At 67.5% G+C, this 110,926-nt stretch carries 110 protein-coding genes and 2 pseudogenes (2 of these 112 cut by a window edge); 71 read left to right on the top strand and 41 right to left on the bottom strand.

Annotated elements, in window-relative coordinates; translation table 11 throughout:
- The 3 genes in view from AACL56_RS12000 to AACL56_RS11990 are tightly spaced (at most 41 nt apart) and all read right to left on the bottom strand, a layout consistent with a single transcriptional unit that may run on beyond the window.
- A protein-coding gene (locus tag AACL56_RS12000) for a tripartite tricarboxylate transporter substrate binding protein (protein WP_339090051.1) crosses the window boundary here: on the bottom strand, nt 1-628 show its 5' portion. Its footprint begins 368 nt before the window's first position; only the first 628 of its 996 coding nucleotides appear in the window; its start codon is at nt 626-628; its stop codon lies off the left edge, out of view.
- A gap of 41 nt (nt 629-669) precedes the next feature.
- Nucleotides 670-1,881, bottom strand: coding sequence for a CaiB/BaiF CoA-transferase family protein (locus tag AACL56_RS11995; protein WP_339092857.1), 1,212 nt, complete (start codon nt 1,879-1,881; stop codon nt 670-672).
- Nucleotides 1,882-1,886: 5 nt separating this feature from the next.
- On the bottom strand, nt 1,887-2,846 hold the full coding sequence (locus AACL56_RS11990; protein WP_339090050.1) for a hydroxymethylglutaryl-CoA lyase: 960 nt from the start codon (nt 2,844-2,846) through the stop codon (nt 1,887-1,889).
- Between the two features lie 110 nt (nt 2,847-2,956).
- Here AACL56_RS11990 and AACL56_RS11985 point away from each other — a divergent pair, with 110 nt between their 5' ends.
- The 3 genes and pseudogenes from AACL56_RS11985 (at nt 2,957) to AACL56_RS11975 (ending at nt 5,564) form a co-directional block, all read left to right on the top strand.
- Complete coding sequence (locus AACL56_RS11985) at nt 2,957-3,859, top strand: LysR family transcriptional regulator (protein ID WP_339090049.1); 903 nt, start codon at nt 2,957-2,959, stop codon at nt 3,857-3,859.
- A gap of 122 nt (nt 3,860-3,981) precedes the next feature.
- Nucleotides 3,982-4,884: pseudogene (locus AACL56_RS11980) on the top strand (MBL fold metallo-hydrolase); the annotation flags it as partial.
- The gene (locus AACL56_RS11975) at nt 4,878-5,564 is read left to right on the top strand and encodes a DsbA family protein (RefSeq protein WP_339090048.1); all 687 of its coding nucleotides are present in this window, start codon (nt 4,878-4,880) and stop codon (nt 5,562-5,564) included. The pseudogene AACL56_RS11980 and the gene AACL56_RS11975, both read left to right, overlap by 7 nt.
- Here AACL56_RS11975 and AACL56_RS11970 read toward each other — a convergent pair.
- The 8 genes from AACL56_RS11970 to AACL56_RS11935 form a co-directional block, all read right to left on the bottom strand.
- Nucleotides 5,561-6,265, bottom strand: a complete 705-nt coding sequence (locus tag AACL56_RS11970) for an ABC transporter ATP-binding protein (protein ID WP_339090047.1) — start codon at nt 6,263-6,265, stop codon at nt 5,561-5,563. The two genes, AACL56_RS11975 and AACL56_RS11970, sit on opposite strands and share 4 nt — an antisense overlap.
- Nucleotides 6,258-7,019 carry an ABC transporter ATP-binding protein gene (locus AACL56_RS11965; RefSeq protein WP_339090046.1) on the bottom strand — a complete coding sequence of 254 codons (762 nt, stop codon included), beginning with the start codon at nt 7,017-7,019 and terminating at the stop codon, nt 6,258-6,260. Before AACL56_RS11965 ends, AACL56_RS11970 begins: the two co-directional genes overlap by 8 nt.
- Nucleotides 7,016-8,023 carry a branched-chain amino acid ABC transporter permease gene (locus AACL56_RS11960; RefSeq protein ID WP_339090045.1) on the bottom strand — a complete coding sequence of 336 codons (1,008 nt, stop codon included), beginning with the start codon at nt 8,021-8,023 and terminating at the stop codon, nt 7,016-7,018. Before AACL56_RS11960 ends, AACL56_RS11965 begins: the two co-directional genes overlap by 4 nt.
- Nucleotides 8,024-8,896, bottom strand: a complete 873-nt coding sequence (locus AACL56_RS11955; protein WP_339090044.1) for a branched-chain amino acid ABC transporter permease — start codon at nt 8,894-8,896, stop codon at nt 8,024-8,026.
- A gap of 212 nt (nt 8,897-9,108) precedes the next feature.
- The gene (locus tag AACL56_RS11950; RefSeq protein ID WP_339090043.1) at nt 9,109-10,293 is read right to left on the bottom strand and encodes an ABC transporter substrate-binding protein; all 1,185 of its coding nucleotides are present in this window, start codon (nt 10,291-10,293) and stop codon (nt 9,109-9,111) included.
- 169 nt (nt 10,294-10,462) lie between these two features.
- The gene (locus tag AACL56_RS11945) at nt 10,463-11,449 is read right to left on the bottom strand and encodes a PDR/VanB family oxidoreductase (protein WP_339090042.1); all 987 of its coding nucleotides are present in this window, start codon (nt 11,447-11,449) and stop codon (nt 10,463-10,465) included.
- A 34-nt stretch (nt 11,450-11,483) separates the two neighbouring features.
- The gene (locus AACL56_RS11940) at nt 11,484-12,260 is read right to left on the bottom strand and encodes a GntR family transcriptional regulator (protein WP_339090041.1); all 777 of its coding nucleotides are present in this window, start codon (nt 12,258-12,260) and stop codon (nt 11,484-11,486) included.
- Nucleotides 12,257-13,372, bottom strand: a complete 1,116-nt coding sequence (locus AACL56_RS11935) for an aromatic ring-hydroxylating dioxygenase subunit alpha (RefSeq protein WP_339090040.1) — start codon at nt 13,370-13,372, stop codon at nt 12,257-12,259. The genes AACL56_RS11940 and AACL56_RS11935 overlap by 4 nt, the downstream gene beginning before the upstream one ends.
- Before the next feature lie 146 nt (nt 13,373-13,518).
- Between AACL56_RS11935 and AACL56_RS11930 the strand changes: the two genes are divergently transcribed.
- From AACL56_RS11930 to AACL56_RS11915, 4 genes are all read left to right on the top strand, one after another.
- A complete protein-coding gene (locus AACL56_RS11930) occupies nt 13,519-14,640 on the top strand; it encodes a 5-methyltetrahydropteroyltriglutamate--homocysteine S-methyltransferase (RefSeq protein WP_339090039.1) in 1,122 nt (373 codons plus the stop codon).
- 36 nt (nt 14,641-14,676) lie between these two features.
- Nucleotides 14,677-15,360 carry a glutathione S-transferase family protein gene (locus AACL56_RS11925; RefSeq protein ID WP_339090038.1) on the top strand — a complete coding sequence of 228 codons (684 nt, stop codon included), beginning with the start codon at nt 14,677-14,679 and terminating at the stop codon, nt 15,358-15,360.
- 52 nt (nt 15,361-15,412) lie between these two features.
- On the top strand, nt 15,413-16,795 hold the full coding sequence (locus AACL56_RS11920; protein WP_339090037.1) for a phospholipase D-like domain-containing protein: 1,383 nt from the start codon (nt 15,413-15,415) through the stop codon (nt 16,793-16,795).
- Nucleotides 16,796-16,892: 97 nt separating this feature from the next.
- Nucleotides 16,893-18,671, top strand: a complete 1,779-nt coding sequence (locus tag AACL56_RS11915) for an Ig-like domain-containing protein (protein WP_339090036.1) — start codon at nt 16,893-16,895, stop codon at nt 18,669-18,671.
- Here AACL56_RS11915 and AACL56_RS11910 read toward each other — a convergent pair.
- Entirely contained in the window at nt 18,598-19,773 is a 1,176-nt protein-coding gene (locus tag AACL56_RS11910; protein ID WP_339090035.1) for an ROK family protein, read from the bottom strand. The two genes, AACL56_RS11915 and AACL56_RS11910, sit on opposite strands and share 74 nt — an antisense overlap.
- Before the next feature lie 109 nt (nt 19,774-19,882).
- On the opposite strand from AACL56_RS11910, the gene AACL56_RS11905 reads away from it, so the two are divergent.
- Both AACL56_RS11905 and AACL56_RS11900 read left to right on the top strand, forming a co-directional pair.
- Nucleotides 19,883-21,424: a glycine betaine ABC transporter substrate-binding protein gene (locus AACL56_RS11905; RefSeq protein ID WP_339090034.1), complete on the top strand. Its 1,542-nt coding sequence runs from the start codon at nt 19,883-19,885 to the stop codon at nt 21,422-21,424.
- Nucleotides 21,425-21,589: 165 nt separating this feature from the next.
- A pseudogene (locus AACL56_RS11900) lies at nt 21,590-21,955 on the top strand (IS30 family transposase); the annotation flags it as partial.
- A 224-nt stretch (nt 21,956-22,179) separates the two neighbouring features.
- Here AACL56_RS11900 and arsH read toward each other — a convergent pair.
- The 4 genes from arsH to AACL56_RS11880 are packed head-to-tail and all read right to left on the bottom strand — an operon-like array spanning nt 22,180 to nt 25,013.
- Nucleotides 22,180-22,896, bottom strand: a complete 717-nt coding sequence (gene arsH, locus AACL56_RS11895; RefSeq protein ID WP_339090033.1) for an arsenical resistance protein ArsH — start codon at nt 22,894-22,896, stop codon at nt 22,180-22,182.
- A complete protein-coding gene (arsC, locus tag AACL56_RS11890; protein ID WP_339090032.1) occupies nt 22,883-23,314 on the bottom strand; it encodes an arsenate reductase (glutaredoxin) in 432 nt (143 codons plus the stop codon). The genes arsH and arsC overlap by 14 nt, the downstream gene beginning before the upstream one ends.
- A gap of 30 nt (nt 23,315-23,344) precedes the next feature.
- Nucleotides 23,345-24,631 (bottom strand): arsenic transporter, encoded by a 1,287-nt coding sequence (locus tag AACL56_RS11885; protein ID WP_339090031.1) that lies wholly within the window; start codon nt 24,629-24,631, stop codon nt 23,345-23,347.
- 55 nt (nt 24,632-24,686) lie between these two features.
- Nucleotides 24,687-25,013 (bottom strand): helix-turn-helix domain-containing protein, encoded by a 327-nt coding sequence (locus tag AACL56_RS11880; RefSeq protein WP_339090030.1) that lies wholly within the window; start codon nt 25,011-25,013, stop codon nt 24,687-24,689.
- Between the two features lie 290 nt (nt 25,014-25,303).
- Between AACL56_RS11880 and AACL56_RS11875 the strand changes: the two genes are divergently transcribed.
- Nucleotides 25,304-25,786, top strand: a complete 483-nt coding sequence (locus tag AACL56_RS11875) for a GreA/GreB family elongation factor (RefSeq protein WP_339092856.1) — start codon at nt 25,304-25,306, stop codon at nt 25,784-25,786.
- Between the two features lie 295 nt (nt 25,787-26,081).
- On the opposite strand, the gene AACL56_RS11870 is transcribed toward AACL56_RS11875, so the two are convergent.
- From AACL56_RS11870 to AACL56_RS11840, 7 genes are all read right to left on the bottom strand, one after another.
- Complete coding sequence (locus AACL56_RS11870; protein ID WP_339090029.1) at nt 26,082-27,518, bottom strand: aldehyde dehydrogenase family protein; 1,437 nt, start codon at nt 27,516-27,518, stop codon at nt 26,082-26,084.
- 88 nt (nt 27,519-27,606) lie between these two features.
- Entirely contained in the window at nt 27,607-28,962 is a 1,356-nt protein-coding gene (gene gudD / locus AACL56_RS11865; RefSeq protein WP_339090028.1) for a glucarate dehydratase, read from the bottom strand.
- A 144-nt stretch (nt 28,963-29,106) separates the two neighbouring features.
- Nucleotides 29,107-30,093 carry a Bug family tripartite tricarboxylate transporter substrate binding protein gene (locus AACL56_RS11860; protein WP_339090027.1) on the bottom strand — a complete coding sequence of 329 codons (987 nt, stop codon included), beginning with the start codon at nt 30,091-30,093 and terminating at the stop codon, nt 29,107-29,109.
- Nucleotides 30,094-30,238: 145 nt separating this feature from the next.
- Entirely contained in the window at nt 30,239-30,691 is a 453-nt protein-coding gene (locus AACL56_RS11855) for a nuclear transport factor 2 family protein (RefSeq protein ID WP_339090026.1), read from the bottom strand.
- 47 nt (nt 30,692-30,738) lie between these two features.
- On the bottom strand, nt 30,739-31,650 hold the full coding sequence (kdgD, locus tag AACL56_RS11850; protein ID WP_339090025.1) for a 5-dehydro-4-deoxyglucarate dehydratase: 912 nt from the start codon (nt 31,648-31,650) through the stop codon (nt 30,739-30,741).
- A gap of 56 nt (nt 31,651-31,706) precedes the next feature.
- Nucleotides 31,707-32,696, bottom strand: a complete 990-nt coding sequence (locus AACL56_RS11845) for a Bug family tripartite tricarboxylate transporter substrate binding protein (protein WP_339090024.1) — start codon at nt 32,694-32,696, stop codon at nt 31,707-31,709.
- A 124-nt stretch (nt 32,697-32,820) separates the two neighbouring features.
- The gene (locus AACL56_RS11840) at nt 32,821-33,693 is read right to left on the bottom strand and encodes a FadR/GntR family transcriptional regulator (protein WP_339090023.1); all 873 of its coding nucleotides are present in this window, start codon (nt 33,691-33,693) and stop codon (nt 32,821-32,823) included.
- Between the two features lie 127 nt (nt 33,694-33,820).
- Between AACL56_RS11840 and AACL56_RS11835 the strand changes: the two genes are divergently transcribed.
- The 23 genes from AACL56_RS11835 (at nt 33,821) to AACL56_RS11725 (ending at nt 59,203) form a co-directional block, all read left to right on the top strand.
- On the top strand, nt 33,821-34,582 hold the full coding sequence (locus AACL56_RS11835; protein WP_339090022.1) for an amino acid ABC transporter permease: 762 nt from the start codon (nt 33,821-33,823) through the stop codon (nt 34,580-34,582).
- Nucleotides 34,579-35,235: an amino acid ABC transporter permease gene (locus AACL56_RS11830; protein ID WP_339090021.1), complete on the top strand. Its 657-nt coding sequence runs from the start codon at nt 34,579-34,581 to the stop codon at nt 35,233-35,235. The genes AACL56_RS11835 and AACL56_RS11830 overlap by 4 nt, the downstream gene beginning before the upstream one ends.
- Nucleotides 35,219-35,947, top strand: a complete 729-nt coding sequence (locus AACL56_RS11825) for an amino acid ABC transporter ATP-binding protein (protein ID WP_339090020.1) — start codon at nt 35,219-35,221, stop codon at nt 35,945-35,947. The genes AACL56_RS11830 and AACL56_RS11825 overlap by 17 nt, the downstream gene beginning before the upstream one ends.
- 63 nt (nt 35,948-36,010) lie before the next feature.
- Nucleotides 36,011-36,805 carry a transporter substrate-binding domain-containing protein gene (locus tag AACL56_RS11820; RefSeq protein WP_339090019.1) on the top strand — a complete coding sequence of 265 codons (795 nt, stop codon included), beginning with the start codon at nt 36,011-36,013 and terminating at the stop codon, nt 36,803-36,805.
- 156 nt (nt 36,806-36,961) lie between these two features.
- Nucleotides 36,962-37,774: an NAD-dependent epimerase/dehydratase family protein gene (locus AACL56_RS11815; RefSeq protein WP_339090018.1), complete on the top strand. Its 813-nt coding sequence runs from the start codon at nt 36,962-36,964 to the stop codon at nt 37,772-37,774.
- A 14-nt stretch (nt 37,775-37,788) separates the two neighbouring features.
- Nucleotides 37,789-38,685, top strand: a complete 897-nt coding sequence (locus tag AACL56_RS11810) for an SMP-30/gluconolactonase/LRE family protein (protein WP_339090017.1) — start codon at nt 37,789-37,791, stop codon at nt 38,683-38,685.
- Between the two features lie 37 nt (nt 38,686-38,722).
- Nucleotides 38,723-39,700 (top strand): TRAP transporter substrate-binding protein, encoded by a 978-nt coding sequence (locus AACL56_RS11805; RefSeq protein WP_339090016.1) that lies wholly within the window; start codon nt 38,723-38,725, stop codon nt 39,698-39,700.
- A 142-nt stretch (nt 39,701-39,842) separates the two neighbouring features.
- Complete coding sequence (locus AACL56_RS11800) at nt 39,843-40,331, top strand: TRAP transporter small permease (protein WP_339090015.1); 489 nt, start codon at nt 39,843-39,845, stop codon at nt 40,329-40,331.
- A gap of 145 nt (nt 40,332-40,476) precedes the next feature.
- Nucleotides 40,477-41,772, top strand: a complete 1,296-nt coding sequence (locus AACL56_RS11795) for a TRAP transporter large permease (protein ID WP_339090014.1) — start codon at nt 40,477-40,479, stop codon at nt 41,770-41,772.
- Between the two features lie 139 nt (nt 41,773-41,911).
- A complete protein-coding gene (gene garD, locus AACL56_RS11790; protein ID WP_339090013.1) occupies nt 41,912-43,486 on the top strand; it encodes a galactarate dehydratase in 1,575 nt (524 codons plus the stop codon).
- A gap of 32 nt (nt 43,487-43,518) precedes the next feature.
- Nucleotides 43,519-44,280: an SDR family NAD(P)-dependent oxidoreductase gene (locus tag AACL56_RS11785; protein WP_339090012.1), complete on the top strand. Its 762-nt coding sequence runs from the start codon at nt 43,519-43,521 to the stop codon at nt 44,278-44,280.
- A gap of 76 nt (nt 44,281-44,356) precedes the next feature.
- Nucleotides 44,357-45,337 (top strand): tripartite tricarboxylate transporter substrate binding protein, encoded by a 981-nt coding sequence (locus tag AACL56_RS11780; RefSeq protein ID WP_339090011.1) that lies wholly within the window; start codon nt 44,357-44,359, stop codon nt 45,335-45,337.
- Nucleotides 45,338-45,475: 138 nt separating this feature from the next.
- Complete coding sequence (locus AACL56_RS11775; protein ID WP_339092855.1) at nt 45,476-46,507, top strand: lactonase family protein; 1,032 nt, start codon at nt 45,476-45,478, stop codon at nt 46,505-46,507.
- A 62-nt stretch (nt 46,508-46,569) separates the two neighbouring features.
- A complete protein-coding gene (locus tag AACL56_RS11770) occupies nt 46,570-47,565 on the top strand; it encodes a Bug family tripartite tricarboxylate transporter substrate binding protein (protein WP_339090010.1) in 996 nt (331 codons plus the stop codon).
- Nucleotides 47,566-47,677: 112 nt separating this feature from the next.
- A complete protein-coding gene (asd, locus tag AACL56_RS11765) occupies nt 47,678-48,529 on the top strand; it encodes an archaetidylserine decarboxylase (RefSeq protein WP_339090009.1) in 852 nt (283 codons plus the stop codon).
- Between the two features lie 189 nt (nt 48,530-48,718).
- The gene (locus tag AACL56_RS34325; protein ID WP_425337008.1) at nt 48,719-49,168 is read left to right on the top strand and encodes a winged helix-turn-helix transcriptional regulator; all 450 of its coding nucleotides are present in this window, start codon (nt 48,719-48,721) and stop codon (nt 49,166-49,168) included.
- 84 nt (nt 49,169-49,252) lie between these two features.
- Nucleotides 49,253-49,603: an FKBP-type peptidyl-prolyl cis-trans isomerase gene (locus AACL56_RS11755; RefSeq protein ID WP_013540334.1), complete on the top strand. Its 351-nt coding sequence runs from the start codon at nt 49,253-49,255 to the stop codon at nt 49,601-49,603.
- Between the two features lie 223 nt (nt 49,604-49,826).
- Nucleotides 49,827-50,399 (top strand): nucleotide exchange factor GrpE, encoded by a 573-nt coding sequence (gene grpE / locus AACL56_RS11750; RefSeq protein WP_339090008.1) that lies wholly within the window; start codon nt 49,827-49,829, stop codon nt 50,397-50,399.
- 125 nt (nt 50,400-50,524) lie between these two features.
- Nucleotides 50,525-52,462, top strand: a complete 1,938-nt coding sequence (gene dnaK / locus AACL56_RS11745; protein ID WP_339090007.1) for a molecular chaperone DnaK — start codon at nt 50,525-50,527, stop codon at nt 52,460-52,462.
- Between the two features lie 110 nt (nt 52,463-52,572).
- Nucleotides 52,573-53,709 carry a molecular chaperone DnaJ gene (gene dnaJ / locus AACL56_RS11740; protein WP_339090006.1) on the top strand — a complete coding sequence of 379 codons (1,137 nt, stop codon included), beginning with the start codon at nt 52,573-52,575 and terminating at the stop codon, nt 53,707-53,709.
- Between the two features lie 597 nt (nt 53,710-54,306).
- On the top strand, nt 54,307-56,229 hold the full coding sequence (locus AACL56_RS11735; protein ID WP_339090005.1) for a PrkA family serine protein kinase: 1,923 nt from the start codon (nt 54,307-54,309) through the stop codon (nt 56,227-56,229).
- 146 nt (nt 56,230-56,375) lie between these two features.
- Complete coding sequence (locus AACL56_RS11730) at nt 56,376-57,668, top strand: YeaH/YhbH family protein (RefSeq protein WP_339090004.1); 1,293 nt, start codon at nt 56,376-56,378, stop codon at nt 57,666-57,668.
- Nucleotides 57,665-59,203 (top strand): SpoVR family protein, encoded by a 1,539-nt coding sequence (locus AACL56_RS11725; protein ID WP_339090003.1) that lies wholly within the window; start codon nt 57,665-57,667, stop codon nt 59,201-59,203. The genes AACL56_RS11730 and AACL56_RS11725 overlap by 4 nt, the downstream gene beginning before the upstream one ends.
- A gap of 452 nt (nt 59,204-59,655) precedes the next feature.
- On the opposite strand, the gene aroQ is transcribed toward AACL56_RS11725, so the two are convergent.
- Nucleotides 59,656-60,096 carry a type II 3-dehydroquinate dehydratase gene (gene aroQ, locus AACL56_RS11720; protein WP_339090002.1) on the bottom strand — a complete coding sequence of 147 codons (441 nt, stop codon included), beginning with the start codon at nt 60,094-60,096 and terminating at the stop codon, nt 59,656-59,658.
- A 36-nt stretch (nt 60,097-60,132) separates the two neighbouring features.
- Nucleotides 60,133-61,104, bottom strand: coding sequence for a LysR family transcriptional regulator (locus tag AACL56_RS11715; RefSeq protein WP_339090001.1), 972 nt, complete (start codon nt 61,102-61,104; stop codon nt 60,133-60,135).
- A gap of 126 nt (nt 61,105-61,230) precedes the next feature.
- Between AACL56_RS11715 and AACL56_RS11710 the strand changes: the two genes are divergently transcribed.
- From AACL56_RS11710 to fghA, 6 genes are all read left to right on the top strand, one after another.
- On the top strand, nt 61,231-61,914 hold the full coding sequence (locus tag AACL56_RS11710; protein WP_339090000.1) for a Rieske (2Fe-2S) protein: 684 nt from the start codon (nt 61,231-61,233) through the stop codon (nt 61,912-61,914).
- A gap of 8 nt (nt 61,915-61,922) precedes the next feature.
- Nucleotides 61,923-62,765: an aromatic ring-hydroxylating dioxygenase subunit alpha gene (locus tag AACL56_RS11705; RefSeq protein WP_339089999.1), complete on the top strand. Its 843-nt coding sequence runs from the start codon at nt 61,923-61,925 to the stop codon at nt 62,763-62,765.
- A complete protein-coding gene (locus AACL56_RS11700) occupies nt 62,762-63,406 on the top strand; it encodes a glutathione S-transferase family protein (protein WP_339089998.1) in 645 nt (214 codons plus the stop codon). The genes AACL56_RS11705 and AACL56_RS11700 overlap by 4 nt, the downstream gene beginning before the upstream one ends.
- 39 nt (nt 63,407-63,445) lie before the next feature.
- Nucleotides 63,446-64,552, top strand: coding sequence for an S-(hydroxymethyl)glutathione dehydrogenase/class III alcohol dehydrogenase (locus tag AACL56_RS11695; RefSeq protein WP_339089997.1), 1,107 nt, complete (start codon nt 63,446-63,448; stop codon nt 64,550-64,552).
- A 130-nt stretch (nt 64,553-64,682) separates the two neighbouring features.
- Complete coding sequence (locus AACL56_RS11690; RefSeq protein WP_339092854.1) at nt 64,683-65,597, top strand: alpha/beta hydrolase; 915 nt, start codon at nt 64,683-64,685, stop codon at nt 65,595-65,597.
- 6 nt (nt 65,598-65,603) lie between these two features.
- Nucleotides 65,604-66,482 carry an S-formylglutathione hydrolase gene (gene fghA / locus AACL56_RS11685; protein ID WP_339089996.1) on the top strand — a complete coding sequence of 293 codons (879 nt, stop codon included), beginning with the start codon at nt 65,604-65,606 and terminating at the stop codon, nt 66,480-66,482.
- Nucleotides 66,483-66,491: 9 nt separating this feature from the next.
- Here fghA and AACL56_RS11680 read toward each other — a convergent pair whose 3' ends face one another.
- Nucleotides 66,492-67,436 (bottom strand): LysR family transcriptional regulator, encoded by a 945-nt coding sequence (locus AACL56_RS11680; protein ID WP_339089995.1) that lies wholly within the window; start codon nt 67,434-67,436, stop codon nt 66,492-66,494.
- A 94-nt stretch (nt 67,437-67,530) separates the two neighbouring features.
- Here AACL56_RS11680 and AACL56_RS11675 point away from each other — a divergent pair, with 94 nt between their 5' ends.
- From AACL56_RS11675 to AACL56_RS11655, 5 genes are all read left to right on the top strand, one after another.
- Nucleotides 67,531-68,373, top strand: a complete 843-nt coding sequence (locus AACL56_RS11675) for an NAD(P)-dependent oxidoreductase (protein WP_339089994.1) — start codon at nt 67,531-67,533, stop codon at nt 68,371-68,373.
- A 37-nt stretch (nt 68,374-68,410) separates the two neighbouring features.
- Entirely contained in the window at nt 68,411-68,905 is a 495-nt protein-coding gene (locus AACL56_RS11670) for a GNAT family N-acetyltransferase (RefSeq protein ID WP_339089993.1), read from the top strand.
- A 32-nt stretch (nt 68,906-68,937) separates the two neighbouring features.
- Nucleotides 68,938-69,327, top strand: coding sequence for a VOC family protein (locus AACL56_RS11665; RefSeq protein WP_339089992.1), 390 nt, complete (start codon nt 68,938-68,940; stop codon nt 69,325-69,327).
- A 61-nt stretch (nt 69,328-69,388) separates the two neighbouring features.
- On the top strand, nt 69,389-69,850 hold the full coding sequence (locus tag AACL56_RS11660) for a TfoX/Sxy family protein (protein WP_339089991.1): 462 nt from the start codon (nt 69,389-69,391) through the stop codon (nt 69,848-69,850).
- On the top strand, nt 69,847-70,458 hold the full coding sequence (locus tag AACL56_RS11655) for a 3'-5' exonuclease (protein WP_339089990.1): 612 nt from the start codon (nt 69,847-69,849) through the stop codon (nt 70,456-70,458). The genes AACL56_RS11660 and AACL56_RS11655 overlap by 4 nt, the downstream gene beginning before the upstream one ends.
- Before the next feature lie 9 nt (nt 70,459-70,467).
- On the opposite strand, the gene AACL56_RS11650 is transcribed toward AACL56_RS11655, so the two are convergent.
- Nucleotides 70,468-71,196, bottom strand: a complete 729-nt coding sequence (locus tag AACL56_RS11650; RefSeq protein WP_339089989.1) for an alpha/beta fold hydrolase — start codon at nt 71,194-71,196, stop codon at nt 70,468-70,470.
- A gap of 103 nt (nt 71,197-71,299) precedes the next feature.
- Nucleotides 71,300-72,259, bottom strand: coding sequence for a helix-turn-helix domain-containing protein (locus tag AACL56_RS11645; RefSeq protein ID WP_339089988.1), 960 nt, complete (start codon nt 72,257-72,259; stop codon nt 71,300-71,302).
- 153 nt (nt 72,260-72,412) lie between these two features.
- Here AACL56_RS11645 and gnd point away from each other — a divergent pair, with 153 nt between their 5' ends.
- Entirely contained in the window at nt 72,413-73,834 is a 1,422-nt protein-coding gene (gene gnd, locus AACL56_RS11640; RefSeq protein ID WP_339089987.1) for a decarboxylating NADP(+)-dependent phosphogluconate dehydrogenase, read from the top strand.
- Nucleotides 73,835-73,838: 4 nt separating this feature from the next.
- Nucleotides 73,839-74,393, top strand: coding sequence for a GNAT family N-acetyltransferase (locus AACL56_RS11635; RefSeq protein WP_339089986.1), 555 nt, complete (start codon nt 73,839-73,841; stop codon nt 74,391-74,393).
- 23 nt (nt 74,394-74,416) lie between these two features.
- Here the strand turns inward: AACL56_RS11635 and AACL56_RS11630 are convergent, their stop codons facing one another.
- The 3 genes from AACL56_RS11630 to AACL56_RS11620 form a co-directional block, all read right to left on the bottom strand.
- Complete coding sequence (locus AACL56_RS11630) at nt 74,417-74,878, bottom strand: DUF2000 domain-containing protein (RefSeq protein ID WP_339089985.1); 462 nt, start codon at nt 74,876-74,878, stop codon at nt 74,417-74,419.
- Nucleotides 74,875-75,609: a TetR/AcrR family transcriptional regulator gene (locus AACL56_RS11625; RefSeq protein ID WP_339089984.1), complete on the bottom strand. Its 735-nt coding sequence runs from the start codon at nt 75,607-75,609 to the stop codon at nt 74,875-74,877. Before AACL56_RS11625 ends, AACL56_RS11630 begins: the two co-directional genes overlap by 4 nt.
- A gap of 83 nt (nt 75,610-75,692) precedes the next feature.
- On the bottom strand, nt 75,693-76,205 hold the full coding sequence (locus tag AACL56_RS11620; protein ID WP_339089983.1) for a gluconokinase: 513 nt from the start codon (nt 76,203-76,205) through the stop codon (nt 75,693-75,695).
- 102 nt (nt 76,206-76,307) lie between these two features.
- On the opposite strand from AACL56_RS11620, the gene AACL56_RS11615 reads away from it, so the two are divergent.
- The 3 genes from AACL56_RS11615 to AACL56_RS11605 all read left to right on the top strand — a co-directional run bounded on the left by AACL56_RS11615 (nt 76,308) and on the right by AACL56_RS11605 (nt 82,399).
- The gene (locus AACL56_RS11615) at nt 76,308-79,538 is read left to right on the top strand and encodes an efflux RND transporter permease subunit (protein ID WP_339092853.1); all 3,231 of its coding nucleotides are present in this window, start codon (nt 76,308-76,310) and stop codon (nt 79,536-79,538) included.
- 93 nt (nt 79,539-79,631) lie between these two features.
- Nucleotides 79,632-80,912: an efflux RND transporter periplasmic adaptor subunit gene (locus AACL56_RS11610; protein WP_339089982.1), complete on the top strand. Its 1,281-nt coding sequence runs from the start codon at nt 79,632-79,634 to the stop codon at nt 80,910-80,912.
- Nucleotides 80,913-80,956: 44 nt separating this feature from the next.
- A complete protein-coding gene (locus AACL56_RS11605; RefSeq protein WP_339092852.1) occupies nt 80,957-82,399 on the top strand; it encodes an efflux transporter outer membrane subunit in 1,443 nt (480 codons plus the stop codon).
- Nucleotides 82,400-82,455: 56 nt separating this feature from the next.
- On the opposite strand, the gene AACL56_RS11600 is transcribed toward AACL56_RS11605, so the two are convergent.
- Nucleotides 82,456-83,550, bottom strand: coding sequence for a PA0069 family radical SAM protein (locus AACL56_RS11600; RefSeq protein ID WP_339089981.1), 1,095 nt, complete (start codon nt 83,548-83,550; stop codon nt 82,456-82,458).
- A 119-nt stretch (nt 83,551-83,669) separates the two neighbouring features.
- On the opposite strand from AACL56_RS11600, the gene AACL56_RS11595 reads away from it, so the two are divergent.
- The 6 genes from AACL56_RS11595 (at nt 83,670) to AACL56_RS11570 (ending at nt 87,800) form a co-directional block, all read left to right on the top strand.
- Nucleotides 83,670-84,254 carry a GbsR/MarR family transcriptional regulator gene (locus tag AACL56_RS11595; RefSeq protein ID WP_339089980.1) on the top strand — a complete coding sequence of 195 codons (585 nt, stop codon included), beginning with the start codon at nt 83,670-83,672 and terminating at the stop codon, nt 84,252-84,254.
- Between the two features lie 63 nt (nt 84,255-84,317).
- Entirely contained in the window at nt 84,318-84,740 is a 423-nt protein-coding gene (locus AACL56_RS11590) for a thiol-disulfide oxidoreductase DCC family protein (RefSeq protein WP_339089979.1), read from the top strand.
- A gap of 39 nt (nt 84,741-84,779) precedes the next feature.
- Complete coding sequence (locus AACL56_RS11585) at nt 84,780-85,736, top strand: SAM-dependent methyltransferase (protein WP_339089978.1); 957 nt, start codon at nt 84,780-84,782, stop codon at nt 85,734-85,736.
- Between the two features lie 48 nt (nt 85,737-85,784).
- Entirely contained in the window at nt 85,785-86,831 is a 1,047-nt protein-coding gene (locus AACL56_RS11580; RefSeq protein ID WP_339089977.1) for an SRPBCC domain-containing protein, read from the top strand.
- Nucleotides 86,828-87,445 carry a DUF4166 domain-containing protein gene (locus AACL56_RS11575; protein ID WP_339089976.1) on the top strand — a complete coding sequence of 206 codons (618 nt, stop codon included), beginning with the start codon at nt 86,828-86,830 and terminating at the stop codon, nt 87,443-87,445. The genes AACL56_RS11580 and AACL56_RS11575 overlap by 4 nt, the downstream gene beginning before the upstream one ends.
- A gap of 7 nt (nt 87,446-87,452) precedes the next feature.
- Entirely contained in the window at nt 87,453-87,800 is a 348-nt protein-coding gene (locus AACL56_RS11570; protein ID WP_339089975.1) for a DOPA 4,5-dioxygenase family protein, read from the top strand.
- On the opposite strand, the gene AACL56_RS11565 is transcribed toward AACL56_RS11570, so the two are convergent.
- Together AACL56_RS11565 and AACL56_RS11560 are read right to left on the bottom strand one after the other, a co-directional pair.
- Complete coding sequence (locus AACL56_RS11565) at nt 87,797-89,149, bottom strand: aromatic ring-hydroxylating dioxygenase subunit alpha (protein WP_339089974.1); 1,353 nt, start codon at nt 89,147-89,149, stop codon at nt 87,797-87,799. The genes AACL56_RS11570 and AACL56_RS11565 overlap by 4 nt on opposite strands.
- A 22-nt stretch (nt 89,150-89,171) precedes the next feature.
- Nucleotides 89,172-90,158, bottom strand: a complete 987-nt coding sequence (locus AACL56_RS11560; RefSeq protein ID WP_339089973.1) for a Bug family tripartite tricarboxylate transporter substrate binding protein — start codon at nt 90,156-90,158, stop codon at nt 89,172-89,174.
- A 109-nt stretch (nt 90,159-90,267) separates the two neighbouring features.
- Here AACL56_RS11560 and AACL56_RS11555 point away from each other — a divergent pair, with 109 nt between their 5' ends.
- The 3 genes from AACL56_RS11555 to AACL56_RS11545 all read left to right on the top strand — a co-directional run bounded on the left by AACL56_RS11555 (nt 90,268) and on the right by AACL56_RS11545 (nt 93,047).
- Nucleotides 90,268-91,095 carry a helix-turn-helix domain-containing protein gene (locus AACL56_RS11555; RefSeq protein ID WP_339089972.1) on the top strand — a complete coding sequence of 276 codons (828 nt, stop codon included), beginning with the start codon at nt 90,268-90,270 and terminating at the stop codon, nt 91,093-91,095.
- Between the two features lie 399 nt (nt 91,096-91,494).
- Complete coding sequence (locus AACL56_RS11550) at nt 91,495-92,376, top strand: universal stress protein (RefSeq protein ID WP_339089971.1); 882 nt, start codon at nt 91,495-91,497, stop codon at nt 92,374-92,376.
- On the top strand, nt 92,373-93,047 hold the full coding sequence (locus AACL56_RS11545) for an N-acetyltransferase (protein WP_339089970.1): 675 nt from the start codon (nt 92,373-92,375) through the stop codon (nt 93,045-93,047). Before AACL56_RS11550 ends, AACL56_RS11545 begins: the two co-directional genes overlap by 4 nt.
- Before the next feature lie 3 nt (nt 93,048-93,050).
- Here AACL56_RS11545 and AACL56_RS11540 read toward each other — a convergent pair whose 3' ends face one another.
- The gene (locus AACL56_RS11540; protein WP_339089969.1) at nt 93,051-94,001 is read right to left on the bottom strand and encodes a LysR family transcriptional regulator; all 951 of its coding nucleotides are present in this window, start codon (nt 93,999-94,001) and stop codon (nt 93,051-93,053) included.
- A gap of 94 nt (nt 94,002-94,095) precedes the next feature.
- On the opposite strand from AACL56_RS11540, the gene AACL56_RS11535 reads away from it, so the two are divergent.
- Both AACL56_RS11535 and AACL56_RS11530 read left to right on the top strand, forming a co-directional pair.
- Nucleotides 94,096-95,193: an adenosine deaminase family protein gene (locus tag AACL56_RS11535; RefSeq protein ID WP_339089968.1), complete on the top strand. Its 1,098-nt coding sequence runs from the start codon at nt 94,096-94,098 to the stop codon at nt 95,191-95,193.
- A gap of 8 nt (nt 95,194-95,201) precedes the next feature.
- On the top strand, nt 95,202-96,179 hold the full coding sequence (locus tag AACL56_RS11530) for a Bug family tripartite tricarboxylate transporter substrate binding protein (protein ID WP_339089967.1): 978 nt from the start codon (nt 95,202-95,204) through the stop codon (nt 96,177-96,179).
- 429 nt (nt 96,180-96,608) lie between these two features.
- On the opposite strand, the gene AACL56_RS11525 is transcribed toward AACL56_RS11530, so the two are convergent.
- Complete coding sequence (locus AACL56_RS11525; protein ID WP_339089966.1) at nt 96,609-97,064, bottom strand: CBS domain-containing protein; 456 nt, start codon at nt 97,062-97,064, stop codon at nt 96,609-96,611.
- A 207-nt stretch (nt 97,065-97,271) separates the two neighbouring features.
- Between AACL56_RS11525 and AACL56_RS11520 the strand changes: the two genes are divergently transcribed.
- Complete coding sequence (locus tag AACL56_RS11520; RefSeq protein ID WP_339089965.1) at nt 97,272-98,582, top strand: O-acetylhomoserine aminocarboxypropyltransferase; 1,311 nt, start codon at nt 97,272-97,274, stop codon at nt 98,580-98,582.
- Between the two features lies 1 nt (nt 98,583).
- A complete protein-coding gene (locus tag AACL56_RS11515; protein WP_339089964.1) occupies nt 98,584-99,387 on the top strand; it encodes an alpha/beta fold hydrolase in 804 nt (267 codons plus the stop codon).
- 28 nt (nt 99,388-99,415) lie between these two features.
- On the opposite strand, the gene AACL56_RS11510 is transcribed toward AACL56_RS11515, so the two are convergent.
- From AACL56_RS11510 to AACL56_RS11500, 3 genes are read right to left on the bottom strand one after another with little or no spacing between them, the layout of a single operon-like run.
- Nucleotides 99,416-100,420: a Bug family tripartite tricarboxylate transporter substrate binding protein gene (locus AACL56_RS11510; RefSeq protein ID WP_339089963.1), complete on the bottom strand. Its 1,005-nt coding sequence runs from the start codon at nt 100,418-100,420 to the stop codon at nt 99,416-99,418.
- Between the two features lies 1 nt (nt 100,421).
- On the bottom strand, nt 100,422-101,084 hold the full coding sequence (locus AACL56_RS11505) for an NmrA family NAD(P)-binding protein (protein WP_339089962.1): 663 nt from the start codon (nt 101,082-101,084) through the stop codon (nt 100,422-100,424).
- A 25-nt stretch (nt 101,085-101,109) separates the two neighbouring features.
- Nucleotides 101,110-101,502, bottom strand: coding sequence for a thioredoxin family protein (locus AACL56_RS11500; RefSeq protein WP_339089961.1), 393 nt, complete (start codon nt 101,500-101,502; stop codon nt 101,110-101,112).
- Nucleotides 101,503-101,608: 106 nt separating this feature from the next.
- Here AACL56_RS11500 and AACL56_RS11495 point away from each other — a divergent pair, with 106 nt between their 5' ends.
- Nucleotides 101,609-101,947, top strand: coding sequence for an Mpo1-like protein (locus AACL56_RS11495; RefSeq protein WP_339089960.1), 339 nt, complete (start codon nt 101,609-101,611; stop codon nt 101,945-101,947).
- Between the two features lie 229 nt (nt 101,948-102,176).
- Here the strand turns inward: AACL56_RS11495 and AACL56_RS11490 are convergent, their stop codons facing one another.
- Nucleotides 102,177-103,388, bottom strand: coding sequence for a YihY family inner membrane protein (locus tag AACL56_RS11490; RefSeq protein ID WP_339089959.1), 1,212 nt, complete (start codon nt 103,386-103,388; stop codon nt 102,177-102,179).
- A gap of 110 nt (nt 103,389-103,498) precedes the next feature.
- Here AACL56_RS11490 and AACL56_RS11485 point away from each other — a divergent pair, with 110 nt between their 5' ends.
- The 6 genes from AACL56_RS11485 to AACL56_RS11460 all read left to right on the top strand — a co-directional run bounded on the left by AACL56_RS11485 (nt 103,499) and on the right by AACL56_RS11460 (nt 108,311).
- Nucleotides 103,499-103,918, top strand: coding sequence for a DUF2069 domain-containing protein (locus AACL56_RS11485; RefSeq protein WP_339089958.1), 420 nt, complete (start codon nt 103,499-103,501; stop codon nt 103,916-103,918).
- Nucleotides 103,915-105,342 carry an FAD-binding oxidoreductase gene (locus AACL56_RS11480; RefSeq protein ID WP_339089957.1) on the top strand — a complete coding sequence of 476 codons (1,428 nt, stop codon included), beginning with the start codon at nt 103,915-103,917 and terminating at the stop codon, nt 105,340-105,342. Before AACL56_RS11485 ends, AACL56_RS11480 begins: the two co-directional genes overlap by 4 nt.
- Before the next feature lie 48 nt (nt 105,343-105,390).
- On the top strand, nt 105,391-106,233 hold the full coding sequence (locus tag AACL56_RS11475) for a thymidylate synthase (RefSeq protein ID WP_339089956.1): 843 nt from the start codon (nt 105,391-105,393) through the stop codon (nt 106,231-106,233).
- A gap of 7 nt (nt 106,234-106,240) precedes the next feature.
- Entirely contained in the window at nt 106,241-106,774 is a 534-nt protein-coding gene (locus tag AACL56_RS11470) for a dihydrofolate reductase (protein WP_339089955.1), read from the top strand.
- Entirely contained in the window at nt 106,771-107,919 is a 1,149-nt protein-coding gene (locus AACL56_RS11465; RefSeq protein WP_339089954.1) for a phosphatidate phosphatase App1 family protein, read from the top strand. Before AACL56_RS11470 ends, AACL56_RS11465 begins: the two co-directional genes overlap by 4 nt.
- 152 nt (nt 107,920-108,071) lie before the next feature.
- The gene (locus AACL56_RS11460; RefSeq protein WP_339089953.1) at nt 108,072-108,311 is read left to right on the top strand and encodes a hypothetical protein; all 240 of its coding nucleotides are present in this window, start codon (nt 108,072-108,074) and stop codon (nt 108,309-108,311) included.
- Between the two features lie 22 nt (nt 108,312-108,333).
- Here AACL56_RS11460 and gdhA read toward each other — a convergent pair whose 3' ends face one another.
- Complete coding sequence (gdhA, locus tag AACL56_RS11455; protein ID WP_339089952.1) at nt 108,334-109,677, bottom strand: NADP-specific glutamate dehydrogenase; 1,344 nt, start codon at nt 109,675-109,677, stop codon at nt 108,334-108,336.
- A 518-nt stretch (nt 109,678-110,195) separates the two neighbouring features.
- Here gdhA and tssB point away from each other — a divergent pair.
- Nucleotides 110,196-110,786, top strand: a complete 591-nt coding sequence (gene tssB / locus AACL56_RS11450; RefSeq protein WP_339089951.1) for a type VI secretion system contractile sheath small subunit — start codon at nt 110,196-110,198, stop codon at nt 110,784-110,786.
- 61 nt (nt 110,787-110,847) lie between these two features.
- On the top strand, nt 110,848-110,926 hold the beginning of the coding sequence (gene tssC, locus AACL56_RS11445) for a type VI secretion system contractile sheath large subunit (protein WP_339089950.1). The gene runs 1,418 nt beyond the window's last position; only the first 79 of its 1,497 coding nucleotides appear in the window; its start codon is at nt 110,848-110,850; the stop codon falls past the right edge of the window.

The raw sequence follows: 110,926 nt of genomic DNA, 5'->3' as shown, positions 1-110,926 counted from the left end.
CCATCTCGACCTGCCCCGCGATCATGTCAGTGACCATCGGGCCGGTGCCCTTGTAGGGAATGTGCCGCGCCTTCACGCCGGCCTCGTCCATGAACATCTCGCCCGCCAGGTGGATGATGGTGCCGTTGCCCGACGACGCGTAGTTGTAGCCCTCCGGCCTGGCGCGCAGCAGCGCCACCAGTTCCTTCACGTTCTTCGCGGGCACCTTCGGGTTCACCAGCAGCACGAGCGGCGTCGCGCCCACCACGCTGATGGGCGTGACGTCGTTGATCGCATCGAACGGCATCTTCTTGAACACGGCCGGATTGATGACGTGGTTGTTCGACACCATGCCCAGCGTGAGCCCGTCGGGCGCGGCCTTGACCACGGCCGCGGTGCCGGTGATGCCGCCGGCGCCCGGCAGGTTCTCGATGACCACCGGCTGCCCGAAGGCCTTGCCGAGCGCCACCGAGGCAGCGCGCACGATGGTGTCGACGCCCGAGCCCGCACTGATCGGCAGGATGAAGCGAATCGGCTTGTCCGAGCCCTGCGCGATCGCGGGAAACGCCGCCACCGCCGCGGCGCACGCGCCGAGGCCGAGCACCGCGCGGCGATTCAGCCGGCCCATCGATGGAAATGTCTTCGTCATGGTCTTGTCTCTCTTTGTTTTGAAAAATTCCGGAGCGCCGTTCAGGCCACCGCGGCATCCGCGTGCAGCGCATCGACCTGCGCGCGCCCGTAGCCCAGTTCGGCCAGCAGTTCGCGCGTGTGTTCGCCGAGGGTCGGCGGATCCAGGCGCACGCCGAGGCGGTCGCCGCCCAGCGTGATCGGGAACAGCGTGGTCTGCGCGGTTTCGCCGGCACGCTCGCCGTCGGGCAGGCGGATGTCCGCGAGACCGCCGGTGGCCTTCAGGTGCGGATCGGCGTAGAGGTCTTCAGGTCGCGTGATCGGCGCGAACGGCAGGCCTCTGGCCTCGAAGATCGCCGACAGCTCCGCCGCCGACCGGTCCGCCAGCCGCTGCCGCAGCCCGGCCAGCAGCGTGGGCCGCAGCCGCACGCGGTCGTTGTTGGTGCGCAGCGCGGGGTCGGCCTTCAGGTCGTCGAAGCCCAGCGCGTCGCAGAACGTGTTCCACTGCGCGTCGCTCACCGCGGCCAGGAAGATCTGCTCCCCGTCCTTCACCGTGAACACGTCGTACAGCGCCCAGGCCGAGATGCGCTCGGGCATCGGCGCCGCCGCCTGCCCGGTGATGGCGTACTGCAGCATGTGCTGGCCGACCAGGAACACGTTGTTCTCGAACAGCGCCGACTGCACCTCCTGCCCCTTGCCGGTTTCGCCGCGCTGCATCAGCGCGGCGATGGCGCCGATGGCACCGAACATGCCGCCCATGATGTCGTTCACGCTGGTGCCCGCACGCAGCGGGTCGCCGGGGCGCCCGGTCATGTAGGCCAGCCCGCCCATCATCTGCACCACCTCGTCGAGCGCGGTGCGGTGCTCGTAGGGGCCGGGCAGGAAGCCCGTGTGGTTCACGTACACCAGGCGCGGATTGAGCTTTCCGAGCGCCGCGTACCCCAGGCCGTACTTGTCCATGGTGCCGGGCTTGAAGTTCTGCGCCACCACGTCGGCCGTGGCGCACAGGCGCAGCGCGGCCTCCAGGCCCTCGGGCTTCTTCAGGTCGAGCGCGATGCTCTTCTTGTTGCGGTTGAACATGGGGAAGAAACCCGCGCCCGCGCCCAGCAGGTGCCGCGTGCGGTCGCCGTCGATGGGCTCGACCTTGATGACCTCGGCGCCCAGGTCGGCCAGCACCATGCCGCAGGTCGGACCCATGACCATGTGCGTGAACTCGACCACGCGGATGCCGGCCAGCGGCAGGCGCTTCGTCTGGCTGTTCGTTTCGCTGTTCATCGCGCTCATGCCGCCACCCCTTGCATTGCCTCTTGCGAAGCGGCAAAGGTCTTCGGAAAGCCCGCGCGCCACACCGTGCCCTGCAGCGTCTCGCCGTCGAGCCAGTCCGCCACGCGCCGGCGCAGGGCCAGCAGCTTCGGCAGGTCGACGCCAGTGGCCACGCCCATGCTCTCGAGCATGAAGACCAGGTCTTCGGTGTCGACGTTGCCGCTGGCGCCCGGCGCATGCGGGCAGCCGCCGATGCCGGCCAGGCAGGCGTCGAAGCGGGTGATGCCCACTTCGAGCGCCGCATAGGCATTGGCCAGCCCCATGCCGCGCGTGTCGTGGAAGTGCCCGCACCACAGGCGGTCGCCCGCGATGCGCAGCGCGCGCTCGAACAGGCTGCGCACCATCGCCGGGTCGGCATAGCCCACGGTGTCGGCCAGGCTCACCCGGTCGGCACCGGCGTCGAGCAGCGCCTGCATCAGCCGCAGCACCTCGTCGGGATCGACATGGCCCTGCAGCGTGCAACCGAAGGCCGTGCCCACGCCACCGTCGATGAGCGTCTTCGAGCCCGCTGCGTCGCGCGCCGCGCGGATGCGGCCGACCTCGGCCACCACCTCGTCGGGGGTCTTGCGCAGGTTGGCCAGGCTGTGGGCGTGGCTGGCCGACAGCGGCACGACCATCAGGTCCGCCTCGCCTGCGATGGCACGCTCCGCGCCCTTCAGGTTCGGCACCAGCACCGAGGCGAAGAGCCCCGGCAGCGTCTTCGCGAAGGCGAGCAGCTCGGCCGTGTCGGCCAGTTGCGGCAGAAGGTGCGCAGGCACGAAGGAGCCCACTTCGATCTCGCGCTGGCCGGCCGCATGCGCATCGCGGATCCATTCGAGCTTGCGGGCGGTGGGCAGCACGCGGGCGATGCTCTGCAGGCCGTCGCGCAGGCCCACTTCTCGGACGACCGCACGTGGCGGCAGGAAGGCGTGAATCAAGACTTTGTCTCCGTCGAGGGGGTACGGCGGAATCTTAGAAGTTCCGAATTGATCCAGAAGGTATATTTTGGAAGCCATTCGATTCCAAAGCGGAACATCAAAAACACACCATGCGCGACCTCGACCTGACCACCCTGCGCCTTTTCGTCTCCGTCTGCGAAACCCGCAGCATCGCGCGCGCCGGCGAGCAGGCCAGCCTCGTCGGCTCGGCCATCAGCAAGCGGCTGGCGCAGCTCGAAGACACGGTCGGCACGCCGCTTCTGCTGCGCAAGCGCCGCGGCGTGGTGCCGACGCCCGCCGGCGAAACCCTGCTCGAACACGCCCGCGCCATGCTGGGCAGCGCGCACCGCATCGAGCGCGACATGGCGGCCTACGCAGGCGGCGCGCGCGGGCACGTGCGCATCCTGGCCTCGGCGTCCGTCATGGCCGAATCGCTGGCGGAGGACGTGGCCGGCTTCCTGCAGGACCCGGCCCACCGCAACATCCGCGTCGACATGGAAGAGCGCGTGAGCCCCGAGATCGTGCGCGGCATCCGCGAAGGCGTGGCGTCCATCGGCCTGTGCTGGGACGCCGCCGAGCTCGATGGCCTGGAGCGCCGCAGCTACCGCTCGGACCACCTCGCCATCGTCGCGCACCCTTCGCACCCGGTGGCGCAGCACGATAGCGTGCGCTTCGAGCAGGCGCTCGACCACGAGTTCGTCGGCATGCCGGCGCTCAGTGCGGTGCAGCTCATGCTTGCGCGCGAGGCCGTCGTGGCGGGCAAGCCGCTGGTGCACCGCGTGCTGGTGTCCAACTTCGACGCCGCGCTGCGCGTGGTGCGGGCGGGGCTGGCCATCAGCGTGGTGCCGGCCGAAGTGGCACGGCCTTTCACCGATGCGTACGGATTGCGGCTCATGCCGCTGACCGATGCATGGGCACGGCGCCGCTTTGCGATCTGCTTTCGCGGCGGCGCGTCGCTCTCGCCATCGGCGCAGCTGCTGGTGGCGCACCTCGAGCGGTGCGCCACCGACTGAGAAAGACACCCGCCGCATTCGAACGGAATGCGCAACTGTTCATTGCGAAGGATCGGGTTTCTGCTTCGATTTGCACAACCTACAGTCGACCGGATCGTGCTGTCACCCCCGAAGGAATCGACTTGTTCCGAAGAGCCCTCCTCTGCGCTTGCGCCCTCGCTCCCGCGCTCGCCCTCGCCCCTTTCGCCGCGCTGGCCTCGCAACCCGAACCGCCGCTCAGGCTCGAGGTGTACAACCCGGGCGCGAAGTCGATGTTCCCGGTTTCCTCCGAAATCGTCATCGGACGGGCCGAGGCGGTGCTGATCGACGCGCAGTTCCAGCGCAACGATGCCGAGGCGCTGGTGCAGAAGATCAAGGCCACGGGCCGGAAGCTCACCACGGTCTACATCAGCCACAGCGACCCCGACTACTACTTCGGCCTCGACGTGATCCAGGCCGCCTTTCCCGACGCGAAGATCGTCGCCACGCCGCAGACCGTGGCCGCCATCCGGGCCTCGAAGGACGGCAAGCTCGCGCACTGGGGCCCGGTCCTGAAGGACAAGGCACCCAGGGAGCTGGTCGTGCCGCAGCCGCTGGCCGGCGACAGCATCGAGCTCGAAGGCCGCAAGATCCAGATCGTGGGCCTCGACGGCCCCACGCCCGAGCGCAGCTTCGCGTGGATTTCCTCGCTGAAGGCCGTGGTCGGCGGCATTCCGGTGTCCGCCAACATCCATGTGTGGGTGGCCGATACCCAAACCCCGCAGTCGCGCCGCGACTGGATCAAGGCGCTGGACAGCATTGCCGCGCTGCATCCGAAGACCGTGGTGCCCGGCCATTACCTGCCGAACGCCAACGGCGCTTCACCGTACACGCTGGCGTCGGTGAAGTTCACGCGCGGCTACCTGCAGGCCTTCGAAATCGAGGCGGCGAAGACCAGGGACTCGGGCGAACTCATCGCCGCGATGAAGAGGCGCTATCCGAAACTGGAGGACGTCTCGTCGCTGGAACTCGGCGCGAAGGTCGTCAAGGGAGAAATGAAATGGCCGCAATGAACGAGACCGAGGCGCAGGGCCAGGGCGAAAGCCGTGGCGCCACGCTGCACTACATCTTCGACCCGCTGTGCGGCTGGTGCTACGCCGCCGCGCCGCTGGTGGACGCGGCGCGCAACGTGCCCGGCCTGCGCGTGGCCTTTCATGGCGGCGGGATGATGACCGGCGCCAACCGCCGTCCGATCACGCCGCAGTGGCGCGAGTACGTGCTGCCGCACGATCGCCGCATCGCCGAGATGACCGGCCAGCCTTTCGGCGAAGGCTACTTCGAGGGATTGCTGCGCGACACCGGCGCGGTGATGGATTCCGAGCCGCCGATCACCGCCATCCTCGCGGCGGAAGCGCTGCGCGCGGGCGGCGGACTGGACATGATCCACCGGCTGCAGCGCGCGCACTATGTCGAAGGCCGGCGGATCGCCGACGCACAAGTGCTGACGGCGCTGGCCGCCGAACTCGGCTTCGACGCAGGCGCCTTCGGCACCGCCTATGCGAGCCTCGGCGGTGCGGCGACGGCGCAGCACATCGCCGCGAGCCGCCAGTTCCTGCAACGCGCAGGCGGCCAGGGCTTCCCGACCTTCGTGCTGGCGCAGTCCGACGGCCGCGCCAGCCGCCTCGATGCCGGCCCGTGGCTGGGCCGCGCCGACGACTGGAAGGCGCGCCTGGCCGAACTGATCTAGCGCGCGACGCCCAGCAGCCGGTCGAGCACCTCCGGCTGCGTGCGCAGGGTCGCGGCCTTGGCGGTGTGCACGATGGTGCCGTGGTCGAGCACCACGGCTTCGTCGGAAATCGCGAGGATCGCCTGCGGATGCTGCTCCACGATGATCGCGGCCAGGCCCTCGTCCTGCGTGATGCGGCGGATGGCGCGCAGCAGCTCTTCCACGATGATGGGTGCGAGCCCCTCGAGCGGCTCGTCGAGCAACAGCAGCCTGGGGTTGAGCACCAGCGCGCGGCCCACGGCCAGCATCTGCTGCTCACCACCCGAGAGCTGCGTGCCGAGGTTGGTCTTGCGCTCGGCCAGGCGCGGGAACATCTCGTAGACGCGCTGCGCGTTCCACTTTCCTGCGCGCTCCACGGCCGTCAGGTTCTCGTGCACGGTGAGCGACTTGAAGATGTTGCGCTCCTGCGGCACCCAGCCGATGCCGGCCGCCGCGCGCTGGTGCGGCGCCAGCTTGTGCAGCGCCTGCCCACCGAGCGCGATGCTGCCGCCGTGCTGGCGCGTCGCGCCCGCCAGCGTGTTGATCAGCGTGGTCTTGCCGGTGCCGTTGCGGCCCAGCAGCGCCAGCGTCTGTCCTTCGCCAAGCGCGAAAGCCACGTCGTGCAGTACCACGGCCTCGCCGTAGCCGGCACTCAGGTTCTCTATGCGCAGCAGCTCAGACATGGGCAGCTTCTCCATGGCCCAGATAGACCTCTTTCACTTTCGGATCGTTGGCGATGGTTTCGGGGTCGCCCTCGGTCAGCAGCGTGCCGTTGACCAGCACCGTCATGCGGTCGGCAAAGCTGAACACCAGGTCCATGTCGTGCTCGATGAGCAGCACCGACACATCGGCCGGCAGCGCGGCCACGGTCTGCAGCAGCTCCTCGCGCTCGCCGGCGGGCACGCCCGCCACCGGCTCGTCGAGCAGCAGCACGCGCGGCTCGCAGGCCAGCGCGATCGCGATCTCCAGCAGCCGGCGCTTGCCGTAGGCCAGGTGCTTCACCTGCTGTTGCGCCACGTCGCCCAGGTGGAACTGCTCCAGCAGCTGCGCCGAGCGCTCGGCAATCGCCTTGCTCGAACCGAGCGGCCTCCACCACTGCGCGCCGATGCCCTGGTGCTGCGAGACGACGAGCGCCAGCGTTTCCAGTGGCGTCATCGAATCGAACAGCTGGTTGATCTGGAAGGTGCGCACCAGCCCGCGCGCCACGCGCTTGTGCGGCGCCAGCGTGGTGATGTCCTCGCCCAGCAGCGTGATGCGGCCTTCGGTGGGCGTGAGCACGCCCGTGAGCTGGTTGATGAGCGTGGTCTTGCCCGCGCCGTTGGGGCCGATCAGTGCATGGCGTGCGCCGCGCTTGAGCTCCATCGTCACGTTGTTGGTGGCGGTGATGCCGCCGAAGCGCATCACGAGGCCGTGGGTCGACAGCACGGTGTCGGTCATGCCGCACCCCCTTTCTGGCCCTTGTTCTTCGCAGCGCCGAACCAGGTCCACGGTTTCAGCAGCCGGTCGCGTCCCACCAGCACCAGCAGCACCAGGATCAGGCCGATCCAGAACATCCAGTACTGCGGCGTCACGGCCGACAGCCAGGTCTGCAGCAGCTTGAACACGATCGCGCCCGCCACCCCGCCATAGAGCCAGCCCACGCCGCCGATGACCAGCATCAGCAGCACGTCGGCCGAACGGTCGAAGGCCAGCACGTCGAGCGAGGCGAAGCCGGTGGTCTGCGCCAGCAGCGCGCCCGCGGCACCGGCCACGCCGGCCGCGATGGTGTAGACCGTGGCAAGGCGCCCCACCACCGGAATGCCGATGGCCATGGCGCGCAGCCGGTTGTCGCGGATGGCCTTCAGCGTGGCGCCGAACGGCGAATGCACCAGCCGGCGCATCAGCAGGAACAGCACCAGCATGACGGCCAGCGAATACCAGGCCGCGGTGCGGCCGTACAGGTCGAATTCGAACAGGCCGAGCACCGGCCCCATCACCACGCCCTGCAGGCCATCGGCGCCGCCGGTCAGCCAGTCGAGCTTGTTCGCCAGTTCGAGCAGCAGCAGCGCCGTGCCCAGCGTGACCATCAGCCGCGTGAGGTCGCTGCCGCGCAGGATGGTCACGCTCGCCACCAGCCCCAACACGGCCGACAGCACCGTCGCGAACACCAGCCCCACGGTCGGGTCGGGCATGACCAGCTTGGCGAACAGCGCCGCGGCGTAGGCACCGAAGCCGAAGAAGGCCGCATGGCCCAGCGACACGATGCCGGTGTAGCCCAGGATCAGGTCGAGCGACATCGCGAACAGCGCGACGATCGCGATCTCGTTGACCAACAGCGAGTGCGAGGGCATGGCCAGCGGCAGCGCGAAGGCCACCGCCCAGACCACGAACTCCAGCGGCCGCCAGCGGGCCTTGCGCAGCAGGGCCGACTGGAAATCGACCGAAGAAGAAGGCGCGCTCATTCAACGGCCCCCTTTGCGCGTGAACAGGCCCTGGGGCCGCCACATCAGGATCAGGATCATCAGCAGGTAGACGGTGAATGCACCCATCTTCGGAATGAAGTACTTGCCCGCCACGTCGGCGATGCCCAGCAGCAGCGCCGCCGCGAGCGGCCCGGTGATCGACGAGGTGCCGCCGACGGAGACCACGATCAGGAAATAGATCATGTACTTGAGCGGAAAGGTCGGGTCGAGCCCGAGGATCTCCGCGCCCAGCGCGCCGCCCAGCCCCGCAAGGCCGGAGCCCACCGCGAAGGTCAGCAGGAACACCACGTTCACGTTGATGCCCAGGCCCGCGGCCACGCGCGGGTCGTCGACCGCTGCGCGCAGGCGGCTGCCGAAGCGGGTCTTCGACAGGATCAGCTGCAGCACCACGGTGAGCACCGCGCACACGCCGATGATGAACAGGCGGTAGTGCCCCATGCCCAGCAGCAGCGCGCCGTCGCCGATCTCGGTGCGTCCGCGCAGCCACTCGGGCAGTTGCACGTTCTGCTGCGAGGAGCCCACGAAATAGTCGATGGCGGCCACGGCCATGAAGGCCAGGCCGATGGAAAAGAGCACCTGGTCGAGGTGCGGCTTGCCGTACATCGGCCGGTAGAGCGTGCGCTCCAGCAGCGCGCCGGCGAGCGCGACGACGATGAACGCCAGCGGCAGGCAGGCCAGGAAAGGCAGGCCGAGCTTCTGCATCGCGAACACCGTGAGGTATCCGCCGGCCATGGCGAAGGCGCCGTGCGCGAGGTTGATGAAGTTCATCAGCCCCAGCGTCACGGCCAGGCCCACCGCCAGCACGAAGAGCAGCATGCCGTAGGCGATGCCGTCGAAAAGAATGGTCAACATGTCAGCTACTCAACACTTGCCGCGCATCGCGGTCTCTTCGGTAAGCACCGGGGATCGGCCTCGCCGAACCTCCGTGTCTCCCCCGTAAGGGGAAGGGGTGAGCCAGGAACACCGAGGAACCGGCTTTGCCGGGCCTCAGGTGTTGCCCCCGGTAGGGGGTAGGCGAAGCGACACGAAGTGCGCGCAGCCTGGGGGCGAGCCTTACTCGAGCCTTACTTTGTCTTGCCCGGGTCCTTCACGCTCTTGATCACGTCGAACTCGACGTTGTAGAGCTGGCCGTCCTTCTTCTCGACCTTGCGCAGGTACACGTCCTGCACCACGTCGCGCGTCTGCGCGTCGATCATCATCTGGCCGCGCGGGCTCTCGAAGACCTGGCCCTTCATGGCGGCCAGCAGCGCCTCGCCGCCGCCCGCGCCCTTGGTGGTCTTGAGCGCTTCATAGATCACGCGCATGCCGTCATAGCCGCCCACGGCCATGAAGTTGGGGCGCAGCTTGGGGTTGGCCTTCTCGAAGGCTTCCACGAACTTCTTGTTCATGGCCGAGGGATGCGCCGCCGAGTAGTGGTGCGAGGTGACCACGCCCAGCGCGCCGTCGCCCATGTCGTTGAGCTGGTCGTCGTCGGTCACGTCGCCGGTGGCGATCAGCTTGATGCCGGCCTTGTCCATGCCGCGCTCGAGGAACTGCTTCATCACCGCCGCGCCTGCGCCCGAGGGCACGAAGACAAACAGCGCGTCGGGCTTGGCGTCGCGCACCTTCTGCAGGAACGGCGCGAAGTCGGGGTTGCGCAGCGGCACGCGCAGCTTGTCGATGACCTTGCCGCCGTTGAGCTGGAAGCGCTCGCTGAAGAACTTCTCGGCGTCGTTGCCCGGGCCGTAGTCGGCCACCAGCGTCACCACCGTCTTGATGCCGTTCTTGGGCGCCCAGTCGCCCATGGGCACCGACACCTGCGGCAGCGTGAAGCCCGAGCGGATGATGTACGGCGAAGCCTCGGTGATGCTCGAGGTGGCCGCGGCCATCACGAGCTGGGGCGTCTTCGACTGCGTGGCGATGGGCGCCACGGCCAGCGCCAGCGGCGTGAGGCCGAAGCCGGCCAGCACGTTGACCTTGTCGTTCACCACCAGTTCCTGCGCGAGGCGCTTGGTCACGTCGGGCAGGCCGGTGTCGTCCTTCACGATCAGCTCGACCTTCTTGCCGGCCACGGTGTCGCCGTTCTGGGCCATGTACAGGCGCGCGGCGGCTTCGATCTGGCGGCCGGTGGAAGCCGACTGGCCCGTCATCGGCAGGATGAGGCCGATCTTGAACTTGTTGTCCTGGGCGCTGGCGAGCGGAACCGAAAGAACCGTGGAAACCGCAAGCGCCGACAGGGCTGCGGTCTGGATGAGATGGCGTCTTTGCATGATTTTTCCTTCAGGGACGGAACTCGAAACCGGGGCTATTTTCAACACTTTGCAACATTCGGCGGAGCAGGCAATCACCTACCCCGGGCCCCTCCCGGGCCATTGTTGCGCGATCAACAAATGAACTGCGCGATGATCGCGCAAGGTGGGCTGCGCCCGCGTTGCGGCTTCAGCTGTCGGCGCGGTACGCGGAGTCGAGCGTGAGCGTACCCACCGCGCGTGACACGCACGCGCAGATGCGCGTGGTGGCCTGCTTTTCGTGCTCACTGAGGAACACGTCGCGGTGGTCGACCTCGCCGTCCACGGCCAGCACGTCCATGGCGCACAGGCCGCACTCGCCGCGCTTGCAGTCCCACAGGGTCTGCACGCCGGCGGCCTCGAGCGCGTCGAGCAGCGTGCAGTCGGCCGGCACGGTGATGGCCAGGTCGTGCCGCGGTATGCGCACCGTGAACGGCTGCGTGGCCAGGCGCCCGCTGCTGCCGAAGGTCTCGAAGCGCAGGTCCGCAAGCGGGCGGCCGGCCGCATGCCAGGCGCGCTTGACGGCCTCGAGCATCGGCACCGGGCCGCAGGTGTAGAGCTGGCCGCCCGCCGGCAGCTCGGCAATGGCGGCTTCGAAGTCGATGGGCGCCGAGCCTTCATGCGCAACGACCCTGTCGCCCAGGGCTTCCCGGAGGTGTGGCAGGTAGCCGAATTCCTCTGCATTGCGCGCGCCGTAGAGCATCTTCACCGGCACGCCGGTGCGCTTCGCGTGGGCTGCCAGCCGCTGCGCCATCAGCACCAGCGGCGTGATGCCGATGCCGCCCGCCACCAGCAGGTAGCCGGGCGCGGACAGGTCGAGCGCGAAGTGGTTCTGCGGCGCGCTCACCTGGAGCCGATCGCCCTCGGCCAGCCGCCACATGGCGAGCGAGCCTCCGCGGCCGTCGTCGAGCCGCTTGACGGCAATGCGCCAACAGCTGCCGTCGCCCTCGCCCACCAGCGAGTACGAGCGGGTCTGCACCCTGCCCTGCGCTGTCATCACCTGCACCTGCAGGTGGGCGCCGGCGTCATAGCCCGAGGCAAAGCCTCCGTCGGGGCACAGTTCGAATTCGCGCACGGTCGGCGTCACGTCGCGCAGCGCAACGACCTGCGCCTGCATCCATTGGAGATCGCTTTTCATCGGGAGGACATCAGGGACGGAAAAGGAAAACGGCTCAGCCGCGGCGGCGGATCAGCTGCACGCCCGGCAGTGGACGCTGCTCGGCGGTGGGCGTGCCATGCAGTGCCTCGCGCAGGTTGCGGCGCGCGATGCGGCTGTGCTCGCGCATCAGCGCCTCGGCGCGCGAGCCTTCTCCGGACTCGATCGCGTCGAGCACCTGCAGGTGCTGGTCTTGCGCGATGACGAGCATGTCGCGCGCGGCGGGCGAGTTGGCCTGCACGATGACGAAGCCCGAGGGCGAGGCGAACGGCAGGTTGACCACGCGCTCCAGTTGCTGCGCGATGACGGGGCTGGCCGCCATCTCGCACAGCAGCGAGTGGAAGCGCTCGTTGTGCGTCACGTAGCGCGAGAAGGCCGCGTCGTCGAGCGCGGGTTCGCGCAGCAGCTCGTCGATGCGCTGCAGGCAGGCGCGCGCCTCGCGCAGCACCACCGGCGCCGCGCCGCGTTCGGCCGCCAGGCGTGCGACCAGGCCTTCGAGCGTGCCACGCAGCTCGATGGCATCGGCCACGTCGCGCTCGGAGAACGTGCGCACCGCGTAACCGCCGTTGGGCAGCGCTTCGAGCAGGCCTTCCTGCTCCAGCCGCATGAGGGCGGTGCGCACCGGCGTGCGCGACACGCCGAGCTGCTCGGAGACGGCCACCTCGGCAATGCGTGCGCCACCGGGCAGTTCGCCCGCCAGGATCATCTCGCGCAGCCGAAGCTGGGCCTTGACGGCCTGCGAGCTGCCGCTGTCGCCGGACTCGCCCGCGCTGGAAACGGCAGCGACCTTCATGCGGCCTGCTTCCGGACGGTGTCCAGCGGCCGGATCGGGATCGGCGCGCGCGCGGGCTTTTCCTTCTCGACCATGCGGTCGATCAGCCGCCGCGCCCACATCGAGCCGGCGTCGATGTTGAGGTTGTAGAACTGGTGGTCGGGATGGTCGTCCATGGCCTTCTGCTGCGCCTCGAGCACCAGCTCGTCCTCGCGGAAGATGCCCGAGACGCCCTCGCGCAGCTCGTGCGTGAGGCGCTGCTCGCCCAGGCAGTAGTTGCGCGCGAACGCCCAGAAATACAGGCAGGTCTTGTCGGTCTCGGGCGTGATGGTGTTGAGCACGTAGCCGTTGACGCCCTTGCTGCGGTCGCCGGCGTTGCCGCTCGTGGGCACGGCACCGCTTCCGGCCTCGGCCACGCCGACGTCGATGTTGACGGTGCACGGGCCTTCGAAACGGATGATCTGCCAGCGGTCGACCTTGCCCGTGTAGCCGCGCGCATGGCGGATCTGGTTGCCCCAGAACGGCGGCGGATCGATGTTCTCCATCCACCGCGTGACGGTGGCCGAGCGGTCGCCGTGCGTGGCCACGAAGGGCGCCTCCGCCACTTCGCGGTTGCCGATGGACGAACCGTGCACGAAGGTCTCGTGCGTGAGGTCCATCAGGTTGTCGACCACCAGGCGGTAGTCGCAGTTGACGCGAATCATCTTGCCGTCGCCGGCCCAGGCCGGGTCGTCGTTCCAGTGCATGTCGGGAATGAGCGCCGGGTCGGCCTTGGCCGGGTCGCCGGGCCAGATCCACACGAAGCGATGCCTCTCCACCGCCGGAAAGCTGCGCACGCAGGCCGAGGGGTTCAGCGTTTCCTGGCTCGGCATGTGGGTGCAGCGGCCCTGGCTGTTGTAGACCAGCCCGTGGTAGCCGCAGACCAGCTCGTCGCCCTCGAGACGGCCGAGCGACAGCGGCATCAGCCGGTGCCAGCAGGCGTCTTCAAGCACGGCCACCTGGCCGTCGGTGCGGCGGAACAGCACCACTTTCTGGTTGCAGATGGTGCGCGGCAGCAGCGCGTGGCGCACTTCGACGTCGTAGGCGGCGGCGTACCAGGCGTTCAATGGAAAGGCGGTCGTGGGCGTCTTCATGAATACTCAATGTATACATAAATGCCGAAATTTCCAGCGCATAGGCGTCATTCAAGGGTAAACACCGACATTTCTGTATACATCTACCGACGATGCGATGGCGATACGATGCCCGATCGTTCACCCCAATACCGACGGAGTCATCCATGTCACAGCACGCCGCATTGCCCGCCCGCTACGACCACGTGGGCAGTTTCCTGCGCCCGAAGTACCTGCTCGAGGCGCGCGAGCAGAAGGCCAAGGGCGAGATCACGCCCGAGCAGCTTCGCCTCGTCGAAGACAAGGCCATCACCGAGATCGTGAAGTTCCAGGAAGACATCGGCCTGAAGAGCATCACCGACGGCGAGTTCCGCCGCACCTATTTCCACATCGACTTTCTCGACCAGCTCGGTGGCGTGAAGACCGACATTCCGGTCACCATCCGCAAGCCCGACGGCACCGAGGAACTGGCGCCGCCCGCGATGCGTGTGATCGACAAGGTCCGACACGTGAAGGACATCCAGCTCGCCGACTTCCAGTACCTCAAGAGCCAGGTCTCCGCCGGCAACACGCCGAAGGTGACCATTCCTTCGCCGACCATGCTGCACTTCCGCGGCGGCCGCGCCGGCATCAGCAAGGACGCCTACCCCGAACTCGACCCGGCCTTCTACGACGACGTGGCCAAGGCCTATGGCGACGAACTGCGCTCGCTCGCCGCGGCCGGCTGCACCTACGTGCAGATGGACGACACCAACCTGGCCTACCTGTGCGACGAGCACATGCGCGAGGCCGCCCGCAAGCGAGGCGACGACCCGAACGAGCTGCCGCACCGCTACGCCGCGTTCATCAACAAGGTGGTCGCGCAGAAGCCGCCGGGCATGCTGCTGGCCATGCACCTGTGCCGCGGCAACTTCAAGAGCACGCACGCCGCGGCCGGCAACTACGAGCCGGTGGCCGAGGCGCTGCTCAAGGAAATGGACCTCGACGCCTACTTCATGGAGTACGACGACGCACGCTCTGGCGACTTCAAGCCGCTGCGCTACCTGCCCAAGGGCAAAACCGTGGTGCTGGGCCTCGTGACCACCAAATTCGGCGAGATGGAAGACAAGGACGAACTCAAGCGCCGCATCGAGGATGCCGCCAAGTACGCCTCTCTCGACCAGCTCGCGCTGTCGCCGCAGTGCGGCTTCTCGAGCACCGTGCACGGCAACAACATCGCGGTGGAAGCACAGCGCGCCAAGCTGCGCCTCGTGGTCGAGACCGCACAGGAAGTCTGGGGCTCCACCTGATGCAGTGAGGGGCGGATTCTGGTGAAGTCGGACCCCATGACGACTCACATCTATTCCGGCCCCCTCAGCATGTTCGGCGCCAAGGTCGAGATCGCGGCACGCGAGAAAGGCGTGCCCTTCGAGCTGACCATGGTGCCCTTCACCACCGACGACGCCTACGAGCCCAAGCACCCCGAGGTGCTGCGGGTGAACCCGGTCAAGCAACAGGTGCCCGTGCTGACCGACGACATCGACGGCGGCGTCGCGCTGTTCGACTCGACGCAGATCCTCGAGTACTTCGAAGACCGCTACCCCGCGCCCGCGCACCTCGCGCTGTGGCCGGCGGGCATTGCCGAGCGGGCCCGCGCGCGGCAGCTCGAACAGAAGTCCGACGAGGTCTTCTTTCCCCACGTCATCAAGCTCTTCGGCCTGCAGCACGCGATGCATAGTGCACCGGCCGTCGCGGCCTGCGCCGGCTGCGCGCGCTTCTACGAGGAGATGGAAGGCCTGCTCGAAACGAGCGAATACCTCGCGGGCCCCTATTCCTTCGCCGACATCGCCTTCTACATGGCCTGCGTGTTCGCCGACCGCAAGGGCGCCGGCATGACCGAGGCCACGCCGCGCCTGCTGGCCTGGCGCACGCGCGTGGGCGATCGGCCTGCGGTGCGCGCGGTGGTCGACCCGATGATGCGGTTCCTGGCTTCGCACGGGCGCGGCGTGCCGGCCTTCCTTCGGCGGTGAAGGGGTTCGGCGGCGCGGCCGCGCGACGCTGAGGCATCATCGACTCATGCCTATGACAGGGTTCTCACGCTTCGACTGGCTGCCGACTCCCTCGCAGCATTTCCTCGTCGTCACCTTCGCGCTGCTGGTCTACGTGCTGACCACGCGCGCGCGCCGCGAACAGCGCGCCCCCACCACCGCCATCGCCTGGGTGATGGGGCTGGTGCTCATGCCCTACTTCATCCTGCCGATGTACCTGTTGTTCGGGCAGCGCAAGCTGCGCCCGGCGGGCTCGCCGCGGCCGCCGCGCTCGGTGCCGCCGGGCCACTGGGCGGCCGACCTGATCGAGAGCTTCGGCCTCGCGCCGCCGGGGAGGTGCGCGATCCGCATGCATGCCGACGGCGCGGGCGCGCGCGAGGCGCTCTGGCAGGTGATCGACGGCGCGCGCGAGCGCATCGACGTGTGCACCTTCATCATCGGCAACGACGCACTCGGCCACGCGGTGCTCGAGCGCCTCGCCCAGCGCGCGCGCGAAGGCATCAAGGTGCGCGTGCTGCTCGACGGCTTCGGTGCGCTGTCGCTGCCGCGCCATCACTTCGACCGGCTGCGCGCGGCCGGCGGCGAGGTGGCGGTGTTCCGCCCCTTCTTCAGCCTGCGCCGCATCGGCCCGCGCAACCTGCGCAACCACCGCAAGTTCACCATCGCGGACGACAGCTGGCTGTGGTCGGGCGGACGCAACCTGGCGGGCGAGTACTTCACCGGCAACGAGAAACATCCCGAGGCCTGGCACGACCTGTCCTTCGACCTGCGCGGCAGCGTGGCCGCGGCGGCGGCGCGCCAGTTCGACCACGACTGGAGTTCCGTGCGCAGCCGCAAGGCGCGCGCCATCACCTGCGACGACGTGCCCGAAGGACAGGGCTCGGCCATGGCGCAGTTCCTGCCGAGCGGCCCCGACCAGACGGAAGACACGGCGCATGCGCTGCTCATCGACGCGTGCTTCCGTGCCGAGCACCGCATCCTGGCGATCACGCCCTACTTCGTGCCCGGCGACGGCCTGCGCGACGCGCTGCGGCTGGCGGCACGGCGCGGCGTGCAGGTGACCATCGCGATGCCGGCCGTGTCCAACCACCGGCTGGCCGACTTCGTGCGCGCACGCGCCATGCGCGACCTGGCGCGCGCGGGCGTGAGCTTTCGCATGCTGCCGTTCATGGCGCACGCCAAGGCGGTGGTGGTCGACGACGAACTGGCCATGTGCGGATCGATCAACCTCGATTTGCGCAGCCTGCTGCTGAACCACGAGGCAGCGGTGGTGTTCTACGGCGCAACGGAAATCGAATGGCTGGCCGAATGGATCGAGACCACCGCCTCGGCCGGCGAGCCCTATCGCGCGCGGCGCCCGGGGCTGATGCGCGACCTGGCCGAAGGGCTGCTGCTCACGGTAGCCTTCCAGCTGTAATCCTGGTGCACAAATGCAACGTTTGTGAAACAAACGGAACGCCGCCACTAGAATTCCACCGGTTCCGGTAGTTGACCCCGGCCCCGGGGTATGACCCATGAGAGCCCTGCTCTCGCTGCGTGCGCTGGCAAGCGCCGCGCTTCCAACATTGCTCGCGGTCTGTGGAATGACGGCCGCTCCCACGTTCGCGCACGCCGCCATGGACGACATCGGCCGTGCCGCGCCCAGCGTGCACCGCCTGAAGCTCATCGTCGACCCCGCGCTGGCCGCCGACATCGGCGCAGCGGAAACAGGCCGCCGCCTCGCGCAATACGTGGCCGACGTCAACACGGTGTTCACGCGCGAGACGGTGCGCAGCTTCGTCTTCGATCCCGCCACCGACCTGCAACTGGTGCCGCCCGCGGCAGCGCCGCAGTGCGTCCACAACGGCCTGGTCAACGGCGAAGTGGTCGTGTGCATCGACAAGTCCACGCGCGGCTACAGCCACAGCGGCCTCTCGACCAGCTGGACCTTTCCGCAGAAGGGCGTGGCCTGGAACCTGAACTGGGTGGCCATCCACGACCCGCTGCGCCTCTCGCGCGCGCCCAGCCCCGGCGTGCCCGAATCGACCGAGAAGGACTACCTGGGCCGCCAGCTGAAGACGCTGCTGCACGAACTCGAGCATGTGTTCGGCGCCGGCGCGGGCGAGTACTACAACGGGATCGCCGTGACCGACACCACCGGCGTCGCGCCCATCGTCGACCTGGCCCTGGCCAATGAAGGCGACCGCTACTGGTGGACGCGCCAGGACTGGCGCCTCGACCCGCTGCTCGGCACGGTGTTCGAGCCGCGGCGAGACCCGGCCGCCAACCGCATCGCGACGCTGGAGATGATCCGCTTCACGCCCGGCACCAAGGCCAACATCGACACCGACTGGACCGACTGGCCCAAGCTCGGCAGCTCGAAGTTCATGGCCGGCACCACGGCCACGCAGGTCCGCGTGACCGACCGGGACACCGGCGCCGCCCTGCCCGGCGCGCTGGTGTCGGTGTGGCGCAACCCGGGCGCCGGCAAGCCGCTGGTGATGCTGGTGACGGGCGCGGCCGACGCATCGGGCCGCTTCGTGTTCGACTGGGAATGCGGCTTCAGCTGCTTCGCCGTCGGCAAGACCACGCTGCTGGTGAAGGCGCACGCGGCCAACCGCGCACCGGGCGCGAGCTGGTTCACCATCTTCGATGCCTTCGAGCAGAAGGCGGTCCAGGGCCGCGCGATGTTCTCCATCGACCTGGCGCTCGGCGGCATCGACCTGACGCCGCCCACCGTGTCGCTCGCCGCGCCGGCCACCGCCACGGTCGGCCAGCCCACGGTGATCGCACCTGCGGTGGTGGACAACGTGGGCGTGTGGGGCGTCAAGGTGGTGGGCAGCGACAGCTTTCCGATCTGCACCTTCACCGCGCCGCCCTACACGTGCAGCTGGACGCCCACGAGCGCGGGCATGCAGACGATCCGCGTCATCGGCATGGATGCGGCGGGCAACACCGCGCAGGCATCAGCCAACGTGCTGGTGCAGCCGCCTTCGATCGCCACGCCGCCGGCCATCGCACTGACGGCTCCGCCTGCCGCCGCCGCGAAGGCGCCTGCGCAACTCGAGGCCAACGCCTCGGGCAGCGTGGCGCGCCTGAGCTTCATCGTCGACGGCAAGACCGTGTGCAGCCTGCAGGCAGCGCCCTACTCCTGCAGCTGGACGCCTGCGGCCGCGGGCTACGCGAACATCGAGGCGCGCGCCGTGGATGCGGCAGGCAACACCGCCAGCGTGTCCGCGCTCACCCGCGTGACGCCCCAGCTTTCGGTTTCTTCAGCTCCGCCGGCTTCTCCGTCTTCTTCTTCACCGCTTTGAGTTCCTGCGGCGTCGGCGTGTTCGTGAAGCTGACGTTGCCCAGCCCGGTGCCGATGGTGAGGACGCCCCAGTGCTTCACGTCACGCATGAAGGGCAGTTCGCTCAGGCCTTGGACCACCGCGTCGTTGTGCATCAGCACCAGCATCGGATCGGCGCCAAGCGTGAGCATGCGCCGCCACACGGCCGTCGGCAGGTGGAAGGCATGGCTCTCCCAGTCGCCCGGCAGGTTCTGCGCGCCGCGCGCGATGGACCCATCGGGACGGATCAGCCCCGGGCAGCCGATGCCGATGAAGGGCGCGAGCCGGATCTGCTTGCGCTCGCTGTAACGCACCATGTCCATCAGCATGTCGGCGATGTGCTCGACCATCAGGCTGCGGTTGGGGCCTTCGTCGGCGTGGCGCCATTTCTCGCGGCGCACCACCTCCGCGCGCGAGAAGTCGCTGGCCTTGCGGAAGCGCGTCTTCACGATGCCGCAGCGCACGTTGGTGCCGCCGATGTCGACCGCCAGGATGGCGTCGTACTTGCGCAGCAAGGCGGGCGGCGTGAGGTGCACCCAGCCGATCAGCCCACCGTCGTCCACGTTGTGCGAGAGCCGGCCCATTTGAACGTGCAGGCCCTGCTCTTCCAGAATCGCGGCCGTCTGCAGCACCGCGCGCTCGCCCACGTCGCTTTCCGGGAAACCTCCACCGATGACGATGCGTTCGACCTTGTTCCATGAAGGCTGGCGCAGGAAGCGCTGGATCACCGAGGCCAGTTCCTCGGTGAACTCCTCGATCACGCCGTGCATCACGTCGCCGGCCTCCGAGGCCTTCTTGGCGCCGAGCACGCGGTCGAGTTCCTTCTTGCTCAGGTCGCGCGAATGCAGGTCGCCCAGCGGGTCCTTGCCCTTCTTGCGGCGCCGCTTGCGCCAGCGCTCGAGCAGTTCCCTGAACGCTGTCTGGCTGGCCTGGTCGCCGACGAAGCCGTCCTTGTCGCGCAGCTGAAGGCTGTAGCCCTCGACGTGCACACCGGGAAGATCGCGCAATCCGTGCACGTCGGTGCTGGGCAGGGAATCGGGCTGGTCGGTGCCGGGCATCGAGGCCTTGGGGGGAGAAGACTTCATGGAGCGATAGTGCGCCCGGCAGGCGGCCCGGCGCATCGGTTGCGCGCACGACGGCGTGTAGGAGATTGGCGGGTACGCCGAATGCCGCGTTGTCTTTAAACTGCCCGCGATGCATCACCTGCCCCGTCGCCTGTGGCGAATTGCCCTGCTGCTCTGCGTCGCATGGTTCGGCATGGCCCCGGCCGCGCAGGCCGCGGACGAGACCTTGCGCGTGGGCTCCAAACGCTTCACCGAGTCGTACATCCTGGCCGAGCTGCTGGCGCAGACGGCCGCGCCGCACACTGCGTCGCCGCCGGTCGTGCGGCAGGGGCTGGGCAACACCGCCATCGTGTACGAGGCGCTGCGCTCGGGCGCCATCGACCTCTATGCCGAATACACCGGCACCATCGCCCTCGAGATTCTCAAGGGTACGCCGGCCGACACGCGCGAGGCCATGAACGCGGCGCTCGCGCACCTTGGCCTGGGCGTGGCGATCCCGCTGGGCTTCAACGACGGCTATGCGCTCGCGGTGCGCGCGGCCGACGCCGACCGGCTGGGCCTGCGCACGCTGAGCGACCTGGCGAAGCACCCCGAACTCAAGCTGGGCCTGTCGAACGAATTCATCGGCCGCGCCGACGGCTGGAAGGGCCTGGCCGGGCGCTACGGCTTCACGCAGGCGCCCACCGGGCTCGACCACGGGCTGGCCTACGACGCGGTGGCCGCGAAGCAGATCGACGTGATCGACATCTACACCACCGACGCCAAGATCGACCACCTCGGGCTGCGCGTGCTGGAAGACGACAGGAAGTACTTTCCGCGCTACGACGCCGTCGTGCTCTACAGGCTCGACCTGCCCACGCGCCTGCCAAAGGCCTGGACCGCGCTGAAGACGCTCGAAGGCCGCATCGACGAGCACGCCATGATCGCGATGAACGCGCGCGCCGAACTGCAGAGCGTGCCTTTCGACGCGATCGCGCGCGACTTTCTCGCGAGCACCGGCAAGGACGCGAAGGCGCAACCCGGCGAAGAGCGCCGCGGCTTCATGGCGAAGCTGTTCGGACCCGACCTGTGGAAGCTCGCGCGCCAGCACCTGCTGCTGGTGGCGCTGTCGGTGGGCATCGCCATCCTCATCGGCGTGCCGATCGCGATCCTGGTGTTTCCGCACGTGCGGCTGCGCGCTGTCGTGCTGGGCATCGCGAGCCTGATGCAGACTGTGCCGTCGCTGGCGTTGCTGGCGGTGCTGATCTCGATGCTCGGCGCCATCGGCGCCCTGCCCGCGTTGATCGCGCTCACGCTGTACTCGCTGCTGCCGATCATGCGCAACACGGTCACGGGGTTGGCCGAGGTGCCGGCCGGCCTGCGGTTGGCCGGCACGGCGCTGGGCATGACGCCACCGCAGAGCCTGCAGCTGGTGCTGTTGCCGCTCGCATTGCCGACCTTGCTGGCAGGCGTGCGAACGGCCACGGCGATTGCCATCGGCACCGCCACCATCGCGGCCTTCATCGGCGCGGGCGGCTTCGGTGAGCGCATCGTGACGGGGCTGGCATTGAACGACCGCGAGCTTTTGATGGCGGGGGCGCTCCCGGCTGCTGCGTTGGCGCTGATCAGCGAAGGTGTGTTCGAGCTGATCGAGCTCCTGATGCGGCGCAGTCGCCGGGCGCCTTCGGCTTAGGTATTGGTTGGTCTGCGGCGCCGCTGTTTGTGAAGTCCTCGATCCGGGGGCCGTGGGCGTGCGCGCGGTGTGGTAACCCGGAGGCGTCCTCCGGACTGCGCGGCGATCGCGTGTCCGGGCGTACGCCGTCCGCCCATCGCGCGAGCGCGATGCGGTATAGGAGGCATGCACCGCTCGCGTTACTACACGCAGAAGACCCCAGGTAATGGCCAGATTGTTGATGCGGTCTCCATCAGCGAGCGGCCGGCGTCTGTCGAAGATCGAGCAGTGCCTGGTCACTGGGAAGGCGACTTGGTCTTCGGTAGCGGCAACGGCCAGATCGCGGCTCTGGTCGAGCGAACGACGCACTACCTGATGTTGGCGAAGGTGGCTGGCAAGGACACCGAGACGGTCGTCGATGCACTGATCAAGAATGCGCGAAAGCTGCCTCAGGAACTCTACAAGTCATTGACCTGGGATCGAGGCAAGGAGATGGCCGCGCACAGGCGTTTCACGATCTTCATGGACATTCAGGTCTTCTTCTGCGATCCGTAAAGCCCCTGGCAACGCGGAAGCAAACAAGCGGTTTCCCGGCCTTAGATCGTGCGGCGATCGAGGCGGCAGGGTGCGAACGCTACAACCACGGAACCGTCCATGGCGCGCCAAGCGCGATGTGGACAGAATTTCCTGTCGAATTCGTCCTCCGAGACTGACCGGCCGGCATCGGCCATCAGCCGCCAGTCGCAAGCGGCCGCTTTTGAGTTCTGTCCCAGGCTTCAGATGCTGCGCAGGCTGACCCGCGTGGACAGCGCCTCGGCGCTTTCGCGCCGCTCGCTGTAGCGGTCTACCAGGTAGCCCGCGCAGTCACGCGTCAGCAGCGTGAACTTCACCAGTTCTTCCATCACGTCCACCACGCGCTCGTAGTAGGGCGAGGGCTTCATGCGGCCGTCTTCCTCGAACTCGGCGAAGGCCTTGGCCACCGACGACTGGTTAGGGATGGTCAGCATGCGCATCCAGCGGCCCAGCACGCGCAGTTGGTTCACCGCGTTGAAGGACTGCGAGCCGCCAGACACCTCCATGACGGCCAGCGTCTTGCCCTGCGTGGGCCGCACCGATCCGACCGACAGCGGTATCCAGTCGATCTGCGACTTCATGATGCCGGTCATGGCCCCGTGCCGCTCGGGCGAGCACCACACCATGCCCTCGGACCACTGCGCCAGGTCGCGCAGCTCCTGCACTTTGGGATGGTCTTCGGGCGCACCATCGGGTTGCGGCAGGCCGCGTGGATCGAAGATGCGCGGCTCGGCGCCCATGGCCTGCAGAAGCCGCGCCGCTTCCTCGGTCACGAGCCGGCTGTACGAGCGCTCACGCACGGACCCATAGAGCAGCAGGATGCGCGGCGGATGGGTTGCGCGCTCGGCCGGCAGCAGCCGCGCCAGGTCGGGCTGGCGGAAGTGGTCGACGTCGATGTTGGGCAGTTCAGGGCTTTGCAATGCGGCCCCCCTTGTCGTCGATGACGGCCTCGCCGTCTTCCTTGGTGAAGGCGCCTCGCTGCGGCTGCGGCAGCAGGTCCAGCACGGCTTCCGAAGGCCGGCACAGCCGCGTGCCCAGCGGCGTGATGACGATGGGTCGGTTGATGAGGATGGGTTCCTGCAGCATGAAGTCGATCAACTGCGCGTCGGTCCATGAGTCACTGTCCAGGCCGAGTGCTTCGTAGGGCGTGCCCTTCTTGCGCAGCAGCGCGCGCGGCGTGATGCCCATGGCGGCGATCAGCCCTTGCAGCGTGGCCCGGTCGGGCGGCGTCTTCAGGTACTCGATGACCTGGGGTTCCTCGCCGCTGTTGCGGATCATCGCCAGCGTGTTGCGCGACGTGCCGCAGGCGGGGTTGTGGTAAATCGTGATGTCGCTCATGGTCGGTTCCTAGTTGGACGGTGTGCACGCTCAGGCCAGGCTGAGCCGCAGGGCCAGGGCCGCCAGCGTCACCAGCAGCACGGGCAGCGTCAGCACGATGCCTGCGCGGAAGTAGTAGCCCCAGGCGATGGTGGTCCCCTTCTTCTGGAGCACGTGCAGCCACAGCAGCGTGGCCAGGCTGCCGATGGGCGTGATCTTTGGGCCGAGGTCGCAGCCGATCACGTTGGCGTAGACCATGGCCTCTTTGACCACGCCGCTGGCCTGCGATGCGTCGATGGACAGCGCGCCGATGAGCACCGTGGGCATGTTGTTCATGACCGAGGACAGCAAGGCCGTGAGGACGCCCGTGCCCAGCGTCGCACCCCAGATGCCGCCCTGCGCGAACAGATCCAGCAGCGCGGCGATGCGGTCGGTCAGGCCGGAATTGCGCAAGCCGTAGACCACCAGATACATGCCCAGCGAGAAGACCACGATCTGCCAGGGCGCGCCGTGCAGCACCTTGCGTGTGCTGATGACGTGTCCCCGGGCCGCGACGGCCAGCAGCACCGCGGCGGCCACGGCCGCGACTGCGCTGACTGGCACGCCCAGCGGCTCCAGTCCGAAGAAGCCGACCAACAGCAGAACCAGCACCACCCAGCCCGCGCGGAAGGTGGCTGGCTCGCGGATAGCCTGGGCCGGCGTCTTGAGTTGGGCCAGGTCGTAGCGCGCCGGTACGCCCCGGCCGAAGTACAGCAGCAGCACCAGCAGGCTGGCCAGCACGGCGGCGATGTTGACCGGCACCATCACGGCCGCGTACTGGTTGAAGCCGATGCCGAAGAAGTCGGCCGACACGATGTTGACCAGGTTGGACACGACCAGCGGCAGGCTGGCCGTGTCGGCGATGAAGCCGGCGGCCATCACGAAGGCCAGCGTAGCGGCCGGCGAAAAGCCTAGTGCGACCAGCATCGCCATCACGATTGGCGTGAGGATCAGCGCCGCGCCATCGTTGGCGAACAGGGCCGCCGCGGCCGCGCCCAGCAGCACGATGAAAGCGAACAGCCGGCGGCCGTTGCCGCCGCCCCAGCGAGCCACGTGCAGCGCGGCCCATTCGAAGAAGCCGGCTTCGTCCAGCAGCAGGCTGATGATGATGACGGCCACGAACGTGGCGGTCGCGTTCCAGACGATGCCCCAAACCACGGCGATGTCGGCCAGGTGCACAACGCCGAAGACCAGGGCCAGCACGGCGCCGAGCGAAGCGCTCCAGCCGATGCCGAGGCCACGAGGTTGCCAGATGACCAGCACAAGTGTGAACAGGAAGATCAGGATGGCCGCGAGCATGGCGTGGGCCTTCTATGGGAAGAGGAGAACACGGCCCAGGCGGGCCGCGTGAGGGTCAGCAGCGGCAGGACGCTGCCGCATCAGTGGCCGAGCACGCCGCGCCTTCGCAGCAGTTCTCGGTGAGGTAGCCCAGCAACTCGGTCATCGTGGTGAAGGAAGCGCGGTAGACCAGGTTGCGACCCTGCCGCTCCTGCGTGACCAGACCGGCATGCGTCAACTCCTTGAGGTGGAAAGACAATGTGTTGCCGGCCACTCCCAGGTATTCGGCAAGCGCGCCCGGGGTGTGGCCTTCGGGGCCGGCGACGACCAGTGCGCGGAACAAGCGCAGGCGCAACGCTTGTGCCAGGGCAGCAAGGGATCGGACGGCGTCGATTTCTTCCATCATTCGACTATACAACGATTATTGAACTAATGATGGCAGCCCTGCACTCTCAGGCACGAGCGACAGGTTTGCGGAAAGCTGTTCAGAAATGCGGACGACTGCAACGGCCCGAAGCAGCTGTACGTCGTGCTCTGATACGGACCTTCCGCGAGCGTCCGCTTTCGAAAACCGCATATGTCGGCCACGGGCGCATCGCTGAAGTCAACCTGCCGCCAACAGAAATGTCGAAGGTTCTGAAGCGCTTCGTGATCAAAATCTCCTCTCGCTTTTTTGAGACACCGACCTTCGCCATGGATAAATTCTTTCTGCAACAGCAGGTGCTGCAACGGCTCGCCGAAGACCTGTTGCAAGCCGAACAGGCAGCGCGGGAAGCGCATGAAACGGCGACGCACGAAGAGAACATCGCCGAAAACAAGTACGACACATTGGGACTCGAAGCCGCCTACCTGGCCACCGGCCAATCTCGGCGCGCCGAAGCCATACGCGAGGCGATGGCCGATTGGCGCCGATTCCGCCCGCGTCCCTACGATGCCGGCAAAGGCATAGAGCTCGGTTCGCTGGTCAGCCTGGTTGATTCCGACGACCAGCAGCAACAAATCTTTCTCGGTCCGGCTGGGGGCAGCATGAAATTGGTCAGCGGCGATCTGCTTGTTCAGGTCATCAGCAGCGAAGCCCCTTTGGGCAGGGCCATGCTGGGCAAATGCGAGGGTGATGAGGTGTCGATACAGGGCGCTCCCATCCGGCAGCAGTTCGAGGTGCTGCGGGTTCTTTGAGCCGCAAGCAGGTTCACGGCAAATTGGCGAAGGTCAGCAAACGTGCAGACGTCTCGAACGTACCGGCTGGGTCGCAAGGCCGGCAATTCGCCGCAGCGGTTGATCCCCCGAACGCTGCAACCGCACTCCCAGTGCGCAAGGCGTCGGGTGCTTCCCGCAGCGAAATCAAGGAGGAGGCCGCAGGCCGGGGGACATTCGCGGAGGGAGCAGGTATGCGGCGGCCTGTGCACTCGCCCAGAAGCGTCCACAAAAAAGCCCCCAACCGGGGGCTTGAGAAAACAGCAGACCGAACGAATCAGGCCAGCGTATAGGCAGTCTTCACGGTAGTGAAGAACTCCTGCGCGTACTTGCCCTGCTCGCGCGGACCGTAGCTCGAACCCTTGCGGCCGCCGAACGGCACGTGATAGTCCACACCCGCCGTCGGCAGGTTGACCATCACCATGCCGGCCTGGCTGTGGCGCTTGAAGTGAGTGGCGTACTTCAGCGACGTGGTGGCGATGCCCGCGGACAAACCGAAGTCGGTGTCGTTGGCGGTGGCCAATGCTTCCTCGTAATTCTTCACGCGGATCACGCTCGCTACCGGGCCGAAGATCTCTTCCTTGTTGATGCGCATCGCGGCGGCCGATTCGCTGAAGAGGGCCGGCGACATGTAGTAGCCATCGGTCTCCAGCTTCAGCAGCTCGCCGCCGGCCGCGAGCGTTGCGCCCTCGCCCTTGCCGATGGCGATGTATTCCATGTCCTGATCGAGCTGCGACTTCGACGACACCGGCCCCACGTCGGTGCCCTGCGCCAGCGCGTCGCCCACCTTGATCTTCGCCATGCGTTCCTTCATGGCGGCGATGAACTTCGGGTAGATGCCTTCGGTGACGATCAGGCGGCTCGACGCGGTGCAGCGCTGGCCGGTGGAATAGAACGCGCTCTGCACGCTGAGCTCGACGGCCTGCGCGAGGTCGGCGTCATCCAGGATGATCTGCGGGTTCTTGCCGCCCATCTCGAGCTGCACCTTCTTGTGATTGGTCACGCACTGGATCGCGATGTTGCGGCCCACGCCCACCGAGCCGGTGAAGCTGATCGCATGGATGCCGGGGTGCTTGACCAGCGCGTCGCCGATCACGCTGCCGCGGCCCATCACCAGGTTGAACACGCCGGCCGGAATTCCCGAGCGGCTGATGATCTCGCTCAGCGCCCAGGCGCTGCCCGGCACCAGGTCGGCGGGCTTGAGCACCACGCAGTTGCCGAAGGCCAGCGCGGGCGCGATCTTCCACGCGGGAATGGCGATCGGGAAGTTCCACGGCGTGATGAGGCCCACCACGCCGACCGGCTCGCGCGTGATCTCCACGCCGATGTTCGGCCGCACCGACGGCAGCACCTCGCCCGACAGGCGCAGGCATTCGCCCGCGAAGAACTTGAAGATCTGGCCCGCGCGCGTGGCCTCGCCGATGCCTTCGGCCTTGGTCTTGCCTTCTTCGCGCGCCAGCAGCGTGCCCAGCTCTTCCTTGCGCGCGAGGATCTCGTTGCCGATCTTGTCGAGCGCGTCGGAGCGCGCCTGGATGCTGCCGGTGGCCCATGCGGGGAAGGCCGCGGTGGCAGCGGCCACGGCGGCCTCCACGTGCGATGCGTCGCCCTGCGTGTATTGGCCGAGCACGTCGGACAGGTTGCTCGGGTTGACGTTGGCGCTGTAGCTGGCGCCGGCACGCCATTCGCCGGCGATCAGGTTGTCGAAGTTCTGCATGTTGTGTTCCTTGCTGCTCGATGGAAAGAAAGAAGCCGGAGCGTGAGGGCTCCGGCCGCGGAAAGGGAAAAAACGGGAGTCTGAACCTTCAGCGGACCATGCACGGCTTCTTGTTGTCGAAGGTCCAGTTCGGGATCAGGTATTGCATCGCCTGCGCATCGTTGCGCGCGCCCAGGCCGTGCTTCAGGTACAGCTGGTGCGCCTTCTCGACTTCGTCCATGTCGAGCTCGACGCCCAGGCCGCCGCGCGTGGGCACCTTCACGAAGCCGCCCTCGATCTGCAGCGGCGCCTTCGTCAGGCGCTGGCCGTCCTGCCAGATCCAGTGCGTGTCGATGGCCGTGACCTTGCCGGGCGCGGCGGCGGCCACGTGCGTGAACATGGCCAGCGACACGTCGAAGTGGTTGTTCGAATGCGAACCCCAGGTCAGCCCCCAGGCCTGGCACAGCTGCGCCACGCGCACCGAGCCCTGCATCGTCCAGAAGTGCGGGTCGGCCAGCGGGATGTCGACCGACTGCAGCGACAGGCTGTGCACCATCTCGCGCCAGTCGGTGGCGACCATGTTGGTGGCGGTGGGCAGGCCGGTGGCGCGGCGAAACTCGGCCATGACCTCGCGGCCCGAGAACACGCCTTCGGCGCCGCAGGGGTCTTCGGCATACGCCATCACACCGTGCAGGTCGCGGCACAGGCGGATCGCGTCGGCCAGCAGCCAGCCGCCGTTGGGATCGAGGGTGACGCGGGCCTGCGGAAAGCGCTCGTGCAGCGCGCGGATCGCCTCGACCTCTTCCTCGCCGCGCAGCACGCCGCCCTTGAGCTTGAAGTCGGTGAAGCCGTAGCGCGCATGCGTGGCCTCGGCCAGGCGCACGATGGCTTCGGGCGTCATGGCTTCTTCATGGCGAAGGCGGAACCAGTCGTTGCCGGCCTCCGGGTCGCTCTCGTACGGCAGGTCGGTCTTGTTGCGGTCGCCCACATAGAAGAGGTAGCCGAGCATCTGCACGGCGTCGCGCTGCTGGCCCTCGCCGAGCAGGGCCGCCACGGGCACTTCGAGGAACTGGCCCAGCAGGTCGAGCAGCGCAGCCTCGACGGCGGTGACTGCGTGGATGGTCACGCGCAGGTCGAAGGTCTGCAGGCCGCGCCCTCCGCTGTCGCGCCCGGCGAAGGCGTTGCGCATGCTGTTGAGGATCGCGTTGTGGCGGCCGATGGGCTGGCCGACGATGAGGTCGCGCGCGTCTTCCAGCGTCTGGCGGATCTTCTCGCCGCCGGGCACTTCGCCCACGCCGGTGCGGCCGGCGCTGTCGGTGAGGATCAGCAGGTTGCGCGTGAAGAACGGGCCGTGCGCGCCGCTCAGGTTCATCAGCATGCTGTCGTGGCCCGCGACCGGGACCACGCGCATGCCGGTGACCACCGGCGCGCCGGAGATGGGGGATGCAGCGTTTGAAGATGTCATTTCAATCAATCAGTCAATCAATCCAGAAACCGACCGGCCCCCTTCGGGAAACACCGTGGAACCGGCTTTGCCGGGCCACAGGTGTTGCCCCCGGCGAGGGGGAAGGAGAAGCGACACGAAGTGCGCGAAGCCTGGGGGAGTGCACTAATCCGCCGTGATGCGACGGGTTTCGATCAGCGTCTTCCATCGCGCCCATTCGCGCAACTGGAAGGCGGTGAATTCCTCGGGCGTGCTTGCAACGATCTCCAGGCCCTGGTCGAGCATGCGCTTCTTCGTCTCGGGGTCCTGCATCGCGGCCACGACCGCCTCGCCCAGCTTGCTCCGGACGGCGGGCGGCAAGCCCTTCGGCGCGGCCATGCCCTGCCACGAGTAGACCTCCGCGCCCCTCACGCCGGCTTCCGCCAGCGTGGGCACGTCGGGGAGCACCGGAGATCGCTTGTCGCCTGTGACGGCAATGGCGCGCAGCTTGCCCGCGCGGATGTGCGGCAGCACGGCATTCACGTTCTGGAACGAGAAGTCGACCTGGTTGCCCAGCAGGTCGTTGACGGCCGGCGCACCGCCCTTGAAGGGCACGTGCACGCCCTCGGTCTTCGTCTGCTGCCAGAACAGCTCGGCCGACAGGTGGTCGGACGAGCCGTTGCCGGAACTCGCGAACGACACCTTGCCCGGCGTCTTGCGCAGCAGCGCCAGCACGTCGGCCACCGTGCGCTCCGGACGCGCCACGTTGGCGACGAGCACGTTGGGAGCCTGCACCGGCACGCTGATGTAGTCGAAGTCCTTGGTCGCGTCGTACGGCACGCTCTTCTGCATGTGCGGCGTGACGACGAAGGCGCCGAGCGAAGACACGAGCAGCGTGTAGCCGTCGGGCGCCGCGCGCTTCACCTGGCCGGTGCCGATGGTGCCGGTGGCACCGGGCCTGTTGTCGACCACGAAGCTGCCGCCGAGCCTTGCCTGCAGCTGCAGTGCCAGGGCGCGCGCCACCATGTCGGTGGAGCCGCCGGCCGGGAACGGCACGATGATGGTCACCGGCTTCTGCTGCGGCCACGCATCGGCTTGCGCCGAGGCCTGAAGCGGCAGCATCGCGGTAGCGGCGAGCGCGAGGCTCGCCGCGAGAAGCACTCGTTTTTTCATACGCACATCCGATGTTCGGCCGGCCTCGCACGCCTGCGGTTTTCTTCGCGAAACACCGCGGAACCGGCTTTGCCGGGCCGCAGGCGTTGCACCCTGCGAGGGGGTTGGCGAAGCGACACGCAGTGCGTGAAGCCTGGGGGGAGTATCAGGACGTCCTTACCGCCTGGCGGGCCAGCAGCTTCCAGTTGCCGCCCTGCTTCTGCCAGACGCCGAGGATCTTCAGCGCGACCTTGCCGGGCTTGCCCGAGTCGTTGGTGTCGGCCGCCAGCGAGTGGCGCACGATGGCGGTGTTGGCGTCGACCACCTTGACGGTCTGGTCGGTGATGACGATGGTCACAAAGTCGGACTTGCCGTCCATGAGGTCGGCGATGAAGCTGGCCTTGGTGTCCACCTTGCCGCCCGAATGGCCGTAGCTCAGGTCGTCGGCCACCAGCGCGCCGAGCGAAGCGGCGGTGGGGTCGATCATGGCGATGCGCAGGCGCTCGGCCGCGGCGGCCACGTCGGCCTGTGCCGATGCGCCGCCGCCCGCGGGCACCATGGCGCAGCCGGTGAACATCGCGGCTGCGGCGGCCATGAGGAAGAACTTCTTGATGAGCATGTCGTCTTGTCTCCGTTGTGGTGTTGTCGTCTGGTGGCGCCGGCCGCTTACTGCGGGCCGAGCGCGTCGATCAGCGCCTTGAGCTGTTCCATCTCGGCGGGCTTCAGGTCGGTGAGCGGTGCGCGCACGGGGCCGGCGTCGTGGCCGACGATCCTGGCGCCGGCCTTGACGATGCTCACGGCGTAGCCCGGCACGCGGTTGCGCAGTTCGAGGTAGGGCATGAAGAAGTTCTTCAGCAGGTGGTGCTGCGTCTTCAGGTCGTCGGCGGCGACGGCCTTGTAGAAGTCCATCGCGGTCTTCGGGATGAAGTTGAAGACGGCGGACGAATACACCGGCGTGCCCATCGCCTTGTAGGCGGCGGCGTAGACCTCGGCCGTGGGCAGGCCGCCCAGGTAGGCGAAGCGGTCGCCCATGCGCTGGTAGATGGCGACCATGGCCTCGATGTCGCCGATGCCGTCCTTGAAGCCCACCAGGTTGGGGTTGCGTTCGGCCAGGCCGGCCAGGGTTTCGGGCTTGAGGCGGCTGGTTGCGCGGTTGTAGACGATCACGCCGAACTTCACGCTCTTGCACACGGCTTCCACGTGCGCGGCCAGGCCTTCCTGGCCGGCTTCGGTGAGGTAGTGCGGCAGCAGCAGGATGCCGTGCGCACCGGCCTTCTCGGCGGCTTGCGCGCACTGGATGGCGAAGCGCGTGGGACCGCCGGCGCCCGCGATGATCGGCACCACGCCACGGCAGGTATCGACCGCCGTCTTGATGATCTCCGGGTACTCCTCGCCGGTCAGCGAGAAGAACTCGCCGGTGCCGCCGGCGGCGAACAGCGCGCTCGCGCCGTAGGGTGCGAGCCACTCGAGGCGTTCGATGTAGCCCTTCTTGTTGAAATCGCCGTTGCTGTCGAAGTCGGTCAGCGGGAACGAGAGCAGGCCGGAGCCCATGATGGTCTTGAGTTCTTGCGGGTTCATGGGGATGAGTCCAGTGAAGATTTGAGAGAAAAGAAAAAGGGGTTCGGGACGGCGGCTCAGTCGAGCTTGACGTTGGATTCCTTGATGACCTGTGCCCAGCGCGCGCGCTCCTTGGCGAAGAACTGGTCCTGCTCGGCAGCGGTCATGGTCACGACCTCGGCGCCCTGGCCGGCGAGGCGGGCGCGGATGTCGGCGGTGCGGATGATGCGCACCAGCTCGCGGTTCACGCGGGCGATCACGGCGTCGGGCACGCCGCGCGCGGCGACCACGCCCTGCCACGTACCCGACTCGTAGCCGGGCGCGCCCTGCTCCGCGATGGTCGGCACGCTGCCGATGAGCGGCATGCGGGTTGCCTTGGACACGGCGATCAGCTTCAGCTTGCCGGCCTGCACCTGCGGATAGGTGGCGAGCATGCCGTTCATGAGCACCTGGGTCTGGCCTGCGACGGTATCGAGCACGGCCTGCACGCCGCCCTTGTAGGGCACGTATTCCCACTTGGCGCCGATCTTGCGCTGCAGCTCGATGCCGGCGAGGTGCGCGGTGCTGCCGCTGGCGGTCACCGCGAAATTGAGATCGCTCTTCTTCGACAGCTCGACCAGCTCCTTCAGCGTGTTGGCCTGCACCGAGGGATGCACCACCAGCAGGTGCGGCGAGTAGGCCAGCATCGCGACGCTGCGAAGGTCCTTCGACGGATCGAACGGCAGCTTGGGATAGAGCGAAGGGCTGATGGCCAGCGCGCCCAGGTCGCACAGCATGAAGGTGTAGCCGTCGGCCGGCGCCTTGGCCAGCAGATCGGCGCCGAGGTTGCCGTTGGCACCCGCGCGGTTGTCGATGATGACCGGTTGGCCCAGCGCTTCGGACAACGGCTGGCTGATGGCCCGCGCGATGATGTCCGACGAGCCGCCCGCGGGGTACGGAACGATGATCTTGATCGGCTTCGAGGGCCAGTTGCCGGCCGCGCCCTGCGCCAGCGCGCGCACCGGCAATGTTGCGGCCAGGGTCGTGGCCAGTGCGGCGCCGAGTGCGCCGCGTCGGTTGATGGTCATGCTGCCTCCAGTTGTTCGATGATCGTCATGCCCTCGCGACGGGACCACCGCACGAGTTATCAGTCATCGTACAACTCAAAAAACAACTTGTCCAGCCGGGGCGACCCGGATCACGCAAGAAAAGTCAGCGCTGGGGAGTGTTGTCGGGCGACGAGGCTGCAGGCGCGCCCTGCCCGCCGGCGGCAGCGTCGGCCTTCGCCTTCTGCTGTGCGGCTTCCTGCGCCATGCGAAGCCGCTCGCGGCTGTTGGTCAGGTGGATGCGCATGGCGGCCCGCGCCGACTCCGGGTCGCGACGCGCGATGGCTGCATAGATCTCTTCGTGCTCGCGGTTCACGCGGCTCAGGTACGGCGCCCCGCCGCCCTCATGGTTGCGGATGGCGCTGATGCGCGTGCGCGGGATGAGCGTGGTGCCCAGGTGCCGCATGATGTCCGCGAAATACGGGTTGCCGGTGGACTGCGCGATCTGCAGGTGGAACCGGAAATCAGGACCGACCGTATCGCCCGCAACAGTCACGTTCTTCTCGAAGTCGTCGAGCGCGTGGCGCATTGCAACCAGTTGCTCGTCGGTGCGGCGGCTCGCGGCCAGACCCGCGGATTCGGTCTCGAGGCTGATGCGCAGCTCGAGAACGGCCAGCACGTCGACGGACGCGGCGATCTCGCCCGGATCGAGTCGGAACACCCCGCTCGCGCGCGGCTGCAGCACGAAGGTGCCCACGCCGTGCAGCGTCTCGACCAGCCCGCCGGCCTGCAGCTTCGACAGCGCCTCGCGCACCACGGTGCGGCTCACGCCATAGGCCTGCATGATGGCCGACTCGGTCGGCAGCTTGTCGCCGGGCCGCAGCGACTGGTTGCGGATCTTCTCACCCAGGTCTTCCACCAGCCCGTGCGCCAGGCCGCGCGCTCGCTGGCGCGGGCGCCCCACGAAGGCACCGCCGCCCGCAGCAGCTTCTGCCGGGGCTTCTGATACCAAGGGATTACCCGCAATCGACTGAACCATGGTCACGATGATAATCCCCAAACTAGTTGTACGACAACAGATAACTTATCACTCAAAACCGCTGGAAGCCGCGCCACCAGGTGACTTTCGCCTCTGAAGAGGCACCGAGCTCCCGCACGGCACTCTCATGAAGTATTCCCTCGACTTCGCTCCGTTGGCATCGTACTGGCCCGTTTTCGTGAACGGTGCCTGGCTGACGCTCAAGATGACCGCGCTGGCCGTGCTGATCGGCGTGTGCGTCGGCACGCTGGTGGCCTTCGCCAAGCGCAGCAACATCCGGCCGCTCTCGCGCGCCTGCACCATCTACATCGAGATCGTGCGCAACACGCCGTTCCTGGTGCAGATCTTCCTGCTGTACTTCGGCCTCGCCAGCTTCGGCGTGCGCATGCCGACCTTCGCGGCCGCCGTGCTCGCGATGGTCATCAACATCGCGGCCTATGCCGCGGAAATCATCCGCGCCGGCCTCGAGTCGGTGCCGCGCGGGCAGATCGAGGCCGCCGAGTGCCTGGGCCTCTCGAAGTGGCGCATCGGGTGGCACGTGATGCTGCAGCCGTCCATCGAGAACGTGTACCCCGCCCTCACGAGCCAGTTCCTGCTGATGATGCAGGCCTCGGCCATGGCCTCGCAGATCTCCGCCGAGGAACTCACCGCCATCGCCAACACGGTGCAGTCGGACACCTTCCGCTCGCTCGAAACCTACATCGTGGTCGCGGCGCTGTACCTCGTGCTGTCGCTGTTCATCAAGCTGGTGACGTGGGCGCTGGGCGAGTACATGTTCCGCCGCCGCCGCGTCATCCGCCGCGCCGCCGCGGCGGCCGGCAAGGTGCAGCCGGGCACGGGTGCCGACGCCTCGGCCGCCACCGTTGCCGTTCACGGGAGCGCCGCATGAGCATCGGCCACTTCACATTCACGCACCTGATGTACCTGGTGCAGTCGATCGGCTGGACGCTGCTGCTCTCGGCCGTCGCCTTCGTGCTGGGTGCCATCGGCGGCTTCGGGCTGATGCTCGCGCGCATCTCGCCGCGGTCGTGGCTGCGCTGGTTCGCGGTGGTCTACATCGAGTGCATCCAGGGCATCCCGCTGCTGATCCTGCTGTTCATCGTGTACTTCGGCCTGTCGGTGTACGGCCTGTCGCTGCCCTCGCTGGTGGCGGCGGGCATCGCGATGATGATCTACGTCAGCGCCTACCTCGGCGACATCTGGCGCGGCTGCATCGAGGCCATGCCCAAGCCGCAATGGGAAGCCTCCGAGTGCCTGGCCTTCTCGCGCTGGCAGACGCTGCGGCTGGTGATCATCCCGCAGGCCGTGCGCCTGTCGCTGCCGCCCACGGTCGGCTTCCTGGTGCAGATCATCAAGATGACTTCGCTGGCTTCGGTGATCGGCTTCGTCGAGCTCACGCGAGCCGGCCAGATCATCAACAACACCATCTTCCAGCCCTTCCTGGTCTTCTTCCTGGTCGGTGCTTTCTATTTCGCCCTGTGCTATCCGCTGTCGCGTTGGAGCGAAGCGATGGAGAACAAACTCAATGTCGCCAATCGTTAAGCTGGACCACGTCTACAAGAGCTTCGGAGCCAACCAGGTCCTGAAGGGCGTTTCGTTCGAAGTCGCCAAGGGCGAGATGATCGCGATCATCGGCGCCAGCGGCTCGGGCAAGAGCACCGCGCTGCGCTGCATCGACCGGCTCGAGGTGATCGACAAGGGCACCATCGAGGTCTGCGGCATCCGCGTCGACAGCCCCCAGGTCGATCTGAAGCAGCTGCGGCTCGAAGTGGGCATCGTGTTCCAGAGCTACAACCTGTTCCCCCACCTCACGGTGCAGGAGAACATCATGCTGGCGCTGCGCCACGTGAAGAAGCAGTCGCGCGGCGAAGCGGCCGAAGTGGCCGTGCGCGTGCTCGACCAGGTCGGCCTGAAGGCCAAGGCCGACGCCTACCCCGAGCAGCTCTCGGGCGGCCAGCAGCAGCGCGTGGCCATTGCGCGATCGCTCGCGATGTCGCCCAAGGTCATGCTGTTCGACGAGGTCACCTCCGCGCTCGACCCCCAGCTCACCGGCGAAGTGCTGCGCGTGATGGAAGACCTGGCAGCCGGCGGCATGACCATGCTGCTGGTCACGCACGAGATGGCCTTCGCCAAGCGCGTGGCCGACCGGATCATCTACATGCACCAGGGCACCGTGTGGGAGACCGGCCCCGGCGAGATGCTCGACGCGCCCAAGACGCAGGAGCTGCGCACCTTCCTGAACAACGGGCTGTAGGCAGGCAGCCCGGGTCCCCTCACCTGCAATTCCTCCCATACCAACTTACACCAGGAGATATTCATGAAACTCGGCAACCTCTTCACCCGCACGTGCATCGCACTGGCCCTCGCAGGCGGCCTTGCACACGCCGCGCTGGCCGACCAGCTCGACGACATCAAGAAGGCCGGCAAGGTGCGCGTGGCCATCGCCATGGGCACGCCCCTGTTCTCGTTCGCCGACGCCAACCTGCAACCGACCGGCTCCGACGTGGACACCGCCACGCAGCTGGCCAAGGACCTGGGCGTGAAGCTGGAGATCGTGTCGATCACCAACGCCGCCCGCGTGCCCACGCTGCAGGCCCAGCGCGCCGACCTGGTCATTGCCGACCTCTCGATCACGCCCGAGCGCGAGAAGGTCGTCGACTTCTCCGTGCCCTACGCGGTCATCAGCATCATCGTGGGCGGCCCCAAGAGCATCAAGGTGGCCGACTACGCCGACCTGAACGGCAAGCGCATCGGCCTCACGCGCGCCACCGTGAACGACACGCTCACCACGCAGCAGGCCAAGGGCGCCGAGATCGTGCGCTACGAGGACGACGCCACGCTGATCACCTCGATGGTCACGGGCCAGATCGACCTGTTCTCCAGCACGCCGTCGAACCTCAGCGAAATGATCAAGCAGGCCCCGGCCAAGAACCTGGAACTCAAGTTCTCGCAGAAGGACTTCGACCTCGGCATCGCGCTGAACAAGGAGCAGCCCAAGCTCAAGGAATGGGTCAACAACTGGGTGGTCACGAACCAGAAGAACGGCAAGCTGAACGCCATCTACAAGAAGTACCACGGGCGCGACCTGCCCGAGCGCATCACGAAGCTTTGAACGCCCCCAGGCTTCGCGCACTGCGTGTCGCTTCTCCTTCCCCCGCCCGGGGGCAACACCTGCGGCCCGGCGAAGCCGGTTCCGCGGTGTTTCACGAACAGGCCGAGTGATATCGCGGGGCGCAACCCGAACTGACAACCGAACGGACACGCATAGATGCAAGACGACAAGAAACTCAACCGGCTTCTTCTGACAGGCGCGGCCGGCGGCCTCGGCAAGGTGCTTCGCGAAAGGCTCAAGCCGTACGCGAAGGTGCTGCGCCTCTCGGACATCGCTTCGCTGGCCCCGGCCGCCGACGCGAGCGAGGAAGTGGTGCCCTGCGACCTGTCGGACAAGGCAGCGGTGCATGCACTGCTGGAAGGCTGCGACGCCATCGTCCACCTGGGCGGCGTGTCGGTGGAGCGGCCTTTCGAGGAAATCCTCGAGGCCAACATCAAAGGCATCTTCAACGTCTACGAGGCCGCGCGCCGCCACGGCGTGAAGCGCGTGGTGTTCGCCAGCTCGAACCACGTGATCGGCTTCTACAAGCAGAGCGAGCACATCGACGCGCACGCCGCGCGCCGGCCCGACGGCTACTACGGCCTGTCGAAGTCCTTCGGCGAGGACATGGCGCAGTTCTACTTCGACCGCTGGGGCATCGAGACGGTGAGCATCCGCATCGGCTCGTCGTTCCCCGAGCCGGCCAACCGCCGGATGATGCACACCTGGCTCAGCTACCGCGACCTCACCACGCTGATCGAGAAGTCGCTGTTCACGCCCGACGTGAAGCACACGGTGGTCTACGGCATGTCCGACAACCGCGACGTGTGGTGGGACAACAGCGCCGCCGCCCACCTGGGCTTCGTGCCGCAGGACGGCTCGGAGGTGTTCCGCGACAAGGTCGAACAGCAGCCGCCGGTGGCACCGACCGATCCGAACGCCATCTACCAGGGCGGTGCCTTCACGGCCCAGGGCCCCTTCGGCGATTGAGCACGGCGCTCGCGATGCAAGCCGAACTCGTTCTCGACGCACGCAACGGCACCGGTGAAAGCCCGGTGTGGCATGCCGCCGAGCAGGCACTGTACTGGGTCGACATTCCGGCCCGCACGCTGAATCGCTGGCATGCGGGCGAAGGTCATGCGCAATGGACGGCGAACGAGATGATCGCCTGCATCGCACCGCGCGCCGACATGCCGGGCGAATGGATCGCCGGCATGGAAAGCGGCCTGTTCTCGCTGAAGCCGCAAGCCGACGGCACGCTCGCTGCCGCGTCGCTGGCGCCTGTTGAACACGCAGCCGCGGCCATGCGCTTCAACGACGGCCGGTGCGACCGGCAGGGCCGCTTCTGGGCCGGCACCATCCTGCTGGACATGGCGGCGGGCGCCCGCGTCGGTCGCCTCTACAGCTACGGCAGGGGCGACGCGGACGCGGCCCTGCGCATGGACGACTTCATCGTGCCCAACGGCCTGGCCTTCAGCCCCGATGGCCGCACGATGTACCTCTCGGATTCGCACCCCACGGTGCAGGCCGTGTGGGCCTTCGACTACGACACTGCCAGCGGCATTCCGGGCAACCGCCGCCTGTTCGTCGACATGAAACCCCTGCCCGGCCGCCCCGACGGCGCGGCCATGGACACCGACGGCTGCTACTGGATCTGCGGCAACGACGCGGGGCTGGTGCACCGCTTCACGCCCGATGGCCGCCTGGACCGCTCCCTCGAGGTGCCGGTGAAGAAACCCGCCATGTGCGCCTTCGGCGGCGCGGGACTCGACACCCTGTTCGTCACCTCGATCCGGCCCGGCGGCATCGACCTGTCGGACCAGCCGCTGGCCGGCGGCGTGTTCGCGCTGCGGCCCGGCAGCGGCATTGCGGGCGTGCCCGAAACCGCGTTCGGCACATGAAGACTTTCGACAACCACCAAAGCAGAGGATGAGACAAATGAAATTCACGAAGACACTGATCGCAATTTCGGCGTGCGCCGCAGCCGCGCTGACCACATTGGCTGCACACGCCACCGAGTTCCGTTCGGCCGACATCCACCCCGACGACTACCCCACCGTGACCGCGGTGAAGTTCATGAGCGAGCGCCTGAAGGCGCTGTCGGGCGGCAAGCACAGCATCAAGGTGTTCAACAACAGTTCGCTCGGCAGCGAGAAGGACACGATCGAGCAGACCAAGATCGGCGCGCTGCAGATGGTGCGCGTGAACATCGCGCCCATGAACAACATCTGTGCCGAGACGCAGGTGCCGACCATGCCCTTCCTGTTCCGCTCGGTGGACCATCTGCACAAGGTGCTGGACGGCCCGATCGGCGAAGAAATCCTGAAGTCGTGCGAGAAGCAGGGCTTCATCGGCCTGGCCTACTACGACAGCGGCGCGCGCTCGATGTTCACGGCCAAGAAGCCGGTGCGCACCTTCGCCGACATGAAGGGCCTGAAGGTCCGCGTGCAGCAGTCCGACCTGTGGGTGTCGATGCTCGAGGCCATGGGTGCCAACGCCACGCCGATGCCCATGGGCGAGGTCTACACCGGCCTGAAGACCGGCCTGATCGACGCCGCCGAAAACAACTACCCCACCTACGAAAGCGCGCGCGCCTTCGAAGTGGCCAAGTACTACAGCAAGACCGAGCACTCGATGGCCCCCGAGATGCTGCTGTTCTCCAAACGCGTGTGGGACAAGCTCTCTGCCGAGGAGCAGGGCTGGATCCGCCAGGCCGCCAAGGAGTCGGTGCCCTACATGCGCAAGCAGTGGGAAGAGCGCGAAGTGAAGTCGCTGGCCACGGTGAAGGCCGGCGGCGCCGAGATCATCGAAGTCGACAAGGCCCCGTTCCAGGCCGCGATGAAGCCGGTGTACGACAAGTTCATCACCGACGCGAAGCTGAAAGACCTCGTGAAGCGCGTGCAGGACACGAAGTAAGCGGATCGGCTCCTTCCCCCTTCTGGGGGAAGGCAGGGATGGGGGCAAGCGGCGCATCCACCGCCTGCGGGCGTTACACCGCCCGGTGCCCCCACCCCAACCCTCCCCCAGAGGGGAGGGAGTAAGACAGAGAAGAACCTTCATGTACACCAAACTTTGCCGCACGCTCGCCCGTGCCTGCATGTGGTTGGGCATCCTCGGCCTCGTCGCGGTGATCTGCGCCGTGAGTTGGCAGGTGTTCGGCCGCTATGTGCTCAACAACACGCCCACTTGGGCCGAAAGCCTGGCGTTGCTGCTGGTGCTCTACGTCACCATGCTCGGCGTGGCCGTGGGCGTGCGCGACGCGGGCCACATCGGCCTGGAGTCGTTCCTCGTTCTCGCGCCCGACTGGCTGCGCCTGAAGATGGAATACCTGATCCACGCGCTGATCCTGCTCTTCGGCCTGGCCATGGCCTGGAACTGCGCGGAGCTGGCCGATTCGGTCTGGGAATACCGGCTGCCGACACTGTGGATCTCCGAGGGCTGGAAGTACGTGCCGGCCGCCGTCTCGGGCGTGCTGATCGTGCTCTTCTCCATCGAACACATCATCGCGCTCGCACAGGGCCGCGAAGTCGAACCGGCCTGGGGTTGAACGTGCACACCCCCATGCTTCGTGCACTTCGTGCCGCCTCTCCATCCCTCTCGCAGGGGGCAATGCCTGCGGCCCGGCAAAGCCGGTTCCGCGGCATTCCCCGAACAGTCCATAGCGACCCCATTCAAGGCGAGGCGGCCAGATCATGACCATTCCCCTGTTGATTCTCTGCCTCTCGTTCACGCTCTTCCTTTTGCTGGGCGTGCCGGTGGCTTTTTCCATCGGCCTGTCGGCCCTGGCCACACTGCTCTATGAAGGCCTGCCGCTGGCGGTCGGCTTCCAGCAGATGACCTCGGGCATGGGCATCTTCTCGTTCCTGGCGATTCCGTTCTTCATCTTCGCGGGCGAGCTGATGCTCTACGGCGGCATCGCGGACCGCATCGTCAACCTGGCGCGCGACCTCGTGGGCCACGTGCGCGGCGGACTCGGCATGTCGAACGTGGTGGCGTGCACGCTGTTCGGCGGCGTCTCGGGCTCGCCCGTGGCGGACGTCTCGGCCATGGGCGCCGTGATGATCCCGATGATGAAGAAGGAGGGCTATCACGCCGACTACGCGGTCAACGTGACGACCCACGCGGCCCTGGTGGGCGCGCTGATGCCGACCAGCCACAACCTGATCATCTATTCGCTGGCTGCAGGCGGCAAGGTGTCGATCGCGGCGCTGATCCTGGCGGCGCTGCTGCCGGCGGCGGTGCTGACCATCAGCAACCTGGCGGCGGCCTACCTGGTGGCGGTGAAGCGCGGCTATCCCGCGGGCAGCTTCCCGGGCTGGTCCATCGTGGCGCGCTCCTTCGCAGCGGCGCTGCCGGGCCTGTTCATCGTGGTGCTCATCCTCGGCGGCATCCTGTCGGGCGTGTTCACCGCGACCGAATCGGCGGCGGTGGCGGTGCTGTATGCGCTGGCGCTCACGATCTTCGTGTACCGCACGCTGAAGTGGGAGCACTTCATCAAGGCGGCCTCGAAGGCGGTGCGCACGACCGGCGTGATCCTGCTGCTGATCGGCATCTCGAGCACCTTCGGCTATCTCATCAGCCTGTACGGCGTGGCCGAGCTCACCGGCCAGATGCTGTCGCAGGTGACGACCACGCCGTGGATGATCTTCCTGCTCATCAACATCATCCTGTTCGTGCTGGGCACGTTCCTGGACATGGCAGCCACCATCCTGCTGTGCACGCCGATCTTCCTGCCCATCGCGCAGCAGTACGGCATGACGTCGGTGCAGTTCGGCATCGTGATGCTGATCAATTGCGCGCTCGGCCTGAACACGCCGCCCGTGGGCACCACCCAGTTCGTCGGCTGCGCGATCGGCGGGGTGTCGGTGGGCACGGTGATGCGCACGATCTGGCCGTTCTACGGAGCCTTGATCTTTGCGCTGGGCGTGGTCACATTCGTTCCTGCCTTCTCCACTTGGCTGCCAAGCCTGTTCATGGTCGTGAAATGAAGCAAACCCCCAGGCTTCGCGCACTTCGTGTCGCTGCTCCTTCCCCCTTGCAGGGGGCAACACCTGCGGCCCGGCAAAGCCGGTTCCGCGGTGTTCCGCGAAGGGCCGTCGCTGTTGGGTCGCTCTGAAAGGGGCTGATATGTCCGAAGTTGCAAGACCTCCGCTCTACATCCGCATCCACGCCGCGGACAACGTGGCCATCGTCGCGAACGACGGCGGCCTGAAGGCCGGCGCGGAGTTCGCCGACGGCCTGAAGCTGGTGGACAACGTGCCGCAGGGCCACAAGGTCGCGCTGGTCGACCTGGCCGAGGGCGACGCGATCCGCCGCTACGACGTGGTCATCGGCTACGCGCTGAAGGCGCTGCCGCGCGGCAGCTGGGTGCACGAGCGCGTGATGCGCATGCCGACCGCGCCCGAGCTCGACGGCCTGCCCATCGCCACCGTCAGGCCCCCTGCCCTGCCGCCGCTGGAGGGCTACACCTTCGAGGGCTACCGCAACGCCGACGGCTCGGTGGGCACGCGCAACATCCTGGCGATCACGCAGACGGTCCAGTGCGTGGCCGGCGTGACCGACTTCGCGGTGCAGCGCATCAAGGCCGAGCTGCTGCCCAGGTATCCGAACGTCGACGACGTGGTGGCACTGGAGCACACCTACGGCTGCGGCGTGGCCATCGACGCGCCCGATGCCATCGTGCCGATCCGCACGCTGCGCAACATCAGCCTCAACCCGAACTTCGGCGGCGAGGTGATGGTGGTGAGCCTGGGCTGCGAGAAGCTGCAGCCGGAGCGGCTGCTGCCGCCGGGCAGCATCCCCATCGTCGACACGCGCGGCGACGCCGGCGGCGAGGCCGAACTCGACGTGGTCTGCCTGCAGGACGACGAGCACGTCGGTTTCATGTCGATGGTCGACTCGGTCATGCGCCAGGCCGACGAGCACCTCGCGCGCCTGAACCGGCGCCGGCGCGAAACCGTGCCCGCCAGCGAGTTGGTGGTGGGCGTGCAGTGCGGCGGCAGCGATGCCTTCTCGGGCGTCACCGCCAACCCCGCCGTGGGCTTCTGCACCGACCTGCTGGTGCGCGCGGGCGCCACGGTGATGTTCTCGGAAGTGACCGAGGTGCGCGACGGCATCGACCAGCTCACCTCGCGCGCGTCTTCGCCCGAAGTGGCCGAGGCCATGATCCGCGAGATGGCCTGGTACGACGCCTACCTGCAGAAGGGCCGCGTCGACCGCAGCGCCAACACCACGCCCGGCAACAAGAAGGGCGGCCTGTCGAACATCGTCGAGAAGGCGATGGGCTCGATCGTGAAGTCGGGCTCGGCGCCCATCACCGGCGTGCTCGCACCCGGCGAGAAGGCCACGCAGAAGGGCCTGATCTACGCCGCCACGCCGGCCAGCGACTTCATCTGCGGCACGCTTCAGCTGGCCGCGGGCATCAACCTGCATGTGTTCACCACCGGTCGCGGCACGCCCTACGGACTGGCCGAGGTGCCGGTGATCAAGGTGGCCACGCGCAGCGACCTCGCGCGCCGCTGGCACGACCTGATGGACGTGAACGCAGGCCGGATCGCCGACGGCGAGGCGAGCATCGAGGACATCGGCTGGGAGATGTTCCGCCTCATGCTCGACGTGGCCAGCGGCCGCAGGAAGACCTGGGCCGAGCACTGGAAGCTGCACAACGCGCTGGTGCTGTTCAACCCGGCACCCGTGACCTGAACCCTTCACACGAAGCAAGACGGAGCAAACACATGGAAGACCTCAAGGACAGGATCGCGCTCGTCACCGGAGCCAGCACCGGCATCGGCGCGGCGGTGGCCATCGCGTTCGCCGCGCGCGGCATGCGCGTGGCGGTGCACTACAACAGCTCGGCGGCTGCGGCCAACGAAGTGGTCGAGACCATCCGCGCGGCCGGCGGTGCGGCCATTGCCGTGAAGGCCGACGTGCGCGACACCGGCGCGATCCGCGACTGCGTGAAGCGCACTGTGGACGAGTTCGGCCGCATCGACGTGCTGGTGAACAACGCCGGCAGCCTCGTCAAGCGCGTGCCGATCGCCGAGTTCGACGACGCCCTCTTCGACGAGGTGCTGCACATCAATGCGCGTTCGGTGCTCGCCTACTGCCGCGAGGTCGTGCCACTGATGCGCGCGCAGGGCGGCGGCAACATCATCAACGTGACCTCGGTGGCGGCGCGCACCGGCGGCGGACCGGCCGCCTACCTCTACGCAGGCTCGAAGGGCTTCGTGAGCACGGCTACGCACGGGCTCGCCAAGGAGCTGGTGGGCGACCGCATCCGCGTGAACGCGGTGGCGCCGGGCGTCATCCAGACGCCGTTCCAGGACCGCTTCTCGACGCCCGCGATGCTGGAGAACTTCCGCGCCGGCATCCCCATGGGCCGCCTGGGCGAGCCCGAGGAATGCGTGGGCGCTTTCCTGTACCTGGCCTCGGACCAGCTCTCGGGCTATGTGACCGGGCAGGTGATCGAGGTGAACGGCGGCCAGTACATGCCCTGAGCAGGCCCTGGATACGCCCTGGACACGCCCTGGGCCCAAAAATTTTCAGAAACGAATCAACAACGGAGACAAGAAGATGACGACAAGATTCCTGCGCAAGTTCGCGACCCTCGCAGGCGCGGCCTGCATCGCCTTCGGCATCGCGGCACCCGCCGCGCAAGCTGCCGGCAACGACTACCCGAACCACACGGTCGAACTGATCGTGCCCTACCAGCCCGGCGGCGGCACCGACGCGCTGGCTCGCGCCTTCGCCGACGCGAGCCGCAAGCACATGTCCGAGAGCATCGTGATCGTGAACCGCCCCGGCGCGGGCGGCGCCATCGGCTGGAACGAAGTGATCCACTCGCGCCCCGACGGCTACAAGCTGGCGGTGCTCACGGTCGAGCTGCTGACGCTGCCGCACCTGGGCCTGGCCAAGTTCAACTACGACGACTTCCAGCCGATCGCGCAGCTCAACGCCGACCCCGCGGCCATCACGGTGAAGGCCGACTCGCCCTACAACACGATCGAGGAATTCCTGGCCGCGGCCAAGAAGAAGCCTGGCGAGATGGGCGTGGGCAACTCGGGCACCGGCTCGATCTGGCACCTGGCGGCCTCCGCGCTGGAGGACAAGACCGGCGCCAAGTTCAACCACATCCCGTTCCAGGGCGCGAACCCGGCCGTGCTGGCGCTGCTCGGCGGCCACGTCGACGCGGTGGCCGTGAGCCCGGCCGAGGTGTCGACCTATGTGCAGGCCGGCAAGCTCAAGATGCTGATGGTGATGGCCGACAAGCGCCTGGCCGCCTTCGACAAGGTGCCCACCGCCAAGGAACGCGGCATCGACATCTCGATCGGCACCTGGCGCGGCCTCGGCGCGCCGAAGAACACGCCGCCCGAAGTGATGGCCAAGCTGCGCGACATCGCCGCCAAGACGGCCAAGGAACCGCTGATGCGCGAAGTGATGGACAAGCAGAACCTCGGCTACGTCTACACCGACGGCGCCGCCTTCAAGGAGACGCTGGCCAAGGACAACGAGTACTTCAAGGCGCTGATCACCAAGCTCGGCATCAAGCCCTAACAGAGGCACTCCCCCATGCTCCGCGCACTTCGTGTCGCTACGCACACCCCCTCGCCGGGGGCAACACCTGCGGCCCGGCCAAGCCGGTTCTGCGGCGTTTTCCGAACAGTCCGCGTCGGTTTCTTGCTGCTGCTTTCCATGGCGGCGGCGCACGCATCGGCCGCAACCTGGGTCTACGTGTCGAATGCGGACAGCCAGGACATCTCGGTCCTGGAGCTCGACCGCGGCCAGGGCACGCTGAAGCCGGTGCAGACGCTGAACGTCGGCGGCACGGTGATGCCGATGGTAGTGAGCCGCGACAAGCGCGTGCTGTACGCCGCGCTGCGCTCGCAGCCGTTTCGCGTGACGGCGCTGTCCATCGACGGTGCCAGCGGAAAGCTGCAGAAGCTGGCCGAGGCGCCGCTGGCCGATAGCATGGCCAACATCGACCTGGACGTGAGCGGCAGGTGGCTGTTCGCGGCTTCGTATCAGGGCGGGAAGATCACGGTCAACGGCATCGGCAAGGACGGTGCCGTGGGGCCCATCCACCAGCTGATCCAGACCGAGCCCAATGCGCACGCCATCCATGCAGACGCAAGCAACCGCTTCGTGCTGGCCACCAGCCTGGGTGGCGACAACGTGTCCAGCTGGCGCTTCGACGCCGAGAAGGGTCTGCTGTCGCCCAACGATCCGCCGCTGACCGCCACCGCGGCCAAATCGGGACCGCGCCATTTCGTCTGGGACAAGGCCCAGCGCCACGTCTACCTGCTCGACGAACTCGACGCAGCGCTGCATGTGTTCGCGTGGGACGCCAGCCGCGGCACGCTGAAGCTCGCGCAGAGCACCACCGCGCTGCCCGCTGGCTTCACCGGCAAGCCGTGGGCCGCGGACCTTCACCTCACGCCCGACGGGCGCTACCTGTACGCGTCGGAGCGCACATCGAGCACGCTGTCGGCCTTCAAGGTCGATGCCGCTACCGGACAGCTGCAGCCGCTGGGCCAGACACCGACCGAGAAGGGCCCGCGCGGCTTCGCCATCGACTCGACCGGGCGCTACCTGATCGCCGCAGGCCAGGAATCGAACGGCATCTCGCTGTACGCCATCGACGGCGCGACCGGCGCGCTGGGCAAGCCCCAGCACCTGGACGTGGGCAAGAACCCGAACTGGATCGAGATCGTCGATCTGCCCTGACGCCGCAACGCAACGCAACGCAACGCACCACATCGCCATCGAACAGAACCAGGAGACATCACATGCAACGCCGCACACTCATCCGCACCGCCCTCGCCTCTTCGCTCGCCACCGGCCTGCCCGCCGCGTTCGCGCAGGGCGGCGGCAACTGGCCCACGGGCAATCCCATCACCTACCTCGTGCCCTTCCCCGCCGGCGGCACCACCGACGTGCTCGGCCGGCTGATCGCGCAGAAGCTCGGGCCGGTGCTGGGCACCAGCGTGATCATCGACAACAAGGGGGGCGCGGGCGGCAGCGTGGGCTCCGAAGTGGGCGCGCGTGCGGCGCCGGACGGCTTCACGCTGGTGGGCGGCACCATCAGCTCGCATGCGATCAACGTGAGCCTTTACCCGAAGATCGGCTACGACCCGATCAAGTCGTTCGCGCCAGTGACGCTCATCGGCACCAACCCGGTGGTGCTGGTGGTGAGCCAGTCGAGTCCGTACAAGACGCTGAAGGACGTGATCGCGGCGAGCAAGGCGAAGCCGGGCGGGCTTTCGTCGGCCTCCGCGGGCACGGGCACGTCGCAGCACCTGGCGCTGGAACTGCTGGCCTACAAGTCGGGCGTGAAATTCACGCACATCCCGTACAAGGGCAGCGGCCCGGCCATCCAGGACGCGATCGGCGGCCAGGTCGACATGATGTTCGACACCACCGTGGTGGCGGGCCCGCACATCCAGAGCGGCAAGCTGCGCGCGATCGCGGTCACGTCGTCGAAGCGGCTGGCCTCGATGCCCGACGTGCCGACGGTGGCCGAATCCGGCGTGCCGGGTCTGCAGGACTTCGAAGTGGTGTCGTGGCAGGCGATCTTCGTGCCCGCCGGCACGCCGGCCCCTGTGGTCGACAGGCTGCACACCGAGATCCGCAAGATCCTCGCCACGCCCGAGATGCAGGACAAGCTCAAGGGCTTCGGCATGGAGCCGACCGACCTGAGCACGACGCAGATCGCGGCCTTCCAGAAGGCCGAGGTGGAGAAGTGGGCGCAGGTGATCAAGGCGGCCGGCATCAAGGCGGAATAGTTCGGCGCAGGCGCGGGGCCGCGGCTGGAAAACCAAGGGAAGCTTCCTACGCGGGGCCGGAGGGGCGCTTTATAGAATGCCCCTCCGATCCAGAATTCCAGGCCCTTCCCACGTGTCCGACCGCTCCGCCGTACTGCCCCAATACCTGTTCCCGAAACAGGCTCTGACCAATTTCGCCGGCTGGGTCGCGGGCAAGGAACGGGGCGCCGTCACGACGTGGATCATCCGGCGCTTCGTGGCCAAGTACGACGTGAACATGGGCGAGGCGCTGGAGTCGGACATCGGCTACTACAAGAGCTTCAACCAGTTCTTCACGCGGGCGCTCAAGCCCGGCGCGCGGCCGCTGGCGCAGGCCGACCTCATCTGCCCCGTCGACGGCGCGATCAGCCAATTCGGCCCCATCGAGGGCGACCAGATCTTCCAGGCCAAGGGCCACAACTACACCACCACCGCGCTGGTCGGCGGCGACGCCGCGCTGGCCGCCAGGTTCGCGCACGGCAGCTTCGCCACGCTCTACCTGAGCCCGAAGGACTACCACCGCATCCACATGCCTTGCGACGGACGCCTGGTGCGCATGATCCATGTGCCCGGCGACCTGTTCTCGGTGAACCCCACCACCGCGCGCGGCGTGCCGGGGCTGTTCGCGCGCAACGAGCGAGTGGTGTGCGTCTTCGAGTCCGCGCGCGGGCCGTTCGTGCTGGTGCTGGTGGGCGCCACCATCGTCGGCAGCATGGCCACGGTGTGGCATGGCGTGGTCAATCCGCCGCGCGTGGGCGAACTGCGCGAATGGCACTACAACGACCAGCAGATCGACATCCGCAAGGGCGACGAGATGGGCCGGTTCCTGCTTGGCTCGACCGTCGTCATGCTGTTTCCCAAGCCGCCGTTGGCGTTCAATCCCGAATGGACGCCCGGTCGCGCGATCCGGCTGGGCGAAGCCATGGCCGATTACATCGGCGCCTGATTCGAATTTGTGAGGCTTTGTCTCACAACCCGCATGCAGCATACCTTGACAGCTATAAAACTAGTAGCATCCTCATCCTTTGCGCTATAGTCGCCGGCCAACGAACCGGTCCATGACCAACCACAGGAACGCGGGTGCACCGGCCGTCCCCAGGCCCAGCACCCGCCCAGCTTCGAGGAGATGATGTCGATGAGTACCAAGGAAAACGCAGCCATCGGCCAGTTGCTCGCCCTGCTCGAAGCCCGCTACGCACTGCGCGTGCTCTGGGCCCTGCGCGACGGCCATGCCCAGACCTTCCGCCTGCTGCAGGACAGCGTGGGCGGCATCACTCCCAACACGCTCAACACCCGGATCAAGGAGCTGCGCGAGGCCGGCCTGGTCGGCCATGGCAGCGACGGCTACAGCCTCACGCTGAGCGGGCAGGACCTGCTCAAGCGGCTGTCCGACCTGCAGGCCTTCGCCGGCAAGTGGCAGCTGGGGCAGCTCAAGAAGGCGGCGCCCCCGCGGTGCAGCCGGCTGCCCCCGGCAGAGGCACCCGCCGCCGCGCCCGTTCCGGCCCCGTCGCCGGCTCCGGTTGCCGCACCTGCTGCAACGCCCGTTCCGCCGGCCACGCCCCCGGACGACAGCAGCAACGCCTGAGCGACGACAGGCCGCCGGGTCCGGCCTCGGTAAACTCCGCGCCTTCGATTCCATTTCACTCATCGACGCAAGGAGCGTTTTCCCATGCCTACCACTCCCTCCGGCCTGCAATACGAAGACACCGAAGTCGGCACCGGCGCTGAAGCCAAGGCCGGCCAGCACGTGCACGTGCACTACACCGGCTGGCTCTACAACGACGGCGTGCAAGGCGCCAAGTTCGACTCCAGCCGCGACCGCAACGACCCCTTCGCCTTCTCGCTGGGCGCGGGCCAGGTCATCAAGGGTTGGGACGAAGGCGTGGCCGGCATGAAGATCGGCGGCAAGCGCACGCTGATCATCCCGGCATCGCTGGGCTACGGTGCCCGCGGCGCCGGCGGCGTGATCCCCCCGAACGCCACGCTGAAGTTCGACGTCGAACTGCTGGACGCCCACTGACAGAGGCCGCTCCCCGGGGCTTCGCGCACTTCGTGCCGCGCCGCCCCGGACCAGGCGACATGCGGTCCCCGGCAAGAGCCGGTTTCGTGTGTCCCCGGCTGGATCGCCCGAATCCAGTGCTCCTGCGGCCCTTTCGGCCGCATTTTTTCGCTTGAAATGCTTCAGGCCAGCCCCAAGTGGCTGGCTATCGTTTGTTTTCCGGCTTGCGCCGGTTCTTTGAAAAATGTCTGACCCGCAACAATCCGCACAGAATTCTCAAATGCTGCAAGGCGAGCCAAGCCCCGAAGAACTGGAGGCCGCGCAAGCAGCCAACGAAGCCGATGCGCTTGCCGCACTGGCAACTGCCCAAGGCGAACTCGCTGCGCTGCAGGCCAAGAACGCCGAACTGGCCGACCAGTACCTGCGTGCGCAGGCCGACGTGCAGAACGCCCGCCGCCGCGCCGACGAGGAAGTCAGCAAGGCCCGCAAGTTCGCCGTCGAGGCGTTTGCCGAAAGCCTGCTGCCGGTGACCGACAGCCTGGAAGCCGGCCTGGCCGTCAAGGACGCCACGCCCGAGCAGATCCGAGAAGGCGCCGAGGCCACGCTGCGTCAGCTCAAGAGCGCGCTCGAACGCCACAAGGTGATCGAGGTGGCACCGGCCGCCGGCACGAAGTTCGACCCGCACCAGCACCAGGCCATCTCGGTGGTGCCCGCCGACCAGGAGCCCAACACGGTCGTGACCGTGCTGCAGAAGGGCTACACCATCGCCGACCGCGTGCTGCGCCCCGCGCTGGTCACGGTGAGCGCACCGAAGTAAGCGGCCCGCGCCAACACTTCGGCACACAAGATTCGCACAGGAAATCCACGCGTCTTCCCTTGAATCGCGACGGGTTATCCACAAGTTCATAACAACATATTTTTCAGGCTTTCAGGAGTAAGAACATGGCAAAGATCATCGGCATCGACCTCGGCACCACCAACTCGTGCGTGTCGATCATGGAAGGCAACACCACGCGTGTGATCGAGAACTCGGAAGGTGCGCGCACCACGCCGTCGATCGTCGCGTACCAGGAAGACGGTGAAGTGCTGGTCGGTGCCTCGGCCAAGCGCCAGGCCGTCACCAACCCCAAGAACACGCTGTACGCGATCAAGCGCCTGATCGGCCGCAAGTTCGAGGAAAAGGAAGTCCAGAAGGACATCGACCTGATGCCCTACACCATCGCCAAGGCCGACAACGGCGACGCATGGGTGGAAGTGCGCGGCAAGAAGATCGCCCCGCAGCAGGTCAGCGCCGACATCCTGCGCAAGATGAAGAAAACCGCTGAAGACTATCTCGGCGAAACCGTGTCCGAAGCCGTGATCACGGTGCCGGCCTACTTCAACGACGCACAGCGCCAGGCCACCAAGGACGCCGGCCGCATCGCCGGCCTCGACGTGAAGCGCATCATCAACGAGCCCACCGCTGCTGCCCTGGCCTTCGGCCTCGACAAGCAGGACAAGGCCGACCGCAAGATCGCCGTGTATGACCTCGGCGGCGGTACCTTCGACGTGTCGATCATCGAGATCGCGGACGTCGACGGCGAGAAGCAGTTCGAAGTGCTGTCGACCAACGGCGACACCTTCCTGGGCGGCGAAGACTTCGACCAGCGCATCATCGACTACATCATTGCCGAGTTCAAGAAAGAGCAAGGCGTCGACCTGAGCAAGGACGTGCTGGCGCTGCAGCGCCTGAAGGAAGCCGCCGAGAAGGCCAAGATCGAGCTGTCGAACAGCGCGCAGACCGACATCAACCTGCCCTACATCACGGCCGATGCCACGGGTCCGAAGCACCTGAACATCAAGCTCACCCGCGCCAAGCTGGAAAGCCTGGTCGACGAGTTGGTCGAGCGCACGATCGCCCCCTGCCGCCTGGCCATCAAGGACGCCGGCATCAGCGTGAGCGACATCAACGACGTGATCCTGGTCGGCGGCATGACCCGCATGCCCAAGGTGCAGGAAAAGGTGAAGGCCTTCTTCGGCAAGGAACCGCGCAAGGACGTGAACCCCGACGAAGCCGTGGCTGTCGGCGCCGCCATCCAGGGCCAGGTGCTCTCGGGCGACCGCAAGGACGTGCTGCTGCTGGACGTTACCCCGCTGTCGCTCGGCATCGAGACGATGGGCGGCGTGATGACGAAGATGATCACGAAGAACACGACCATTCCGACGAAGTTCGCGCAGACCTTCTCGACGGCCGAAGACAACCAGCCTGCCGTGACCATCAAGGTGTTCCAGGGCGAGCGCGAGATCGCTTCGGGCAACAAGGCACTCGGCGAATTCAATCTCGAAGGCATTCCGCCGGCAGCCCGCGGCACGCCGCAGATCGAAGTGAGCTTCGACATCGACGCCAACGGCATCCTGCACGTCGGCGCGAAGGACAAGGGCACCGGCAAGGAAAACAAGATCACGATCAAGGCGAACTCGGGACTGAGCGAGGACGAGATCCAGAAGATGGTCAAGGACGCCGAGCTCAACGCCGAAGACGACAAGAAGAAGCTCGAGATCGTGCAGGCCCGCAACCAGGGCGAGGCCATGGTGCACAGCGTGAAGAAGTCGCTGGGCGAACATGGTGCGAGCCTGGAAGCTGGCGAGAAGGACGCGATCGAAGCCGCGATCAAGGACCTGGAAGAAGCCCTCAAGGGCGACAGCAAGGACGCGATCGAGGAAAAGACCAACACGCTGATGACGGCAAGCCAGAAGCTCGGCGAGAAGATGTATGCCGAATCGCAAGCCGCAGCGGGCGCCTCGGCAACCTCCGGCCCGGCTGGCGCGGAAGCTGCTGCAAGCGCACAGGCAGACGACAACGTGGTCGACGCCGAAGTGAAGGAAGTCAAGAAGGGCTGATCGCCGGCCCCTTGCACAAGGCTGGAACACCTGCAGAGGTGCTCCAGCCTTTCTCGCTTCCGAGTTACCCGAGTTCCCGCTGCCTCCCCTGATCCTCCGATCGACCTGTCATGGCCACCAAACGCGACTATTACGAAACCCTCGGCGTCCCCAAGAACGCCAGCGAGGATGAAATCAAGAAGGCTTATCGCAAGCTCGCGATGAAGCACCACCCCGACCGCAACCACGGCGACACCGCAAAGGATGCCGAGGCCAAGTTCAAGGAGGTGAAGGAAGCCTACGAAATGCTGTCCGACGGACAGAAGCGCGCGGCCTACGACCAGTATGGGCACGCCGGCGTCGACCCCAACATGCGCGGCGGTCCTGGGGCTGAAGGTTTCGGCGGGTTCGCGGAAGCCTTCGGCGACATCTTCGGCGACGTGTTCGGCGGCGGCCGCGGCCGCACCAGCAGCGGACGCCAGGTGTTCCGCGGCAGCGACCTGAGCTACGCGATGGAGATCACGCTCGAGGAAGCCGCGGAAGGCAAGACCACCGAGATCCGCATTCCCACGTGGGACGAATGCGAGACCTGCCACGGCTCGGGCGCCAAGCCCGGCACCAAGCCCATCACCTGCACGACCTGCCACGGTGCAGGCGCTGTTCAGATGCGCCAGGGCTTCTTCAGCGTCCAGCAGACCTGCCCGACCTGCCACGGCAGCGGCAAGATCATTCCCGAGCCCTGCACCGCGTGCCATGGCCAGGGCAAGATCAAGCGCAACAAGACGCTCGAAGTGAAGATCCGCGCCGGCATCGACGACGGCCAGCGCATGCGCGTCACGGGCAGTGGCGAGCCCGGCGTCAACGGCGGCCCGCCGGGCGACCTGTACATCGAGATCCGGCTGAAGAAGCACGACATCTTCGAGCGCGACGGCGACAACCTCCACTGCGTGGTGCCGGTCAGCATGACCACTGCGGCGCTGGGCGGAGAGATCAACGTGCCGACGCTCAAGGGTGCAGCCGCCATCGACATTCCCGAAGGCACGCAGAGCGGCAAGCAGTTCCGCCTGCGCGGCAAGGGCATCAAGGGCGTGAACTCGAGCTACCCGGGCGACCTGTACTGCCACGTGCGCGTCGAGACGCCGGTGAAGCTCACCGAGTTCCAGCGCAAGCTGCTGAAGGACCTGGACGACTCTCTCAAGAAGGGCGGCGAGAAGCACAGCCCGACCGACAAGGGCTGGTTCGACAAGGCGAAGGAATTCTTCAGCTGAGGCTGAAGCAGACCCCTCGACTTCCAGCAAGGGCCGCACACGCGGCCCTTTTTCATGCCCGCGGCATCAATGCGGTGCGCGCGCACCGTCTCGGACCACGCTGACCCGCATCCGGGCCGCTTCCCCACGCGTACAAGCGCAAGCCACCCATCTGGAAGTGGCGCGAGGATTGCTTTTTATTTTTTTGGATATGCAATAAACCAAACGAGCGCTGGCGCGTTATTGCACAAAGGTGGCCGATTTTTATTGAGCATGCATGCTCAATAGGTACCGCTTTTTTCGGCGAAACACTGAAATGGGGGATGGCCATTCGGCATAGCCATTTCACCCGGAGTTTATTAAGACAACGAGCTTTTGAATTTAGCCGAATTTGAAAAATTGTTCCGGATTTTTCGAGGAACTTTACTTGACAGCGTGGTCCCCAATTAAAAAGAGATTTGTCCGGTTCAGTCTTTGCTTTATGCTGATTGTTAGCAGAATGTTGTAAGGGGAGTTTTCCGCGGCATGCAGCCAAGGGCAGGCACACCTCGAAAGTTGAGCGTGCCGTTGCTGCAGGCAATCGGGCCAAAAGCCCACCGACTTGATGGAGGCGTGACCATGGATGTGATCAGCAACTTTGCCGCCCGCTACGAGCGCACCCGCGAGGAAGTCATCTCGCTGCAGGATTACCTGGATATCTGCAAGCGCGACCCCACGGCGTATGCCACGGCTTCCGAGCGCATGCTCAAGGCCATCGGCGAGCCGGAGCTGGTCGACACGCGCAACGACCCCCGCCTTTCTCGCATCTTCGCGAACAAGGTCATCAAGATCTATCCGGCGTTCAAGGAGTTCTATGGCATGGAAGACGCCATAGAACAGGTGGTGTCCTATTTCCGCCACGCCGCGCAGGGCCTGGAAGAAAAGAAGCAAATCCTTTACTTGCTGGGCCCGGTGGGCGGTGGCAAGAGCTCCATCGCCGAGCGGCTCAAGCAGCTCATGGAGCATGTGCCCTTCTACGCCATCCAGGGCTCGCCGGTGAACGAATCGCCGCTCGGCCTGTTCGACACGGTCGAGGACGGCGAGATCCTAGAAAAGGAATACGGCATTCCCCGCCGCTACCTGAACCGGATCCTCTCGCCCTGGGCCGTCAAACGGCTGGAGGAGTACGGCGGCGACATCCGCCAGTTCAAGGTCGTCAAGCGCTTCCCGTCGGTGTTGCGGCAGATCGCGGTGGCCAAGACCGAGCCCGGCGACGAGAACAACCAGGACATCTCTTCCCTGGTCGGCAAGGTCGACATCCGCAAGCTCGAGACCTATGCGCAGGACGACCCGGACGCCTACGCCTATTCCGGTGGCCTGTGCCTGGCCAACCAAGGCCTGCTGGAGTTCGTGGAAATGTTCAAGGCGCCCATCAAGGTGCTGCACCCGCTGCTCACGGCCACGCAGGAAGGCAACTTCAAGGGCACCGAAGGCTTCGGCGCCATCCCCTTCGACGGCATCGTGCTGGCGCACAGCAACGAGAGCGAGTGGAAGGCCTTCCGCAACAACAAGAACAACGAAGCATTCCTGGACCGCATCTACATCGTCAAGGTGCCCTACTGCCTGCGCGCCTCGGAAGAGATCAAGATCTACGAGAAGCTGGTGCGCAACTCGTCGCTGGCCCAGGCGCCGTGTGCTCCCGGAACGCTGCGCATGATGGCCCAGCTCTCGGTGCTCACGCGCCTGAAGGAGCCGGAGAACTCCAGCACCTTCAGCAAGATGCAGGTGTACGACGGCGAGAACCTGAAGGACACCGACCCCAAGGCCAAGTCGATCCAGGAGTACCGCGACTACGCGGGCGTCGACGAAGGCATGAGCGGCGTGTCCACCCGCTTCGCCTTCAAGATCATCTCGAAGGTCTTCAACTTCGACAGCTCCGAGGTGGCCGCCAACCCGGTGCACCTGATGTACGTGCTCGAGCAGCAGATCGAGCGCGAGCAGTTCGCGCCCGAGGTCGAGCAGAAGTACATCAGCTACATCAAGGAGCTGCTGGCGCCGCGCTATGCCGAGTTCATCGGCAAGGAGATCCAGACCGCCTACCTCGAGAGCTACAGCGAGTACGGCCAGAACATCTTCGACCGCTACGTGACCTACGCCGACTACTGGATCCAGGACCAGGAGTTCCGCGACGTCGACACGGGCGAAGTCTTCGACAGGGCCTCGCTGAACGCCGAGCTCGAGAAGATCGAACGGCCTGCCGGCATCGGCAATCCGAAGGACTTCCGCAACGAGATCGTCAACTTCGTGCTGCGCGCGCGGGCCGGCAACAACGGCCGCAACCCGGCATGGACCAGCTACGAGAAGCTGCGTTCGGTGATCGAGAAGAAGATGTTCTCCAACACCGAGGAGCTGCTCCCGGTGATCAGCTTCAACACCAAGAGCAGCGCCGACGAGCAGAAGAAGCACGAGGACTTCGTCACGCGCATGGTCGAGAAGGGCTACACCGCCAAGCAGGTTCGCCTGCTCTGCGAGTGGTACCTGCGGGTGCGCAAGAGTTCGTAGCTATGGCTCGCCCCCAGGCTACGCGCACTTCGTGTCGCTTCGCCAACCCCCTACCGGGGGCAACACCAGAGGCCCGGCAAAGCCGGTTCCTCGGTGTTCCACGAAGAAATGCGTCGTGACCCGTCTTTGAATGGAGGTTTGACACCGTGGCCATCCTGCAGCAGATCATCGACCGGCGGCTTTCGGGCAAGAACAAGTCCATTGGCAACCGCGAGCGCTTTTTGCGGCGCTACAAGGGGCAGATCCAGGAGGCGGTGCGGCGCGCGGTGAGCGGACGCAACATCCGCGAACTGGAGCAAGGCGAAGACGTGACCTTGCCGCGCCACGACGTGTCCGAGCCGGTCTTCGGCCACGCCCGCGGCGGCGATCGCGAGTACGTGCACCCCGGCAACCAGGAATACCTGAAGGGCGACCGCATCAAGCGCCCCGAAGGCGGGGGCGGCGGAGGTTCGGGCAGCGGCGAGGCCAGCGACAGCGGCGAAGGCGAGGACGACTTCGTCTTCCGCTTGACGCGCGAGGAGTTCATGCGCGTGTTCTTCGACGACCTCGCGCTGCCGCACCTCATCCGCACGCAGATCGCCGACGTGCCCGAGTGGAAGAGCCACCGGGCTGGCTTCACGAGCGACGGCTCGCCCAACAACCTGCACGTGGTGCGTTCGATGCGCGGTGCGCTGGCACGCCGCATCGCGCTGGGCGGCGATGCCCGCAAGGAACTCAAGCGCCTCGAGGCGCTGCTCGAGACGCTGAAGAAGCATCCGCAGGCCGACCAGCCGCTGGTGCGCAAGGAAATCGTCGAGACCGAGGAGCGCATCGCCGAGCTGCGCCGCACCATGCGGCACGTGCCCTACATCGACCCGATCGACCTGCGCTACCGCAACCGCGTGAAAACGCCGGTGCCCAGCGCCAAGGCCGTCATGTTCTGCCTCATGGACGTTTCGGGCTCGATGGACGAGGCGCGCAAGGACATGGCCAAGCGCTTCTTCATGCTGCTGTACATGTTCCTCACGCGGCACTACGAAACCATCGACCTGGTGTTCCTGCGCCACCACACGCAGGCGCAGGAAGTGAGCGAGGAAGAGTTCTTCCACGCCACCGAGACAGGCGGCACGGTGGTGTCGAGCGCCCTGGTGCTGATGGACGAGATCATCAAGGCGCGCTATCCCAGCGGCGAATGGAACGTGTACGGCGCGCAGGCCAGCGACGGCGACAACTGGCACCAGGACAGCGGCCGCTGCCGCGAGTTGCTGGTCAACGACATCCTGCCGGTGGTGCGCTACTACGCCTATGTGCAGGTCGCCGAGACCGAGCAGAACCTGTGGCAGGAGTACAAGCAGCTCGAAGGCGTGCAGCCCAACTTCGCGATGCGCAAGGTGTCCGACGCACAGGACATCTACCCTGTTTTCCGCGACCTGTTCAAGAAGGAAGGGGTCACGTCATGAGCACCATCCTCACCCCCGAGCGTCCCCGGCTCGAGCGCCTGCCCAGCCCCTCCGACTGGACCTTCGAACTCATCGAGACCTACCACACCGAGATCGAGCGCACCGCCAAGGGCTACGGGCTCGACACCTACCCTAACCAGCTCGAGGTGATCACGGCCGAGCAGATGATGGACGCCTACGCCAGCGTGGGCATGCCCATGATCTACAGGCACTGGTCGTACGGCAAGCAGTTCATCGCCACCGAGAAGAACTACAAGCGCGGCCACATGGGGCTGGCGTACGAGATCGTCATCAACTCCGATCCGTGCATCGCCTACCTGATGGAGGAGAACACCATGGCCATGCAGGCCCTGGTGATCGCGCATGCGGCCTACGGCCACAACAGCTTCTTCAAGGGCAACTACCTGTTCCGCATGTGGACCGATGCGTCGTCGATCATCGACTACCTGGTCTACGCGCGCCACTACATCGCAGAGTGCGAGGAACGCCATGGCCTCGACGCGGTCGAGCAGCTGCTCGATTCCTGCCATGCGCTGATGAACTACGGCGTCGACCGCTACCGCCGCCCGCAGAAGCGCTCGCTGGCGCAGGAGAGCGCGCAGCGCGCCGAGCGCGAGCGCCACATGCAGCAGCAGGTCAACGACCTGTGGCGCACGCTGCCGCGGCGCAGCGAGCAGGTGGCCGAGTCCGACTCGGCGCGCCGCTTCCCGTCGGAACCGCAGGAGAACCTGCTGTACTTCATCGAGAAGAACGCCGCGCTGCTGGAGCCCTGGCAGCGCGAGGTGGTGCGCATCGTGCGCAAGATCGCGCAGTATTTCTATCCGCAGCGCCAGACGCAGGTCATGAACGAAGGATGGGCGACGTTCTGGCACTACACGCTGCTCAACACCATGTACGACCGCGGCCAGCTGGCGGACGGCTTCATGATGGAGTGGCTCAGCTCGCACACCGGCGTGATCTTCCAGCCGCCGGTGGGCCATCGCGCCTACAGCGGCATCAACCCTTATGCGCTGGGCTTTGCGATGTACACCGAGCTGCGCCGCATCTGCGAGAAGCCCACCGCCGAGGACCGCCGCTGGTTCCCCGACTTCGCCGGCACCGACTGGCTCAAGACGCTCGACTACGCGATGCGCAACTTCAAGGACGAGAGCTTCATCGGCCAGTTCCTGAGCCCGAAGACGATGCGCGACTTCCGGCTCTTCGCCATCCGCGATTTCCAGAGCGAGTCGGAGCTCGAGGTGTCGGCGATCCACGACGACAGCGGTTATCACTCGCTGCGCGAGTCGCTGTCGCGCCAGTACGACATCAGCAGCCGCGAGCCCGACATCCAGGTGTGGAACGTGGCCACGCGCGGCGACCGTTCGCTGACGCTGCGCCACACGCAGCGCAACAACCTGCCGCTGCACGACGGCGCCGAGGAAGTGCTCAAGCACGTCGCCCGGCTCTGGGGCTTCGACGTGCACCTGGAAAGCATCGACAGCCAGGGCCGCGTGAGCCGCAGCTGGAAGGCGTCGGCACCGAAGCAGCAGTATTAGGCTCGCCCCCAGGATTCGCGCACTTCGTGTCGCTACTCCTACCCCCTACCGGGGGCAACACCTGCGGCCCGGCGAAGCCGGTTCCGCGGTGTTCCTGGGCTCGCCCCCAGGATGCGCGCACTTCGTGTCGCTTCTCCTTCCCCCTACCGGGGGCAACACCTGCGGCCAGGCGAAGCCGGTTCCGCGGTGTTTCTGGGCTCGCCCCCAGGATGCGCGCACTTCGTGTCGCTTCTCCTTCCCCCTACCGGGGGCAACACCAGAGGCCCGGCAAAGCCGGTTCCTCGGTGTTCCTGAGCTCGCCCCCAGGATGCGCGCACTTCGTGTCGCTACTCCTTCCCCCTACCGGGGGCAACACCTGCGGCCCGGCGAAGCCGGTTCCGCGGTGTTTCTGGCTTTGGCCCCGACACCCGCGGCCCCCTGGGCCGTCGCGTGGTGTTCGCGAAAAATCGCTCTCAGGGGACCAGGGCCGCGATGGCGAGGGTGTAGCCCTTCACGCCGAGCCCCACGATGATGCCCTTCGCCGCGGGCGAGATGTAGGAGTGGTGGCGGAACTCTTCGCGCGCATGCACGTTCGAGATGTGCAGTTCGATCAGCGGCACGCTCGCGCCCTTGATGGCGTCGTGCAGCGCGATGGAAGTGTGCGTGTAGGCGCCGGGGTTCATGACCACGCCGAGCAGGTTGCCCGCGGCCACTTCGCGGCCCGCTTCCTGGATCCAGTCGATCAGCACGCCCTCGTGGTTCGACTGGCGGCATTCGATGTCGACGCCGTGCTTCGCGCCGGTTTCCTTGCACAGGCGTTCGACGTCGGCCAGGGTGTCGCGCCCATACTGTTCGGGCTCGCGCGTGCCGAGCAGGTTGAGGTTGGGGCCGTTGAGGACGAGGATTTTCTTCATGATGGATGAGGGTCGGGTCTGTCTGCCGGACGACGATTATGGTCTTGCAGCCGCCTTGCGGCGCCGGCCGGCCGACGAACCCACGTAGTAGTTGTAAGAGTCGATGTCCACCACGCAGCGCGCCATCAGGTCGACGAAGGCGCGCAGCTTCTGGCCCATGTAGCGCTGGCGCTGGTAGGCGCAATAGATGCGGCGCGGCTCGGGCTGCCATGCGGGCAGCACCGGCACGAGCACGCCCTGCTCCGCTTCGGGGCGCACGAAGAAGGCCGGCAGCAGCGCGATGCCGAGGCCATCGATGCAGAAGGTCTTCATCACCCAGTGGTCGTTGGTCTCGAAGGCGGCCTCAGGCCGGAAGGCGAAGCTCGACGCGCCAGACACCAGCAACACCTGCGCGCGTTCCACGGATGGCTCCTTCATCACGATCGACTGGTGCCGCGCCAGGTCTTCCGGCGTCGACGGCACGCCGTGGCGCGACAGGTACTGCGGGCTCGCGTAGAGGCCGTAGTTCAGCCGCCCCAGCAGCTTGGCCACGAGGTTCGGTGCATCCGGCGGCTCGGAGCACACATAACAGTCGACGTCGCCCACGCGCGGCGCGTGGAAGCCGCTGGCCACGTCGAGCTGGCAGCGCACGTTCGGGTGCGATTCCAGGAAGAGCTTGACCACGTGGCAGACGAAGGAGGTGCTGAACTGCGTGTCCGAAAGCAAGGACAGGCCGCCCGAGACACCCGTCGTCAGCTCGTGGATCTCGGTGCTCGCCGCTTCGAGCCGGCCGGTCACTTCGTCGAGCAGGCCCTCCGCCCGCAGCAGAAAGGCGCGGCCCGCCTCGGTGGGCGTGATGCTTCGCGGGCTGCGCATCAGCAGCTGCGCGCCCAGCAGTTCCTCGAGCCGCGTGAGCTGCCGGCTCAGCGTGGCCTTGGAAGTTCCCGAGAGGCTTTCGGCCCGGGTGAGGCTGCCGCTCCTGGCCACCAGTGCGAACGCCTCGACCAGGGCGAGGTCGATGCGGCTCATGGCGCCCGGCGTTTCATGAATGAAAAGTTGCGTCTCTTCATGTGGCTTTCATCGGTGCGGTGGAAGCGGTACGGTATCACCGGCGCCAGCCCCGCATGGCGCACCCCACGGCCACTCCACGATCCAATGAACGACATACAAGACACTGCCCGATGGCATCCGGTTGCGCGCGCGGCCGACCTGCGCCCCGGCGCCAACATCGTCGCCGGCTTCGCCGAAGGCCAGGAACTCGCGCTCTGGCGCGCCGCCGACGGCACGCCCCAGGCCTGGGAGAACCGCTGCCCGCACCGCAGCGTGCGCTTCACCCTGGGCCAGGTCGTCGGTAACCGGCTGTCCTGCGCGTACCACGGCTGGCAATACGCTGCCGGCAGCGGCCAGTGCACGAGCATTCCGGCGCACCCGGCCATGCAGGCGCCGCGCAATGTCTGCGCGAAGACCTTCGCGGTGGCCGAAGCTGCGGGCATGCTGTGGGTCCATCTGTCGCCCGAGGCCCCGCCGGCGCCGTCCGCACTGGCCGATGCCATCCCCGCCGGATGGCACTTCTGCCGCACGCTGACGGCGCGCGCCTCCGCCGGCGCCGTGCGCGCCGCGATGCAGCGGCGCGGACTCTCCTTCGACGATGCCACCGGCGCCTGGACCGGCCGACTCGGCGGCACGCGGGCAGCCGCCCTCGTCCTCGACGCGCAACCCGCCCTCGCCTTCGTTCACCTGTGGAGCGACGCCGCCCCCGGTTCCGACGCCATGAAGAACCTGCACGCCGCCGCGCGCAGCCTGCGCGGCGACATCGAAGCCTTGCCGACACCGGAATGAAAGACACCATGCCCTTCGCCACCGACGATCCCAACATGCTCGACGACTGGCTCGTGGCCGGCTCTGCCACGCCCGAGCCACGCACCACCCGCCTGCTCGGCGAAACCGTGCGGCTCTGGAGCGACGCGGACGGCACGCCGCAATGCCGCCTGGGCGAGCGGCCCCTGGCCGTGCAATCGCGCTACGGTCATTTCTGGGTCTGCCCCAGCGGCCGTCCTGCGCGGCCGTTGTTCGACTTCCCCGAGTACGGCGAACCGGGCCGCCGCGCCATCGATTGCGGTGGCATCGGCGTCGCGGTGTCGGGCCTGCGCGTGATCGAGAACTTTCTGGACATGGCGCATTTCCCGTTCGTTCACGCCGACTACCTCGGCAAGGTGCCGCACACCGAAGTCGCGCAGTACCAGGTGAACATCGAGCCCGCCACCGGCGAGATCTGGGCCACCGACTGCCGCTTCTGGCAGCCGCGCGCGTCGGCCGCACACGATTCGGGCAGCGAGGTGTTCTACAAGTACCGCGTGATGCAGCCCTTCTCGGCCATGCTCTACAAGTCGAGCTCCCGCGCGGGCGAACTCGACGCGATAGGCATCTTCCTGCAGCCAGTCGACGAGGAACGCGTCATCGCCCACACGCTGCTGGCCTGCTACGACGACGTCTCGACCGACGCCGAACTCATCGCCTTCCAGCAAACCATCTTCGGGCAGGACAAGCCGATCCTCGAGAACCATGCCTTCAAGCGCATGCCGCTCGAGGGCCGCGCCGAGACGCCGACGCGCGGCGACACCTCGTCTGTCACCTACCGGCGCTGGCTGCGCGAACGCGGCATGCGCTTCGGCACGAGGGCCGCCGCATGACGATGAAGCTGTACGACTACCCGCTGTCTGGCAACTGCTTCAAGGTGCGCCAGATGCTGGCATGGCTCGGCGTGGCGTTCGAGACGGTGCCGGTCGATTTCCACCCGGGCCGCGAGCACAAGTCCGCGGCGTTCCTGGCCCACGTGAATCCGCTCGGCCAGTTGCCGGTGATCGACGACGACGGCTTCGTGCTGCGCGACGCGCAAGCCATCCTCGTGTACCTCGCCAGCCGCTACGACACGCAAGGCCGGTGGCATCCCGCCGACCCGAAGCTGCGCGGCCAGGTCGCGATGTGGCTGGCCACCGCCGACGAGATCACCCGCACCGCCTCGGCCGCGCGGCTGCACGACGCGCTGGGCTACGACCACCTCGACATCGAAGCCTGCCGCGCGGGCGCCCGCGCGGTATTCCGGGTGCTCGACGACCACCTCGCGGAACAGGCGGCCAACGGCCTGCGCTGGCTGGCCCCGGCGACCGGGCCGACGATTGCCGACCTCGCCTGCTTCCCCTATGTCGCGCTGGCCGGCGAAGGCGGCATCGCGCTCGACGAATTTCCCGCACTGCGCAACTGGGTCTGGGATTTCCGCCACCTGCACGGGTTCATCGGCATGTCGGGTATCTTCCCTGCTGGCCCTGCCTGAGTATCCTCATCCCTTCCGCTTTCTGAAGAACCCAACACCATGAAAACCAAAGCCGCCGTCGCGTGGAAATCCGGAGCCCCGCTCACCATCGAAACCGTGGACCTCGAAGGCCCGAAGTTCGGCGAAGTTCTGGTCGAGATCAAGGCCACGGGGATCTGCCACACCGACTACTACACGCTCTCGGGCGCCGACCCCGAAGGCATCTTCCCCGCCATCCTCGGCCACGAAGGCGCGGGCATCGTGGTCGATGTCGGCCCCGGCGTGACCACGCTCAAGAAGGGCGACCACGTCATTCCGCTGTACACGCCCGAATGCCGCCAGTGCAAGTTCTGCCTGAGCCGCAAGACCAACCTGTGCCAGCTGATCCGCGGCACGCAGGGCAAGGGCTTGATGCCGGACGCCACCTCGCGCTTCAGCCTCGACGGCAAGCCCATCTTCCACTACATGGGCACGAGCACGTTCAGCAACTACACGGTCGCACCCGAGATCTCGCTGGCCAAGATCCGCGAGGACGCTCCGTTCGACAAGGTCTGCTACATCGGCTGCGGCGTGACCACCGGCATCGGCGCGGTGATCTTCACGGCCAAGGTGGAAGCCGGCGCCAACGTGGTGGTGTTCGGCCTCGGCGGCATCGGCCTGAACGTGATCCAGGGCGCCAAGATGGTGGGCGCCGACAAGATCATCGGCATCGACCTGAACCCCGAGCGCGAAGCCATGGCCCGCAAGTTCGGCATGACTCACTTCATCAATCCCAAGGACACCGAGAACGTGGTCGACGCCATCGTGCAGCTGACCGACGGCGGTGCCGACTACAGCTTCGAGTGCATCGGCAACACGAAGGTGATGCGTCAGGCGCTCGAATGCACGCACAAGGGCTGGGGCCGCAGCATCATCATCGGCGTGGCCGAGGCCGGCGCGGAAATCAGCACGCGCCCGTTCCAGCTGGTCACGGGTCGCAAGTGGGAAGGCTCGGCCTTCGGCGGCGCACGCGGACGCACCGACGTGCCGAAGATCGTCGACTGGTACATGGAAAACAAGATCAACATCGACGACCTCATCACGCACACCATGCCGCTCGAGGACATCAACAAGGGCTTCGACCTCATGAAGCGCGGCGAGTCGATCCGCGGCGTCGTCATCTACTGACCCCCAGGCTTCGCGCACTTCGTGTCGCTTCTCCTTCCCCCTTTCAGGGGGCAACACCTGCGGCCCGGCGAAGCCGGTTCCGCGGTGTTCCTGGACCAATACCGGCTCTCTCCGTGGAGGTGATCTCGTGATCGAAAGAATGGAACCCTTGCGAAGCATCGAGGCCGGCGTGCTCGAGGTCGCCTACTTCGAAGCCGGCCCGGCGGACGGGCCGCCGGTGCTGCTGATGCACGGCTTCCCGTACGACATCCACACGTACGCCGAGGTCGCTCCCATGCTGGCCGACGCGGGCTGCCGCGTGATCGTGCCGTACATGCGCGGCTATGGCGGGACGCGCTTCCTGAGCGAGGCCACGCCGCGCTCGGGCGAACAGGCCGCCTTCGGCGCCGACCTGCTGGCGCTGCTCGACGCGCTGAAGATCGATCGCGCGGTGCTGGCCGGCTACGACTGGGGCGGCCGTGCCGCGTGCGTGGTCGCGGCGCTGTGGCCCGAACGCTGCGCGGGGCTGGTGTCCCTGAACAGCTACAACATCCAGAACATCGCGAAGTCGATGGAGCCGGACACGCCGGACAACGAGCACAGCCTCTGGTACCAGTACTACTTCCACAGCGAGCGCGGCCGCGCTGGTCTCCAGAAGGACCGCAAGGCGCTCACGAAGCTGCTGTGGAAGCTGTGGTCGCCGACCTGGAAATTCGACGATGCCACCTTCGAGCGCAGCGCCGCAGCGTTCGACCACCCCGACTTCGTGGACGTGGTGATCCATTCGTACCGGCACCGCTTCGGCCTCGTGCCGGGCGATCCGGCCTATGCCGACATCGAACGCCGCCTGGCGGCCCAGCCCGTCATCGGCGTGCCCGCCATCACCTTCGACGGCATCGACGACGGTGTTCGCCCGCCCGCCGAGGCGTCGGCCCACGCGCACCGCTTCGGCGGACCGCGCTCCCACCGTCTCGTGCCCGGCACCGGCCACAACATGCCCCAGGAGGCGCCGCGCATCTTTGCCGACGCGGTGCTCGAGCTGGTGCCCGCACTGCGCAAGAACTGACTCCCCATGACCGACAACAGCCCCAAGACCCTCTCCTCGCACCAGGCCTTCGGCGGCGTGCAGAGCTTTCACGAGCATGCGTCGCACGAGATCGGCCTGCCGATGCGTTTCTCGCTCTACCTGCCGCCGCAGGCCGCGCATGAGCGCGTGCCCGCCCTGCTCTACCTCGCAGGCCTGACCTGCAACGAGGAGACCTTCGCGGTGAAGGCCGGCGCACAGCGCATGGCGGCCAGCCTGGGCATCGCGCTGATCGCGCCCGACACCAGCCCGCGCGGCGCAGAGGTCGAAGCCATTCCCGGCGCCAAGGACCACTGGGACTTCGGCATCGGTGCCGGCTTCTACCTCGACGCGCTGGCCGAACCGTGGGCCGGGCGCTGGCGCATGGAGAGCTGGATCGTGCACGAGCTGCTGCCGCTGGTGGCGCAGCGCTTCGCCGTCGACGGCGAGCGCATCGGCATCTTCGGCCATTCGATGGGCGGCCACGGCGCGCTCACTCTCGCGCTGCGGCATCCGGGGCGTTTCAGGTCGCTCTCGGCCTTTGCACCGATCTGCGCACCCACGCAATGCCCGTGGGGCGAGAAGGCGTTCGGCGGCTACCTGGGAGAGCCCGGCGCCGACCGTGCGCAGTGGCTGGCACACGACGCCAGCGCGCTCATGAAGTCGCAGGTGAGCGCGCCCTACCCGCAGGGCATCCTCATCGACCAGGGGCTGGACGACAAATTCCTGGCCGAGCAGCTGCACCCCGAAGCGTTCGAGGCCGCATGCTTCGCGGCCGGCCAGCCGCTCACGCTGCGGCGCCACGCGGGCTACGACCACGGCTACTACTTCATCCAGAGCTTCATGGCCGACCACATCGCGCACCACGCGCAGACGCTGCGCGCCTGAGCGGCGAGCTCAGGGCCCGATGAGCCCGCGCTCGCCGACGGTGTCCGGCATCGCCTCGCGCACCATGTCCAGGAAGCGGCGCAACCGCACCGGATAGAAGCGCGCGGGCGGATAGACCAGGTACATCGGCAGCGGCGAGGCTTGCCAGGTCGGCAGCAGGTGCACGAGGTCGCCGCGTGCGATGTCCTCGCGCAGCACCCACGCCGAAGCCGCGCACACGCCGAGCCCCATCAGGGCAGCGTTGCGAAGCGCATAGAGGCTGTCGGTCGTCATCTGGGGGCGAATGGCGATGCGGCGCTGCTCACCGCTGTGAAGGCAGCGCAGCTCGATCTCCTCGCGGTAGTACATGCTGAGCGCCACCCACGGCAAAGCGCCCAGCGCCTCGACGCTCGCCGGCGGTTCGGCACCGCCGAACACCGACGGTGCCGCGGCCACGATGCGCGGAACGTCGGCCAGCTTGATCGCGATGACCGAAGGGTCGGTCACCTCGCCGACCTGGATCGCGCAGTCGATGTTCTCGGTGATGAAGTCGGGCGTGCCGTCGCGCAGCATCCATTCGACGCGCACGCGCGGATGGCGCCGCAGGAAGGCCGCGAGCGGGCCCAGCAGCTGGTGCTGGCCGAAGGCGTGCGGCGCCACCACGCGCAACGTGCCTTCGGGGTCGTCGTGCGAACCCCGCAGGTCGGACTGCAGGGCGTCCCAGTGGGTCACCATGTCCTTCGCCCGCTCGTAGCAGCGCTCGCCGTCCTCGGTGAGGTTCATCGCGTGGGTGGAACGCTGAAGCAGCTTCGCGCCGAGCGAGCGCTCGAGCGCCTGGAGCCGCCGGCTCACCGTGGGCTGCGTCGCGCCGATCTGCTGCGCCGCCGCCGACAGGCTGCCCGCCTCGACGATGCGAACGAAGGTCTGCAGCAGCTCGATGCGGTCTGCGGCTGCGGTGGCCGGGGTCTTTTGCATGCGGCGAGCGTATAGCGTTTTTGCATTCGCACGCACTACCCGCGCAGCGTGCGCGACGGCAGACTGCCCGGCTTTCATCTCGGAGATCGAATCAATGGACACAGCATTCATCGGCATCGGCAGCATGGGCGCGGCGATGGTGCCGAACCTCGTCGCGGCGGGCCACGACGTGGGGGTGTGGAACCGCAATCCTGAACCCGCCAGGGCGTTGCAGGGCGTCACGGTGCTCGGGTCGCCGGCCGAGGCCTTCCAGCGGGATGTCGTGCTCACCATGCTGGCCGACGACGCAGCGGTGCGCAGCGTGGTCGTCGACTCGGGCGCGCTGCGCTCGGCGAGGCCCGGCTGCGTGCACGTGATGATGGCAACGATCTCGCCCGCGCTGGCCGCGGAGCTGGTCGCGCTGCACGCCGAGGCGGGCGTGGCCTACGTCGCCGCACCGGTGTTCGGCATACCGGCTGTTGCCGCCGCGGCGAAGCTCAACATCGTCGCCGCCGGACCCGCGCAGGCCCTGGCCACCGTGCGCCCGCTGTTCGACGCCATGGGCCAGCGCGTCTGGCCGCTCGGCGACGATCCGCTGCGCGCCAACGTGGCCAAGATCGCGGGCAACATGATGATCTCGCTGGCCATCGAGGCCATGTCCGAGGCCGTGGCGCTGGGTGAGTCCTACGGGCTGGCGGGGGCCGACTTTCTCGACATCGTGACCACCACGCTGTTCGCGAGCCCGAGCTACCAGCGCTACGGCAAGCGCATCGCCACCGGCGCCTACGAGGCGGGCTTCAAGCTCACCCTGGGGCTCAAGGACGTGGACCTTGCGCTCGACGCGGCGGCGGCAAGGCAGGTCGCGCTACCCGCCGCGCGCATCGTGCAGCAGCGCATGCACGCCGCCATCGACCGCGGAATGGGCGGCAAGGACTGGTCGGCATTCGGGCAAGCCTGACCTGCACGGGGCCTTCGCGAGCCGTATCATGGTTCGCATGTCCGCCGCCCAGATTCCTGCCTTCCAGTTGCGGTCGCGCGATGGCTCCGCCGAGGAGAGCATGGTGCTGGCCGGCATCTGGCGCCGCGCCTGGATCTCGGCCAACCGCGGCGCCGCCTTCGTCGAGCCCGTGGACCACTGGCTGCATCGCGTGCACACCGAATTCGGCCCGCCTGCCGACGTGGTCCTGGCGGAGCGCGACGGTCAGGTGCTGGCCTTCATGGTGCTGCTGGCACGGCGCGAGTACGTGGCGCAGCTGTTCGTGGAACCGCACCTGCGCAACCAGGGACTGGGCAAGGCGCTGCTCGACGAGGCCTGCGTGCGCATGCCCTCCGGCTGGCGCCTGCACGTGGCCACCACCAACACGAGCGCGCAGCGCTTCTACGAACGCTATGGCCTCGAGCGCGGTTCGGTCGACCGGCATCCCACCAGCGGCCGCGAACGCATCGCCTACCATTGGTCGCCCTCGCGCCCGCCGTGGCGCCTGGGCTGAGCCGCTTCCTCGCGCACCCTTTCTCATCTGCCATGCGCATCGACCACATCGCACTCTGGACCACCGACCTCGAACGCTGCAAGCGCTTCTACGTCGACTACTTCGGCGCCACCGCAGGCGCGGGCTATGCCAACCCGGCCAAGGGGTTCGCCTCTTGCTTCCTGAGCCTGGGCGACGGCGCGCGCATCGAGGCCATGACCACGAGCACGCTGCAGCCCGTCACGGCGGAGGCCGGCGCGCAACGCATGGGCTGGACGCACCTCGCGATCAGCGTGGGCTCCGACGAAGCCGTGGACACCCTCACGCAGCGCCTGAAGGCCGACGGCTATCCCCTGCTCGACGGCCCGCGCCGCACAGGCGACGGCTACTACGAGAGCGTGGTGCTCGACCCGGACGGCAACCGCATCGAGATCACCGCATGAGCGCAGCGCAGGGCCGCCCCGAGCAAGCTCGCACCGCAGTGCGAAGCACGGAGGTTGTTGGATGAGCGCGTTCGTCGACAGCCTCCACGAGACCTTCGAGCGGCTGGGCCGCATCGAGGCCCGCCGCATGTTCGGCGGTTACGGCATCTATCACGAGGGCCGCATGTTCGCGCTGGTCACCGGCGACACGCTGTATCTGAAGTCCGACGCCGAAAGCGCGCCGCATTTCGACCGGCTGAACCTGCCGCCCTTCACGTACATGCGCCGCCAGGGCAAGTCGATGCCGATGTCGTACCGGCAGGCACCGGCCGACCTGTTCGAGGACCGCGAGGAAGCCGCGCGCTGGGGCCGGCTGGCCTACGAGTCGGCACTGCGCTCGGGCCAGCCGCCCAAACCCAGGAAACCGCCCGCTGCCAGGAAGGCGGCGGCCAAGAAGGCGCCCGCCAAAAAAGCGCCCCCAAAGAAAACCGCCGTGAAGAAAACCACAGTGAAGAAAAAGACGACGAAAGCAGCCTCCCGGTGAGCGAGCAAATCCGCGCGCTCCCGCCCTTGCCCGAGCGCGAGCAGATCGCGCTGCTCGAACCCTTCGAAGGCCTGGGCCTGAAGGACATCGTGGTCGTGGCCACATTGCAGGATGCCGAGCGCGCCGCCGCCACGCTGCTGGCGGCCGGCATCGCAGGCTTCGACACCGAGTCCAAGCCCACCTTCGCGAAGAACGAAGTCTCGGGCGGTCCGCACGTGGTTCAGTTCTCCACGCGAGATACGGCCTGGCTGTTCCAGCTTCACCGCACCGAATGCAACCCGGTGGTGGCGGCGCTGATCGCCTCCACCGAATTGCGCAAGGTCGGCTTCGGCCTGTCGGGCGACCTCACGCTGATCCGCAACCGCCTGAACATCGAGCCGGGCGCGGTGTTCGACATCGACAACGAATTCCGCCACCGCGGCTACCGCAAGTCGGTGGGCGTGAAGGCCGCGGTGGCGCTGGTGTTCAACCGCCGCTTCATCAAGTCGCGCAAGGCGACCACCTCGAACTGGGCCAACAGGCAACTTACCGAGGCGCAGGTCCGCTACGCAGCGAACGATGCCTACGCGTCGATCCGCGTGTACGACGCGCTCTTCGGCCGCAACTGAACGCGCCGCTCAGTCGCGCCCGGCCTCCACGATCGCCTGCGCCAGGCGCTGCGGGTTCGAGAAGAACATCTCGTGGCTGCCCGGGCACTCGACCAGCCGGAACAGCCCCAGCCGCTCCGACAGCCGCGGATGCCACGGCAGGCCGTGCGGCAACGCGGTGTCCTGCAGGCAGTTGACGTACGACTTGCCGAGCGCCAGCGCCGCGAGCGGCTGGCTCAGCCTGATCTTGTCGGTGAAGGTGCGGTACGGGTGCGGATTCAGCTTGTCGTAGGCCGCCTGCGCGGTCGCCAGGTCGGCGTCGTTGATGAAGGCCTCGCGCCAGATCTCGAAGGGCAGCGTCACCGCGTTGGCATTGGCCGCGGCCACGGCGTCGAACATCGTCACGTAATGCGGCGGCACCATGTCGTTGAGCGACTCGCCATCCAGCGGCACGAAGGCGTTGATGTACACCAGCCGCTTCAGCCGCTGCGCGATGCGGTCGGCCGCGCCCGAGATCACCATGCCGCCGTAGCTGTGGCCCACGAGGCGCACCTGCGTGAGGTTCCGGTCCTCGATGAAGCGTACGGCCGAAGCGATGGCATCTTCGAGCGTGGTGGTCGCGCGGTCGTCGGCGGGGTTGTTGCCCGCGAGCGTCGGGCAGTGCACGGTGTGGCCGGCCGCGCGCACGCCGTCGGCGACGGCTTCGATCTCGGCGCCGGTGTGCCAGGCGCCATGGACGATGACATAGGTGTCGGACATGGGAGTCTCCTAGGTTGTGACGGAGGAAGACTGTAGGAACGGCAGCGCGCCGCAAATGGCCGAAGCGCGCCAGCCCGATGGCCGGTTCGCGCCAGGCCGGGGCTCAGCGCCCGGCCCGCAGCGCGCCCGGTGTCGCTCCCAGGTGCCGGCGGCACAGGCGCACGAAATGCGAGGCGTCCGCCAGCCCGACGCGGAAGCCGATCTCCGCGATGCCCAGGCGGTCGAAGCGCGCGTCGCCCAGCATGCGGCGCGCCACCTGCATGCGGAAGCCGGTCAGCGCGGTCGCGAAGGTGGTGCCGCCTTCGCAGAGGCAGCGGTGCAGGCTGCGCTCCGAGATGCCCAGCCCGCGCGCCACCGCCAAGGCGGTCAGGCCCGGTTCCGCCAGGCGCTCGCGGGTCGCATCGAACACGCGGCGGCGCAGCGCGGCGCGGCCGTCGCCCGATGCCTCGGCCGGAGCGCCCTGCCCCAGCGCCAATGCCAGCAGGCCGCCCAGCTGGTCGGCCAGCAACCCTGCCGGCACTGGGGGCCGGGCGGCCATCTGGGGCGACAGCTGGCGGATGAAGCCGCTCAGCACGCTTCCCCAGCCGGCCTGGCCGTCGATGCGGCACGCGACGCGGTCGCCGGCATCGGGCAGCCAGGCGTCGACCCAGGCGGTCGGCAGTTCCAGCGACAGCGTGTCGGCCGACTGCAGCAGATGGAATTCATACAGGCGGCGCGAATCGACCAGCACCGCGTCGCCGGGCAGCAGACGCGCGGAACGGCCGTCCTGCACGGTGACCCAGGCCGAGTCGGTCTTGCACAGCAGGTAGTAGTAGTTGTGCCGGCTCTGCGCGATGGCGCGGCGCGTGCGGTACACGGCCTGCGCGCTGCCGCGGACCTGGTTGACCACGATGGGGCCGAGCGGCGCCGACTCGAGGCTGGCGCCGAAACCGGCGCCGGCGCGGCTGGTGATGTCCATCTCGAGGAACCCTTCGCAGACCGCGCCTACCCAGTAATCCATGCGCTGCGCGGGCGGCACGGCGTCGGTGGACCAGCGGTGGATGGACGGGGGCGCGTCGCTCATGCGCGCCAACATACCCAAGCCTCACCTGCTTGCCAAGCGGGAATAGACCGTATCCCACGGCGCGCACTGCCCGACACCGGCAAAATGTGCCGCGAACCAACCCGTGCGCGGGGCAGTCCGGCGCACGCACATGAAAGAAGGGCAAGACGGGTCATGAGCAACAAAAGCGATTTCGGATTGATCGGCCTGGCCGTGATGGGCCAGAACCTCGTGCTGAACGTGGAGAGCCGCGGCTTCCAGGTGAGCGTGTACAACCGCACCGAAGCCACCACCGAAGCCTTCATTGCCGAGAACCCCGGCAAGAAACTGGTCGGTGCCAAGACGCTCGAGGAGTTCGTCCAGAGCCTGGCCAAGCCGCGCAAGATCCAGATCATGGTGAAGGCCGGCGCGCCGGTCGACCAGGTGATCGAGCAGCTCATTCCGCTGCTAGAGAAGGACGACATCGTCATCGACGGCGGCAACAGCCTCTACACCGACACCGAGCGCCGCGACGCCTACCTCTCGAGCAAGGGCCTGCGCTTCATCGGCGCGGGCGTGTCGGGCGGCGAGGAAGGCGCGCGCAAGGGCCCGTCGATCATGCCGGGCGGCCCGCTGTCGACCTGGGAGGTGATGAAGCCGATCTTCGAGAGCATCGCGGCCAAGGTGGACGGCGATCCTTGCGTCATCCACATCGGCCCGGGCGGCGCCGGCCACTACGTGAAGATGGTGCACAACGGCATCGAGTACGGCGACATGCAGCTCATCTGCGAGGCCTACAGCCTGTTCAAGGCAGCCGGCTTCACCACCGACGAGATGGCCGCGATCTTCAACGAGTGGAACGACGGCGAACTGCAGAGCTACCTCATTCAGATCACCGCGAAGGCGCTCGAGCAGAAGGACCCGGAAACCGGCAAGCCGATCGTCGACGTGATCCTCGACAAGGCCGGCCAGAAGGGCACGGGCCAGTGGACGCTGATCAACGCGGCCGAGAACGCGGTGGTCATCAGCACCATCAACGCGGCCGTCGAGGCGCGCGTGCTGTCCTCGCAGAAGAAGGCGCGCGTGGGTGCCAGCAAGCTGCTGCAGGGGCCGAAGATCGAGCTGTCGCTCGAGAAGAAGGCGCTGGTGGCCAAGGTGCACGACGCGCTGTATGCCTCCAAGGTCATCAGCTACACGCAGGGCTTCGACCTCATCAAGACGATGGGCGACAAGAAGGAATGGAAGCTCGACCTGGGCGGCATCGCGTCGATCTGGCGCGGCGGCTGCATCATTCGCGCGCGCTTCCTCAACCGCATCACCGACGCGTTCCGCACCGACCCGGCGCTGGGCAACCTGATGCTCGACCCCTTCTTCAAGGACCTGCTGAACCGCACGCAGCAGAACTGGCGCGAAGTGGTGGCGCTGGCGGTGAGCAACGGCATCCCGGTGCCGGCGTTCAGCGCCTCGCTGGCCTACTACGACAGCTACCGCACCGAGCGCCTGCCGGCCAACCTGCTGCAGGCGCAGCGCGACTTCTTCGGCGCGCACACCTACGAGCGCACCGACAAGCCGGAAGGCCAGTTCTTCCACACAGACTGGCCCGAAGTGATCGGCTGATGCCATGCCAGCCCTCGACTACCCCAGCCATCTGGTCGAGGACTGGCAACTGCGCGACGGCACACCGGTGCGCATCCGCCCGATTCTCGCCGACGATCTCGAGATGCACACGGCCTTCGTCGCGGGCCTGTCGAGCGAAACGGCCTATCACCGGCTGCTGTCACCGCGCAAGCCGCAGCCCGACGAACTCTGGCGCTGGACGCACATCGACTACGACCACGAACTGGCGCTGATCGCGACGACCGAAGTCGACGGCATGGAACAGCAGATGGGCGTGGTGCGCTATGTGCGCGGCGATACGCCCGAGACAGTGCACATCGCAGAGTTCGCCGTGGTCATCGCGGACGCATGGCAGCGCCATGGGCTGGCGGCCAGACTGATGCGAAAGCTGATCGACGCCGCCGCGCAGGCGGGCGTAAAGCAGCTGGCGGACATCACGCTCTACGACAACATCGCCATGCTGGCGCTCGCGCGCAAGCTGGGGTTCAGGCTCCGGCGCGACGCAGGCAACCCGAACGTCACGCGGCTGCGGTTGACGCTGGACCCGGCCCCGGACTGAAGCCGTCCGCCCGCAGGCTCAGCTCAGCCCAGCAGGCCCAGCTTCGACACGACCTTGCCCAGCGGCTTGCGTTCGCCGATGAGCGCCACCGCCACATAGCGCAGGTCGGTCGCGGGCACGGCGGCGACGGCCTGGCCGAAGGCCGCGTAGTTGGTGGTCTGCTGGCCCTGCACCGGGAAATCGACCACATCGCATTCGGTGGTGGCCATGGCCTTGTGCCGCACGGCCGCCAGTTCGTCCTGGCTGGCGCCGAGCACCGCGATCCCGATCGGGATCAGCCCCGGATGCACGCCGCCCGAGGCATCGACCAGCGGTGCGCCGACCAGCCCCGGATGCCGCTGGCCCACGGTGAGCGCGACAACGGCCGCGGCGTTGGCCGCCAGCCCCGCGGGCAGCGCGTTGTCGACGACGATGACGCAGCGCTCCGGCAGCGCGGGCACGGATGCCGGGGAGGAAAAGCCGGAAGGAGTGAAGGATTCGTTCATGAGGATGCGGTGTTCGGCTGGAGTGTTGGAACCGGCGCGTCGAGCCGCCGCAGCGCATCGCCGACCTCGGCGCGGAACTGCGACAGCGCGTCCAGCGAGGCATCGGCGGGCATGAAGGCGCTCCACAGCATGTCGGTGAGCTGGGCGGCGGTCTGCTCGATATCGGGCTTCCTGCCGGAGACGACGTAGTCCCACAGCACGTGCTCCATGGCGCCGTAGACCATGTCGCGCAGAAGCCGCAGGGGCACGCCCTCGCGCAGTTCGCCGGCCTCCCGCGCGGCGCCGAGCGCGTGCATCAGCGGCGCGGTGTACCTGCGCTTGAGGTCGGCGATGACGTTGCCGAAGGCGGCATCCGCGGTGCGCCCTTCGCTCAGGACCAGCGCGCAGAGGCCGGCGCCCTCGCCCATCAGGTTCACGAGATGCTTGCGGACCACGAAGGCCAGCTTGGGCCGCAGGCCGTTGATCGGCGGCAGCTCGCGCTCGAGTTCGCCGGAGATCTGGTCGTACCAGCGGCGGATGACTTCCAGGCACAGCTCGCGCTTGCTGCCGAAGTAGGTGAAGACGGTGGCCTCGGAAACGCCGAGGCGCTGCGCGATCTCCAGCGTGGTGGTGCGCTCGAAGCCCTTTTCGGCGAAGAGCTCTCTGGCTATCGCGAGCAGGCTTTCGATGCGGCGGCCGGATTTTTCGCCGCGCGGGGTGCGGCGCGCAGGAAGCGTGTCGGTATCGGACATGGACGAATTTTTCTTGAGCCTTGCTCAATCATAGATCGACCTTTTCGAATTCTCCTAACTAAAAATAATTGAGCCTTGCTAGATTATTCGGAACCGGCGTTCAGCCAGGCCGTGGTCTCCGCCACCGTCCGCGCCAGCGGAGCGGTCGCGTCCACCGCCAGCACGAGCGGCTCGCCCACGGGCGACTCCAGGGTGGCGAACTGGTTGGCCACGAGGCTGGCCGGGAACATGTGCTCTCCGGCGCCGGCACGCGCGGCCACCCTGCGTTCGGATTCGGCCCGCTCGATGGCCATGAAGACGAAGCGCAATCCGGGCACGGCCGCGCGCAGCTGGTCGCGGTAGATGCGCTTGAGTGCCGAGCAGGTCAGCACGGCGCCCTGCGGCGCATCGGCCAGCGCTTGGCCCAGCGTGGCCAGCCAGCCGGCGCGGTCGGCGTCGGTGAGCGCGATGCCCTGGCTCATCTTCTCGACGTTCGCCTTCGGGTGGTGGTCGTCGCCTTCTATCAGCGGAAGGCCGAGGGCCGTGGCCAGCGCCGCTCCCAGGCTCGATTTGCCGCAACCGGACACCCCCATCACTACCAGCCAGACGCTGCTCATATTCACCCTTTTGGTAAAGCGCCACACCTGTTTCACAGTGTCAGCAAACTTAAATCTACTTCCTTATGATGCGAAACCTTTTTCCGTCGGAAGCAGAGAGTCCTGTCCATGGTCCAGCTTGCGTTGCGTCGCCCCTACACCTTCATCGTCATGGCGATGCTGATCGTGCTGGCCACGCCTTTTGTACTGGCGCGCATGGCGACCGACATCTTCCCGGAAATCAACATCCCGGTGGTCAGCGTCATCTGGAACTACACCGGCCTGCCGGCCCAGGAGATGGGCCAGCGCATCTCGGGCCAGGTGGAGCGCGGACTGACCACCACGGTGAGCGACATCGAGCACATCGAGTCGCAGTCGCTGGCGGGCGTGTCGATCATCAAGGTGTTCTTCCAGCCGACCGCCAACATCGAGATGGCGATCTCGCAGGTGGTGGCCTCGATGCAGGCGCAGGTGCGGCAGCTGCCGCCGGGCATCACGCCGCCGCTGGTCATCAAGTATTCGGCGTCCAGCGTGCCGGTGATCCAGCTGGCGCTGTCGAGCCCCACGCGCTCTGAAAACTCGCTGTTCGACGCCACCGTCAACCAGCTGCGCCCGCAGCTCATCACAGTGCCGGGCGCGGCGATTCCGTTTCCCTACGGCGGCAAGAACCGGCTGATCTCGGTCGACCTCGACACCCAGGCGCTGCAGGCGCGCGGCCTCTCGCCGGCCGATGTGGTGAACGCGGTGAACACGCAGAACCTGATCCTTCCCTCGGGCACGGCCAAGTTCGGCGCCACCGAGTACAACGTGCGCATGAACGGCTCGCCCGACGCCATCTCGGGCCTGAACGACCTGCCGATCCGCACGGTGAACGGCGCCACCACCTACCTGCGCGACGTGGCCTACGTGCGCGACGGCTTCTCGCCGCAGACCAACGTGGTGCGCCAGGACGGCGTGCGGGGGGTGCTGCTGTCGGTGCTGAAGAACGGCGGCGCGTCCACGCTGGACATCGTCTCCAACATCCGCGCCATGCTGCCCATCGCCGCGCAGACGATGCCCGAGGACATCAAGATCACGCCGCTGTTCGACCAGTCGGTGTTCGTGAAGGCGGCGGTGAAGGGCGTGGTGTTCGAAGCCATCCTGGCCGCCGCGCTCACCGCCGCCATGGTGCTGCTGTTCCTGGGCAACTGGCGCAGCACGCTCATCATCGCGCTGACGATCCCGCTGTCGATCCTGGCGTCGATCCTGGTGCTGTATTCGCTGGGCGAAACCCTCAACCTCATGACGCTGGGCGGACTGGCGCTGTCGGTCGGCATCCTGGTGGACCAGGCGATCGTGACCATCGAGAACATCGAGCGCCACCTGCACCTGGGCACGCCGCTGAAGGAAGCCATCGAGGTCGGCGCGGGCGAGATCGGCTCGGCCGCCTTCGTCTCGACGCTGTGCATCTGCATCGTGTTCGTGCCGATGTTCTTCCTCTCGGGCGTGGCGCGCTTCCTGTTCGTGCCGCTGGCCGAGGCGGTGGTGTTCGCGATGCTGGCCTCCTACCTGCTGTCGCGCACGCTGGTTCCCACGCTGGTGATGCTGCTGATGGGCGGCTCGCACGGCCAGCACGCGCCCGCCGAAGGCGCGAAGCAGAGCGCGCTGCAGCGCGTGTACCGCGCCTTCGACCGCCGCTTCGAGCGGGTGCGCCGCGCCTACACGCTGGTGCTGTCGGCGGTGCTGTCCAAGCGGGCCGGCTTCATCGGCCTGTTCCTGGGCTTCTGCCTGCTCTCGTGCCTGCTGCACCCCGCGCTGGGGCGCGACTTCTTCCCCACCGTGGATGCCGGCCAGATCCGCCTGCACCTGCGCGCGCCCACCGGCACCCGCATCGAGGAAACCGCCCGCCTCACCGACCGGGTGGAAGCGGCCATCCGCGAGCTGGTGCCGCCCGACCAGCTCGAGACCATCCTCGACAACCTCGGCGTGCCCAACAGCGGCATCAACCTCTCCTACAGCAACGCCGGCACCATCGGCACCTTCGACGGCGAACTGCTGCTGTCGCTGAAGGAAGGGCACAAGCCGACCGAGCATTTCGTGTCGATCCTGCGTGCGGAGCTGCCCAGGCGCTTTCCGGGCACCGAGTTCTTCTTCCAGCCGGCGGACATCGTCACGCAGATCCTGAACTTCGGCCTGCCCGCGGCCATCGACGTGCAGTTCAGCGGCAACGACCTGGCCGGCAACGCCGCCCGCGCGGCCGAGCTGACCAAGGCGATCCGGCAGATCCCGGGTGCGGTCGACGCTCACGTGCACCAGCGCCTCGACGGCCCCGCGCTCAGCCTTCAGATGGACCGCACGCGGCTGCAGCAGTACGGGCTCACCGCCTCCAACGTGGGGCAGAACGTGCTCATCGCGCTGTCGGGCAGCTCGCAGACAGCGCCGGCCTTCTGGCTCAACCCGGTCAACGGCGTGGTCTACAGCATCGCGGTGCAGTCGCCGCAGTACGTGGTCGATTCGCTCGACTCGCTGCTGAACATCCCGGTCGGCGCGGGCGCCGCGGCGGGCACCACGGGCTCGCAGCAGCTTCTGGGCAACCTCGTCGATGCACAGGCGGCGCGCCAGCCGGCCGTGATGTCGCGCTACAACATCGCCCCCGTCATCGACGTCTACGTGAGCGTGCAGGGCACCGACCTGGCCAGCGTGGCCTCGAAGGTGCAGAAGCTGGTCGACGAGATGCGGCCCAATCTCTCCCGTGGCAGCCGGGTCGAGATCCGCGGGCAGGTGCAGACCATGCAGTCGTCGTTCATCGGCCTGGGCGTGGGCCTGGCGATGGCCATCGTGCTGGTGTACCTGCTGATCGTGGTCACGTTCCAGTCGTGGCTCGACGCCGCGATCATCATCACCGCGCTGCCGGCCGCGCTGGCGGGCATCGCATGGATGCTGTTCATCACCGGCACCACGCTGAGCGTGCCGGCGCTCACGGGCGCGATCATGACCATGGGGGTGGCCACCGCCAACTCCATTCTTCTGGTGTCTTTCGCACGCGAGCGGCTGCAGGCGGGCATTCCGCCGCTGTCGGCCGCGCTGGAAGCCGGCGCCACCCGCATCCGTCCGGTGCTGATGACGGCGCTGGCCATGATCATCGGCATGATCCCCATGGCGCTGGGCCTGGGCGAAGGCGCCGAGCAGAACGCACCGCTGGGCCGCGCGGTGATCGGTGGCCTGGTCTTTGCCACGGTGTCGACATTGTTTTTCGTTCCCGCGGTCTTCGCGGGGGTGCACAGTCGGCTTGCGCATCGCCGGGCGGCGCGCGAAGCCGGGCAGCAGCAACACGCGCAACAGCCGCCCACCGGCGCGGCGCCCCAGGAGAATTGAAGTCTTGACTCCCACGCTCATTCACTTCGTGCATTCGCTGCCGGCCGCCGCGGCCGCAGCTCGCATCGGGAACGGCCCCGTGCCGAGCCGGCCATGACGGAGCAACGCCATTCCGCACTGGGCATCCACCCGATCGCGGCCGAAGAGGGAGACGGCGAACTGCTGCGCCGCCGCCAGATCGTGCGGCGCACGCGCTGGCTGGTGCTGATCGTTCTGGCGGTGCTGGCGCTGGGCGCCGCGCGCACCGTGTTCGTGCGCATGGCCAACGCCCGTGCGCTCGAGGCGGGCACCAGCGAGCGCGCAAAGCAGTACGTGCAGACCGCCCTGCCCCGCACGCCCACGGCCGGCCAGACGCTGTCGCTGCCGGGCACGCTGCAGGGCTTCGTGCAATCGCCCATCTCGGCGCGCGCCAGCGGCTACCTCAAGCGCTGGACCAAGGACATCGGCAGCCGCGTCGAGAAGGGCGAGCTGCTTGCAGAGATCGAGACGCCGGAGATCGACCAGCAACTGTCGCAGGCCGTGGCCGCGCGCGCGCAGGCGGCATCGGGCCTGGCGCTGGCGCAGAGCACCGCCGAGCGCTGGGAGGCGCTGCGCAAGAAAGACGTGGTTTCGCAGCAGGACCTCGACGAGCGCCGCAGCGCGGTGGCGCAAGCCACCTCCAACGTGGCCGCCGCCGACGCCAACGTGCAGCGGCTCAAACAGACCGAGGGCTTCAAGCGCGTGGTGGCGCCGTTCGCGGGCGTGATCACGCGGCGCAACGTCGACACCGGCGACCTGATCGATGCCGGCGCGGGCGGCGGCGCCGGGCGGGCGCTCTTCATGCTGGCGCAGACCGATCCGCTGCGCGTGTACATCAACGTGCCGCAGGCCTATGCCCAGCTCGTGAAGACCGGCCAGCCGGTGGTGGTGACGCAGGCCGAGTTGCGCGGCCAGACCTTCAAGGGCGAAGTGGCGCGCACCTCGGGCGCCATCGACACGACCACGCGGATGATGCAGGTGGAAGTGTCGTTGCCCAACAAGGACGGCGCTTTGCTGCCTGGCGCCTATGTGCAGGTGTCGCTGCCGCTGGCGGCCAGCCGCACGCTCACCGTGCCGTCGAATGCGCTGCTGTTCCGCGCCGAGGGCACGCGCATCGCGGTGGTCGGCGCGCAAGGCCGCATCAACCTGCGGCCCGTGACGCTGGGACGCAACTACGGTGAGAACGTCGAGGTGATCGACGGGCTCGAAGGCACCGACCGCATGGTGCTCAACCCCTCCGACTCGCTGGCGGAAGGCGACGTGGTGGCGGTTGCGCCCGAGGCGCCGCCGGCCGCCGGCAATGCCGGCCCGGGTGCGCCCGCCGCGCCGGCTGCCGCCAAGAAGGAACCCGCGTGAAGCTGCGACCGCCGGTTGCCGCCGCGGCCGCCGCCGTGCTCGCGATGGTCGCGCTCGTCTCAGGCTGCGCCGTCGGCCCCGATTACAAGGCGCCCGACGCGCCGCTGCCCGTGAGCTGGAAGCTCGAGGAGCCGTGGCGTGTGAGCGCGCCGAGCGACAGCATCGACAAGGGCCCGTGGTGGAAGCGCTTCGACGACGCCACGCTCGACACCCTGCAGGCGCAGGCGCTGGCTGGCAGCCCGACACTGGCGATCGCCAATGCGCGACTCGCGCAGGCCCGGGCCACGCTGTCGGCCAGCACCGCCGCCCAGTACCCACAGCTGGGCCTGGGCACGCGCGCCTCGCGCCTGAAGATCTCGGCCAACCGCCCTCTCACCAACTATGCGAGCGCCAACGCGTCGACCGTGCAGAACGACTTCGCGCTGTCGCTCAACGCCAGCTACGAGCTCGACCTGGCCGGCCGCGTGCAGCGCAGCGTCGAGGGCGCGTCGGCCTCGGCCGAGCAATCGGCCGCCGACCTCGCCAACACGCGCCTGCTGCTGAGCGCGGACGTGGCCAACAATTACTTCAACCTGCGCTCGACCGACATCGAGCTCGACGTGCTCTCGCGCTCGATCGGCCTGCAGCGACGCGCGCTCGAGCTGGTCACGGCGCGCCACGACCTGGGCGCGGTGTCGGGTCTCGACGTGGCGCAGCAGCAGGCGCTGCTCGAGACCACGCTGACCCAGGTCGACGTGCTGAAGAAGCAGCGCGCGCAATACGAGCATGCGCTGGCCACCCTCACCGGCACGCCCGCTCCGAACTTCACGCTGCCGGTGGACCTGCGCGAGATCCGGCCGCCGGCGGTGCCGCTGGGCGTGCCCTCGGAGATCCTGCAGCGCCGCCCGGACGTGGCCTCCGCCGAGCGCGCCATGGCCGCGGCCAATGCGCAGATCGGCGTGGCCACCGCGGCCTTCTACCCGAGCTTCGTCATCTCGCCGACCGTGGGAGTCGACAGCCGCATGATCGAGACGTTGTTCAACGGCCCCAGCCTGCTGTGGTCGGTGGGCGTCTCGGCCACGCAGGTGCTGTTCGACGGCGGGCGCATCCGCGCCAACGTCGATTTCGCCAAGGCCGGCTACGACGCCACGGTGGGCAGCTACCGCCGCACCGTGCTCACCGCCGTCCAGGAGGTCGAGGACGGCATCACCGGCCTGTCGGCGCTCGACAGCGCGACCACGCAGGCGCAGTCGGCCGTGGCGGCCGCGCGCCGCGTGCTCGACATGGCGACCAGCCGCTACGAAGGTGGCGCCTCGACCTACCTCGACGTCATCACCGCGCAGCAGTCGCTGCTCACGGTCGAGCGGCAAGCGGCGCAGCTGCAGGGTCAGCGACTCCTGACCGCGGTGTTTCTCGTGAAGGCGCTGGGCGGCGACTGGTGCGGCGCCGACGATGCCACGGCCGGTTGCAGGCCGCAGGCGGTGGTCGGGCAGGCGCAAGGCAGTTAGGAACACCCGTCTCTTGCGTCCGTTCCCGCGTTGCTCAGGCCCGCCGGCGACAGCAACTAGAACAGGCTGCCCTGCCCCGCAGCACCTGGCGGCCGGAACGCATCGATGTCCATCGGGATGCGTTCGCGGTTGTAGCCCAGCCGGTTCGTCGCCTTCATGAAGCGCTGGTGGATCAGGTCGGCCCACAGGCCGGAGCCCTTCATGCGCGTGGCGAAGTCGGCGTCGTAGTCCTTGCCGCCGCGCATTTCGTGGATGCGCGCCATGATGCGATCGGCGCGTTGCGGATAGTGCAGCGCCAGCCATTCCTTGAAGAGCGGCGCCACCTCCCACGGCAGGCGCACCACCGTATAGAAGGCGCTGCGCGCACCGGCTTCCCACGCGGCGTTGAGCACCTGTTCCATGTCCTCGGTGACGAACGGGATCTGCGGCGCCACGCTCACGCCGACCGGCACCCCCGCCTCGGTCAGCGTGCGGATGGTGCGCAGCCGGCGTTGCGGTGCGGCGGCGCGCGGCTCCAGCTTGCGCGCGAGCTCGCCGTCGAGCGTGGTCACGGTGACGTACACCGCGGCCAGCCGCTCTGCGGCCATGGGAGCGATCAGGTCGAGGTCGCGCTCGATGGCGCTCGACTTGGTGACCAGCGCGAACGGATGCCGCGTTTCTTTGAGCAGCTCGATCACCGAACGGGTGAGCCGCAGTTCGCGCTCGATCGGCTGATAACAGTCGGTGGCGGTGCCGATGGCGATGTAATTCGGCCGATAGCTCTTGCGGCCAAGCTCGGTGCGCAGCACCTCGACGATGTTGCGCTTGGCGATCAGCTTGGTCTCGAAGTCGAGCCCTGGCGATAGGTTCAGGTAGCTGTGGGTGGGCCGCGCAAAGCAGTAGATGCAACCATGCTCGCAGCCGCGATACGGGTTGATCGAACGGTCGAAGGAGATGTCGGGCGAATCGTTGCCGTTGAGCGCCGACTTCACATCCTCGAAGCGCACCTCGGTGGCGAGGGGCTGGAGTTCTGCGGCCTCGGCCGCGCCTTCCTCGAGGGTGCCCCAGCCGTCGTCGTAGGCGCTGCGTTCGTCGCTGGTGAAACGGTGCGCCAACCGCGTGGCCGCGCCGCGGCCCTTGATGGCGTGGATGGGAATCGAGACGGACGACATGACGGCTTCCTTGCAACGGCAATTACTGTTTATTCATACAGTATTCCAATGCATCCTGGTTGTCCACGGTTTTTAATTTCTCTATTGACAGAAATTTCGTAAAACCTAAACTGCAACCCATGGAACTCACCGACATTCAACGCAAATTCGTCCTTCACTGGGGCGAAATGGGCTCCATGTGGGGCGTGAACCGCACCGTTTCGCAGATCCACGCCCTGCTCTTCGCCCACGGCAAACCGATGAACGCCGAGGAGCTGTCGGACACGCTGGGCGTGGCGCGCTCCAACATCAGCAACAGCCTGAAGGAACTGCAGGCCTGGAACCTCGTGCGCATCACCCATACGCTGGGCGACCGCCGTGACTACTTCGAGACCAGTGTCGACGTGTGGGAGCTGTTCCGTACCGTGGTGCGCGAGCGCAAGGAACGCGAGTTCGATCCCACCGTGCGCGTGCTGCGCGAGCTGGTCTCCAGCCCCGACTTCCAGAAGGAACCGGCCGACGCCCAAGACCGGATCCGCTCGACCATGGAACTGATGGAGAAGCTCGCCACCTGGGCCGACGAGATGCTGCGGCTGTCGCCCGGCACGCTCGACAAGGTGCTCACATTGGGCGCGAGCGTGCAGCGATTCGTGCGCGGCGATGGGGCACCCGCGGGCAAGGGCGAAGACCCGGACGCACACCACGCCAGCCTTCCGATGATCTGACTTCCCCCCTTTTTTTGCGCATCAATTTCTGTTTCAACAGAAATATCGAGAACCAAGAACAGCATGACCTCCATCACCCACACTACCTACCCGATGACTGTCTATTTCGACGCCAGCTGCGCGATCTGTTCCGCCGAGATGGGCAGCATGAAGGCGCGCGATGCGGCCGGCCGGCTGCAACTGGTCGACTGCTCGCCGCAGGACTTCGTCGACGGCCCGGCATCGCGCGACGCGCTGATGGCGGCCATCCACGTGACGGATGCGCAGGGCCTGGTGTTCGTCGGCGTGCCGGCGATCCGCATCTGCCGCACGGCCGTGGGCTTGCCGAGCGGCAGCTTGCTGCTCGACCTGCCTCTCGTCGCGCCGCTGGCCGACCGCGCGTACGCGTTGCTGGCGCGCAATCGTTATCGCATTCCACGCTGGCTCGCGACCCGGCTGGCCGGGCGCACGGCGCCTTCCTGCAGCCAAGGCAACTGCCGCCTCTGAACGCCGCACGCCTAAGAACAAGCAACCGAGGGAACCCCCATGCCCACCGTTTTTCAGCCCGATGTCCGCATGCCGCACGAAGGCGCGGCCCACACCGCTGCCGGCACTTCGTCCGCACCGATCACGGCCGAAGACACCCGGCACTACTTCACCGAGGTCGCAGCCGACTACAGCGCCTGGAGCCCCAGCTACAACATGCACTTCGGGTTCTGGCGCGCGGGCCTGAACCCGCTGCGCCGCGAAGGCATGCTGGTCGAGATGAACCGCGCGATCGGCCGCGCGCTGCAACTCGGCAAGGCGCCGGCCGATGCCGCACAGCGCCGATGCGTGCTCGACCTGGGCTGCGGCGCCGGCGCCACCGCGCGCACCCTGGTCGGCGACGACCCCTCGCTCTGCGCCATCACCGTGACCAACGTCGCCGTGCAGAACCGCATCGCCGCCAGGCTCGATGCAGCCGCCGGCGTTGCAGACCGCATGGCGCACATCGAGGCCGACTACACCCGCACCGGCCTGCCCGCGGCGCAGGCCGACGGGGCCTGGGCCGTGGAGAGCGCCTGCTATGCCAGCGGCACCGACAAGGCGGACTTCATCCGCGAGGCCGCGCGCCTGCTGAAGCCCGGCGCGCGGCTCGCGGTGGTCGACGGCTTCCTGTTGCGGCGCACGCCCGGCCGCGTGGCGCAATGGCTGCACCGCCTGTGGGCCGACAGCTGGGCCGTGCCCACGCTGGCGGTGCGCGACGAGTTCGTCGCCGCGCTGGAACGCAGCGGCTTCGAGGACATCGAGGTGAAGTCGCTGCGCTGGCGCGTGGCGCCGAGCGCGCTGCACATTCCGGTGCTGGCCACGCGCTTCACGCTGGCCGAACTCTGGAAGGCGCGCGGCAGGCTCAGCCCGTGGCGCCGCAAGCACATCGTGGCCAGCTACTGCGCGCTCGCGCTGGGCATGTTCTGGCGCGACTTCGACTACTGCATGGTCACCGCCCGGCGCCGCGCCATCTGAACCTGCCGGGCCGACAGAACGAATCAAACGACGAGGAGAAGAATTTCGATGCACAACGATTCCGGAGAAGACAGCAGGCTCGGCGATCCCGCCATGCCGGCGACCAGCGACACCCTTGAAGCGCCCCCGCGCCGCATGCCCTTCGCATGGTTCTGGCCGATCCTCGCGGGCGCCGCCATCGCGCTGGTGCTGCGCATCGTCTTCAGCGGCGGCCCGGGCCAGCGCTTCTCGGCAATGCTCGGTTCCTTCGTGTACTTCGTGCCCGCCGTGTGCGGGGCGGTCACGGTGTACCTGGCCGAACGCATCGAGCGGCGCAGCTGGGGCTACTACCTCTGGGCGCCGTGGGTGGCCACCGCCCTGTTCGTCATCGGCACGCTGGTGGTGTTCATCGAGGGGATCATCTGCGCCATCGTCATCGTGCCGCTGTTCGCGGTGATGGGCAGCGTCGGCGGACTGGCGATGGGCATCGTGTGCCGCATCACCAACTGGCCGAAGCACGCCGTCTACGGCTTCGCAGTGCTGCCGCTGGTGCTCGGCGCCGTCGAGCCCCAGCTGCCCAACCCCGACCGGTTCTCGCACACCTCGCGCACGCTCTTCATCGCGGCGCCCGCGGAGCGCGTGTGGCGCGAGCTCAACGATGCACGCGACATCCGCCCCGGCGAGATCGGCGACGCCTGGGCCTACCGCATCGGCGTGCCGATGCCCGTGTCGGGCGTCACGGTCGAAACGCCCGAGGGCCGCGTGCGGCAAGTGCATTGGCAGAAGAACGTGCGCTTCGACGAAATCATCACCGACTGGCAGCCCGGTCGACTGCTCAGGTGGCAGTACCGCTTCACGCCCGACTCGTTCCCCGCCGGCTCGCTCGACGACCACGTGATGATCGGCGGCCAGTACTTCGACCTGCGCGACACCGCCTACACGCTGACCCCGCGCGACGGCGGCACCGAGCTGCGCATCGACGTGTCGTGGCGCCTGAGCACGCGCTTCAACTGGTACGCCGACCGCGTGCTGCAGGCATTGCTGGGCAAGGGCTCCGAGAACATCCTGCGCTTCTACAAGGCCCGCAGCGAGGCCGTTGCCACGGCGGCCGGATGAGGCACACACCGGTCTTCCAGCAGGCGCTCGGCCCCGCGTGGGAACAGCTCGGCGACGTCATCCGCCGGCACTACGCCATGGCACCGTTCTCCGACGACCAGGTGTGCGTGCGCGGCACGATGAGCGAGGTGTGGCATGCACGCTGGGCGGCACTGCTGATGCCCTTCGGACGCCTCTTCGGCGCGCTGGTGCCGCACACCGGCAGCAACGTGCCGATCGAGGTGCACTACAGCTGCCGCCCCGACAACGCGCATCTCCTCTGGGACCGCGTCTTCCACTTTCCCGGCAGGCCGCCCTTTCATTTCCGCTCGCACATGGAACACGACGCGAGCCAGGGCGCCGAAGTGATCGAGTACGTGCGCTTCGGCATCGGCATGCGCCTGGCCGTGAGCGCCGAGCAAGGCGCGCTGGTGTTCCGCGACCTCGGCTACGTCTGGCGCGTCGCAGGCCTGCGCATTCCGCTGCCGCTGGGCCTGTTCCTGGGCACCGCCTACGTCGAGGAGCGCCCCGACGCCGACGACCCCGACCACTTCACCATGAAGATGCGGCTGCAGCACCGCTGGTTCGGCGATGTCTTCCGCTACAGCGGGCGATTCCTGTTGCCGCCACAATGAGCGCACCATGCCGCGCCGCCCCGAAAACCTCTACGCCCAATACCACGCCCACGTCTACTTCGCGCCCGACACGCTCGCGCAGGCTCGCACCCTGTGCGAGCGCGCGGGCCGGGAACTGATGGTGGTGGTCGGGCGCCTGCACGAACGGCTGGTCGGCCCGCACCCGCACTGGAGCTGCCAGCTGGCCTTCGACGCAGCCGAGTTCGACCAGGTCATCGGCTGGCTCGAAGCCAACCGCGATGGCCTCGACGTGTTCGTGCACGGCGTGACGGGCGACGGCTTCGCCGATCACACGGCGCACGCCATGTGGCTCGGCGAGGAAAGCGCACTCGACCTGCGGATGTTCCGGCACTAGGCCCTGGCGGCGCCCTCGGCCGCCTCTCCGACCTCGTCGGCCTCCTCGCTTCCGGCGCCGTGCACCTTGAAGAAGGTCGCGCCCTGCACCTTCTGGCCGATGGCCTTCTCGTAAGCCGCGCGCACATCGTCGGGCTGCCCCGCCTGTCCGAAGAAGTCCTTCAGGTACGGCCCCAGCAGCGGATGCGCGGCCAGCTCCTTGCGCGGCAGGCCGTTGAGCATCTCCTCGCGGCAGGCCGACGGCAGGAACAGGTCGCGGTTCTTCTCCGGGTCGCGGATCAGTCCTTTCGGCTCGTGCGCCGGGTCGGCCTGCATCGCCTCGATCTCCTCGAAGAAGCGGCGGCGCATCATCACGATGCCCTTGTCGCTCTGGCCCAGCTTCTCGCGCGTGCGGTCGGTGATGGCACCCTGTCCCACCCACACGACGAAGTCCTGGTTGGCGACGTGACTGGTGATCCAACGGTTGGTCACCGGGTCCTTGATGGGACCGTACCACGAGGGAATGCGTTCCTGGACGTAGGGCTCCTGCTCGGCCGGAAGGCGGCTCAGCACCCACAGCACGCTCAGCGTGTGGTGGTCGTCGATGGGCACGCGCCATTCGAAGTGATGGCCCAGGAAGAAGCCGTTGGGCCACAGCGTGACGCGGCCGGTGGTCCACATCACGTTGTCCTCGCGCTCGCCGCCGCGCAGGCGCTTGTAGACGAAGCCGTGCTCGAACTCCTCGAAGGCCAGCTTCAGGTGCGTGGGCACATAAGGCCCTTCGTCGCCCTGCAGCCGCGTGGTCCAGTTGTTGTGGGTCCACTCGAAGTGCACCGGGTCGATGGAGTTCTCCTGGCACTGGAACCAGTTGCACGGAATCTCCGCGAACACCGCCTGCGCAAAGCCGTTCCTGTAGTTGAACAGCTCCCAGTCGGGCAGCAGCGGTGCGGGCTGCGGGCCCATGTAGGCCCACAGCAGGCCGGCCTTCTCCTGCACCGGATAGGCCTTGATCTTCGTGTTCCTGCGCATGCGCGCGCCCGGGTCCAGCGTCTCCTCGAAGGGCTGGTGGATGCACTGGCCTTCCTGGTCGTACTGCCAGCCGTGGTAGCTGCAGCGCAGGCCGCACTTCTCGACGTAGCCGTACGACATGTCGGCATTGCGGTGCGGGCAGCGCCGGTCGACCAGGCCATAGTTGCCGCTCAGGTCCTTGTAGAGCACCAGGTCTTCGCCCAGGATGCGCAGCGGCTTCACTGCCTTGTCCTCGAACTCGCTCGCGCCCGCGATCGGGTGCCAGTAGCGGCGCAGGTAGTCGCCCATCGGCTTGCCGGGGCCGACCTCGGTCAGCAGGCGGTTCTTTTCTTCGCTCAGCATGTTTCGTCTCCTTGTGGGTTTTTCAGTCGGCACGAATGCCGAAATCGCGCACCAGCTTGCCGAAGCGCTGGTCGTCGTCCGAGATCTGTTGCGCCAGCACGGCGGGCGCGCCGCCCACGGGCTCGATGCCGAGCGCGGCCATCTTGGCCTGCACGTCGGGCATGCGCAGGATCTCGTTGAAGTGCCTGTTGAGCGCCTGCACCACGTCGGCCGGCATCGCCTTGGGGCCGAGCAGGCCCATCCAAGCGCTCACGTCGACGTCCTTGTAGCCCAGCTCCACGAAGGTCGGCACGCCGGGCATCAGCCGCGTGCGCTGGCGCTCCGCCACCGCGAGCGGAATGAGCTTGCCCGCGGTGATGTGTCCGGCCACGGCGCCGGGCGTGATCCAGCCCACGCTGATGTGGCCGCCCAGCGCATCGTTCACCACCGGCGCCACGCCCCGGTACGGCGCATGCGTGGCCGAGATGCCCGCGTCCTTGTTGAGCAACTCGCCCGCGATGTGCATCGGCGAACCCGCGCCGGGCGTGCCGTAGGTGGTGGTCTTGCCGGCCTTGGCACCGGCCACGAACTGCGCCACGGTCTGGATGCCGGTGGACGGTGCGGTCACCAGCAGCAGCGGAATGTTCCCGGTCTTCACGACGGGCGTGAAGTCCTTCACCACGTCGTGCGCCACGCCGGGGCCGGCCTTCATCACGTGCTGAGCAATGGGAAAGGTGCTGGGCGTGAACAGCAGCGTGTAGCCGTCGGCAGGTGCCTTCGCGACCCACACGTTGCCGATCATGCCGCTCGCGCCGGGCCGGTTGTCGACCAGCACCGGCTGCCCGACGCGCTGCGAGAGCTTCTCGGCATAGGTGCGCGCGATGGCATCGGTGTCGCCGCCCGCGGGATACGCGACGACGATGGTGATCGGTTTCGAAGGCCAGGCCTGCGCCAGGGCCGCTGTCGCGGCACATAGCGAAAGAATGGCTCCTGCAGCCGCACGGACCGCGTTTCGGTGGTGAAACATCATGCTCTTTTCCTTCAGTGGGAACGACGTTGGAGGTCGATCGGACTGTAGGAACGCGGTCGCGCAGCCAGAAGATATAGTTTCACTCAGTGAACCAATTGAGGGTAAGCACATGTCCGATACCGCCGGCGCGAACAGCGTGAAGTCGATCGACGCGCTGCGCCGCGGACTCGACGTGATGCTGGCCATCCAGCGCTCGTCCGCAGTCACCCTGCAGGAGTTGCACCGGCAGACCGGCCTGTCGAAGGCCACGCTGCTGCGCATCCTCAAGACGCTGCAGCACGCGGGCTGGGTCGAGCGCAGCGAGCACGACAGGCGCTACGTGCCCACCTCGGCCATCGGGCAATCGGGCCCGGTGGTGGCATGGCGTACGCGCCTCTCGGCGCTGGCGGCCAGCGCGCGCGCCACCCTGCAGCGCGTGGTGCCATGGCCCATCGACCTCGGCGTGCGCGACGGCACGGCGATGCTCATCCTCGACACCGACCGGCCGCGCAACGGCCTCGCCGTCAACTACCGCGCGCTCGGCTTCCGGCCGCCGATGCTGCTGTCGTCGCTGGGCCGCTGCTACCTGTCGTTCTGCCCCGAGGAAGAGCGGCGCGAAATCCTGGCGGCGCTCGCGCGTTCGCCCAACGACTTCGACCGCAGCGCGCGGCGGCCCGAGCACATCCGCCGCATGGTGGCCCACGCACGCGACCTCGGCTACGTGGCGCGCGACCCGACCGCGACCAGCCTCGATTCGCCCGACCGCTTCGGCGCGGTATCGGTGCCGTTGCGGCACGAAGGCGCGGTGGTCGGTTGCCTCAGTTGCGCCTGGCTGCCGGCGGTGAAGAGCGAGCGCGAGATCGTCTCGGCGCACCTCGGCGACCTGCAACTCGCCGCGCAGAACATCGAGCGCAAGCTCGCGCAGGCCGGCCTGGGCCTGCCGCCTGCGAGCGACTGAGCCTCGATGCGAAACACGCGGCGCTGGACGCTCGGCACTCGGCGCTCCACATTCCGCGCCGGTGCCTGCAATCCGGCAAGCACCGTGAGGCCATTGTTTGCCCCGGTGCCCGCGGCTTCCTACACTCCGACCCATGCAACGCCAGGCTTTCATCCGCAACAGGTCGCGCGCAGTCTTCACTGCGCGGATGACTGCGGGGTCGCACCAGACCCTCGCAGATCTCTGAGCCCGGCGGTCAGCCTCCCTCTCCCTCCTTCAGCACCTTTCATCGACCGCCGGGCCCCACCCGCGCGGTAGCGCGCCCGCACGGGCACGCCGCGCTTTCCCCAGCTGATTTCCTTGCCTGTCGCCGCACGTCGCTGCTGCGGCGGCCGGCTTCGTCATGCGGAAAGAACACCGATGAACATCCAATCCATCCTGGCGGTGACGGACCTGTCCGCGCCGGGCCTGCGAACCGTCGTGCGCGCGGCTTCCATCGCTTCGGCGCACGGCGCGCTGCTGAAGATCATGTACGCCCCGCCGGGCTTCGCAGGCCCTGCGGATGCCAATGCGGCAGCGGGCCTCGGCGCGGTGTGCGTCGACGCGGCCGAGCGCTTCGGCATCCTCGTGAAGAAGGTCGACACCACGCATGGCGGCCTCGAGGGCGCCGCCGAGGAGGCGGGCTGGTGCGATCTCGTCGTGATCGCCGACGATCCCGACCGCTCCGCCACCGGCTTCTTCCTGGGCCAGCCCGCCGAACGGCTGCTGCGCAAGGCGCGCAAGCCGGTGCTGGTCGTACGGCTCGATGCGCGTGCGAACGGCTACCGGCGCGTGCTCGTCGCCGTCGACCTCATGGACGAATCGCGTCCGCTGGTCGACCTCGCCTGCGCGTTCGACAGCGCGGCCGATATCGAACTGTTCCACGCCTTCAACGCCATGCACGAAGGCAAGCTGCGGCAGGCCGATGTGTCGGTGCACGTCATCGACGCCTACCGCCACGCCTGTGCACGCCACGCGCGAGACCGGATGCTGTGGCTGTCCGACGCGACGACCGCGCGCCGCAACCGCGTGGTGTCGTCGATCGGGCGCGGCGACCCCGCGCGGCAGGCCGCGGTGCAGCAGCAGTACACGAACGCCGACCTGCTGGTGGTCGGCAAGCGGCGCGGCACGGCGCTGATGGACTTCCTGTTCGGCAGTGTGGCGCTGCGCGTGCTGCGATGGTCCACGAGCGATGTGCTGGTGGTGCCGCACGGCGCGCTCGCGCAATGGCAGGGACGCCGCGCCGCGGCGCCGGCGCAATGACGCCCGGCCTGGCGCTGGCGCCGCCTTTGCTGTCGCCCTTTCTGCTGCCTCTTCTGCCACGTTTTCTCGCCCTGCCGCCCCGCTGGCTGCTGCGCCCTGCCGAGCTGCGGATCGACGTCGACCCGCGCAGGGCGAAGCCCGCGGACACGCTCCTGCCGGTGCACGAACGCATGCGCGCACTCGGCGACCGCCTGCAGGACATGCCGCATCTCGTGCTCGGCGACCCGGGCCTGCGGGCACGTTGTCGCGAGGCCGACGGCGAGCTGTACGTCTACATCGAGGACACGCGCCGCGACCGCCTCGTGGGCTACACCGTGTTCAACCGCCTCATCGAACTCGACCGCCGCGCCGACCGCCACATCCGCGCGCCGCATTCGCAGTACGACCCGGCGTTCCAGCGCCGCGGCCTGGCCTCGGCGGTGTATGGCTGGGCACTGGCTCAGGGCATCTGCCTCATGAGCGGCGCGCGCCAGTCGCCGGGCGCGCATGCGCTCTGGCAGTGCCTGTCGCGGCAGCACGAGGCAGGCTTCGTCGATCTGCGCGCCAGGCGGTTGCGCTATCTCGGCAAGGAGATCGAAGCCCGCACGTTGACCGAGCTCCACACGCGCATGTTCCTGCTCGGCGATGGCTGGACGCTCGAGCGCTTCAGGCGCGAGGTGCGGATGGAATGACTTTCAGCGGCGCACCCGCGGGGCCTTCATACGCCGCACGGCCGGTTCGGCGGCCTGCGGCAGCCGTTCGCGCAGGAATGCGATGAGCTCCTGCGCCACCACGTTGCGCATCGGGCCCGGCAGGTAGGCCAGCACCACGCGGCGCTCGATGCGCGGTTTCAGCAGCGGCACCACGGCCAGTTCGGGGTCGCGCAGCGACGAGGTGTACAGGCGCGGCATCAGCCCCAGCGCCTGGCCGCTGCGCACCAGCGCATAGAGCGTTTCGGAGTAGCTCACGCGGTATGACTCGGCGCCCTGCGCGAACTGTGCGCGCGCCGGATTGCCCAGCGCCGGCATGCTGCCGGTCTCGAACAGCACCAGCCGTTCCTTGCCGATGACCTCCCAGTCCGCGTCGCCCGCCGCGGCCAGCGCATGGTCGCGCCGCACCACCAGCACCAGCGGGTCGCGGAACAGGTCGATGCAGGCCAGCCCGCCCGGCGGCTCGGTGATGGCGGCCACCGCCATGTCGAGCTGGCCGCTGCGCACCTCGGCCAGCAGCGTGTTGGACGGCGCGTCGCGCCAGGCCAGCTCCAGGTCCCTCTGCGCGCCCTGCGTGAACTCGCCGGCCGCAGCAGCCACCCGCGCTGCGGCCGACGGAATGACACCGATGCGCACGAAGGCCCGGCCGCGCTGTACCGTGCTTTCGATGTCGCGCAGCGCCACTTCGAAGGTGTTGACCAGGAAGTCGGTGCGTGCAAGCACCTCGGCGCCCACGGGCGTGAGCTCCAGCCGATGGGTCGAGCGCGTGAGCAGTTCGACGCCCAGCAGCTTTTCCATCTGCTTGATCGCATTGCTGAGCGCCGGCTGCGTGATGGCCAGCCGTTTTGCAGCACGGCCGAACTGGCCTTCTTCCACCAGGACCGAGAAGAACTGCAACTGGCGCATCGTGAGCGCACGCAGGGGCAAGGCGGCCATGGTCACTCCTGGTTGCATCGGTTATTGATCGGGTGAATCAAATTATAGAAATTCAAAATTTTCCTTATGAGGTCGCCCTGACTAGACTGCTTCGATGACCAGCCCCACGCCTGTCCCCTTCACGCTGGAGCCCTTCCTGCGTGCGATCCCCAAGGTGGAGCTGCATTGCCACCTGTTCGGCACGGTGCGCCACGACACCTTCAAGCAACTCAACCTGCGCGCCGGCGCGCCGCTGGCGGCCGACGAGATCGAGGGCTTCTACACACGGGGCGAAAAGCCGGTCGGCGTGCTGCGGGTGCTCCGCGCGCTCGACGCCCAGCTGGTGCGAAGCGCCGGCGATCTCTACCAGCTCGCGCTGGAATACCTGCAGGACGCGGCATCGCACAACGTTCGCTATGCCGAGTTCTTCTGGAACCCGACCGGCACGGTGCACGCGTCCGGCATTCCCTACGCCATGGCGCAAGGTGCGATCGTGCGCGCGATCCACGATGCGCAGCAGGAGTTCGGCATCGTCGGGCGCCTCATTGCCGCCATCGACCGCGAGGCCAGCGCCGAGGCGGCGGTGGAAATGGTCGAGTGGGTCACGTCGCACCGCTGCGACGAGGTGATCGGCATCGGCATCGACTACCGCGAGAACGACCGGCCGCCGGAGCTGTTCACCCAGGCCTATGCGAATGCGAAGAAAGCCGGCCTGAAGACCACCGCGCACGCGGGCGAGTTCGGCATGCCGTGGACCAACGTGCGCACGGCGCTCGACGTGCTGCAGGTCGACCGCATCGACCACGGCTATACGGTGGTCGACGAGCCCGACTTCGCGCGCCAGTGCGCCGAACGCGGCGTGATCTTCACCGTGGTGCCGACCAATTCCTACTACCTGCGCACGCTGCCCGCCGACCGCTGGGCCCTGGACCACCCGATCCGCCGCATGCCCGGCCTGGGCCTCCGCATCCATCCCAACACCGACGACCCGACGCTGCACAAGGTCACGCCCACGCAGGCCTGGCTGATGATGGTGCGCGACTTCGGCTTCGGTCTCGACGACCTGCGCGGCTTCATGCACAACGGCCTCGATGGTGCGTGGATCGACGACACGCAGCGCCGCGAATGGCGCACGCAGTGGAGCGACGCCTACGACTCGCTGCGCGCCCGCCTCGCCGACGAGCCCGCCCCTTCCCCCGACCACCAAGGATGACCCACGCCATGCACACGCCTCGCCGTCTGCTTCTCGCCGCCGCACTCTGCGCGGCGCTGCCCTCCATGGCCCTTGCCCAGGCATGGCCTGCCGCGAAGCCCATCACGCTGATCGTGCCGTTCACTGCCGGCGGCAGCGTGGACGTCAATGCGCGGCTCGTTGCGCAGCGACTCGGCGAGCGGCTCAAGCAGTCGGTGGTGATCGAGAACGTGAGCGGCGCAGGCGGCGCCATCGGCGTGGCCAAGGCAGTGAATGCGACGCCCGACGGCTACACGCTGGTGGTGGGCCCGGACAGCGCCATCGCCATCGGCAAGCTGGTGAATCCGACGGCCTTCCGCTTCGACCCGCTGAAGGACCTGGCGCCGGTCGGCCTGCTCAACACCGCGCCCATGGTCCTGGTGGCACGCCCCGGCCTTGAGGCGCAGACCTTCGGCGACTTCGTGAAGCTCGCCAAGGCCAGGCCCGGCAAGTTCAACTACGCCACCTCGGGCGTGGGCACCGTGCTGCAGCTGTCGATGGAACTGCTGAAGGAGCGCAGCGGCATCTTCGTGACGCACGTGCCCTATCGCGGTGGCGCCCAGATCGCTACCGACGTCATCGGCGACCAGGTCGACCTGGCGATGCTGGTGAGCACGAGCGCGATTCCGCATGTGAACGGCAAGCGCCTGAAGGCACTGGGCACCACCAGCAGCAAGCGGCTGGCCGCGCTGCCCAACGTGCCGACCTTCGACGAGATGCCCGGCCTCAAGGGCTTCGACATGGTGAGCTGGACCGGCATCTTCGCGCCCGCGAAGACGCCGCCGGCCGTGGTCGCCCAGATCAACCAGGAACTGAACGCGGTGCTTCAGGAAGAGGGTGTGCGCGCCAAGCTGATGGAGCAAGGCGCGCTGCCGGGCAGCGGCACGGCGGAGTCGTTCGGGAAGTTTGTGCACGCGGAGTACGCGCGCAACCAGAAGATCGTGCAGACCGCCAACATCAAAGAGTAGCTAGGCTCGCCCCCAGGCTTCGCGCACTTCGTGTCGCTTCTCCTTCCCCCGACCGGGGGCAACACCTGCGGCCCGGCAAAGCCGGTTCCGCGGTGTTCTTGGCTCGCCCCCAGGATGCGCGCACTTCGTGTCGCTTCTCCTTCCCCCGACCGGGGGCAACACCTGCGGCCCGGCAAAGCCGGTTCCGCGGTGTTCCTGGGCTCGCCCCCAGGATGCGCGCACTTCGTGTCGCTTCTCCTTCCCCCTACCGGGGGCAACACCTGCGGCCCGGCAAAGCCGGTTCCGCGGTGTTCACGGCTCGCCCCCAGGCTGCGCGGCACTTCGTGTCCGCTTCGCCTTCCCTCTACCGGGGGCGACAGCTTAGGACCAGTGGAGCCGGTTCCGCGGTGTTCCTGGCTCTGGACTGGCGGGGCTTGCCGGGTGCCGGGCTCAGCCGGTCTTGCTTTCGTCTTCGGCCGGCCAGTCGCGGATGTAGGCCTTGAGCATCTTGTTCTCGAAGTTCTGGCTGTCGACGACGGCCTTGGCGACGTCGTAGAAGCTGATGACGCCCATGAGCATGCGCTTGTCCATGACCGGCATGTAGCGTGCATGGCGCTCGAGCATGATCCGACGGATCTCGTCGAGGTCGGTTTCGAGGGTGCAGGTGACGGGCGCGTCGTCCATGGCCTTGCGCACGAGCGTGGTGCCAACCTGGCCGCCGTTGTTGACGATGGCGACGATCACCTCGCGGAAGGTGAGCATGCCGACAAGGTCGCCGTGCTCCATGACCACCAGCGAACCGATGTCCTTTTCCGCCATCGTGTTGGCGGCTTCTGCCAGCCTGTCGTCTGGCGTGATGGTGAAGAGCGTATTGCCCTTGACGCGAAGGATGTCGCTGACTTTCATCGTGTGCTCCTCTCGGGACTCAATCTCGGCTCGGTGTGAGCAATCTCTGGGGTATGCATGAAGCGGTGTCGGCGGGGTGCCTTTTTTGAATATAGCCCACAATCGACGCCGACCCGCACGCCCCTGTCGCGAACGCATGAATCGCAGACGTAACGGAGCATTGCGAAGCGACCCCAGAGACAACCGCGCACACTGAGAAAGGCCCCAATGCCCGGATATTCCGACCCCGGTTTCGATACCCTCGCGCTGCATGCCGGCGCCGCGCCCGACCCCGCCACCGGCGCGCGGGCTGTGCCCATTCACCTGACCACCTCCTTCGTGTTCGAGTCGAGCGACCATGCGGCCGCGCTCTTCAACCTGGAGCGTGCCGGCCACGTGTATTCGCGCATCAGCAACCCGACCAACGCGGTGCTGGAACAGCGCGTGTCGGCGCTCGAGGGCGGCATCGGCGCCATCGCCACGGCCAGCGGCCAGGCCGCGCTGCACCTGTCGGTGGCCACGCTCATGGGCTCGGGCTCGCACATCGTGGCCAGCACCGCCCTGTACGGCGGCTCGCAGAACCTGCTGCACTACACGATGCGCCGCTTCGGCATCGAGACCACCTTCGTGAAGCCGGGCGACCTCGACGGCTGGCGCGCCGCGGTACGCCCCGAGACCAAGCTCTTCTTCGGCGAGACCGTGGGCAACCCCGGGCTGGACGTGCTCGACATCCCTGCGGTGAGCGACATCGCGCACGAGGCCGGCGTGCCGCTGCTGGTCGACTCCACCCTGACCTCGCCCTACCTCATCAAGCCCTTCGACTGGGGCGCCGACCTGGTCTATCACTCGGCCACCAAGTTCCTGTCGGGCCACGGCACCGTCATCGGCGGCGTGGTGGTCGACGGCGGCAGCTTCGACTGGGAGAAGTCGGGCAAGTTCGCCGAACTGACACAGGCCTACGACGGCTTCCACAACATGGTCTTCAGCGAGGAAAGCACCGTGGGCGCCTTCCTGCTGCGCGCGCGCCGCGAAGGGCTGCGCGACTTCGGTGCCTCGATGAGCCCGCACACCGCGTGGCTGATCCTGCAGGGCATCGAGACGCTGCCGCTGCGCATGGAGCGCCACATCGACAACACGCAGAAGGTGGTCGAGTTCCTCGCCACGCACCCATTCGTCTCGCGCGTGGGCCATCCGCTGATCGAATCGCACCCGAGCCATGCGCTCGCGCAGAAGCTGCTGCGCCACGGCGCGCGCGGCGCCGGCGCGGTGTTCAGCTTCGACATCAAGGGCAGCCGCGCGCAGGGCAAGGCCTTCATCGAGACGCTCAAGCTGTTCAGCCACCTGGCCAACGTGGGCGACTGCCGCAGCCTGGTGATCCACCCGGCGAGCACCACGCACTTCCGCATGACGGACGAGGCGCTGGCGGGCGCGGGCATCTCCCAGGGCACGATCCGCCTGTCGATCGGGCTCGAAGACCCGTCCGACCTGATCGACGACCTGAAGCGTGCGCTGAAGGCCGCGGAAAAGGCAGGTGCCTGACATGGACTACACCGTCAACGGCCACGCCACCTACTGCTACACCGGCGGCAAGCCCTTCGATGCGGCCAAGCCCACAGTTGTGTTCATCCACGGCGTGCTGAACGACCACAGCGTCTGGATCCTGCAGAGCCGCTGGTTCGCCAACCACGGCTGGAACGTGCTCGCGGTCGACCTGCCCGGCCACTGCAAGAGCGCGGGCGCACCGCCGGCCAGCGTGGAAGAGGCAGCGCAGTTCGTGATCGCGCTGCTCGACGCGGCGGGCGTGCAGAAAGCGGCGCTGGTCGGCCACAGCTTCGGCTCGCTCATTGCGCTCGAGGCCGCCGCGCGCGCGCCGGAACGCATCACGCAGCTCGCGATGGTCGGCACCGCGTATCCGATGGTGGTGTCGCCCGCGCTGCTCGAAAGCTCGGTGAGCGACCCGCAGCGGGCCATCGCCATGGTCAACACCTTCTCGCATTCGCTGTTGGCGCCGCCGCCCTCCTCGCTCGGACCGGGCACCTGGCTCTACGGCAGCTCCCGCGCGCTGATGCGCCGCGTGCTGGCCAGCAACCGAGAGGCCAACGTGTTCCACATCGGCTTCAAGGCGTGCAACGACTACGCCAACGGCGAATCGGCCATCGAGAAGGTGCAATGCCCGGTGCTGTTCCTGCTGGGCGACGCCGACCAGATGACGCCGCCGCGCGCCACCAAGGCCCTGGTGGGCAAGGCGCGCAACGGCAAGGTGGTCACGGTGCACGCCGGCCACTCGCTGATGAGCGAGGCGCCCGACGAGGTGCTGTTCGTGCTGCGCGACTTCCTGTCCTGAGCCTCGAGGTGCCGGAAGCCCCGGCGCCTCAGTCCAGCGAAAGGCCCGCGCGCTCCGCCTCGACGCGGTAGCGCGCAATCTCGTCTTCCGCCTCGGTGCGGAAGGCCGCCGCGCCGAGCGATATCGGCTCCATGCCCTGCGCGCGCAACGTCGCCTGAACTTCTACATCGCCTGCGGCCACGGTGACGGCGCGCGAGAGCCTACCGATCACCGCCGCCGGCGTGCGCACTGGCGCAGCCAGACCGAACCAGGCCTCGAAGGTGGCCTGGCGCAGCCCCTGCTCGGCGAGCGTGCGCACCTCGGGGAAGGTGCGGGAGCGCTCGCGGCCCAGCACGGCGATCGCGCGCATCGTGCCCGCCTGCACCTGCGATGCCACTGCGCCGGCCACCTCGATGCCCAGGTCGACCTCGTTGTTGTTCAGCGCCACCATGAGCTGGCCGGTGGTGCGGTACGGAATGGCCTGCAGCCGGATGCCCGCCGCCCTCGAAATCATCTCGCCCGCCAGGTGCGGCCCCGAGCCCGCGCCGAATGTGCCGTAGCGGATGCGCCCGGGTTCGGCCCTGGCCGCGGCGATCACCTCGTGCAGCGAATGCCACGGCGCCTCCCGCCCCACCACCAGCGCGAGCGAAGTGCGCGCGACGATGGCGATGGGCGCCAGGTCGCGCAACGGGTCGTACGGCAGGCGCTTGCGCAGCGCGGGGTTGATGCTGAAGCTGGTCGAACTCGACAGCAGCAGCGTGTAGCCGTCGGGCGCGGCCCGCACGACCGATTCGGTGCCGATGACAGTGGCCGCGCCGGGCTTGTTCTCCACCACGATCGGCTGCCCGAGCTGCGCCGCGAGGCTCTGTGCGAACGCGCGGGCCACCATGTCGCTGCCGCCGCCGGCCGAGAACGGCACGACGATGCGGATGGGGCGCTGCGGCCAGGTGTCTTTCGGCGGCGCATGGGGCTGGGCATGTGCGCCCGGCACCACGCAGGTGCCCGACAGCAGCAGGCTGCCCAGCGCGCGCAGGAGCTTGGCCCGAGGACGCAACTCAGCCCAGCGCGTTGATGTCCGCCGGGTCGAGCACCGCCTTCGGCGCGCCCTTGCGCGCGACGGCGAGCATGGCGCGCCCGAGCTTCTCGGTTGTCGTCACCCGGTTCGGCCACAGCCTGAACGCCAGTCCCAGCACGGGCTTGAGCACGACGATGGCCGCGTCGTACAGCGGCGTCTTCGAGCGGATGCCATGCAGGGGCTGGATCATGCCGGGGCGGAACATGAATGCCGCCTTGAAGGGCAGGCGCAGCAACGCGTTCTCGGTGGCGCCCTTCACGCGCGCCCACATGCTGGTGCCGCGTTCGCTGCTGTCGGTGCCGGCACCGGTCACGTAGGTGAAGGTCATGCCGGGGTTGAGCCGCGCCAGCACCGTGGCCGCGGCCAGCGTCAGGTCGTAGGTGATGCGCCTGTACTCGGGCTCCTTCATGCCGACCGACGACACGCCCAGGCAGAAGAAGCAGGCGTCGAAGCCCTGCAACTGCGCCTCGATGGCGCCGTAGTCGTACATGTCCTTGTGGACCAGGTCGTGCAGTTTCGCGTGCTGCTGTCCCGTCGGGTTGCGGCCGACGGCGACCACACTTTCCACGTCGGGCGCCAGCAGGCACTCGCGCAGCACGCCCTGCCCCACCATGCCGGTGGCGCCAAAAATCAGGATCTTCATGGGAGTCCGCGGGAAAGGTTGGGGGTCAGACCGTGAAGGCGGCCGGCTTTCTGTTCAACACCGCCAGCAGCAGGTCGACGTCGAGGCTCGACGGCTTGGGCGGCTGCAGCGCGGAAAGCATGCGCGAGAGCGTTTCGGCGTGCGGCAGCAGCGGGCCCAGAAAGCGCGTGCCGTCGGCGCCTGCCACGAGCAGCGTGGGGAAGGTCTCGACGTCGAAGGCGTCGGCGATGTCGGCGTGGTCCTCGATGTCGACCCAGGCAAAGCGCATCTGCGGGTGCGCGCGCGCCACCTGCTCGAGCAGGGGCCGGTAGTCGCGGCAGGTGCCGCACCACTCGGCGCACAGGCACACGACCCACGGCGCATCGCCGGCCGGTCCGGCCGATTCGGGGGTGCTGGAGGCGTCGGGTAGTGCGCTCAAGGTCGATGCGTCTAAGGTGGGAAGGAATGACCGGATGGTGCCATCGCAAGGCCGTGGCTATTATGGACAAAGCCCTCCCGCAGCACACAGCAAGGAGATCCGTCCGATGAACACCACGACCGCCCCCGGATCTGCCGTCGATCCGCGCCGTTTCGAGAGCTTTGCCGAGTTCTATCCGTTCTACCTGACCGAGCACGCCAACCTCGCCTGCCGGCGCCTGCATTTCGCGGGCTCGACGATCTCGCTCCTGTGCCTGGTGGCGCTGGTCGTCACGTTCAACCCCTGGTGGCTGCTGGCCGGACTGGTGGCGGGCTACGGCTTCGCCTGGGTCGGCCACTTCGGCTTCGAGAAGAACAGGCCGGCCTCCTTCAAGCGGCCGCTCTACTCCTTCATGGGCGACTGGGCGATGTACCGCGACATCTGGCTCGGGCGCGTGAAGATCTAGCCCGCCCCCGAACCTGCGCGCACTTCGTGTCGCCCGGGGGTCACCCTCGAAGGGAGCTTGCACATCGGACCATTCAAGCTCTGAGCACCGCGCCAGAGCGCTTCATGCGCGCGGGATCGCGGGCTCCGGTTCGCGAGACACCGCGGAACCGGCTCCGCCGGGCCGCAGGTGTCGCCCCCGGAAGGGGGTTGGCGCAGCGGCATGAAGTGCGCGCAGCCTGGGGGAGAGCCTAGATCAGCAGCACATCGCCCAGGCGCAGCGAGCGCAACGGGCCTTTCTGCCACAGGTCCTCGAGCGGTTCCGCGCGGGGCATCATCAGTTCCTTGAGCAGCGGCTCGATGGGCGTCGACGGGTCCGCCAGCAGCACGTATCGCGGGTCCTCATTGGCCGGCTCCTCGGCCAGCGGCGCGATCCAGTCGAGCGCGACGAGGGTTTCGAGCACCGGCGCGAGCTGCAGCGCATCGACCCGCATGCGCGTCACCAGTTCGGTCGCGCCCATGCCCTTGTGCGGCGTGGCCTGCGCGCGCGCCAGATGCTGCAAGGCCTCCATGGCGAGCTGGAGCGGCCAGCCGGCGGTGCCGCCGCGCCGGGCCACGCCCGTCAGCAGGCTCGGCAGGTACGCCGCGATCACCGCGCCGAGCAGCACGATCACCCAGGCCACGTAGATCCAGACCAGCAGGATCGGGAAGGTGGCGAATGCGCCGTACAGCACCGAATAGGTCGGCACGAGGCTCAGGTAGTAGCCCAGCACCCGCTTGGCGATCTCGATGGCGGCCGCCACGAAGATGCCGCCCGCCCAAGCATGCGACCAGCGCACGTTGGTGTTGGGCACGTAGTGGTACAGCGAGGCCATCCCCACCGCCAGCAGCGCGAACTCGAAGGTGTCGAAGAACAGCTTCACCATGCCGCGCCCCACCACGTCGCTGGTGGCCGAGACCACGTACGAGGTGGTCGACAGGCTCACCGCCAGGATCACCGGCCCCAGAGTGATGGCGGCCCAGTAGATGAGCACCCGCTGCGCGAAGGGCCGCGGCGAGCGCACGCGCCAGATGTTGTTGAGCGTCTTGTCGATCGTGAGGATCAGCGCGATGGCCGTGATCACCAGCACGATCAGGCCTGCGATGCCCAGGCCGCTGGCCTTGCTCGCGAACTGGTTGAGGTAGCCGAGCACCTGGCGCGAAATGTTCTCGGGAATCAGGCTCTCGATGAGCCAGCGCTGCAGGCGGCCCTGCATCTTGGCGAACATCGGGAACACCGTGAACAGCGCCAGCGCCACCGTGAAGAACGGCACCATCGCGATGGTCGTCGTGAACGTCAGGCTGCTGGCCGTGAGGCCGAGCTTGTCCTCGCGAAAGCGCTCGCCCAGCACCGCCGCGGTGTTGCGCCACGGAAAGCGCGAAAGATCCCTCCAAAGCTGCCTTCGATTCATGGCCGGTATCATAGGAGTTGAACTTTCCCCCAGCCTCCGCGCACTTCGCGTCGCTGCACGATCCCCCTTTCGACGGGGCGATACCGGCGGCCCGGCGAAGCCGGTTCCGCGGTATCCCGCTCATGAATGCCAATCAGCCGCTGCCGCCCTCTTCCGTTCGCGCGACCCGCTGGGCCGCCGTGGGCAGCGTGCTCGGCCTCGTCGTGCTCGGCCTGGCCTGGGAACTGTGGCTTGCGCCGCTGCGCCCCGGCGGCTCGCTGCTGGCGCTGAAGGTGCTGCCGCTGGTGATTCCGCTCGCGGGCCTGTGGAAGAACCGCATGTACACCTACCGCTGGGTCAGCCTGATGGTCTGGCTCTATTTCACCGAGGGCGTGGTCCGCGCCTGGAGCGACATCGACCGCATGAGCCAAGCGCTCGCGCTGGCCGAGGTGCTGCTGTGCCTCGTGCTCTTCGCGGCCTGCGCCTGGCATGTGCGGCTTCGGCTGCGCCACGCCAGGGCGGCCGCTGCCGCCGCCCGACAACTGGAGGCTTCCACCCAATGACCCAACCTTCCGAACTGATCGACCAGCTGCGCGCCATCGTCGGCGCCCAGCATGTATTGAACGAGGGCGACCTCACGGCCTACGAGCAGGACTGGCGCAAGCGTGCGCGCGGCAAGTCGCTGGCCGTGGTGCGCCCCGGCACCACGCAGCAGGTGGCCGACGTGGTCAAGGCCTGCGCGGCAGCCGGCGCGCCGGTGATTCCGCAAGGCGGCAACACCGGCCTGGCCGTCGGCTCGATTCCGGACGACAGCGGCACGCAGGTGGTCCTGAGCCTGCAGCGGCTGAACGCGATCCGCACCATCGACGGCGCCAACCTCACGATGACGGTCGAGGCCGGCTGCATCCTGCAGACGCTGCAGGAGGCCGCAGAAAAGGCCGGCTACCTGTTCCCGCTGAGCCTGGCCGCCGAAGGCAGCTGCACCATCGGCGGCAACCTTGCCACCAACGCGGGCGGCACGCAGGTGGTGCGCTACGGCAACACGCGCGAGCTGTGCCTGGGCCTCGAAGTGGTCACGCCGCAGGGCGAGATCTGGGAAGGCACCAGCGGCCTGCGCAAGGACAACACCGGCTACGACCTGCGCGACCTGATCGTGGGCAGCGAAGGCACGCTGGGCATCATCACCGCCGCGACCATGAAGCTCTACCCGCTGCCCGCGGCGCAGCTCACCGCCTGGGCCGCCGTGCCTTCGCTCGACCACGCGGTCACGCTGCTGGGCCTCGCGCACAAGCACCTCGGCTCGGGCCTTACCGGCTTCGAGGTGATGGGCAAGTTCGCACTGAGCCTGGTCGACAAGCACATGCCGCAACTGCGCGTGCCCTTCATTCAGGACGAGGCGGTGCCTTACTGCGTGCTGCTGGAGAACTCCGACAGCGAATCCGAGGACCACGCCCGCGCGCGCTTCGAGGCGCTGCTCGAGACCGCGTTCGAGGACGGCTGCGTGACCGACGCGGTGGTGGCGGAGAACCTCACGCAGGCGCATCAGCTGTGGCACATCCGCGAGAACATCCCGCTCGCGCAGGCCGAGGAAGGGCTGAACATCAAGCACGACATCTCGATCCCGGTGTCGCGCATCCCGGCCTTCGTCGAAGAGACCGATGCGATGCTGAAGCGCGAGATCGAAGGCGTGCGGCTCGTGAACTTCGGCCACCTGGGCGACGGCAACCTGCACTACAACGTGCAGGCGCCCGAGAACATCGACACCAAGGCCTTCCTGAAGAACGAGGAAGAGCGCATCAACACGCTGGTGTACGACGCGGTCGAGAAGTTCGGCGGCTCGTTCTCGGCCGAGCACGGCGTGGGTTCGCTGAAGGTCGACAAGCTCGAGAAGCACAAGTCTCCGGTGGCACTGGAAATGATGCGCGCCATCAAGCGCGGGCTCGACCCGAAGAACATCCTGAATCCGGGCCGCGTGATCCGCGTCTAGGTTTTCGCGCTCATCCCTTCACCGTCCTCCGTCCAGTCCCCTTCCGCCATGACCTCCACGCCCACCCGCCCCATCCGCTCCCAGTACGAAGACTTCATGCGCCACGTCGACACGCACGGCGTGTTCAAGAGCGACCGCACGGGCACCGGCACGAAGAGCGTGTTCGGCCACCAGATGCGCTTCGACCTGAACGAGGGCTTCCCGCTGGTCACCACGAAGAAGGTGCACCTGAAGTCCATCATCCAGGAGCTGCTGTGGTTTCTGACCGGCTCGAGCAACAACAACTGGCTCAAGGAACGCGGCGTCACCATCTGGGACGAGTGGGCGCGCGAGGACGGCGACCTGGGCCCGGTGTACGGCGTGCAGTGGCGCAGCTGGCCCACGCCCGAGGGCGGGCACATCGACCAGATCGCCGACGTCATCAAGACCCTGAAGAGCAACCCCGATTCGCGCCGCATCATCGTGAGCGCATGGAACGTGGCCGAGCTGTCGAAGATGGCGCTAATGCCCTGCCATGCGTTCTTCCAGTTCTACGTGGCGCCGCCGCAGGCCGAAGGCGAACGCGGCAAGCTGAGCTGCCAGCTCTACCAGCGCAGCGCCGACATCTTCCTGGGCGTGCCGTTCAACATCGCGAGCTACGCGCTGCTCACGCACATGGTGGCGCAGCAGTGCGACCTCGACGTGGGCGACTTCATCTGGACCGGCGGCGACTGCCACATCTACAGCAACCATGCCGAGCAGGTGGCGCTGCAGCTCAGCCGCACGCCGTACCCCTACCCCACGCTGAACATCAAGCGCAAACCCGAATCGATCTTCGACTACCGGTACGAGGACTTCGAGGTGCTCGACTACCGGCACGGCGACCCGATCAAGGCACCGGTGGCGGTCTGAGCAGCCGATGACCACGCCACGCATCAACCTCATCTTCGCGCGCGCCGCCAACGGCGTGATCGGCGCGAACAACACGATCCCCTGGCACCTGCCCGAGGACATGGCCCACTTCAAGCAGCAGACGGCAGGCGCGCCGGTGATCATGGGACGCAAGACCTGGGACTCGCTGCCGCCGCGCTTCCGGCCGCTGCCGGGCCGGCAGAACATCGTGGTGACGCGGCAGGCCGGCTGGCAGGCCGAGGGCGCGCAGCGCGTGGGCAGCCTGCAGGAGGCCCTGGCATCGTGCGCCGGGCAGGAGCCGCCGGAAGTGTGGGTCATCGGCGGCGCGCAGATCTATGCCGAGGCCGAGCCGCTCGCGCATCGCGCGGTCGTCACCGTGCTGGAGCGCGACTACGAAGGCGATGCCTACGCACCCGTGCTCGACCCTGCCGAATGGCGCGAGACGCAGCGCGAGTCGCATGTCTCGGCCAAGGAAGGCCTGGCCTTCAGCTTCGTGACCTGCGAACGCATCGCGTCCAGGCAGGCACCGCGGGACGAATGAGCCCCACCGATCGCCGGCAACCCGCCGTCCCGCAACTGCGGCGCCGATCCCTGGTGATGGGCGCGGCGGCGCTGGCGGGCCTGTCGCCGCTGAGCGCCGTGCAGGCGGCGCCCGAACCGCTGGAGCCCGACGAGGAGGCGCTCTTCATGACCGGCACCGCGCGCCCCACGGACGACGGCCGGCTCGAGGTCGACATCCACGCATGGATCTTCGAGCGCGAGCGCGTCTGGGGCCTGAACACCGCGCTCGCACGCTACCTCGGGCTGAACCTGAAGAAGCTCTCGCCCGCCGCGCGGCTTCGCTTCAACCAGCGCACCGCCCTGTTCCACACCGAGTCGGAAGAAGGCAAGGTCATCGGCATCGATTTCGACAACAGCGACGCGCGGGTGACGATGCCGCCTTCGGGCGCGGACGGCCGCACCAACCTGCGCGTGGTGGTCGACATGCCGCGCGCGCCGCTGCTGTCGGTAACGCCTGCCGCACCGCCGCAGTGGGTGCAGTTCCACGGGGTCACCGGGCCGGGCGAACTGCTGCACCGGTTCAGGGGCCAGGCGCAGATCGTTCCCGCAGAGGGCCTGTCGGTCATCTCGGACATCGACGACACCATCAAGCACACGCAAGTGCGCGACCGGCGCGAGATGCTGCTCAACACCTTCTCACGCCGCTTCGAGGCCGCGCCGCGCATGGCGGCCTGGTATCGCGCGCTGGCGAAGACGCCCGGCACGCGCTTTCACTACCTGTCGGCCAGCCCGATCCAGCTGTATCCGGCGCTGTCGGACTTCATCCGCAACGCCGACTTTCCCGCCGGCAGCATGCACCTGCGCGAGAGCACAACCTGGCGCACGCTGGTTCCGGCCGCCGAGGACTCGCGCGCGCACAAGCTCGGCGTGATCGACAGGCTCATCGCGGAGTTTCCGCAGCGCCGCTTCGTGCTGGTGGGCGACTCGGGCGAAGCCGACCCGGAGCTGTACGCGCAAACGTTTCGCACGCACCCGCAGCGCATCGATGCCATCGTGATCCGCGACGTGACGGGCGAAGGCCGGCTGTCCGATCGCTACCGCGCGACCTTCGAAGGCATCGACCCGGTGTACTGGCATGTCGTGACGCCCGACACCACCGCCTGGCCGGCCGCGCCACGCAACTGAGCCGCAAACGAACAGCTGCTTCGACGCCCGACCGGTCGGCAGAAGAACACTTCGGTACAAGCGCAAAGGCATGCGCTCCGAAAGGGTTTAAACAGGGCTAATTGTTTGTGCGCAAAATGGCCGCAACACCCTCAACCCCAAGGAGACGGCCCATGTCCATGGAGTTCCTTCGGACCATCGCCGAGCAGAGATTGCCCTACGTCGTGCACACGCCGGCAGACATCGACAGGCTGCGCGTGCTGCGTGCGGCGGAGCTTGTGACAGCCTTCATTCCGCCGTCGGAACGCGCAAGCGATTCGCGCGCGATCCGTCAGCTGGCCCAGGTCGAATCGATCACCGTGAAAGGCCAGCTGGCCTTGAACAAGGCCACTTCGGCATTCATCGAACTCTGAGCGCAGCCGCCCCGGCGTGTCGTCAGACGACGCCCTGCGCCAGCATGGCGTCGGCCACGCGCACGAAGCCCGCGATGTTCGCGCCGTCGACGTAGCTCACGCTGCCGTCCTTGCGCGTGCCGTAGTGCAGGCACGATGCGTGGATGCCCTGCATGATCTGGAGCAGGCGTGCGTCGACCTCGTCGCGCGTCCATGACAGGCGCGCCGCGTTCTGGCTCATCTCCAGCCCCGAGGTGGCAACGCCACCTGCGTTGCTCGCCTTGCCCGGCGCGTAGAGCACGCCATTCGCCTCGAACACTTTCACGGCCTCGATGGTCGACGGCATGTTGGCGCCTTCGGCCACGCAGACCACGCCGTTCTTCACCAGCGTGCGAGCGTCTTCCTCGTTGAGCTCGTTCTGCGTTGCGCTGGGCAGCGCCACGTCGACCTTCACGTGCCACGGCGTCGCGCCGGCCACGAAGCGCGTACCGGTGCGCTCTGCATAGTCGCTCACGCGGCCGTAGAGGTGGTTCTTGACGTCCATCAGCACGGCGAGCTTTTCGGGCGTGAAGCCGTCCTCGTCGACCACGGTGCCGCTGGAGTCCGACACCGTCACCACCTTGGCGCCCAGCGCCATCGCCTTCTCGACGGTGTACTGCGCCACGTTGCCGGCGCCGGACACGCTCACCCGCAGGCCGTCGAAGCTGCGACCCTTGCGCTTGAGCATTTCCTGGGCGAAGTAGACGTTGCCGTAGCCCGTGGCCTCGGGCCGGATCAGCGAACCGCCGAAGCTCAGGCCCTTGCCGGTGAACACGCAGTCGGCGCGGTTGGTGAGCTTCTTGACCATGCCGGCCATGAAGCCGACCTCGCGCCCGCCCACACCCACGTCGCCTGCGGGCACGTCGGTGTCCGAGCCGATGTGGCGGAACAGCTCGCTCACGAAGGCCTGGCAGAAGCGCATCACTTCGCCCTGGCTCTTGCCCTTGGGATCGAAGTCGGCGCCGCCCTTGCCGCCCCCCATCGGCAAGGTGGTGAGCGCGTTCTTGAAGGTCTGCTCGAAGGCCAGGAATTTCAGGATCGACAGGTTGACCGACGGATGGAAGCGCAGCCCGCCCTTGTACGGCCCGATGGCCAGGCTGTGCTGGATGCGGAACCCGCGGTTGACCTGCACCTCGCCGTGGTCGTCCACCCAGGACACGCGGAACATCACCACCCGCTCGGGCTCGACCAGGCGCTCGAGCAGGCTGTGGGCGACGTACTTCGGGTGCTGCTCGATGTACGGCCAGAGGCTTTCCATCACTTCGGTCACGGCCTGCAGGTACTCGGGCTGTCCGGGATTGCGTTGGGCGACCTGCGCCAGAAAACCTCCGACGGATGCGTGCTTCATTCCTATCCTTTACTCAAATTGGTGCATGACGTTATGCAAATCTTACATTGCGCACCACTTTGGGATTGATCAGACGCCACTTCGCCTCGGAAAGGTGCAAACCGCACAGGCCGGTTAAGCCCCGCACCAGAAACGGTCATTTGGATACTTTGTTGCTACAGAGCGACATGTTCGCGCGATATAGCGGGATGCCTTCGTTCCGTCATTGGACTTTGGTCCGATGCGCTCCACGGTGCCTATCATTAGCATCGTGTTACTTATTTCTGTGACAAACACCGCACAGATGTAACTTTTAAACCGCCACATGCTTGTTTTTATTGGAGTTTTCTCTCTGGAGCGAGGCCCCATACCCAATTCTGGGGATTGTTAGTAAATATCTCGATTTGTATCTTTCGTGCGCCATTGATGCATGTGCCGGAACTGCCGTGGCCCTTCGACCGCGCAGCGCCAGACCGGGCAACAGCGCCCAAAACTTCACCGTGTGTTCTTGTCAACTCAACCTTTTCTGAGAGCGAAAAATGTCGAATAGCTTGCAAAAATGGGTGGGACGCAATCGTCCTCCGCGCGTCCAGATCACCTACGACGTCGAGATCGGCGACGCCGTCGAAAAGAAGGAGCTGCCGCTGGTCGTGGGCCTTCTGGCCGACCTGTCGGGCCAGCCCGAGCAGCCGCTGCCCAAGCTCAAGGAGCGCCGCTTCGTCGAGATCGACCGGGACAACTTCGATGAAGTGCTCGGCAACATCACCCCCCGCCTCGACCTGTCGGTGCCCGACACCATGAAGGGCGACGGCAACCTGAAGATCGAACTGAACTTCAAGGAATTCGGCGACTTCCATCCCGAAGCCATCGTGAGCCAGGTGCCCCGCCTGGCCAAGCTGCTCGAAGCCCGCCAGCAACTGCGCGACCTGCTCGCCAAGCTCGACGGCAACGACGAACTCGACGACCTGCTCGAGCGCGTCCTGCAGAACAGCGAAGACCTCAAGACGGTCCACAGCCAGGCCAAGGCCGAAGCCGGCAGCGCTCCCGCCGCGGCAGCAGCCCCGCAGGCCGCCGCAGCAGCCCCCACCCAATCGTCCCCCGAAGCCGAAGCCGAGGCACCGGCAGCGTGATCAACCACGCCGGACGCAGTCCCCACTGGCGCGGTCCGGCACATATTGAATGGTGATAGACATGGCCAACAAATCCAAAGCCGCTGAAGGCAGCGCAGCAACCACCGTCACGACCAGTGACATGAGCCTGCTTGACAAGA

It is taken from the genome of Variovorax paradoxus, assembly GCF_902712855.1.
Lineage (GTDB): Bacteria > Pseudomonadota > Gammaproteobacteria > Burkholderiales > Burkholderiaceae_C > Variovorax > Variovorax paradoxus_Q.
Note: the sequence above shows the minus strand (reverse complement) of the source record. Positions and strands in the feature narration are given on the sequence as shown.

What these genes read in the sequence shown, in the direction of transcription:
- AACL56_RS11995 (WP_339092857.1), bottom strand. Translation starts at nt 1,881, where the DNA reads ATGAACAGCGAAACGAACAGCCAGACGAAGCGCCTGCCGCTGGCCGGC.
- AACL56_RS11985 (WP_339090049.1), top strand. Translation starts at nt 2,957, where the DNA reads ATGCGCGACCTCGACCTGACCACCCTGCGCCTTTTCGTCTCCGTCTGC.
- AACL56_RS11975 (WP_339090048.1), top strand. Translation starts at nt 4,878, where the DNA reads ATGGCCGCAATGAACGAGACCGAGGCGCAGGGCCAGGGCGAAAGCCGT.
- AACL56_RS11970 (WP_339090047.1), bottom strand. Translation starts at nt 6,265, where the DNA reads ATGTCTGAGCTGCTGCGCATAGAGAACCTGAGTGCCGGCTACGGCGAG.
- AACL56_RS11965 (WP_339090046.1), bottom strand. Translation starts at nt 7,019, where the DNA reads ATGACCGACACCGTGCTGTCGACCCACGGCCTCGTGATGCGCTTCGGC.
- AACL56_RS11960 (WP_339090045.1), bottom strand. Translation starts at nt 8,023, where the DNA reads ATGAGCGCGCCTTCTTCTTCGGTCGATTTCCAGTCGGCCCTGCTGCGC.
- AACL56_RS11955 (WP_339090044.1), bottom strand. Translation starts at nt 8,896, where the DNA reads ATGTTGACCATTCTTTTCGACGGCATCGCCTACGGCATGCTGCTCTTC.
- AACL56_RS11950 (WP_339090043.1), bottom strand. Translation starts at nt 10,293, where the DNA reads ATGCAAAGACGCCATCTCATCCAGACCGCAGCCCTGTCGGCGCTTGCG.
- AACL56_RS11945 (WP_339090042.1), bottom strand. Translation starts at nt 11,449, where the DNA reads ATGAAAAGCGATCTCCAATGGATGCAGGCGCAGGTCGTTGCGCTGCGC.
- AACL56_RS11940 (WP_339090041.1), bottom strand. Translation starts at nt 12,260, where the DNA reads ATGAAGGTCGCTGCCGTTTCCAGCGCGGGCGAGTCCGGCGACAGCGGC.
- AACL56_RS11935 (WP_339090040.1), bottom strand. Translation starts at nt 13,372, where the DNA reads ATGAAGACGCCCACGACCGCCTTTCCATTGAACGCCTGGTACGCCGCC.
- AACL56_RS11930 (WP_339090039.1), top strand. Translation starts at nt 13,519, where the DNA reads ATGTCACAGCACGCCGCATTGCCCGCCCGCTACGACCACGTGGGCAGT.
- AACL56_RS11925 (WP_339090038.1), top strand. Translation starts at nt 14,677, where the DNA reads ATGACGACTCACATCTATTCCGGCCCCCTCAGCATGTTCGGCGCCAAG.
- AACL56_RS11920 (WP_339090037.1), top strand. Translation starts at nt 15,413, where the DNA reads ATGACAGGGTTCTCACGCTTCGACTGGCTGCCGACTCCCTCGCAGCAT.
- AACL56_RS11915 (WP_339090036.1), top strand. Translation starts at nt 16,893, where the DNA reads ATGAGAGCCCTGCTCTCGCTGCGTGCGCTGGCAAGCGCCGCGCTTCCA.
- AACL56_RS11910 (WP_339090035.1), bottom strand. Translation starts at nt 19,773, where the DNA reads ATGAAGTCTTCTCCCCCCAAGGCCTCGATGCCCGGCACCGACCAGCCC.
- AACL56_RS11905 (WP_339090034.1), top strand. Translation starts at nt 19,883, where the DNA reads ATGCATCACCTGCCCCGTCGCCTGTGGCGAATTGCCCTGCTGCTCTGC.
- arsC (WP_339090032.1), bottom strand. Translation starts at nt 23,314, where the DNA reads ATGAGCGACATCACGATTTACCACAACCCCGCCTGCGGCACGTCGCGC.
- AACL56_RS11885 (WP_339090031.1), bottom strand. Translation starts at nt 24,631, where the DNA reads ATGCTCGCGGCCATCCTGATCTTCCTGTTCACACTTGTGCTGGTCATC.
- AACL56_RS11880 (WP_339090030.1), bottom strand. Translation starts at nt 25,013, where the DNA reads ATGGAAGAAATCGACGCCGTCCGATCCCTTGCTGCCCTGGCACAAGCG.
- AACL56_RS11875 (WP_339092856.1), top strand. Translation starts at nt 25,304, where the DNA reads ATGGATAAATTCTTTCTGCAACAGCAGGTGCTGCAACGGCTCGCCGAA.
- AACL56_RS11870 (WP_339090029.1), bottom strand. Translation starts at nt 27,518, where the DNA reads ATGCAGAACTTCGACAACCTGATCGCCGGCGAATGGCGTGCCGGCGCC.
- gudD (WP_339090028.1), bottom strand. Translation starts at nt 28,962, where the DNA reads ATGACATCTTCAAACGCTGCATCCCCCATCTCCGGCGCGCCGGTGGTC.
- AACL56_RS11860 (WP_339090027.1), bottom strand. Translation starts at nt 30,093, where the DNA reads ATGAAAAAACGAGTGCTTCTCGCGGCGAGCCTCGCGCTCGCCGCTACC.
- AACL56_RS11855 (WP_339090026.1), bottom strand. Translation starts at nt 30,691, where the DNA reads ATGCTCATCAAGAAGTTCTTCCTCATGGCCGCCGCAGCCGCGATGTTC.
- kdgD (WP_339090025.1), bottom strand. Translation starts at nt 31,650, where the DNA reads ATGAACCCGCAAGAACTCAAGACCATCATGGGCTCCGGCCTGCTCTCG.
- AACL56_RS11845 (WP_339090024.1), bottom strand. Translation starts at nt 32,696, where the DNA reads ATGACCATCAACCGACGCGGCGCACTCGGCGCCGCACTGGCCACGACC.
- AACL56_RS11840 (WP_339090023.1), bottom strand. Translation starts at nt 33,693, where the DNA reads ATGGTTCAGTCGATTGCGGGTAATCCCTTGGTATCAGAAGCCCCGGCA.
- AACL56_RS11835 (WP_339090022.1), top strand. Translation starts at nt 33,821, where the DNA reads ATGAAGTATTCCCTCGACTTCGCTCCGTTGGCATCGTACTGGCCCGTT.
- AACL56_RS11830 (WP_339090021.1), top strand. Translation starts at nt 34,579, where the DNA reads ATGAGCATCGGCCACTTCACATTCACGCACCTGATGTACCTGGTGCAG.
- AACL56_RS11825 (WP_339090020.1), top strand. Translation starts at nt 35,219, where the DNA reads ATGTCGCCAATCGTTAAGCTGGACCACGTCTACAAGAGCTTCGGAGCC.
- AACL56_RS11820 (WP_339090019.1), top strand. Translation starts at nt 36,011, where the DNA reads ATGAAACTCGGCAACCTCTTCACCCGCACGTGCATCGCACTGGCCCTC.
- AACL56_RS11815 (WP_339090018.1), top strand. Translation starts at nt 36,962, where the DNA reads ATGCAAGACGACAAGAAACTCAACCGGCTTCTTCTGACAGGCGCGGCC.
- AACL56_RS11810 (WP_339090017.1), top strand. Translation starts at nt 37,789, where the DNA reads ATGCAAGCCGAACTCGTTCTCGACGCACGCAACGGCACCGGTGAAAGC.
- AACL56_RS11805 (WP_339090016.1), top strand. Translation starts at nt 38,723, where the DNA reads ATGAAATTCACGAAGACACTGATCGCAATTTCGGCGTGCGCCGCAGCC.
- AACL56_RS11800 (WP_339090015.1), top strand. Translation starts at nt 39,843, where the DNA reads ATGTACACCAAACTTTGCCGCACGCTCGCCCGTGCCTGCATGTGGTTG.
- AACL56_RS11795 (WP_339090014.1), top strand. Translation starts at nt 40,477, where the DNA reads ATGACCATTCCCCTGTTGATTCTCTGCCTCTCGTTCACGCTCTTCCTT.
- garD (WP_339090013.1), top strand. Translation starts at nt 41,912, where the DNA reads ATGTCCGAAGTTGCAAGACCTCCGCTCTACATCCGCATCCACGCCGCG.
- AACL56_RS11785 (WP_339090012.1), top strand. Translation starts at nt 43,519, where the DNA reads ATGGAAGACCTCAAGGACAGGATCGCGCTCGTCACCGGAGCCAGCACC.
- AACL56_RS11780 (WP_339090011.1), top strand. Translation starts at nt 44,357, where the DNA reads ATGACGACAAGATTCCTGCGCAAGTTCGCGACCCTCGCAGGCGCGGCC.
- AACL56_RS11775 (WP_339092855.1), top strand. Translation starts at nt 45,476, where the DNA reads ATGGCGGCGGCGCACGCATCGGCCGCAACCTGGGTCTACGTGTCGAAT.
- AACL56_RS11770 (WP_339090010.1), top strand. Translation starts at nt 46,570, where the DNA reads ATGCAACGCCGCACACTCATCCGCACCGCCCTCGCCTCTTCGCTCGCC.
- AACL56_RS34325 (WP_425337008.1), top strand. Translation starts at nt 48,719, where the DNA reads ATGAGTACCAAGGAAAACGCAGCCATCGGCCAGTTGCTCGCCCTGCTC.
- AACL56_RS11755 (WP_013540334.1), top strand. Translation starts at nt 49,253, where the DNA reads ATGCCTACCACTCCCTCCGGCCTGCAATACGAAGACACCGAAGTCGGC.
- grpE (WP_339090008.1), top strand. Translation starts at nt 49,827, where the DNA reads ATGTCTGACCCGCAACAATCCGCACAGAATTCTCAAATGCTGCAAGGC.
- dnaK (WP_339090007.1), top strand. Translation starts at nt 50,525, where the DNA reads ATGGCAAAGATCATCGGCATCGACCTCGGCACCACCAACTCGTGCGTG.
- dnaJ (WP_339090006.1), top strand. Translation starts at nt 52,573, where the DNA reads ATGGCCACCAAACGCGACTATTACGAAACCCTCGGCGTCCCCAAGAAC.
- AACL56_RS11735 (WP_339090005.1), top strand. Translation starts at nt 54,307, where the DNA reads ATGGATGTGATCAGCAACTTTGCCGCCCGCTACGAGCGCACCCGCGAG.
- AACL56_RS11725 (WP_339090003.1), top strand. Translation starts at nt 57,665, where the DNA reads ATGAGCACCATCCTCACCCCCGAGCGTCCCCGGCTCGAGCGCCTGCCC.
- aroQ (WP_339090002.1), bottom strand. Translation starts at nt 60,096, where the DNA reads ATGAAGAAAATCCTCGTCCTCAACGGCCCCAACCTCAACCTGCTCGGC.
- AACL56_RS11715 (WP_339090001.1), bottom strand. Translation starts at nt 61,104, where the DNA reads ATGAGCCGCATCGACCTCGCCCTGGTCGAGGCGTTCGCACTGGTGGCC.
- AACL56_RS11710 (WP_339090000.1), top strand. Translation starts at nt 61,231, where the DNA reads ATGAACGACATACAAGACACTGCCCGATGGCATCCGGTTGCGCGCGCG.
- AACL56_RS11705 (WP_339089999.1), top strand. Translation starts at nt 61,923, where the DNA reads ATGCCCTTCGCCACCGACGATCCCAACATGCTCGACGACTGGCTCGTG.
- AACL56_RS11700 (WP_339089998.1), top strand. Translation starts at nt 62,762, where the DNA reads ATGACGATGAAGCTGTACGACTACCCGCTGTCTGGCAACTGCTTCAAG.
- AACL56_RS11695 (WP_339089997.1), top strand. Translation starts at nt 63,446, where the DNA reads ATGAAAACCAAAGCCGCCGTCGCGTGGAAATCCGGAGCCCCGCTCACC.
- fghA (WP_339089996.1), top strand. Translation starts at nt 65,604, where the DNA reads ATGACCGACAACAGCCCCAAGACCCTCTCCTCGCACCAGGCCTTCGGC.
- AACL56_RS11680 (WP_339089995.1), bottom strand. Translation starts at nt 67,436, where the DNA reads ATGCAAAAGACCCCGGCCACCGCAGCCGCAGACCGCATCGAGCTGCTG.
- AACL56_RS11675 (WP_339089994.1), top strand. Translation starts at nt 67,531, where the DNA reads ATGGACACAGCATTCATCGGCATCGGCAGCATGGGCGCGGCGATGGTG.
- AACL56_RS11670 (WP_339089993.1), top strand. Translation starts at nt 68,411, where the DNA reads ATGTCCGCCGCCCAGATTCCTGCCTTCCAGTTGCGGTCGCGCGATGGC.
- AACL56_RS11665 (WP_339089992.1), top strand. Translation starts at nt 68,938, where the DNA reads ATGCGCATCGACCACATCGCACTCTGGACCACCGACCTCGAACGCTGC.
- AACL56_RS11660 (WP_339089991.1), top strand. Translation starts at nt 69,389, where the DNA reads ATGAGCGCGTTCGTCGACAGCCTCCACGAGACCTTCGAGCGGCTGGGC.
- AACL56_RS11650 (WP_339089989.1), bottom strand. Translation starts at nt 71,196, where the DNA reads ATGTCCGACACCTATGTCATCGTCCATGGCGCCTGGCACACCGGCGCC.
- AACL56_RS11645 (WP_339089988.1), bottom strand. Translation starts at nt 72,259, where the DNA reads ATGAGCGACGCGCCCCCGTCCATCCACCGCTGGTCCACCGACGCCGTG.
- gnd (WP_339089987.1), top strand. Translation starts at nt 72,413, where the DNA reads ATGAGCAACAAAAGCGATTTCGGATTGATCGGCCTGGCCGTGATGGGC.
- AACL56_RS11635 (WP_339089986.1), top strand. Translation starts at nt 73,839, where the DNA reads ATGCCAGCCCTCGACTACCCCAGCCATCTGGTCGAGGACTGGCAACTG.
- AACL56_RS11630 (WP_339089985.1), bottom strand. Translation starts at nt 74,878, where the DNA reads ATGAACGAATCCTTCACTCCTTCCGGCTTTTCCTCCCCGGCATCCGTG.
- AACL56_RS11625 (WP_339089984.1), bottom strand. Translation starts at nt 75,609, where the DNA reads ATGTCCGATACCGACACGCTTCCTGCGCGCCGCACCCCGCGCGGCGAA.
- AACL56_RS11620 (WP_339089983.1), bottom strand. Translation starts at nt 76,205, where the DNA reads ATGAGCAGCGTCTGGCTGGTAGTGATGGGGGTGTCCGGTTGCGGCAAA.
- AACL56_RS11610 (WP_339089982.1), top strand. Translation starts at nt 79,632, where the DNA reads ATGACGGAGCAACGCCATTCCGCACTGGGCATCCACCCGATCGCGGCC.
- AACL56_RS11605 (WP_339092852.1), top strand. Translation starts at nt 80,957, where the DNA reads ATGGTCGCGCTCGTCTCAGGCTGCGCCGTCGGCCCCGATTACAAGGCG.
- AACL56_RS11600 (WP_339089981.1), bottom strand. Translation starts at nt 83,550, where the DNA reads ATGTCGTCCGTCTCGATTCCCATCCACGCCATCAAGGGCCGCGGCGCG.
- AACL56_RS11595 (WP_339089980.1), top strand. Translation starts at nt 83,670, where the DNA reads ATGGAACTCACCGACATTCAACGCAAATTCGTCCTTCACTGGGGCGAA.
- AACL56_RS11590 (WP_339089979.1), top strand. Translation starts at nt 84,318, where the DNA reads ATGACCTCCATCACCCACACTACCTACCCGATGACTGTCTATTTCGAC.
- AACL56_RS11585 (WP_339089978.1), top strand. Translation starts at nt 84,780, where the DNA reads ATGCCCACCGTTTTTCAGCCCGATGTCCGCATGCCGCACGAAGGCGCG.
- AACL56_RS11580 (WP_339089977.1), top strand. Translation starts at nt 85,785, where the DNA reads ATGCACAACGATTCCGGAGAAGACAGCAGGCTCGGCGATCCCGCCATG.
- AACL56_RS11575 (WP_339089976.1), top strand. Translation starts at nt 86,828, where the DNA reads ATGAGGCACACACCGGTCTTCCAGCAGGCGCTCGGCCCCGCGTGGGAA.
- AACL56_RS11570 (WP_339089975.1), top strand. Translation starts at nt 87,453, where the DNA reads ATGCCGCGCCGCCCCGAAAACCTCTACGCCCAATACCACGCCCACGTC.
- AACL56_RS11565 (WP_339089974.1), bottom strand. Translation starts at nt 89,149, where the DNA reads ATGCTGAGCGAAGAAAAGAACCGCCTGCTGACCGAGGTCGGCCCCGGC.
- AACL56_RS11560 (WP_339089973.1), bottom strand. Translation starts at nt 90,158, where the DNA reads ATGATGTTTCACCACCGAAACGCGGTCCGTGCGGCTGCAGGAGCCATT.
- AACL56_RS11555 (WP_339089972.1), top strand. Translation starts at nt 90,268, where the DNA reads ATGTCCGATACCGCCGGCGCGAACAGCGTGAAGTCGATCGACGCGCTG.
- AACL56_RS11550 (WP_339089971.1), top strand. Translation starts at nt 91,495, where the DNA reads ATGAACATCCAATCCATCCTGGCGGTGACGGACCTGTCCGCGCCGGGC.
- AACL56_RS11545 (WP_339089970.1), top strand. Translation starts at nt 92,373, where the DNA reads ATGACGCCCGGCCTGGCGCTGGCGCCGCCTTTGCTGTCGCCCTTTCTG.
- AACL56_RS11540 (WP_339089969.1), bottom strand. Translation starts at nt 94,001, where the DNA reads ATGGCCGCCTTGCCCCTGCGTGCGCTCACGATGCGCCAGTTGCAGTTC.
- AACL56_RS11535 (WP_339089968.1), top strand. Translation starts at nt 94,096, where the DNA reads ATGACCAGCCCCACGCCTGTCCCCTTCACGCTGGAGCCCTTCCTGCGT.
- AACL56_RS11530 (WP_339089967.1), top strand. Translation starts at nt 95,202, where the DNA reads ATGCACACGCCTCGCCGTCTGCTTCTCGCCGCCGCACTCTGCGCGGCG.
- AACL56_RS11525 (WP_339089966.1), bottom strand. Translation starts at nt 97,064, where the DNA reads ATGAAAGTCAGCGACATCCTTCGCGTCAAGGGCAATACGCTCTTCACC.
- AACL56_RS11520 (WP_339089965.1), top strand. Translation starts at nt 97,272, where the DNA reads ATGCCCGGATATTCCGACCCCGGTTTCGATACCCTCGCGCTGCATGCC.
- AACL56_RS11515 (WP_339089964.1), top strand. Translation starts at nt 98,584, where the DNA reads ATGGACTACACCGTCAACGGCCACGCCACCTACTGCTACACCGGCGGC.
- AACL56_RS11505 (WP_339089962.1), bottom strand. Translation starts at nt 101,084, where the DNA reads ATGAAGATCCTGATTTTTGGCGCCACCGGCATGGTGGGGCAGGGCGTG.
- AACL56_RS11495 (WP_339089960.1), top strand. Translation starts at nt 101,609, where the DNA reads ATGAACACCACGACCGCCCCCGGATCTGCCGTCGATCCGCGCCGTTTC.
- AACL56_RS11490 (WP_339089959.1), bottom strand. Translation starts at nt 103,388, where the DNA reads ATGATACCGGCCATGAATCGAAGGCAGCTTTGGAGGGATCTTTCGCGC.
- AACL56_RS11485 (WP_339089958.1), top strand. Translation starts at nt 103,499, where the DNA reads ATGAATGCCAATCAGCCGCTGCCGCCCTCTTCCGTTCGCGCGACCCGC.
- AACL56_RS11480 (WP_339089957.1), top strand. Translation starts at nt 103,915, where the DNA reads ATGACCCAACCTTCCGAACTGATCGACCAGCTGCGCGCCATCGTCGGC.
- AACL56_RS11475 (WP_339089956.1), top strand. Translation starts at nt 105,391, where the DNA reads ATGACCTCCACGCCCACCCGCCCCATCCGCTCCCAGTACGAAGACTTC.
- AACL56_RS11470 (WP_339089955.1), top strand. Translation starts at nt 106,241, where the DNA reads ATGACCACGCCACGCATCAACCTCATCTTCGCGCGCGCCGCCAACGGC.
- AACL56_RS11465 (WP_339089954.1), top strand. Translation starts at nt 106,771, where the DNA reads ATGAGCCCCACCGATCGCCGGCAACCCGCCGTCCCGCAACTGCGGCGC.
- AACL56_RS11460 (WP_339089953.1), top strand. Translation starts at nt 108,072, where the DNA reads ATGTCCATGGAGTTCCTTCGGACCATCGCCGAGCAGAGATTGCCCTAC.
- gdhA (WP_339089952.1), bottom strand. Translation starts at nt 109,677, where the DNA reads ATGAAGCACGCATCCGTCGGAGGTTTTCTGGCGCAGGTCGCCCAACGC.
- tssB (WP_339089951.1), top strand. Translation starts at nt 110,196, where the DNA reads ATGTCGAATAGCTTGCAAAAATGGGTGGGACGCAATCGTCCTCCGCGC.